At 68.8% G+C, this 82639-nt stretch carries 68 protein-coding genes, 2 tRNA genes and 1 riboswitch (1 of these 71 cut by a window edge); of the genes, 23 read left to right on the top strand and 47 right to left on the bottom strand.

What is annotated here, in order from left to right; all coding sequences use genetic code 11:
* Both mtrB and mtrA read right to left on the bottom strand, forming a co-directional pair.
* Positions 1-1627, bottom strand: the 5' portion of a protein-coding gene (gene mtrB / locus AC50YC_RS06280) for an MtrAB system histidine kinase MtrB (protein ID WP_494952767.1). 185 nt of this gene lie to the left of the window's left edge; 1627 of the gene's 1812 nt are visible here — the first part of the coding sequence; its start codon is at positions 1625-1627; the stop codon falls past the left edge of the window.
* Between the two features lie 322 nt (positions 1628-1949).
* Entirely contained in the window at positions 1950-2624 is a 675-nt protein-coding gene (mtrA, locus tag AC50YC_RS06285) for an MtrAB system response regulator MtrA (protein WP_024365603.1), read from the bottom strand.
* Positions 2625-2819: 195 nt separating this feature from the next.
* Between mtrA and AC50YC_RS06290 the strand changes: the two genes are divergently transcribed.
* On the top strand, positions 2820-3533 hold the full coding sequence (locus AC50YC_RS06290; protein WP_494952700.1) for a DUF4166 domain-containing protein: 714 nt from the start codon (positions 2820-2822) through the stop codon (positions 3531-3533).
* A gap of 18 nt (positions 3534-3551) precedes the next feature.
* Here AC50YC_RS06290 and AC50YC_RS06295 read toward each other — a convergent pair whose 3' ends face one another.
* The 7 genes from AC50YC_RS06295 to mnmA form a co-directional block, all read right to left on the bottom strand.
* Positions 3552-4589 carry a uroporphyrinogen decarboxylase/cobalamine-independent methonine synthase family protein gene (locus AC50YC_RS06295; protein ID WP_494952701.1) on the bottom strand — a complete coding sequence of 346 codons (1038 nt, stop codon included), beginning with the start codon at positions 4587-4589 and terminating at the stop codon, positions 3552-3554.
* Between the two features lie 2 nt (positions 4590-4591).
* Positions 4592-5089, bottom strand: coding sequence for a chorismate mutase (locus tag AC50YC_RS06300; RefSeq protein WP_494952702.1), 498 nt, complete (start codon positions 5087-5089; stop codon positions 4592-4594).
* A gap of 176 nt (positions 5090-5265) precedes the next feature.
* On the bottom strand, positions 5266-6969 hold the full coding sequence (locus AC50YC_RS06305; protein ID WP_494952703.1) for an ABC transporter ATP-binding protein: 1704 nt from the start codon (positions 6967-6969) through the stop codon (positions 5266-5268).
* Positions 6966-7991 (bottom strand): ABC transporter permease, encoded by a 1026-nt coding sequence (locus tag AC50YC_RS06310; RefSeq protein WP_494952704.1) that lies wholly within the window; start codon positions 7989-7991, stop codon positions 6966-6968. The genes AC50YC_RS06305 and AC50YC_RS06310 overlap by 4 nt, the downstream gene beginning before the upstream one ends.
* 1 nt (position 7992) lies before the next feature.
* Positions 7993-9084, bottom strand: a complete 1092-nt coding sequence (locus AC50YC_RS06315; protein WP_354169695.1) for an ABC transporter permease — start codon at positions 9082-9084, stop codon at positions 7993-7995.
* A 130-nt stretch (positions 9085-9214) separates the two neighbouring features.
* Positions 9215-10849, bottom strand: a complete 1635-nt coding sequence (locus tag AC50YC_RS06320) for an ABC transporter substrate-binding protein (protein ID WP_494952705.1) — start codon at positions 10847-10849, stop codon at positions 9215-9217.
* Positions 10850-11167: 318 nt separating this feature from the next.
* On the bottom strand, positions 11168-12340 hold the full coding sequence (gene mnmA, locus AC50YC_RS06325; RefSeq protein WP_494952768.1) for a tRNA 2-thiouridine(34) synthase MnmA: 1173 nt from the start codon (positions 12338-12340) through the stop codon (positions 11168-11170).
* A 244-nt stretch (positions 12341-12584) separates the two neighbouring features.
* On the opposite strand from mnmA, the gene AC50YC_RS06330 reads away from it, so the two are divergent.
* Positions 12585-13829: an NAD(P)/FAD-dependent oxidoreductase gene (locus AC50YC_RS06330; protein ID WP_494952706.1), complete on the top strand. Its 1245-nt coding sequence runs from the start codon at positions 12585-12587 to the stop codon at positions 13827-13829.
* A gap of 7 nt (positions 13830-13836) precedes the next feature.
* On the opposite strand, the gene AC50YC_RS06335 is transcribed toward AC50YC_RS06330, so the two are convergent.
* Positions 13837-15078, bottom strand: a complete 1242-nt coding sequence (locus tag AC50YC_RS06335) for a cysteine desulfurase family protein (protein WP_494952707.1) — start codon at positions 15076-15078, stop codon at positions 13837-13839.
* Positions 15079-15128: 50 nt separating this feature from the next.
* On the opposite strand from AC50YC_RS06335, the gene AC50YC_RS06340 reads away from it, so the two are divergent.
* Positions 15129-16025 carry a DMT family transporter gene (locus AC50YC_RS06340; protein WP_494952708.1) on the top strand — a complete coding sequence of 299 codons (897 nt, stop codon included), beginning with the start codon at positions 15129-15131 and terminating at the stop codon, positions 16023-16025.
* Here AC50YC_RS06340 and AC50YC_RS06345 read toward each other — a convergent pair.
* The 3 genes from AC50YC_RS06345 to AC50YC_RS06355 form a co-directional block, all read right to left on the bottom strand.
* Positions 16022-16762, bottom strand: a complete 741-nt coding sequence (locus tag AC50YC_RS06345) for a helix-turn-helix domain-containing protein (RefSeq protein WP_494952709.1) — start codon at positions 16760-16762, stop codon at positions 16022-16024. The two genes, AC50YC_RS06340 and AC50YC_RS06345, sit on opposite strands and share 4 nt — an antisense overlap.
* A 60-nt stretch (positions 16763-16822) precedes the next feature.
* On the bottom strand, positions 16823-17575 hold the full coding sequence (locus AC50YC_RS06350) for a hypothetical protein (protein WP_494952710.1): 753 nt from the start codon (positions 17573-17575) through the stop codon (positions 16823-16825).
* A 156-nt stretch (positions 17576-17731) separates the two neighbouring features.
* Entirely contained in the window at positions 17732-18634 is a 903-nt protein-coding gene (locus tag AC50YC_RS06355; protein ID WP_494952711.1) for a diacylglycerol/lipid kinase family protein, read from the bottom strand.
* Positions 18635-18759: 125 nt separating this feature from the next.
* On the opposite strand from AC50YC_RS06355, the gene AC50YC_RS06360 reads away from it, so the two are divergent.
* The 4 genes from AC50YC_RS06360 (at position 18760) to AC50YC_RS06375 (ending at position 21933) form a co-directional block, all read left to right on the top strand.
* Positions 18760-19716, top strand: coding sequence for a J domain-containing protein (locus tag AC50YC_RS06360; protein ID WP_494952712.1), 957 nt, complete (start codon positions 18760-18762; stop codon positions 19714-19716).
* Positions 19717-19737: 21 nt separating this feature from the next.
* On the top strand, positions 19738-20205 hold the full coding sequence (locus AC50YC_RS06365; protein WP_494952713.1) for a tRNA (cytidine(34)-2'-O)-methyltransferase: 468 nt from the start codon (positions 19738-19740) through the stop codon (positions 20203-20205).
* 230 nt (positions 20206-20435) lie between these two features.
* Positions 20436-21041, top strand: coding sequence for a sigma-70 family RNA polymerase sigma factor (locus AC50YC_RS06370; protein ID WP_494952714.1), 606 nt, complete (start codon positions 20436-20438; stop codon positions 21039-21041).
* Positions 21042-21051: 10 nt separating this feature from the next.
* The gene (locus AC50YC_RS06375; RefSeq protein WP_494952715.1) at positions 21052-21933 is read left to right on the top strand and encodes an anti-sigma factor; all 882 of its coding nucleotides are present in this window, start codon (positions 21052-21054) and stop codon (positions 21931-21933) included.
* Positions 21934-22026: 93 nt separating this feature from the next.
* Here AC50YC_RS06375 and AC50YC_RS06380 read toward each other — a convergent pair whose 3' ends face one another.
* From AC50YC_RS06380 to AC50YC_RS06400, 5 genes are all read right to left on the bottom strand, one after another.
* Positions 22027-22569: a gluconokinase gene (locus AC50YC_RS06380; RefSeq protein ID WP_494952716.1), complete on the bottom strand. Its 543-nt coding sequence runs from the start codon at positions 22567-22569 to the stop codon at positions 22027-22029.
* A 73-nt stretch (positions 22570-22642) separates the two neighbouring features.
* Positions 22643-23422 carry a PIG-L deacetylase family protein gene (locus AC50YC_RS06385; protein WP_494952717.1) on the bottom strand — a complete coding sequence of 260 codons (780 nt, stop codon included), beginning with the start codon at positions 23420-23422 and terminating at the stop codon, positions 22643-22645.
* A gap of 4 nt (positions 23423-23426) precedes the next feature.
* A complete protein-coding gene (locus AC50YC_RS06390; RefSeq protein ID WP_494952718.1) occupies positions 23427-24380 on the bottom strand; it encodes an electron transfer flavoprotein subunit alpha/FixB family protein in 954 nt (317 codons plus the stop codon).
* Between the two features lie 14 nt (positions 24381-24394).
* On the bottom strand, positions 24395-25195 hold the full coding sequence (locus AC50YC_RS06395; RefSeq protein ID WP_494952769.1) for an electron transfer flavoprotein subunit beta/FixA family protein: 801 nt from the start codon (positions 25193-25195) through the stop codon (positions 24395-24397).
* Between the two features lie 228 nt (positions 25196-25423).
* Entirely contained in the window at positions 25424-27076 is a 1653-nt protein-coding gene (locus AC50YC_RS06400; RefSeq protein WP_494952719.1) for a S1C family serine protease, read from the bottom strand.
* Positions 27077-27370: 294 nt separating this feature from the next.
* Between AC50YC_RS06400 and AC50YC_RS06405 the strand changes: the two genes are divergently transcribed.
* From AC50YC_RS06405 to AC50YC_RS06415, 3 genes are all read left to right on the top strand, one after another.
* Positions 27371-29410, top strand: coding sequence for a TPM domain-containing protein (locus AC50YC_RS06405; RefSeq protein WP_494952720.1), 2040 nt, complete (start codon positions 27371-27373; stop codon positions 29408-29410).
* A 150-nt stretch (positions 29411-29560) separates the two neighbouring features.
* The gene (locus AC50YC_RS06410; RefSeq protein WP_354169662.1) at positions 29561-30346 is read left to right on the top strand and encodes a PspA/IM30 family protein; all 786 of its coding nucleotides are present in this window, start codon (positions 29561-29563) and stop codon (positions 30344-30346) included.
* Between the two features lie 183 nt (positions 30347-30529).
* Positions 30530-31969 carry a cryptochrome/photolyase family protein gene (locus AC50YC_RS06415; RefSeq protein WP_494952721.1) on the top strand — a complete coding sequence of 480 codons (1440 nt, stop codon included), beginning with the start codon at positions 30530-30532 and terminating at the stop codon, positions 31967-31969.
* 103 nt (positions 31970-32072) lie between these two features.
* Here the strand turns inward: AC50YC_RS06415 and AC50YC_RS06420 are convergent.
* From AC50YC_RS06420 to AC50YC_RS06435, 4 genes are all read right to left on the bottom strand, one after another.
* Positions 32073-32146 (bottom strand) — tRNA-Met (locus AC50YC_RS06420).
* A gap of 202 nt (positions 32147-32348) precedes the next feature.
* A tRNA-Met gene (locus tag AC50YC_RS06425) sits at positions 32349-32422 on the bottom strand.
* 167 nt (positions 32423-32589) lie between these two features.
* Entirely contained in the window at positions 32590-35610 is a 3021-nt protein-coding gene (locus AC50YC_RS06430; protein WP_494952722.1) for a UPF0182 family membrane protein, read from the bottom strand.
* Between the two features lie 171 nt (positions 35611-35781).
* The gene (locus tag AC50YC_RS06435; protein WP_494952723.1) at positions 35782-36930 is read right to left on the bottom strand and encodes a YlbL family protein; all 1149 of its coding nucleotides are present in this window, start codon (positions 36928-36930) and stop codon (positions 35782-35784) included.
* Between the two features lie 236 nt (positions 36931-37166).
* On the opposite strand from AC50YC_RS06435, the gene AC50YC_RS06440 reads away from it, so the two are divergent.
* Complete coding sequence (locus AC50YC_RS06440; protein ID WP_494952724.1) at positions 37167-38645, top strand: zinc-dependent metalloprotease; 1479 nt, start codon at positions 37167-37169, stop codon at positions 38643-38645.
* A gap of 139 nt (positions 38646-38784) precedes the next feature.
* Here AC50YC_RS06440 and AC50YC_RS06445 read toward each other — a convergent pair whose 3' ends face one another.
* The 3 genes from AC50YC_RS06445 to nudC all read right to left on the bottom strand — a co-directional run bounded on the left by AC50YC_RS06445 (position 38785) and on the right by nudC (position 42776).
* Positions 38785-39417 carry a M48 metallopeptidase family protein gene (locus AC50YC_RS06445; protein ID WP_494952725.1) on the bottom strand — a complete coding sequence of 211 codons (633 nt, stop codon included), beginning with the start codon at positions 39415-39417 and terminating at the stop codon, positions 38785-38787.
* Positions 39417-41558, bottom strand: coding sequence for an ATP-dependent DNA helicase UvrD2 (locus AC50YC_RS06450; protein WP_494952770.1), 2142 nt, complete (start codon positions 41556-41558; stop codon positions 39417-39419). Before AC50YC_RS06450 ends, AC50YC_RS06445 begins: the two co-directional genes overlap by 1 nt.
* A 150-nt stretch (positions 41559-41708) precedes the next feature.
* Positions 41709-42776, bottom strand: coding sequence for an NAD(+) diphosphatase (nudC, locus tag AC50YC_RS06455; RefSeq protein WP_494952726.1), 1068 nt, complete (start codon positions 42774-42776; stop codon positions 41709-41711).
* 189 nt (positions 42777-42965) lie between these two features.
* On the opposite strand from nudC, the gene AC50YC_RS06460 reads away from it, so the two are divergent.
* Entirely contained in the window at positions 42966-44426 is a 1461-nt protein-coding gene (locus AC50YC_RS06460; protein ID WP_494952727.1) for a macrolide 2'-phosphotransferase, read from the top strand.
* Here AC50YC_RS06460 and AC50YC_RS06465 read toward each other — a convergent pair.
* Genes AC50YC_RS06465 through AC50YC_RS06475 form a run of 3 tightly spaced genes read right to left on the bottom strand, consistent with a single transcriptional unit; the run spans position 44423 to position 51773 of the window.
* Positions 44423-47971 carry an ATP-dependent helicase gene (locus tag AC50YC_RS06465; RefSeq protein WP_494952728.1) on the bottom strand — a complete coding sequence of 1183 codons (3549 nt, stop codon included), beginning with the start codon at positions 47969-47971 and terminating at the stop codon, positions 44423-44425. The genes AC50YC_RS06460 and AC50YC_RS06465 overlap by 4 nt on opposite strands.
* Positions 47968-51360 carry an ATP-dependent helicase gene (locus AC50YC_RS06470; protein WP_494952729.1) on the bottom strand — a complete coding sequence of 1131 codons (3393 nt, stop codon included), beginning with the start codon at positions 51358-51360 and terminating at the stop codon, positions 47968-47970. The genes AC50YC_RS06465 and AC50YC_RS06470 overlap by 4 nt, the downstream gene beginning before the upstream one ends.
* Positions 51357-51773 carry an MGMT family protein gene (locus AC50YC_RS06475; protein ID WP_494952730.1) on the bottom strand — a complete coding sequence of 139 codons (417 nt, stop codon included), beginning with the start codon at positions 51771-51773 and terminating at the stop codon, positions 51357-51359. Before AC50YC_RS06475 ends, AC50YC_RS06470 begins: the two co-directional genes overlap by 4 nt.
* Positions 51774-51926: 153 nt before the next feature.
* Here AC50YC_RS06475 and AC50YC_RS06480 point away from each other — a divergent pair, with 153 nt between their 5' ends.
* From AC50YC_RS06480 to AC50YC_RS06495, 4 genes are all read left to right on the top strand, one after another.
* Positions 51927-52637: a 3'-5' exonuclease gene (locus AC50YC_RS06480; RefSeq protein WP_494952731.1), complete on the top strand. Its 711-nt coding sequence runs from the start codon at positions 51927-51929 to the stop codon at positions 52635-52637.
* Between the two features lie 372 nt (positions 52638-53009).
* A complete protein-coding gene (locus tag AC50YC_RS06485; RefSeq protein WP_494952771.1) occupies positions 53010-53945 on the top strand; it encodes a substrate-binding periplasmic protein in 936 nt (311 codons plus the stop codon).
* Between the two features lie 3 nt (positions 53946-53948).
* Entirely contained in the window at positions 53949-54713 is a 765-nt protein-coding gene (locus tag AC50YC_RS06490; protein ID WP_354169643.1) for an amino acid ABC transporter permease, read from the top strand.
* Positions 54710-55447, top strand: a complete 738-nt coding sequence (locus tag AC50YC_RS06495) for an amino acid ABC transporter ATP-binding protein (protein ID WP_354169641.1) — start codon at positions 54710-54712, stop codon at positions 55445-55447. Before AC50YC_RS06490 ends, AC50YC_RS06495 begins: the two co-directional genes overlap by 4 nt.
* Before the next feature lie 109 nt (positions 55448-55556).
* Here the strand turns inward: AC50YC_RS06495 and hemL are convergent, their stop codons facing one another.
* The 10 genes from hemL to hemE form a co-directional block, all read right to left on the bottom strand.
* Complete coding sequence (hemL, locus tag AC50YC_RS06500; protein WP_494952732.1) at positions 55557-56888, bottom strand: glutamate-1-semialdehyde 2,1-aminomutase; 1332 nt, start codon at positions 56886-56888, stop codon at positions 55557-55559.
* An 18-nt stretch (positions 56889-56906) separates the two neighbouring features.
* The gene (locus AC50YC_RS06505) at positions 56907-58010 is read right to left on the bottom strand and encodes an LLM class flavin-dependent oxidoreductase (RefSeq protein ID WP_494952733.1); all 1104 of its coding nucleotides are present in this window, start codon (positions 58008-58010) and stop codon (positions 56907-56909) included.
* Positions 58010-58990, bottom strand: a complete 981-nt coding sequence (gene hemB / locus AC50YC_RS06510; protein WP_494952734.1) for a porphobilinogen synthase — start codon at positions 58988-58990, stop codon at positions 58010-58012. The genes AC50YC_RS06505 and hemB overlap by 1 nt, the downstream gene beginning before the upstream one ends.
* Positions 58987-59946, bottom strand: a complete 960-nt coding sequence (locus AC50YC_RS06515) for a uroporphyrinogen-III synthase (protein ID WP_494952735.1) — start codon at positions 59944-59946, stop codon at positions 58987-58989. Before AC50YC_RS06515 ends, hemB begins: the two co-directional genes overlap by 4 nt.
* Positions 59947-59966: 20 nt before the next feature.
* The gene (hemC, locus tag AC50YC_RS06520) at positions 59967-60965 is read right to left on the bottom strand and encodes a hydroxymethylbilane synthase (RefSeq protein ID WP_494952736.1); all 999 of its coding nucleotides are present in this window, start codon (positions 60963-60965) and stop codon (positions 59967-59969) included.
* A complete protein-coding gene (locus AC50YC_RS06525) occupies positions 60962-62236 on the bottom strand; it encodes a ferrochelatase (RefSeq protein ID WP_494952737.1) in 1275 nt (424 codons plus the stop codon). Before AC50YC_RS06525 ends, hemC begins: the two co-directional genes overlap by 4 nt.
* A complete protein-coding gene (gene hemQ, locus AC50YC_RS06530) occupies positions 62233-62946 on the bottom strand; it encodes a hydrogen peroxide-dependent heme synthase (RefSeq protein WP_494952738.1) in 714 nt (237 codons plus the stop codon). The genes AC50YC_RS06525 and hemQ overlap by 4 nt, the downstream gene beginning before the upstream one ends.
* A gap of 134 nt (positions 62947-63080) precedes the next feature.
* A complete protein-coding gene (locus tag AC50YC_RS06535; RefSeq protein WP_494952739.1) occupies positions 63081-63677 on the bottom strand; it encodes a hypothetical protein in 597 nt (198 codons plus the stop codon).
* Positions 63678-63800: 123 nt separating this feature from the next.
* Positions 63801-65273 (bottom strand): protoporphyrinogen oxidase, encoded by a 1473-nt coding sequence (gene hemG / locus AC50YC_RS06540; protein ID WP_494952740.1) that lies wholly within the window; start codon positions 65271-65273, stop codon positions 63801-63803.
* A gap of 4 nt (positions 65274-65277) precedes the next feature.
* Positions 65278-66375, bottom strand: a complete 1098-nt coding sequence (gene hemE / locus AC50YC_RS06545; protein WP_494952741.1) for a uroporphyrinogen decarboxylase — start codon at positions 66373-66375, stop codon at positions 65278-65280.
* A gap of 170 nt (positions 66376-66545) precedes the next feature.
* Here hemE and AC50YC_RS06550 point away from each other — a divergent pair, with 170 nt between their 5' ends.
* Positions 66546-67880, top strand: coding sequence for a glutamyl-tRNA reductase (locus AC50YC_RS06550; RefSeq protein WP_494952742.1), 1335 nt, complete (start codon positions 66546-66548; stop codon positions 67878-67880).
* 187 nt (positions 67881-68067) lie between these two features.
* Here the strand turns inward: AC50YC_RS06550 and AC50YC_RS06555 are convergent, their stop codons facing one another.
* The 4 genes from AC50YC_RS06555 to moeB all read right to left on the bottom strand — a co-directional run bounded on the left by AC50YC_RS06555 (position 68068) and on the right by moeB (position 73013).
* Positions 68068-69783, bottom strand: a complete 1716-nt coding sequence (locus tag AC50YC_RS06555) for an HNH endonuclease signature motif containing protein (protein WP_494952743.1) — start codon at positions 69781-69783, stop codon at positions 68068-68070.
* A 242-nt stretch (positions 69784-70025) separates the two neighbouring features.
* Entirely contained in the window at positions 70026-70589 is a 564-nt protein-coding gene (locus tag AC50YC_RS06560) for a dihydrofolate reductase family protein (RefSeq protein ID WP_494952744.1), read from the bottom strand.
* A 218-nt stretch (positions 70590-70807) separates the two neighbouring features.
* A complete protein-coding gene (locus AC50YC_RS06565) occupies positions 70808-71692 on the bottom strand; it encodes a GNAT family N-acetyltransferase (protein ID WP_494952745.1) in 885 nt (294 codons plus the stop codon).
* 100 nt (positions 71693-71792) lie between these two features.
* Positions 71793-73013 (bottom strand): molybdopterin-synthase adenylyltransferase MoeB, encoded by a 1221-nt coding sequence (gene moeB / locus AC50YC_RS06570; RefSeq protein WP_494952746.1) that lies wholly within the window; start codon positions 73011-73013, stop codon positions 71793-71795.
* Positions 73014-73096: 83 nt separating this feature from the next.
* Here moeB and AC50YC_RS06575 point away from each other — a divergent pair, with 83 nt between their 5' ends.
* The 3 genes from AC50YC_RS06575 to AC50YC_RS06585 all read left to right on the top strand — a co-directional run bounded on the left by AC50YC_RS06575 (position 73097) and on the right by AC50YC_RS06585 (position 74419).
* Positions 73097-73762, top strand: a complete 666-nt coding sequence (locus AC50YC_RS06575) for a TetR/AcrR family transcriptional regulator (protein ID WP_494952747.1) — start codon at positions 73097-73099, stop codon at positions 73760-73762.
* Positions 73763-73818: 56 nt separating this feature from the next.
* Positions 73819-74043, top strand: a complete 225-nt coding sequence (locus tag AC50YC_RS06580; protein ID WP_354351444.1) for a DUF3107 domain-containing protein — start codon at positions 73819-73821, stop codon at positions 74041-74043.
* A gap of 73 nt (positions 74044-74116) precedes the next feature.
* Positions 74117-74419, top strand: a complete 303-nt coding sequence (locus AC50YC_RS06585; protein WP_354169612.1) for a hypothetical protein — start codon at positions 74117-74119, stop codon at positions 74417-74419.
* A gap of 29 nt (positions 74420-74448) precedes the next feature.
* On the opposite strand, the gene AC50YC_RS06590 is transcribed toward AC50YC_RS06585, so the two are convergent.
* From AC50YC_RS06590 to AC50YC_RS06605, 4 genes are all read right to left on the bottom strand, one after another.
* The gene (locus AC50YC_RS06590; RefSeq protein ID WP_494952748.1) at positions 74449-75123 is read right to left on the bottom strand and encodes a 4a-hydroxytetrahydrobiopterin dehydratase; all 675 of its coding nucleotides are present in this window, start codon (positions 75121-75123) and stop codon (positions 74449-74451) included.
* A gap of 80 nt (positions 75124-75203) precedes the next feature.
* Positions 75204-76022: a thiazole synthase gene (locus AC50YC_RS06595; RefSeq protein ID WP_494952749.1), complete on the bottom strand. Its 819-nt coding sequence runs from the start codon at positions 76020-76022 to the stop codon at positions 75204-75206.
* Between the two features lie 5 nt (positions 76023-76027).
* Complete coding sequence (gene thiS, locus AC50YC_RS06600) at positions 76028-76264, bottom strand: sulfur carrier protein ThiS (protein ID WP_494952750.1); 237 nt, start codon at positions 76262-76264, stop codon at positions 76028-76030.
* Entirely contained in the window at positions 76261-77619 is a 1359-nt protein-coding gene (locus AC50YC_RS06605; protein WP_494952772.1) for an FAD-dependent oxidoreductase, read from the bottom strand. The genes thiS and AC50YC_RS06605 overlap by 4 nt, the downstream gene beginning before the upstream one ends.
* A 41-nt stretch (positions 77620-77660) precedes the next feature.
* Positions 77661-77795, bottom strand: a riboswitch (TPP riboswitch).
* 26 nt (positions 77796-77821) lie between these two features.
* Here AC50YC_RS06605 and thiE point away from each other — a divergent pair.
* Positions 77822-78529 carry a thiamine phosphate synthase gene (gene thiE, locus AC50YC_RS06610; protein WP_494952751.1) on the top strand — a complete coding sequence of 236 codons (708 nt, stop codon included), beginning with the start codon at positions 77822-77824 and terminating at the stop codon, positions 78527-78529.
* A 34-nt stretch (positions 78530-78563) separates the two neighbouring features.
* Here the strand turns inward: thiE and AC50YC_RS06615 are convergent, their stop codons facing one another.
* A complete protein-coding gene (locus AC50YC_RS06615; RefSeq protein WP_494952752.1) occupies positions 78564-79235 on the bottom strand; it encodes a ferritin-like fold-containing protein in 672 nt (223 codons plus the stop codon).
* A gap of 41 nt (positions 79236-79276) precedes the next feature.
* Between AC50YC_RS06615 and AC50YC_RS06620 the strand changes: the two genes are divergently transcribed.
* Together AC50YC_RS06620 and AC50YC_RS06625 are read left to right on the top strand one after the other, a co-directional pair.
* Positions 79277-80782, top strand: coding sequence for an RNB domain-containing ribonuclease (locus AC50YC_RS06620; protein ID WP_494952753.1), 1506 nt, complete (start codon positions 79277-79279; stop codon positions 80780-80782).
* Positions 80783-81083: 301 nt separating this feature from the next.
* On the top strand, positions 81084-82639 hold a 1556-nt coding region (locus AC50YC_RS06625), incomplete at its 3' end, for a DEAD/DEAH box helicase (protein ID WP_494952754.1).

The following is an 82639-nucleotide window of genomic DNA, read 5'->3' on the forward strand; positions in this document are numbered from 1 at the left end:
ATCCCTGGAGTCCGACGTCGACCGGCTCCAGCTGGAGCGGGGACTTCGTGATCGTCTCGCCCTGGCGCAGCGCGAGGGTAAGGCGGAAGTTGGCGCCGCCGCCTTTCCTTCCCCAGGCCTGGAGCCAGCCATTGTGAAGTTTCGCGTCCTCGGCCGCGATGGACAATCCGAGGCCGCTGCCTCCCGTGGTGCGCGCCCTGGCCGGATCGGCACGCCAGAAGCGGTCGAACACGCGGGCCGCTTCCGCAGGGGTCATGCCGATGCCGTGGTCGCGGACGGCGACGGCGACGGCGTTGTCGTTGGCGGCCACGGAGATGTTCACCGGGCGGCCCTCGCCGTGTTCCAGGGCATTCAGGACAAGGTTGCGCAGGATCCGGTCGATCCGGCGGTCATCCATGTCCACGATGATGCTGCCCGCGGGCGCGTTGAGGGTGACCTCGGAGCCGTACTCGGCGGCCACCGGGGCCACACCCTCCATCACATGCGCCACAAGCTGCACGATGTCTCCCGGTTCGGCGTCGAGCGTGGCTACACCCGCGTCGAAGCGGGAGATCTCGAGCAGGTCGGCCAGCAGGGACTGGAAGCGCTCCACCTGGTTGTACAGCAGCTCCGCGGAGCGTTTGTTGATGGGGTCGAAGTCCTCGCGCGCGTCGTACAGCACTTCGGCGGCCATCCGCACGGTTGTGAGCGGGGTGCGCAGTTCGTGCGAGACGTCGGAGACGAACCGCTGCTGCATCTGGGACAGGGTGGCAAGCTGGGTAATCTGCTCCTGGAGGCTGGCGGCCATGTGGTTGAAGGAAGCTCCGAGCCGGGCCACCTCGTCCTCGCCCTTGACCACCATGCGTTCCTGCAGCTGTCCCGCGGCGAGCTTCTCGGAGACCAGCGCGGCGTGGCTGACCGGGCTGACGACGTTGCGGGTCACGTACCAGGCGACGGCACCAATGAGCAGCGCCAGCACCGCGCCGCCGGCCAGGAGCACGTTCTGGATCTCGTCGAGGGTCTTCTGCGCCGTGTTGAGGTCATAGATCAGGTACAGCTCGTAGACCGTGCCGTTGAAGGTGACCTTGTTGCCGACGGCAATTCCGGGGCGGTCTTCGGTGCCCACCGGGAACTCGGTGGAGGCCCAGAACTGCTCCTTGCCGGAATCCTGAACGGCCGTGCGCAGTTCGGTCGGAATGACGCTGATGGTGAGCTGGTCCGACGCCCGCGATTCGACCCAGCGGTTGCGGGGCTTGGTTTGTTCGGGCATCGCCTCAAAGACGTACCGCCGCTGGATCACGGAGCCGCGGCCCTCGACGGCGTTCAGGGTGTCATAGACGAGGGTGATGACGCTGGACTGGTCGGTGACCTGGGCGCCGTCGAACGTGTCCTGGACCTGTTTGACGTTGTAGCGCGTCTCGGACTCGGCCTGGACGAGCCGTTCCTGGAAGAGGTTGTTGGCGATCTGGTTGGACAGGTACGCGCCGACGACGGCGAAGGACGCGATCGCAAGCATAAGGGTCGTCAGGACGGTCCGGAACTGCAGCGACCGCCGCCACTTACGGTGCAGTGAGCGCAGCAGGTAACGGATGCCCGGAAGCAGACGCGAAGCGCCGATGCTCACCAGCCGCGCCAGCCGCACGCCCACGATCCGGGCGCGCTTCACCCAGATCCTGGTGCGGAAGCGCAGCGCGTGCCAGCCGTCGGAAAGTCCGGCGGGGTGCCGGACGTCCGGCGCCGCAACGGGTGCCGCAGCGGGTCCGGCGGTGCCAGGTTCGACGTCGGCCGGCTCGGGCAGCCCGGACGGGCCGGGCGGCTCGGACGAGGGCGTGCCGACGGCCGGGCGGCCGGAAGCGGGCGCCGTCAAGCCTGGTTCGTGGAGGTCAACTGAGGTGCGGGCGACGTTCTCCGGAGCGCCACGCTCTTGCGGGGCGCTCACCGGACCGGCTCCGGGGCGGCCGTCCGACGGTTCAGGAACCTGCTTTGTAGCCGACACCACGGACCGTCAATACAACTTCGGGGGCTTCCGGATCGCGTTCGATCTTGGACCTCAGCCGCTGGACGTGGACATTGACCAGCCGCGTGTCGGCGGCGTGCCGGTAGCCCCAGACCTGTTCCAGGAGGAGTTCCCGGGTGAAGACCTGCCAGGGCTTGCGTGCCAGCGCGACCAGCAGGTCGAATTCCAGGGGCGTCAGTGAGATGCGCTCGGTGCCGCGGCTGACGAGGTGTCCTGCCACGTCGATCGTGACATCGGCGATGCGCAGCGTCTCGGGCGCCTTCTGGTCGCCGGGCCGGAGCCGGGCCCGGACACGGGCGACGAGTTCGGCCGGCTTGAAGGGCTTCGGAACGTAGTCGTCTGCCCCGGACTCCAGGCCGCGGACCACGTCCGAGGTGTCCGCCTTGGCGGTGAGCATCACGATCGGCACGTCGGACTCGGCCCGGATCTGGCGGCAGACTTCAATGCCGTCAATGCCCGGAAGCATGAGGTCCAGCAGCACGAGGTCCGGCTTGGCGGAGCGGAAAACCTCCAGTGCCTGCCCGCCGTCAGCGCAGAAGACGGGCTCGAACCCGTCATTGCGCAGCACAATACCGATCATCTCGGCCAGCGCCTCGTCATCGTCCACTACCAGAATGCGTGCCTTCATATGTACATATTCCCCTATTGAAATGGCTTTGTCGTATTCGGCGGCGCCCCGGCATGGCGCCGCGGCCACCCGGGCCGCACATCCTCGCCGCAGCCCGGCGGCCGACGGCGGCAGGTCGACTGTGACAAACCCCGGTCCGTCCCGCATGCTGTGGACAGGAACACATCGACCAGCCAGGAACCCCAGGAGGATTCTGTGAGTACCCCGATCTACCGGCTTGCCCTCAGCACCGACTTTGCCCGGCTGCAGCCGGAGCTGCAGGAGTACTTCTCACTCACCCCCGGCTCCGGCCACTACGGCGTGGGCGAAGGCGTGTTTGAGGTGGTCGGCTGCCGGCAGAAGTGGCTCCGCCCGATGCTGCGCCTCGCCAGCGGAGAGGAATCGTTTTTCCCGGAATACGGGGAGGGCATCCGGTTCCGGATCGAGAACCACGCCCACCTGGACCCGTTCGGCCGTTCCAGCCTCACCGCCAGGCGCGAGATCTTTTTCCCCGGCACCACCCGCGTGTTCCACGACACCACGAGCTTCGATAATTCCGGCAGCCGGCACGGGCTGGTGGATTACGTCGGGCGGTACCGGCGGCTCGTCACGGACCTCAACCTCAGCGTCACCGCCGGGGGCCGGCTGCGCGGGGTTTCGGGGGCCTCACGGCTGTTCCTCGGACCGCTGCGGATTCCCCTGCCCGCCGCCCTCGATGCCAAGGCCTACGCCCAGCAGTGGTGGGCGCCGGAGGAGGGTCCGGCCGGGAAGCACCGGATCCAGGTAAAGGTAATCCAGCCGCAGCTCGGGCTGGTCCTGGTCTACGCCGGACATTTCGACTACCGGCTCGAGCCATACCCCGGCGGTGCGGCGGCCCCGGGCTACCTTCCGGACCATGCCCGGCCGGACCGCTGGGAGGGCCGAAGCTGACGGTGCGGCATTCCGGCGCTAGCCGAGCGCGAGCTGGTTGAGGCCGTCGGCCACTTGGGTCAGCCGCGTCAACACGCCCGTCGCGGACGACGGTGAATGCCCGGCCAGGCCCTCGGAAGGTGTGACCCGAATGGCGCCGAGGGTCGAGGCGGGGAGGCCCAGCTGGCGCCACGGCCGCCAGACGGTTTCGACGACGTCGGCGACGCGGGGCAGCGCTGCGGCGGGGTTGGAGACCTCAAGGGCGCCGGCCCACAGCCGCTTGCCCGCCTCCACCGCGCCGGCCAGCTGTTCCCACTGGCGGGACGTCAGGGCCCGCAACGGCACGGCAATCCCGTCGGCCCCGGCGGCCAGGATCCGGTCGAAAGGCGCCTCGACTTCCGGGACGCAGACCACCACCTCGACGGCGCCGGCCGCCCGCAGGGCATCGACGAGCAGCTGCCAGGCCTCGGTGGCTTCCCGGCCCGGCACGGAGCGCAGCGTCCGGTAGCCGCTGGAGGTGGGAATGGTTCCGGCCAGCACCGAGGCGATCTCCGGCTCATCGATCTGGACCACAATTCGCGCCCCCGGGGCCGCCGCAGCCACCCGGCTGAGGTAGCTGCCGGCACCGGCCGCCAGTGAGGCCGAAAGGTCCCGCCGGGCGCCGTGGTCTATGAGGGCGCGTTCCCCGTTGTGCAGGTGCAGGCCCGCGGCGAGGCTGAGCGGGCCGCGGAGCTGGACCTTGATGTCCTGCGCCGGGGTGTCCTCGGCGCCGATCACGTCGGCGAGGATGTTGATGTCGGTGGACAGGGCGGACCGCGCCCGCTTGAAGTCCTTGCCGGGCCGGTCCACGATCCGCCAGCCGTAGGGTTGGACGTCCACGGAGAGGTCCACCAGCAGCGAGGCTGTCCGGCCGAGCGCGTCGGAGCCGACGCCCCGGTCGGGGAGCTCGGCCAGGAAGGGCAGGTGCGGGCTGCCGAGCTCGCCGCGAATGATCCGCGCGGCCTCGACCGGGTCTTCCCCCGGCCAGGTGCCCAGGGCGGTGGCGGTGACCTGTTCCGGCTCCACTGGTGCGGCCACGGCTAGGCGGTGGCGGAGACGGCAGGGCCGGCCGCCCCGGGGACATGGCCGGCGGGCCCGGCGCGCCCGGAATCCGAGGTCGGGTTACCGGCGGCCAAGCTGTCGGCGGCCAGGCTATCGGCGGCCAGCGAGGCTTCGTGGTCCTCGGCAATGGCCTCGTGGTGCCGGATGACCTCGCCGATGATGAAGTTGAGGAACTTCTCGGCGAACGCCGGATCCAGGTGTGCCTCCGCCGCGAGCCGCCTCAGCCGCGCGATCTGCGCCGTCTCCCGGCCGGGGTCTCCGGCAGGCAGCTTGTGGGTTGCCTTGAGGAATCCGACCTTCTGTGTGGCCTTGAAACGCTCGGCGAGAAGGTAGACGAGGGTGGCATCGATGTTGTCGATGCTGGAGCGGATCGACAACAGCTCCGCCATCACCGCAGGATCCACCTGACCGGCCAGCGAACTGGCCCCGGGGTCATAGGATTCGGCGTCGGGATGAGTCTGGTTCTGCTCGGTCATTGACCCAGTCTAGGGGCACCGGTGCTAATCACTTCAGCTGTTAAGCACCGGCGGCACACCCTGGCGCACGGGCATCCCGTGCGCCGTCGGACGCCTCTTCCGTGGATGCCCGAAGGGACATGCCCACCGTTCACTGCGAACGGCGGGCATGTCCCTGGGTGCTGCTGCGGTGCGGCCTAGCCTTGAAGCACGGCGCGGAATTCCTCCCGGCGCCGGGCCTGCTCGTCCGGATCCGGAACCGGCAGGGAGGCGATCAGCTTCTTCGTGTACGCGTGCTGCGGATTGCCCATAACCTGGTTCCCGAGCCCCTGCTCCACCATCTTGCCCTTGTAGAGCACACCCACCCAGTGGGACAGGATGTCCACCACGGCAAGGTCGTGGCTGATGAACAGGGCGGCAAAGCCGAATTCGGCCTGGATGTCCTTGAACAGTTCCAGCACCACGGCCTGCACCGACACGTCCAGCGCCGACGTCGGCTCGTCGGCGATGAGCAGCTTCGGGTTCAGGATCAGCGCCCGCGCCAGCGAGGCTCGCTGCCGCTGGCCGCCGGAGAGCTCATGCGGGAACCGGTCGGCGTAGGCGGCCGGCAGCTGCACGGCTTCCAGCAGCTCCCGGGTCCGTTGCCTGGCCTGGGCCGGGGTCGGTTTGGTGTGGATGATCAGGGGTTCGGCGATGCAGTCCCCGATGGTCAGCTGCGGATTGAAGGACGCGGCGGGGTCCTGGAACACGAACCCGATCTCCTTGCGCAACGGCTTGAAGGTGCGCTCCTTCAGGTTGAGCATTTCGTAGCCCAGCACCTTCAGGCTGCCGCCGGTGGTGCGGTTCAGGCCCGCGATGGCCCGCCCGATCGTCGTCTTGCCGGACCCGGACTCCCCCACGAGGCCGAAGACCTCGCCCTCGGACAGGGTGAAGTTGACCCCGTCCACCGCCTTGAAGGCGGGGCTCCCCAGCCGGCCGGGGTACTCGATTGTCAGGTTCCTGGCCTCGACGAGCACCTTGCCGCCCTGGTGCGCCCGCTGCGTCATGCCTTCTGAGGCGGAGTTCCTGCCCAGGTGCGGGACCGCGGCGAGGAGCTTCTTGGTGTAGTCCTGCTTCGGTTCGGCGAAGAGCACCCGCGCGGGCGCCTCCTCGACGACGTCGCCCTGGTACATCACAACGACGCGGTCGGCGAGGTCCGCCACCACCCCCATGTTGTGGGTGATGAGCACGATCGAGGTGCCGTACTGGTCCCGGAGGTCCCGCAGGAGCTCGAGGATTTCCGCCTGCACGGTGACGTCCAGCGCGGTGGTGGGCTCGTCGGCGACGATGAGCCCCGGATTCAGGGCCAGCGCGGCGGCGATGACCACGCGCTGTTTCTGTCCGCCGGAGAACTGGTGCGGGTAGTAGTTGACCCGTGTTTCCGGGTCCGGGATGCCCACCTTGCGGAGCGCCTCAATGGCGCGGGTTTTGGCTTCCTTGGCGCTGACCCGTCCGCCTCCCCCGTGGCCGGCATGGGAGCGGATGCCTTCGGCAATCTGCCAGCCGACCGTGAAGACCGGGTTGAGGGCGGTGGACGGTTCCTGGAACACCATGGCCACGTCGCGGCCCCGGATCTCCCGCAGCTTCGCCGGGCTGACGCTGATGACGTTGTTGCCGTTGATCAGCACCGCCCCGGAGCTGATGGCGGTCTCCGGCAGCAGGCCAAGGATGGTCTTAGCGGTGACGGTCTTGCCGGAGCCCGATTCGCCCACGATCGCCACGACCTCGCCGGGGTTGACCTGGAGGCTGACGTCTTTGACGGCGTACACGTCGCCGGCGTCGGTGGCGAAGGTGACCTTGAGGTGGTCGATGTCGAGGACCGGGCCGGCGACCGTGTCGTGCTTGTCGATGTTAATGGTCATGAACTTCTCACTTCTGCTTCGAGTGCAGCCTGGCCGCCGGTGGTGGAATCCGGGCCGCCCTTGCCGGAGGCCGCCTTCTTGCGGCCGCGCAGGCGGGGGTCGTTGAGGTCGTTGATGCTCTCGCCGACCAGCGTCAGGCCCAGGACGGTGAGCACCATCGCGAGACCCGGGTACACGCCGGTCCACCAGATTCCGGAGGTGGTGTCCGCCAGGGCCTTGTTGAGGTCGAAGCCCCACTCGGCGGCCGACGTCGGCTCAATGCCGAAGCCCAGGAAGCCCAGGCCGGCGAGGGTCAGGATGGCCTCGGAGGCGTTGAGGGTGAAGATCAGGGGCAGCGTGCGGGTGGCGTTCTTGAAAACGTGCAGGCGCATTATCCGGATGTTGGAGGCGCCCACCACCTTCGCGGACTCCACGAACGGTTCCGCCTTGAGCCGGATGGTCTCGGCCCGGATGACGCGGAAGTACTGCGGGATGAAGACGACGGTAATGGAAATCGCCGCCGCGAGGATGCCGCCCCAGAGGCTGGACCGGCCGCCGCTGATGGCGATCGCCATGACGATGGCCACGAGCAGCGGCGGGAAGGCGTAGATGGCGTCGGCAATCACCACGAGGGTCCGGTCCAGCCAGCCGCCGATGTAACCGCTGACCAGGCCCAGGATCACGCCGATGAAGATCGACATGATCACGGCAACAATGATCACCAGGACGGCGGTCTGGGCTCCCCAGACGACGCGGGAGAAAACATCGTAGCCGCCGACGGTGGTTCCCATCAGGTGCTTTCCGCCGGGCGCCTGCTGCGCCGGGAAGCCGCCGTCGGCGTCGGAGATCTGGGAGAAGCCGAAGGGCGCGATCAGGGGCGCGAAAATCGCGGTCAGCAGGAAAGCCGCGGTGAGGACGAGCCCCGCCACGAGCATGCCGCGCTGCAGGCCGACGCTCTTGTTGAAGTGCGATATGACCGGCAGGCGCCGGAACCACGGTCCCCGCGGGTCTTTGATGGGTTCAATAGCGGCAGTGGTGCTCATATCAGTACCTCACGCGGGGGTCGATCAGCGCGGCGATAATGTCCACGAAGAAGTTGGTCACGGCCACGATCACTGCGAGGAGGACCACGATGCCCTGGACAGCCACGAAGTCTCGGGCCGTCAGGTAGGTCGCGAGCTGGAAGCCAAGGCCCTTCCATTCGAAGGTGGTTTCGGTCAGGACCGCACCGCCCAGCAGCACGGCGATCTGGAGGCCCATCACGGTGATGATGGGAATGAGGGCCGGCTTGTAGGCGTGCTTGGTGACGAGGCGGTATTCGCTGACACCGCGTGAGCGGCCGGCCTCGACATAGTCCTTGCCGAGGGTGCCGATCACGTTGGTCCGGACCAGGCGCAGGAAGATGCCGGCGGTCAGCAGGCCAAGGGCCAGGGCGGGCAGGACGGCGTGTGCCATCACGTCAGCCAGGGCGGCCATATTGCCGCTGCGGATGGCGTCCAGCCAGTAAATGCCCGTCGGCGCCTCGAGCGCGGTCAGGGCAAGCTCATTGCCGGGCGTCGCTCGTCCTGCGACCGGGAGCCAGCCCAGCCAGACGGAGAAGGTCAGCTTGAAGAGCAGCCCGGAGAAGAAGACCGGCGTGGCGTAGCAGAGGATCGCGAAGACGCGCAGCCCGGCGTCCGGGCCCTTGTCGCGCCGGTGAGCGGCGATCAGTCCCAGCGGAATGCCCACGATCAGGGCGACCAGCAGGGCGTTGATGGTCAGCTCCAGGGTGGCTGCGCCGTAGGTGGCGAGCATCTCCGCGACCGGGCGGTTGTCGGACAGGGTGGTGCCGAAGTTGCCCGTGATGAGCTGGGCCAGGTACTCGAAGTACTGCACAAAGATGGGCCGGTCGTAGCCGGCGGCGGTGATCCGCTCCTGGAGCTGTTCCGGCGGAAGCCGGCCTCCCAGGGCGGCCGTGATGGGATCGCCTGTGGTCCGCATCAGGAAAAACACCATGGTGACCAGGATGAGGATCGTCGGGAAGATCAGGAAGAACCTGATCAGGATGTATCGGCCCAGTCCCCCACCGGACGTTTTCTTCTTTATCGGCAGAAGGCCTTCGCCGTCGGTCGGCGGCGCCTCGATAAGTGTTGTCATTGGTACCTAAATGTGTGTTCCGGGAGCCTCGTGAGCTGCGGAATCGGTTGTCCTGTATCAGCACCAGAGGCGGGACGCCGTGTGGGCGCCCCGCCTCGTTGGCTGGTTAGAACCGGATGGGGAAAGTGACCTACTTGGAGATAACACCAAGGCGGGTCTTGAAGGAAGCGTCCAGGGTCTGGTCAACACCCTTGACGTCCTTGCCGGCGACCATAAGCTGGGCGCCCTGCAGCAGCGGCAGCGTGGACAGGTCCTTGGCGACGGCGGTCTGGGCCTCACCGATGACCTTTTCGCGCTCCGCCTTGTCAACGGTCGTCAGCTGCTTGCTGATCAGCTCTGTGACAGCGGGGTTCTCGTAGTGGTTCTTCAGGAAGTTGCCGGGGACGAAGAACGGTGTGAGGTAGTTGTCGGCGTCGGAGTAGTCCGGGAACCAGCCGAGCTGGTAGACCGGGTAGGCATCTGCCGTGCGGTCCTTGGAGTAGGTGACCCACTCGGTGGACTGCAGCTCAACCGTGAACAGGCCGGATTTCTCGAGCTGTTCCTTGATCATGGCGTATTCGTCGCCTGAGGACTTGCCGTAGTGGTCCGGGTTGTACTGGAGCTTGATGGTCACCGGTGCGGTGACGCCGGCGTCCTCGAAGGCCTTCTTGGCCTTGTCGAGGCTCGGCTTGCCGCTGCCGTCGCCGTACATTTCCTTCAGCGGCTGGATGGCGCCGACGAAGCCGTCGGGAACGACGGAGTAGGCCGGCAGGTAGGTGTCCTTGTAGACCTGGCTGGCGATCGCGTCGCGGTCGACGACGTGGGCCATGGCCTGGCGGACGGCAAGGGCCTTCGCAGGATCGGCGTCGGCGGATTTGGCCCCGAACGGCATGGTGTCGAAGTTGAAGACGATGTAGCGCAGCTCGCCACCCGGGCCCTTGTGGACCTTGACCTTGGCATCCTTCTCCAGGTCAGCGGCGTCGGTCGCGGTGAGGCTGCGGCCGGCGACGTCGATGTTGCCCTGCTGGACATCCAGCTTGAGGTTGTTCGAATCGGCGTAGTACTTGATCGTGGCGCCGCCGTTGGCCGGCTTGCCCAGCAGGCCCTGGTAGTCCGGGTTGGCCTTGAGGCTGACGAGTTCGTTCTTCTTGTAGCTCTCGATCGTGTAGGGACCGGCGAACGGCTTGCCCTTGACGATTTCGTCGTCGGTCATCAGCTTGTCGGCCGGGAAGACCTCTTCGTCGATGATCGGGCCCGCGTTGGCGGCGAGGACGCCCGGGAAGACCTGGTCGTTGCCGGCCTTGAGCGTGAAGACCACGGTGGTGTCGTCCTGGACGGTGACCGAATCGAGGTTGCCGAGGAGGGACGCCGGGCCGTTGTCGTCGGCGATGCTGACGACGCGGTCAATCGAGAACTTCACGTCGGAGGACGTCAGCGCGTGGCCGTTGGCGAACTTCAGGCCGGGCTTGAGCTTGACGGTGTACTCGGTGGGGCTGGTGAAGGAGGCAGACTCGGCAATGTCGGGTGTGGAGTCAGCGGTTCCCGGCTTCGAGTTGAGCAGGAACGGGTAAATCTGGTTCATCACCATGAAGGAGCCGGCGTCGTAGGAGCCGGCCGGGTCGAGGGTGACGACCTTGTCGGTCGTGCCGTACGTAATGGTGCCTCCGCCGGCCGCGCTGCCGGTCGCCGTTCCGCCGCCGGAGGGGCCGGTGCAGGCGGTCAGTGCGAAGGCGGATACCCCGGCGAGCGCGATGGCGCTCTGCAGGGCCTTTTTGTTCATTGCCATCTGTGAACTTTCTGTTCGATGAGTACTAGTGCGCTGCCCGGAATAGACGTTGGTCACAACCCGGGCAGCACACTGTCCTGATGCTCTGATTCAATCAGACGACCAACAGGTGAATCGTTACATCTTGTGAGTTGAGACACAAAATTTACACGAACGGGCAGAACTCGTCATTATCTTCAGGAATCCCGGCTGAATATCGGCAGGGCGCGGGATGCAAAAAAACCGCACACCAGCGGTGTGCGGCTTTCCGGTGGCGCTGGGACGGCCGGCGGCCCGGTTTATCCCGGTACCGGGCGGCCGTCCCTGATACCGGGACGCCTAGATCACGGCCCGCTGCAGCGATCGGGCGGCGTCGATGGTGGCCTGGCCCAGCACACGGCTGCCCTGGTACAGCACCACGGTCTGGCCGGGGGCAACACCGCGCAGCGGCTCCGTCAGTGTAACCACGAGGCTGCCTTGCCCGCCGGTGCCGGCACCGGCGTCGGCTCGACCGCCGTCCGGACCTTCGGCCGGAACCCCGACGTCCGCAGGCAGGCGCTCCATCCTCGCGGTGGCCGGCACGGGGTCGCCGTGGGCGCGGACCTGGGCGTAGCAGTCGAATTCTTCACCGGTGGCCACTTCGGCGATCGGCAGCCCGGCCCAGGAGACCTTGATGCCGCGGATCTCGTCGATGGCGAGGAGTGCCTCCGGGCCCACGACGACCTTGTTCTCCTTCGGCCGGATTTCCAGGACGAAACGGGGCTTGCCGTCGGCTGCCGGGGTGCCCAGCTTCAGCCCGCGGCGCTGGCCGACCGTGAACGCGTTGGCGCCGGGGTGCTCGCCGACCTTCGCACCGGACTCGTCCACGATGTCGCCCGTGGTCATCTCGATCTTCTCGGCCAGCCAGCCGGCGGTGTCGCCGTCCGGGATGAAGCAGATGTCATGGCTGTCCGGCTTGTTGGCCACAGACAGCCCGCGGCGTTCCGCTTCGGCGCGGACCTCGGCCTTGGACGGCGTATCCGCGAGCGGGAACATGGAATGCTTGAGCTGTTCGTGCGTGAGCACGCCGAGCACGTAACTCTGGTCCTTGGCCCAGTCCGCGGCACGGTGCAGTTCGGGATTGCCCTCGGCGTCGTTGATCACCTTGGCGTAGTGGCCAGTACAGACGGCGTCGAACCCCAGGGCGATCGCCTTCTCCAGCAGCGCGGCGAACTTGATCCGCTCATTGCAGCGCATGCAGGGGTTGGGGGTGCGTCCCGCGGCGTATTCGTCGATGAAGTCCTGGACCACGTCCTCCTTGAAACGCTCCGAGAAGTCCCAGACGTAGTAGGGAATTCCGAGCACGTCGCAGGCCCGCCAGGCGTCGCGGGAGTCCTCGATGGTGCAGCAACCGCGGCTGCCGGTACGCAGAGTCCCCGGCATCCGGGACAGCGCGAGGTGGACGCCGACGACGTCGTGTCCCGCCTCAACGGCGCGGGCTGCGGCGACGGCGGAATCGACGCCGCCGCTCATGGCTGCAAGAACTCGCATACTGACTTTCTTTGGGGTTAAGGGGGTAGGTGCCGGCATCGGCTGCTGCTCGGGGCAGAAATAACACAGTGCCGGGCCACACCAGTCTATCGCCACGCCGATTTCTCATCCAAAAGACCTTGACGGTCCGGCCCGACGCTTCTAAAGTCAAAACTAATGGTTTTAGATTCATCACGACGAAACCGGCGCCCCGGTTGTGCCGGTGGCGCCAGGAACCAGGCGCATCATGTCCACCGGGAGCATCGTGATCGTGGGCGGCGGGCTGGCCGGCGCCACCGCCGCCAAGACCCTCCGCGCCGAAGGGCATGGCGGGCCGGTGATCCTGCTGGCAGAGGAGCGGCATCGGCCATACCTGCGCCCGCCGCTGTCCAAGGAATACCTGCTGGGCAGGGCCGACGACGACGCCCTGCCCGTGGTTCCGGCCGGATGGTACGAGGAGAACGGGGTCGAACTACGGCTGGGCGCCCCCGTCACCGGAATCAATCCGGCCGCCCGCACCGTGACAGTCGGGAACGGTCAGACGCTGGGCTACGGCTCGTTGCTGCTGGCCACCGGGGCACGTCCCCGGCGCCTTCCGCTGCCCGGGAGCGACCTGGCGGGAGTCGGGACGTTCCGGACAATCGATGACTGCCAGCACCTGCGCGCCGGCCTGGCTGGCGGCGGCCGGAGCGTGGTGATGATCGGCTCGGGCTGGATCGGCATGGAACTGGCCGCGGCGGCGAGCACCTTCGGAAACACCGTTACCCTGCTGGGGCTGGAGCACGTGCCGCTGGGCGCGGCGATCGGGCCCGAACTGGGTGGCTTCTTCCGATCGCTGCACGAGGCGAACGGCGTCCGGTTCCGGCTCCCCGCCTCGGCCGCCGGGATCACGGGAACGTCGGGGCGGGTCACCGGAGTGGTCACGGATGCCGGGGAGGTCCTGCCCGCGGACCTGGTGGTCGTCGCCGTGGGCGTGGTCCCCGAAGTATCGCTGGCTGAAGCGGCGGGCATCGCGGTGCGGAACGGCATCCTCACGGACCCCTCGCTGCGGACCTCCGCGCCCGGAGTCTTTGCGGCCGGGGACGTCGCCAACGCCCTGCATCCCTTCACCGGCGAGCACCACCGCAGCGAGCACTGGTCCAATGCCCTCAACGGCGGCAAAGTCGCGGCCCGGGCAATGCTCGGTCTGGACGCCGCACTGGACACGGTCCCCTACTTCTACACCGACCAGTTCGACGTCAGCATGGAGTACTCCGGCTTCCCGACACTCCTCGCGGGCCCGCCCACGATCCGCGGTTCGCTCGAGGACAAGGAGTTCCTCGCCTTCTGGCAGCGCGACGGCCGGGTCGTCGCGGGAATGAGCGTGAACTGGCCCCGGTCCGCCAAGCCCCAAAAAAACATCAAACAACTCATTTCAGCGAAAACCGCCGTCAGCCCTGATGTCCTCGCTGACCCCGGCGTCCCGCTGGACCAGCTACTGCGCGACGCTTAGACGGTGCCTAGTTCGATTCCGCGGTTTGGCGGGTGCCTTGCCGGGCGACGGTTCCGGCGGTCTGGATGCTCGACTCGTGTCCCGCCATGCCGGCCTGGCTCGCGCGGGCGAAAGCGCCGGGCAGGGCAGCCAGCAGCGCATCGACGTCGGCCTCGGTGGAGGAATGCCCCAGACTGAAGCGCTGGGCGCCCCGGGCGGTGTCCTCGTCCAGTCCCATCGCCAGCAGCACATGGGACGGCCGGGGAACCCCCGCGGTGCAGGCCGAACCCGTGGAGGATTCCACCCCGGCCAGATCCAGCAGGAAAAGCAGTGAATCGCCTTCGCAGCCGGGGAAGGTGAAGTGGGCATTGCCCGGCAGCCGTCCCGCGCCGGGAGCCCCGCGCAGCACGGCGTCGGGCACCGCGGCCAGGACGCCGTCGATCAGCCGGTCCCGGAGGGCGGTGATGCGCGCTGCTTCCTCCGGAAGTTTGGCCGTGACGGCCTCGGCCGCCGCGGCGAACGCGGCAATGGAGGCGGTGTCGAGGGTTCCGGAGCGGACGTCCCGTTCCTGTCCCCCGCCGTGCTGGACCGGCGTCAGTTTCACGGCGCGGCCCAGCATCAGCGCCCCAACGCCGACCGGGCCGCCAATCTTGTGCCCGGAGATGGACATGGCGTCGAGTCCGCTGGCACGGAAATCCACCGGCACCGAACCGAACGCCTGCACCGCATCGGAGTGAACCGGGATGCCGGCCCGGTGCGCCAGTTCGACGATCTCCGCCACGGGCTGGATGGTGCCGACTTCGTTGTTGGCCCACATCACCGTGACCAGGGCAATCGACGCCGGGTCCCGGGAGAGCTCTGCCTCCAGTACGGCCAGGTCCACGACGCCGTCTGCATCCACCGGCAGCCAGCAGACCTCGGCACCCTCGTGCCGCTCAAGCCATTCGACCGTGTCCAGCACGGCGTGGTGCTCGACGGCGGAGCACAGGATGCGGGTGCGGGCCGGATCCTGGGCGTGCCGGGCCCAGTACAGGCCCTTGACGGCAAGGTTGTCAGCCTCGGTCCCGCCCGAGGTGAAGATGACTTCGGAGGGATGCGCCCCGGCGGCGGCCGCCAGCACCTCGCGGGCGTCCTCGACGGCACGCCGGGCGCGGCGGCCCGATCCGTGCAGCGAGGACGGGTTGCCGGTCCGGGCCAGCTCGCGGGTCAGCGCAGCCAGGGCCTCCGGAGCGAGGGTGGTGGTGGCAGCATGATCAAGGTAGACGGGCACAGGGCAATTCTACCTGCGGGCCCGTCACGGCACTGGTGTAGATTCGAGCGGTGAAAGCGTCCCTCTACCTGGTCCTGGCCACCCTGTTCTGGTCCGGGAACTTTATCGTCGGCCAGGCCGCTGTCGCCTCGATGACCGCCCTGGACCTGACGTTCTGGCGCTGGACGCTGGCCGCCGTGCCGCTGTTGCTCCTGGCCCACTTCGTGGAGAAACCAGACTGGCGCGGTGTACTGCGCCGCTGGCCGGTGCTGCTGCTCCTGAGCGTGCTCGGCATGAGCGGTTACACCCTCCTGCTGTACGGGGCGCTCGGCCACACTTCCGCCGTGAACGCCGCCCTGATCACGGCGGCCAACCCGGCCCTGATCGTTGTGATGGCAATCGTCCTGCTCGGCGAGAGGACCACACGCCTGGGCTGGCTCGGCATCTGCCTCGGCCTGCTTGGCGTGCTGCTGGTGCTGACCCGGGGCGAGCTGCAGCGCGCGTTGAGTTTTTCCCTCAACCTCGGTGAAGTCATGATGATCGGCGCGATCATTGTCTGGGGCCTCTACACGATCATCGCCCGCAGGCTGGGTGTCCCTGCCATCACGGCCACCGCCGTGCAGGTGGCGATGGCGACCGTCACCTTGGCGCCCTTCGCCCTCGCCCTGGATGTGCGGCTTCCGGAGACGCCGTCCGAGGCCTGGTCGCTGGCGTACATCGTCGTTTTCCCGTCCCTGGGCGCCTACCTCTTCTGGAACATCGCCCTGAAGACCACCCCGCCGGGGACGGCCGGGAACTACCTCAACCTGATCGTCGTGTTTACGGCGGTCATCACCCTGGCACTGGGGACGCCGCTCACCCTGGTCCAGATCGTGGGCGGCCTCCTGGTGATCGCTGGCGTGCTGCTGACCGGTCGGAACGGTCAGCCAAGGCCGGTGGCGGCCGCCACCCCGAGCCGTGCCGCCTAGGGGTCGGTCCGCTGGACCGGCCTGATCCTGGCGCAGCACTGCGCAGGCTGCGCGGCTCCGCGCGCGCGGAGGTCCGCCATGGCGAGAGCCTGCACCCGGTCCGGGTCAATTCCGCACCCTGCCGCGGCCCCGGCCAGGAAGGCGCCACTCATGGCGCAGACCACATCGGCGTGGCCTTCCGCGATCCGGCGGAACGGACAGTTGAGCAGTGCCAGGCCGCCTCCGCCGTCGCTCTCCGGACGGTAGCCCCCGGCAGCGAGGACCTCGGTGAAGCCGGCATCCGGGTCCGCCGGCGGCCCCTCTGTCCCGCTGTGGGTCCGGGCCGCTGCCTGCCCGCGTGCGTAGGCGGCGCGCACCAGCGCATCGCGGGCCGAACCGCCGTCGGCCGCCGACTCCTCAATGGCCAGGACCAGCAACTCGGCAGCCAGGTCGTAGTTCCGGTCCGGCACGGACACGGCGACCTCCTGGACTGCGGCCCGGTACAGTTTGGCCGGGCGGCCCGAACCGGGCCCGCCCCTGCCGCCAAGCTTCCGGAATTCGACGGCCAGGAGCCCGTCCCGCACCAGCCGGTCCAGTTGGAAGGACGCCGTGCTCCTGGGCAGGCCGAGGGCACCGGCGGCGTCGTCGCGGCTGACCTCGCACCCGGCCGAGGCGACAAAATCGAACAGCCTCCGGCGGCTCTCGTCCCGCAGGGAGGCCACGGCGGCAATCCTGAGGTTCCAGGGGGCTCGGCTCATGGGATCAGGGTATCTCTAAAAACAAGATCCGCTGCTTAACCGCCGGCCCGGATAGCGGAGTCAGCCGGACGGAGGGACGACGGCGATCCGTGCCTCAGCCTCACTCCGCGCCGCCGCCAGAGTTGCGGCATCGGGACAGGAGACGGACAGGTACACGGATGAGCCCGACGTGCCGAACAGCCGGGCGTAGATGGCGGTCGCCCTGGCGCCGGCCCGCTCTCCGCCCGCGAACACCAGAACCTCGACTCGCGGAGCGGGCCCGCCGGGCTCTCCGCCCCAGCGCAGCGTCCCGGATGTCATGTAGTCCGGAAGGATGCTGGCGTCCAGATAGTGGAAAAGCGACTCGGTGGACGCCCTGTCGTCCCCGGAAACGGCGAGGGCAGACTGGTTGGTCCGCACCCTTGCCGAGACCACACAGCCGTCCTCCTTGAGGTACTCACTGGTGCCGGCCACGTTCTCCTTGCGTGGCTTCCAGCCTGGAGCGTCACGCAGCCCGTCGGAAAGCTGGACGGGCACCCCCGCGGCCATGGTGTCCCCTTCGGCGAACGGCATATCCTTCGCCGCGACGGCAGCGGCGTCGTGGCCGGGGGTGATGGTGGGGGTGGCGAGGGTCGGGGCCGCCGGCACCGCCCTGGCTGCAGAGGGGTCCGGAACGCCGACGCTGCAGCCGGCCAGCGTGGCCGCGACGGCGAGCGCCAGGAACGCGAGGCACCCCCGACTCCCCCGGGGCCGGGCGGAGCCTTGGGGCGCGCGGCGGGGACGGGGCCACAGGCCTGCCGCCGCCGTGGTCCTGGTTGTCCGTGTGCTTCCCATGCTCCGCCCCAATGTCGCTGTCCCCGTTCGCTTTCCGCCCGGGACTCCGCACGATTCTAGACTCTCCCCGCTGGGGCCCCGCCCGGGGGTGCCCCCGCCCATCTGCCGGCGACGGCCGGGGTGAGCGCCGGGGCGGCCGGATTGCGGGAGTGGGAGCTAGGCCAGGACCCTCACCGCTCGGGGAACCACTTCGATGGTGAGAGGCAACGGACCGATCCGCTCCCCGTCCGCATAGGCCACCACCGAGTCCGCGGACAGCTCGACCTTGCGGACCCGCCGGATGTGCACGGCCGGATGCCCAAGATGCCCGCCGGAAAAGACCTTCGGAAAGACCTTCAGCAGGCCCAGCCGGGACAGCGGGCTGACGATAAAGAGGTCCAGATAACCGTCGTCGAGCACGGCGTCGGGGGTGATCTTTATGCCGCCGCCGATTGACTGGCCGTTGGCGACCGAAATCAGCATCGCGCCCTGCCGCCAGCGCTCGCCGTCGGCCGTCACGGTGTAGCTGATCGCCCGGAACGAGGCGAGCTCGCGGAGCATGGCCAGGTGGTAGCGTGCCTTGCCGCGGGGCCACCGCCAGGCGTTGGCCCGTTCGTTGACGGCTGCGTCGAACCCCGCGGACAGCACGCCGGCAAACCAGCGGGACGCCCCGGACGACGAGACGCGTCCGGCGTCGATCAGCCGCCCTCCGGAGTCCAGGGCTGCGAGCACCGCCGCGCAGGCACCGGGGACATTGTGCGTCGGGACGCCGAGCGCCCGTGCCATGTCGTTTCCGGTGCCGGTCGGGACAATCCCCAGCGGGACCGTGCCGTAGGCCAGCCCCGATCCGGCGAGCGCGTTGACGCCGAGGTGGACCATGCCGTCGCCGCCGACCACCACGAGGGCATCAGCTCCGGAGGCCAGGGCCTTGTCCACGGCCTGTGCCAGCGCGTCATAGGAGTCCTCGCAGAGGAACAGGACCGCGGCCCCGGCGGCCCGGAAGAACCCGGCGGCCTCCTCGCCGGCGTGCCGCCCGCGGCCAAAGGATGCCCGCGGGTTGACGGCGACGGCGATAAGCATGCGCTGAATTATGCCAGCCGCCGGGAACCTTCCGTGCCGGTACGCTCGTTCTTCCACTTGCCGGTTAAACTGGCCAGGCCGGACGTCCAGGATGGGCTGGCACCATCGATGCAAAGGATTCTTGCTTGACGCAGGGCAACAGCTCGCATTACCAGGTCCTCCGGATCCCCGTGACGGCGACGGAAAGGGAAATCAAAGTGGCCTACCGCAAGGCCGCCCGCACCGCGCACCCCGATCACGGAGGTGACCCGGCCGCGTTCCGGCGCGTCACGCTTGCCTACGAGACGCTGATCGATGCCAAGAGCCGGGCCGACTACGACCGGTCCTACGGCGCCGGCCGCGGTGCTTTCGCCGGGCCGGCCCCTGACGAAGGGGCACACTTCGACGCCCCTGCCGCCGGGAGCCGCGCCTCGGCCAATGTCCGGCGTCCCAACACACCACGGAATACGGCCTCCGACGCCCCGGTCTACATCCCGCCCTTCGAGCAGTACGCCGGGACCGGCGAGGTGCCGCTGATCCCGGAAAGCCTGGCCCGCCAGCAGGTCCACGGGTTGCCCCGCAAGCGCGGGATCTTCGGGGCCGAGGCCCGGATCCAGCGGGAAATGCGGACGGTGCAGCTCATCAGCCGGCAGATCCTCCCTGCCATCCCGGCCGCACGGCTCATCAACGGACTGCAGTCCCCGGCGGACAACAGCCACATCGACCATGTGGTGCTTTCCGGCTACCGCATGGCCATTATCGGCTCGATGCTGCTGCCGCCCGGGGCCTATGCCTGGAACGGCAGCGGCCTGACCCACGGCGGTCGGTCCATCGCGCCTCCCCAGCTGGCCCACGTGGTGCGCCGCATGCAGGACATCTTCCCGGAACTCAACGTCACCGGCTGGACCGTCGTCCACAGCACTGACGGCAACCTGCACGAACCGGTGATCGACCGGCACCGCCGCTCGGGGGCGCACGAGACCGTGCAGGTGGTCAATGCCGCCGGGCTGGCCCGGGGCCTCAAGCAGTTCCTGAGTTCCGGCCCGGCCCCCAACACCGTCATCGTTCCGGTGCTCGCCCCGCTGCTGCGCGGGATGCACTAGCAGGCTCGCTAGGATGGGACCGTGTTCCGCATCCTCTTCCACGCCCCAGAAATCCCCGGCAATACAGGCAACGCCATCCGGCTGGCCGCCATCACCGGAGCCGAGCTGCACCTGGTCGAGCCCCTGGGCTTCGACTTCTCCGACGCAAAGCTGCGCCGGGCCGGCCTTGACTACCACGACCTCGCCGTCGTGACCATCCACCCGGACATCGACGCCGCCTGGGCCGCCCTCGCCCCGGAGCGCGTCTTCGCATTCACCTCAGACGGCGAGACCTCCTACACGGACATCAGTTACCGGCCCGGGGACGTGCTGCTGTTCGGCCGGGAATCCGAAGGCCTGTCCGAGGAACTCAAACACGACCCCCATGTCACGTCCCGCGTCCGGCTGCCGATGCTCCCCGCGCTGCGCTCCCTGAACCTTGCGAACGCAGCCTCGATCGCAGTCTATGAGGCGTGGCGCCAGAACGGATTCGCCGGCGCCAAGCTGTAGGCACCGCAACTTTTCCAGCGGTCCGCCCATCCGGCTGCCCGGCCGTCCCGAATCACTTCTGAAGCCCAGTGCCACCAACGGGCGCAGGGAGCGAGGAAGGGAGCGAGGAGCGGCAGGTGACAACTATGCAGGTGGATAGACGTCCCGCCCGGCGTGTTGCGGGCGGCCACGCCCCGGCAGCAGCTCATCCTGACCCGCGATCGGCGGCGGGCACCTTATGCTTGAAGGTGATGGACACTCCCAACGCCCCGATTCCCGAGGCTTCCGCTCCCCCCGGCACGCCGGCCGATGTAAATCGCCGGCTCGGCGCACTGCTGGAGCAGATTGCCGCCGGCGACCAGGCAGCCTTCGCCGAGTTCTACGAACTAACGTCCCGGCGCGTCTTCGGCATGGCCCGGCGGGTACTGATCGATGTGGAGCTCAGTGAGGACACCACCCAGGAGGTCTTCCTCCAGGTCTGGCAGAACGCCTCCAAGTTCAACCCCGAGGCCGGAAGCCCGCTCGCCTGGCTCATGACCATCTCGCACCGGAGGGCCGTGGACAAGGTCCGTTCCTCCCAGTCCTCCACCGACCGGGAAGCGAAATACGGCGCCAGCAGCCAGGACATCGACCATGATTCGGTTTCCGACGAGGTCGGCAGCAGGCTTGAGGCCGAGGCTGTCGTCCGCTGCCTCGGGACGTTGACCGACACCCAACAGGAGTCCGTGCGGCTTGCCTACTACGGCGGCCTCACCTACCGGGAAGTCGCAGAAAAGCTCAACGCTGCGGTGCCCACCATCAAGTCCCGCATCCGCGACGGACTGATCCGACTGAAGACCTGTCTGGGGGTGAGTTGAGATGACCGACATGAACGCACAGAACAACGGCCGCGTCTCCGGCGGCTTTGCCGCCGACATCGCCACGGACCTCGCCTCGGGACGAGCGGCAGACCTCGCCGAGGTGTATGCCCTGAACGCCGTGGACGACGCCGAGCGTGCCACCATTGAGGGTTACCTTCTCTCGGCTCCGCAGGCCGAACGCGACGCCTTCGACGAGCGCGTCCGCCAGGCCCGGGAGACGCTCGCGACCAGCTTTGCCGCTGAGGAAGAACCGCCGGCCGGCCTGCTGGACCGGATCATGGCATCCCTGCCCAGCCAGGACGCCACTGACGCGCCGCATGCCCACGCCTCCCAGGCGCCCTCAGCGGTCCCGCCGGTCGTCGCCCACCCCGTCCGGGCACCCTCCGGGCTCTCGGTCACCGACGAGCTCGGCGCCGCCCGCAGGCGCCGCGAGGAACGACGCCGGCCGCAGGGAATGCGCAACTGGCTCATCGGCGTCGCGGCCGCAGCTATCATCGCCCTGGGCGGAGTCGGCGTCGGCGCCTACGTTGCCAACCAGAACGATCCGCTGAACCAGGTGCTGCAGGCCGGGGACGTGCGGCAGGCGACCGTCAACGTCGCCGGCGGCGGCACGGCGACCGTGTCCGTCTCCACGTCGAAGGACGCCATTGTCGTGAAGATGAACGACGTCCCGGCTCCGCCGGCGGGCAAGGTCTACCAGATGTGGCTGATTCCCAAGGACGGCTCCGCCCCGGTCTCGCAGGGCCTGATGGACGCGGAGGCGTTGTCCAAGCCGGCCGTGGTCAAGGGCATCAGCACTGCGGCATCCCTCGGCATCACGGTGGAACCGACCGGAGGGTCGACGTCGCCGACCATGCCGACCGTGGCCGCCGCCCCGCTGGGAGCCTAGCGTCGGAACCACCACCACCAAGCGAACGATAAAGCAGGGCAGGCCGCGAACCTACTCAAGGTTCACGGCCTACCCTGCTTTTTGCCGGGTCGGCTACAGCCGGTCGGAGTCGTGGACCGCGCCGACGTGGAGGTCGAGCCGGTCGATGATTTCCTGCGCTTCGTCCGCAGGCGCCGAACTGACGCTCAGGGTGATGTAGTTTTCCTCCCCGGTGGGGGCCTCGAGCGCCTCGAACTGTGACTCCAGCAGGGACGGCGGCATGAAGTGCCCGTGCCGGGATGCCAGCCGGTCCGAAATCCGGTCCTTGCTCCCGTCGAGGAACACGAACACGACGCCGTCGCCGCGCAGGACATCCCGGTAGCGCTTCTTGAGCGCCGAGCAGGTGACGACGCCGGGAATGCCGGAGTCTGTGTGCTGCCGGATCCACCCGGCGATGCTTTCCAGCCAGGGCCAGCGGTCTGCGTCGGTCAGGGGCTGCCCGGCCTGCATCTTCAACACGTTCGCCTCGGGGTGCAAATCATCGCCCTCCGCGAAGTCCCAGCCCAGCCGGCTGGCCAGCAGGCCGGCCACCGTCGACTTCCCCGAGCCCGAGACTCCCATGATCACGAGCACAGGGTGCTGCGCAGTCTTCGCCATTAAAGCCTGCCTTCCTCAATAAATATGATTTAAACTGAGGCCAGCTTATGGGAGAGTCCGCGCGGGGGCAACACTAGAACCCGGCGATGGTCCCCGCCCCGTTGACCGCGACGACGTGGAACGCCTCCGCGCTGCGGCCGGCCGGGAGACCGCCCCGGTCCGCAGCCCGGAGCATCAGTCCGCGGACCGTGCGGTCCATGGCCTCGATGTCGGGGTGCTGGCTGACGTGGATATGGATCGCCGCGAGTTTCGCCTCGACGTGGTCGGTGACGTCGACGACGTGGTTTTCGCGTTCCTCCGGCCCCGCGAAGAGCCACAGCCACGGCAGTTTGTAGGCCTCCAGCCCCGCCTCGGCCAGCTCGGGATACGCGAACGGGTTCTCCAGCGCCGGATACACCGCCCGGGTCACCGCCTCCCCCACGGCCAGATGGTCGGGGTGGCTCTTCTGGATCCGGTTCCAGTTCCGCTCCGGATGCATCGAGAGTACGACGTCGGGGCGGAGCCGCCGGATCAGCCGTACCACTTCGCGGATCACACCGTCCGAGGGCTCGAGGTAGCCGTCGCGCTCGTGCAGGTAGTGGATGTCGGTCACTCCGACGAGGGCGGCGGCCCGGCGTTGTTCCTCGTTCCGCAGCCGGACGATCTCGTCCCGTTGCCCCGGGTCAAAGCCGCCGGCGTCCCCGTCGGTCATGATGCAGTAGCTGACCTGCACCCCGGCGGCGGTCCAGGCCGCGATCGTGCCGGCGGCGCCGAAGTCAATGTCGTCGGGGTGCGCAGTGAAACAAAGCACCCGCTCGACCCGGTGCTGTTCCGGATCGAACGGGCTGCGCGCCTGTGTGGCGGAGGTGTTCAAGGAATCAGCCCTTGCGCTTCTTGATTTCTGCGGTTGCCTGCGGCAGGACCTGGAAGAGGTCCCCGACGATGCCGAAGTCGGCGATCTCGAAGACGGGCGACTCCGCATCCTTGTTCACGGCCACAATCACCTTGGCGGTCTGCATGCCGGCCTTCTGCTGGATGGCCCCGGAGATACCCGCCGAGATGTACAGCTGGGGCGAGACGGTCTTGCCGGTCTGGCCGATCTGCGCGTCGTGGCCGATCCAGCCGGCGTCCGTGGCGGCGCGGGAGGCGCCGATGGCGGCACCGAGGGCATCGGCGAGGTCTTCCACCGGGCCGAAGTTGCCGTCAACCCCGCGTCCGCCGGCCACCACGATCCGCGCCTCGGCAAGGTCCGGACGGCCGCTGGCGGCCTTCTCACTGCGGGCCGTGATCCTGGCCGACGCCGCGGCGGCGGTCTCCGGCACCTCCACGGTGACGGTTCCCGGCGCCGTGCCGGTGACGGCGGGTTCGGGGGTGACGCTGTTGGATTTGACGGTCAGGACCGCGACCGGCGTCGACGCCTTCGCCGTGGTGGTGTACGAACCGGCCAGCACGGACTTGTGCGCGGTGCCGTCCGGGTCCACGGCAACGACGTCGGTGATGACGCCGGCGCCGAGCTTGATGCCCAGTCGCGCCGCGATTTCCCTGGCCTCCGCCGAGTTCTCGGTCAGCACCACCGTGGCGCCGGCGGTCTGCACTGCGGCGGCCAGGTAGGAGGCCTTGGGACCAACGAGGTAGTCGTCGAGGTCCGTTGCGGAGGGCCGGTACAGCGTCTGGGCGCCGTAGGCCGCCAGCGTCGATGCGACGTCGTCGTGCAGCTCGCCGTTGAAGGCGACGGCCGGCTCGCCCAGGGACCGGGCAATGGTGAGCAGCTCCAGGCTGGACTTCTTCAGGGCCTGGCCGGGGTTGTCGATGAATACAAGCACTTTTGCCATGTCTGGGAATCCCCTTAGAGCAGCTTCTGGGCGGCCAGGAACTCAACCAGCTTGATGCCGGCGTCGCCCTCGTCGGTGATGATGGTGCCGGCGGTGCGCGCCGGGCGTGCCTCGGCGGACTCGACGGCGGTCCAGGAACCGGACCGTCCGACGTGCGCGGGGTCGACGCCGATGTCCGCAAGGCTCAACGTGGTGATGGTCCGCTTCTTCGCCGCCATGATGCCCTTGAAGTTCGGGTAGCGGGGGTCGTTGATCTGGTCCGTGACCGAGACGAGCGCGGGCAGCGGGGCCTCGACAGTGTCCGCATGCGAGTCGCCGTCGCGGCGGGCGGTGAGTTTGCCGCCGTCGAGCTCCAGGGAGGAAGCGAAGGTGACCTGCGGGAGGTCGAGCCGCTCCGCGAGCTGGGCCGGGACCAGGGACGTTTCGCCGTCGGTGGAGGCCATGCCGGTGATGATGAGGTCTGCGGGGGTCTCAGCGCCGAGGTGGCGGATGGCTGCGGCCAGTGCCAGCGAGGTGGCGGCAGCGTCGGATCCGGCCAGCGCGTCGTCGCTGAGGTGGACGCCTTCGGTGGCGCCAATCTGCAGGGACTTCTTTACCGCGTTGACCGCACCGGCGGGACCCATGCTCAGGGCAATGACCTTGTTGCCGGCCGCTTCCCCGCCGCGGGCCTCGATCAGCTGGAGTGCGGCTTCGAGGGCGTACTCATCCAGTTCGGACAGGATGCTCTCGGCGCGGTCCGTCGTGTTGCCCTCGCCGGTGAGGTGTCTGTCGAACTGGGCGTCAGGGACGTGCTTGACCAGCACGATGATCTTCAATGTCTCTTCCACTGTGTGTACAGCAGCCTTCCATGCGGGTGGACAGCCAGCCGGGTGGGGTCGTGGCCACGGAGCGCCCGGGGTGCCGGGTTGCTCCTAGCTAACCATATCGGGGAGCGCGGGCACGGCTGGGTTAAGGCCTGTGACCGGGCCGGGGACGGCACAGCGAAGGCCGGACAGCACCCGGTGGTGCTGCCCGGCCCTCGGCTGGAACGGTGGGCGGTGCTCCTATTGCTCGGCGGCCGCGCCGAGGGTCACGTCCAGCTGTTGTTCCTTGCCGTCGCGCAGGACGGTGACCTTCACCGAGGCCCCGGCGGGCTGCTCGCGCACGGCGGCGGTCAGCTGGTTCGGGTCGCTGATCGCGAGCTCCTGGAACTTCGTCACGACGTCGCCGACCTTGACGCCGGCCTTGTCTGCGGCGGAGCCGGGTTCCACCGTGGCGACCTCTGCCCCGACGGAGAAACCGGAGGCCGCGGAGCTCGCAGTCTTCTGCTTCACGCTCACACCGAACTGGCCGTGTGTGGCCTTGCCCGTGCTGATGATCTCCTGGGCGACGCGCTTGGCGTGGTTGATCGGGATGCTGAAGCCCACGCCGATGTTGCCGCTGCTGGCGGAGTCCCCGCCGGCGGAGGCGATCGCGACATTCACGCCGATGATCTCACCCTTGGTGTTGACCAGGGCGCCGCCGGAGTTGCCCGGGTTGATGGCGGCGTCGGTCTGGATCACGTTGATCGAGATGCTTCCCTGGTTGGCGGTGCTCTGGCCCTGCCCACCGTCCGGCGGGGCGAACTGGAAGCCCTGGTCTCCGCCCTGCGAGTCGTCCGCGCCTTCCTTGGGCGCTGCCGAGGAGGCCACACTGATGGTGCGGTTCAGGGTCGACACGATCCCGTCAGTCACGGTTCCCGTAAGGCCCAGGGGCGAGCCGATCGCGACGGCGGTATCGCCGACGTTCAGCTTGCTGGAGTCGCCCAGCACTGCCGGGACCAGCCCGGAGCCGTTCTGGATCTTCACCACGGCGAGGTCGGACAGCGGATCCGTTCCGACGATCTTGGCGCTGTAGACCTTGCCGTCGCTCATGCGCACTTCGATCGCGGCGTTGGCCGCAGTGCCGTCGAGCGTGACGACGTGGGTGTTGGTGAGGACATGGCCTTCGCCGTCCAAAATGATGCCGGAACCCGTGCCGCCTTCGCTGCCGCTCGAGGCCTTGATGGTCACGACACTGGGGGTGGCCTTCACGGCAGCGGCGGTGATGGCGTTGACGTCTTCCCGGTTGTTCACGATGACAGGGCCGGCCTGGCTGCTGCTGCCGGCTCCCGCGGACGTGATGGCCCGGTCCCCCATCACCTGGGTGGTCCCTGCGACCACACCGCCGCCCACCAGGCCTGCAGCGAGGATGCTGGCCACCAGGGTGGGGACACCGAAGGCAGCCTTGCGCTTCGGGGCGTGGGCCGGGTTGGACGCATACGGCGACCCGGGCTGGTTGCCTCCATAGCCGCCGTACTGGGGTTGGCTGTAGGGTCCCTGGCCGTGCTGGCCGTAGCCGTGTTCGTCACGCGCCTGCCGGGACTGGCCGAAGGCGGAGTTGCCGGCCGGCTGGCCGTACCCGGGGCCGGGCTGTCCTGGGTTGTGGCTCTGCTGCGCGTGTTCCTGGGAGGCACCGAACTGCTGCGTCTGCGGTGCCGGCGGACGGCCGTAGGACGGCTGGTGCTGCGGGTAGACCGGCTGCGGGGAGTTGTCCGCGGCCCGGTCCAGCCGCAGGGTCGGGTTCTCGGGTGCTGAGTCCGGCGCGGGGGCAGCCTGCGGGGGCCCGGAAGCGCCCTCATTAGGCGTGGCCGGCTCCCGGTTCTCTGGTGACGCGCCCTGCGCTGGGTTCTCAGTCATAAGACTTCCTTTCATCCTCGTCTGTATTAACTATGGACGATCTCACTGATACTAGAGCGCACGTTTGCTGGGAGATTGCTGAACGCCGGAAGCACCGCGTCCGGGTTGCAGTGACCGGTTCAGCGCTTTTCGCTGGTGGCATATTCCCGCCGGTGGACGGCCCTTTGGGTGCACCATAGAATCAAATGGAATCGCCACAGCGACCTGCGGCTTTACATCTGCGTGGGGGCGCTGCTGCATTCTGTGACGACCGGTTCGGCCCGAACTGGTCGCAGAAGTGCTGAAGGGTTGCACATGCGGTCTACCTATAAACGTTTCCTCGCCGTTCTTGGCGTCGTCGGACTGCTGGCGCTTCCCGCCGCTCCGGCCCTCGCCGAAGATCCGGTAACGCTCGACCCCGTCACGAAGGTCGTAGACTCCGCCGGGGTCCTGGGCGACCGGAGGGGCGAAGTCGAACAGGCCATCAAGCAGCTGGGCACCGACCACGCGATGACGTACCACGTCGTCTACGTGAGGAAGTTCGAGAACCCCACCGACCGTGTGGCGTGGGCCACCGAGGTGGCGGAGAAGGCAAGCCTTGGGGCCAACGCCATGATGTTGACGGTTGCCACGGACACCCGCCAGTACCAGTTGAGCAAGCCGTCCAACAGCAAGATCACGGACGCCCAGCGCGACACGATCGTGTCCAGCGCGGTTGACCCGAACCTGCGCAACGGCGACTACGCCCAGGCTGCCATCGACAGCGCCGCAGCCATCGGCGACGCCGCCGGCGGAGGCAAGGGCACCGTCCCGTCCGAGGATGGCGGCGCAGGAAGTGCCGTTCTCGTGGGCGCGGGCGTCGTTGCGGCGGGCGGAGCGGGCGCCTACCTGTACCTCCGCAACCGCCGGAAAAAAGCTGCCGCGGGAGCGCAAGCAGGCTACGGCCAGCAGGGCGCCGAGCTGGATCCCCTGGCCGGACTCACCGTCGAGGAACTGCGCCGCAAGAGCGGCTCACTGCTGATCGAAGCCGACGACGCCATCAAATCCAGCGAGCAGGAGCTGGGCTTCGCGCAGGCACAGTACGGCGACGCCGCCGTCGGGAACTTCACGAAGGCCCTGGAGGATGCCAAGGGCCATATGTCGGAGTCCTTCAAACTGCAGCAGCAGCTCGATGACCACATCCCTGATACCGAAGAGCAGCAGCGGACCTGGCTCGGTGAGATCATCCGCCGTTCCGAGGCCGCCCTGGCCTCGCTGCAGGAGCAGAAGGCCGATTTCGATTCGCTGCGCGAGCTTGAAAAGAATGCCCCGCAGGCTCTGGCCGCGGTCAGCGCCGGCGCGGGTGAGGCGGAAGCCAAAATCGCCAGCGCCGAGCAGTCCCTCGCCGAGCTGCGGGCCAAATACGCCGAGAGTGCCCTGGTCCAGGTTGGCGACAACATCAACCAGGCCAAGGAGCGGCTCGCCTTTGTGCAGAACGCCTCCGTCACGGCCCAGGAGAAGCTCAATGCCGGCGAAGGCAGCCTGGCCGCCGTCGCCGTCCGCGCGGCGGAAGAAAGCCTGCACCAGACGAACGTGCTGATCGGCGCCATCACCAAGGTCGCCGGAAACCTGGACGAGGCCCGCAGCGGCCTGGAGTCCGCCGTCGTGGACACCTCCCAGGACCTGGCCCAGGCCAGAGCCCTGATCCAGTCCGGGGCGCACCCCGAACTTGCCGGACCGGTTGCCGCTGTGGAAGCCGCGCTGGCGCAGGTCAAAGCCGAAATCCAGGGCGGTAAGATCGATCCGATCGCCACCCTGGAGCGGGTCGAAACGGCGCACCAGTCGCTGGACGGGGCCCTCTCGGGCATCCGCGACCAGCAGGAGCAAACCCGCCGCGCGCAGGCGTCGCTGCAGCAGAGCATCATGTCCGCGCAGGCGCAGATCAGCGCGACTTCGGACTACATCACCGCCCGCCGCGGCGGCGTGGGCACCGAGGCCCGGACCCGCCTGGCCGAAGCCCAGCGGAACCTCGACTATGCACTGTCCATCTCGCGCACCGACCCCGTCACCGCCCTGCAGTACGCCCAGCAGGCGCACGCACTGGCCGCGCAGGCGGCGCAGCAGGCCCAGTCCGACGTCGACCACTTCGGCGGGTACGCCAACCAGGGTTACGGCCGCGGCGGGATGTTCGGCGGAGGCGGCGGCGGCGGTCTGGGTGGCGCCATCCTCGGCGGCATCCTGATCAACTCCATCCTGCACGGCGGTGGTGGTGGCGGCGGCTGGGGCGGCGGCGGCGATTCCGGCGGCGGCTGGGGCGGCGGCGGTGACTCCGGCGGCGGCTGGGGCGGCGACTTTGGCGGCGGCGGCGACTTCTAGGCAGGTGCCCTCGGCCAAAACACGGCCGACATGCCGGGCACACACAGACTAGGCGCCGGCGGGCACGCTCCCGCCGGCGGATAGAAGCGGTACATTTCACTGTTCACCGAAATTCAGTGGGAACCACTGAGCAGGACGAAAGGTAACACCATGAAGCAGTCCATTTTCGGCCGCATGGCGCAGCTGGCGAAGGCCAACATCAACTCCCTGCTGGACCAGGCCGAGGACCCGCAGAAGATGCTGGACCAGATGGTCCGGGACTACACCAACAACATCGCCGAGGCGGAGTCCGCCGTAGCGCAGACCATCGGCAACCTGCGTATGCTCCAGGACGATTACAACGAGGACATCAAGAACGCCCAGGACTGGGGCAAAAAGGCCCTCGCCGCGTCCCGCAAAGCTGACGAGTACCGGGCCAAGGGCGACACCGTTGACGCCGAGAAGTTCGACAACCTCGCCAAAGTGGCCCTGCAGCGCCAGATGTCCGCGGAGAACGAGGCAAAGTCCGCCGAGCCGAGCATCGCATCCCAGACCGAGGTCGTGGACAAGCTCAAGCACGGTCTGGGGCAGATGAAGGGCAAGCTCAACGAGCTCACCAGCAAGCGAAACGAGCTGGTGGCCCGGTCGAAGACCGCCGCGGCCCAGACCCAGGTGCACGATGCCATGAAGAGCATCGACTTCATGGACCCGACGTCCGAGGTGGGCCGCTTCGAAGAGAAGATCCGCCGCGAAGAAGCCAAGGTGCGCGGCCAGCAGGAACTCGCCGCGTCCAGCCTGGACGCACAGTTCAACTCGCTGGAGGACCTCGGCGAGCAGACCGAGATCGAGGCCCGGCTCGCCGCGCTGAAGTCCGGCGGCTCCCCCGCCGCCATTGGCGCCGGCGAAACCCGAGCCTCCGGTTCGACCGTCGAAGAGGCGGACTTCGACAAGCTGTAGGCACACCCCCGGAGTGTTTTCCGCCGGAAAGAGCTGACACCGGATCTGCCGAGGCCGGGCCCGGACCGTACACCGACGGTCACTGGGCCCGGCCTCCGTCGTCCCCCGGACAGTGCCCCGGTGGCGCGCCCGTGGCGCGGCGAGCGGTGCGGCTGCGGCGGGCTCCGCGTGTACCGTTGACCCATGTCATCGGGAACCCTGTCTTCGACCCTTGTCTGGCTCCGCGACGACCTCCGGCTGGACGACAACCCGGCCCTGAGCGAAGCGGTGTCACTGGGACAGCCTCTGACCGTGGTCTATGTCCTCGACGAGTCCTCCCCCGGCGTGCGGCCCCTCGGCGGCGCCACAAAATGGTGGCTGCACCATTCGCTGGCGGATCTCGCCGCCGGGCTTGAGGCCGCGGGATCCCGCCTGCTGCTGCGCCGCGGCGCGGCTGCAGATGTCATCCGGGACCTCGCCCGGGAAACCGGCGCCGGCACATTGCTCTGGAACCGCCGCTACGGCGGCCCCGAACGCGAAGTGGACGCAGGCGTCAAGGCCTGGGCCGCGGAACAGGGCCTCACGGCTGCCAGCTTCCAGGCGAACCTGATGTTCGAGCCGTGGACGGTGCGGACCGGCGCGGGCGGACCGTACAAGGTCTTCACGCCCTTCTGGCGGGCCTGCCTCGATGCTCCGGAGCCCCGGCTCCCTCTCGACGCCCCGGAGCGCCTCCCTGCCCCGGCCATGGACGTGGAGGGAAAGCTTCCGGCCGGCGACCCGCTCGACAGCTGGGGGCTGCTCCCCCGCCGTCCGGACTGGAGTGCAGGCCTCGCCAGCACCTGGCAGCCCGGCGAAGCCGGGGCCCACCAGCGGCTCGAGGACTTCCTCGACGGCCCGGCAGAGGCCTACGGCACCGGCCGGGACATCCCCGGAGTCGAGGGCACCAGCAGGCTCTCCGCTCATCTTCGGTTCGGCGAGATCAGCCCGTTCCGCATCTGGCATGCACTGCGCGAACACTTTGGGCACGCTGCGCCGGCCGACGTCGGGATCTTCCGCTCCGAACTCGGCTGGCGGGAGTTCTGCTGGCAGCTGCTCTACGAGAACCCGCAACTGGCCACCCGGAACTACCGGCCCGAGTTCGACCACTTCGCCTGGCAGACACCCTCCGACGCCGAACTCGCAGCCTGGCAACAGGGCCGCACCGGCTATCCCCTGGTCGACGCCGGGATGCGTCAGCTGTGGCAGACCGGCTGGATGCACAACCGTGTCCGGATGGCCGCCGCGAGCTTCCTGGTCAAGAACCTGCTGGCCGACTGGAGACTCGGCGAGGCCTGGTTCTGGGACACCCTGGTGGACGCCGACGCCGCGAGCAACCCGGCGAACTGGCAGTGGGTGGCCGGATCCGGCGCCGACGCCTCGCCCTACTTCCGGATCTTCAACCCGGTCACCCAGAGCAAGAAGTTCGACGCCGGCGCCCGCTACCTGCGCGAGTATCTCCCGGAGCTGTCCGGCCTGGACGACAAGGCGATCCACGAACCGTGGAAGGCCGACGGTTCGGTTGCGGGCTACCCGGGACCGATCGTTGGGCTGCCGGAGTCCCGTGCCCGCGCGCTGGAGACCTACCAGCGGCTCAAGGACGGCTAGGCGGGCCTCGGCCTGCCCGGCCGCAGGGACCTGGCTGACAGGAAACCCGGGGCAACAAGAAAGGCCCGGATCAACAGATCCGGGCCTTTCTTTTCTTCTCCAGTTGCGGGGACAGGATTTGAACCTGTGACCTCTGGGTTATGAGCCCAGCGAGCTACCGAACTGCTCCACCCCGCGTCGCTTGATCAACACTACCCTACTTTTGGCGCCGCCCGAACCACCGCCCTCCCGGCGGCCCGCGACCCACTTTGCCGGCCTAAAGCAGGGCGGCCCGCGACCCACATTGCCGGCATAAAGCAGGGCGGCCCGCGACCCACATTGCCAGCTTAAAGCAGAAGGTCCGGGACACTGTTTCCAGTGTTCCGGACCTTCCCTTCAGTTGCGGGGACAGGATTTGAACCTGTGACCTCTGGGTTATGAGCCCAGCGAGCTACCGAACTGCTCCACCCCGCGTCGCAGAATCAACTCTACCTGCCGGTGAACATGAGGCCAAATCCGGGCGGCGTGATGTGCGTCTCCCGGCCCGGGGCTGTCCGCGTCCGGAGGGAAACGGAAAGGCCGGGTTCCCGCTCCAGTGGAGCGGGAACCCGGCCTTTAGCCGCGCCCCGGTGGGCCGGGCGTCAGCTGCTCGGCGTCGGGGCCGGGGTGGCCGCCGGCGTCGTGGCATCCGGCGCCGGGCTGGCCGCCGGTGCAGGAACCGGAGTTTCCGCCGCGATCTTGGCTTCGGCGTCGATGGCCCGCTGCAGGGCTGCGGTGAGCTTCCTCTGCTCCTCGCCATAGGCAGCGAAGTCGCCCCTCGCGAGGGCCTCCTGGCCGGCCTTGATGGCAGCGTTCGCCGCTTCCAGGGCCGCCTTCAGCTCTGCCTTGGCGTCCGTGCTGCCCGGAGCGGACGGAGTCTCGCCCGGTGTCGTGGGCGTACCGGGCGTCTGCCCGTTGTTGGCCGAGTCGCCGGCGCTGGCTCCCGACTCACCGCCGAACAACTGGTTCAATGCCTCATCCAGAGTCGGAGCGAACCCGATCTTGTCACCGAACGCCACGAGAACACGCTGCAGCGTGGGGTAGGACGTCTCGCCAGTGGACCGCAGGTAAACGGGCTGGACGTAGGCCATGCCCCCACCAACCGGCAGTGTCAGCAGGTTGCCGTTGAGAACCGCCGACGCACCCTGGCGCAACAGGTTCAGGGCCTGCGAGACGGTCGGGTCCGAGTTGAACTTGTTTTGCGCCTGGCCCGGGCCGGGGATGTTGGACTCCGGCGGGATCTGCAGGAGCCTGAGTTGGCCGTAGCTCTCGGCCTTCACGCCCTTCTCACTGCCGGCGTCGGAGTCCGCGGCCAGGAAGCCGTAGAGCACGTTGCGGGCGTTTCCGTTGACGACCTGCGGGATGAACGAGGAGGTCAGCTGGAAGGCCGGCTTGTCCTGGTCAGGCATTTTCAGGGACATGTAGTACGGCGGCTGCTTCACGTCGTCCTGCACGGTCGGATCGTTCGGGACGCTCCAGGCATCGTTGTTGGTGTAGAAGTTGTCCGGCTGGGTGACGTGGTACCGGCCCAGAAGTTCCCGCTGGACCTTGAACAGGTCTTCCGGGTAGCGGACGTGGCTCATGAGCGCTCCGGACATTTCCGAGTACGGCTTCAGCGAGGACGGGAAAATGTTCTGCCAGGACTTCAGCACCGGGTCCTGGTCGTCCCAGGCGTAGAGCGTCACCTTTCCGTCGTAGGCATCCACCGTGGCCTTGACCGAGTTGCGGATGTAGTTGACAGAGGTGTTCGGAAGGGAGGCCGTCCGGCCCGCAGTGGTCTGCGAGTCGGCGGTGGCCTCGGAGAGCTGTTCCTGCTGGGAGTACGGGTAGTACGGGCTGGTGGTGTAGCCGTCCACGATCCACTTCACCCTGCCGTCGACGACGGCCGGGTAGGCGTTGCCGTCCACGGTGAGGTACGGAGCAACCTTTTCGACGCGCTCCCGGGGGTTGCGGTCGTAAAGGATCTGGGACTCGGGGTTCACACCGTCAGAGAGCAGCAGGTCCGAGGACTGGAACTTGATCGCGTAGAGGACCTTGTTGAAGAAGCTGCCCACGTTCGGGCCGCCGTCGCCGGTGAAGGTGTACTGGGTTTCGCCGTCGCCCTCCTTGGCGGCGGGCCGGTCCTGCTCGCGGTTCGGGGCGCCTTCGGGGGCGCCGACGACCGAGTAGTCAGCCGAGTTCTCGCCGAAGTAGATCCGCGGCTGGTAAGTCGAGTCATCGCCGAGCACGCCGGTGGACGGGATTCCGGCCTGCAGGAACTCCGGTTTGCCGTCGACAGTGAACTTGTTGCCCTTGGCAGCGACGACGCCATAGCCGTGGGTGTAGACGACGTGGCGGTTCAGCCAGGACTGCTGGTTGGCGCTCAGCCCGTCCGGGTTGAGTTCGCGGACCGCGATGACGGTGTCCTGGATCTTCCCGTCAATCTCGTAGCGGTCCACGTTCAGGGCGCTCGGGAACTGGTAGTACGGCCGGTACTGCTCGAGCTGCGAGAACGCATCCGAGATCAGGTTGGGGTCCAGCAGCCGGATGTTGGCCGTGGTCTGCGCGTCGGGGGCAAGGGCGCCCGTGGTGGGGTTGGTGGTGGCGTTGTACCGGGTTTCCTGGATCTTGTCCAGGCCGTACGCCGAGCGGGTCATGTTGATGTTGCGTTCGATGTACTGCTTTTCCAGCGTCTGCTCCGAGGGCCGGACCTGGAACTGCTGGATCACCCAGGGGTAGACACCGCCGGCCAGGATGGAGGTGATAACCAGCATCGCCAGGCCGATAACGGGCAGCCGCCACTTGCCGATCACGGCAGCGACGACGAATAGGACCGCGACGAGGACCGCGGCCACGGCCAGGATGGCCTTGGTGGGGATGACGGCGTTGACGTCCGTGTACAGTGCACCGGCCCAGCGGCCGCCGCTGCTCTGCACGGCGGCGTAGCGGTCGAGCCAGAAATTGGCGCCCATCAGGAGCAGGAAGGCTGCACCGGAGACGGCAAGGTGGATCTGAGCCGCACGGCTGGTAAAGATCCCGCGCTCCATGATCCGGATGCTGCCGTAGAGGTAATGCGTGAGGATGCCGGCGATGCCGGCAATGATGGTCACGCTGATCAGGAAGCCGGTGACGAAGCCCAGGAATGGCAGGGTCATCAGGTAGAAACTGATGTCGAGCCCGAACTGCGGGTCATCCTGGCCAAAGGATTCCTGGTTCAGGAACAGAAGTACTTTCTGCCACTGGCTGGCCGCGGCGCTGCCGGCGAACAGGCCGAAGAGAACGGGCAGGCCAATCATAACGACGCGGCGGACCGGTTCCAGCTGGACCTGATAGCGGTTCAGGTTGTCCCGGATATCCGAGTCCGGGGCGTACACGGGGCGGGAGTGGTAGGCGATCCGGATGGCGAAAAAGACGGCGGCGAACATCAGCGCGAAGCCGGCGAGGAAGATGGCGATCCGTGCCAGGTTCTCGGTCAGGAAGACTTCGAAGAAGCCCAGCTGCTGGTACCAAAGGACGTCCGTCCAGACATTGGCGAAGAAGATGAAGCCCACGACGATCAAGGCCACAACAATCAACGTCGGCGTCAATGCGCTTCGTCGTTGCTGGGGTCTTCCGGGCGGGACTGTGCTGGCGGGACGGGACAAACTCGGTACCTCATAGCTGGTAGTCAGTTACTGGTTTTTAGTTATCTGTGCGGTGCTTGGATGCAGGAACTCGGAGTGCTGCATCGTAGCGACCGCCGGCACCGCCCCAACAGGGCGGCGAAGCCGTCATAAGTGCCACGAGTGGCGGCGGATCTTAGTTCCGCCGTCAGTCTAGTTGCTGGAGCAACCCGGAAGCCCGGATGTGTCGGCCCCGGACGCGGCCAGTTCGACCGCTTTGCGTGCCTCGGCCAGATTCTCGACCCGAACCACCTGCAGACCGTCCGGAATATGACCGACGACGTCGTCGCAGTTTGCGGCCGGGGCCAGGAACAGGGTGGCGCCGCCGGAGCGCGCACCGTGCATCTTCTGGCTGATGCCGCCAATCGGCCCAACAAGACCCTCGGGGGTGATGGTTCCGGTACCCGCGACATGCTTGCCGCCGGTCAGGTCGCCGGGGGTGACGGTGTCCACGATGCCCAGGGCGAACATCATCCCGGCACTGGGACCGCCTACCTTCTCCAGGGAGATCTTGACGTCGAAGGGGAACTTGAACTGGTACTGCAGCAGGACGCCGAGGATGAACCGCCCTGCCTCGGTCTTGGCCGGCGTGATACTGGCGGTCACGTTGCTGCCATCACGGTCGACGACGACCTCCACCGGGGCACCGTTGCCGGCGGCCAGCTCAGCCTGGACGACGCTCAGCGCGGTCGCCGTCTTGCCGTTGATGGACAGCAGCACGTCGTTTTCCTGGAGCTTGCCCGCGGAGGCGGAGCCCTCCGGGATGCCCGCGATCTGCATTTTCTGCTCGAACGCGATCCCCAGTTCCCGGAGGGCTGAGGCTACGGCGTTCTCCTGCGACGTGGTCATCGCGACGGCGCTTTCCTGCTGGGACTGTTCCTTGGTCACGCCGGTGGGGAAGACGAGTTCCTCCGGATAGACGGCCTTCGCGCCGCTGAGCCAGGCCGAGAACGCCTCGAAGACCGTCACCGGCCCGTTGGGGCCGCCGTCGACGTAGACCGTGGTCAGGTCCAGGTTGCCCTTGGCGGGAAAGCTCTCGCGGCCTGTGACGCTGATGACCGGATTGCCGTTGTCATTGCCCAGGGTGTTGAACGTCGGACCCGGTGATTCCACGACATACGGGACAGGCAGGCTCATGGCCGTGACGCCCAGCCCCAGTGCCAGCAGACCCGAGACGAGCATGGCTGATGAGCGGTTGTCCTGCTTCTGGCCGGATCCTGAACCGGGGAGGAGGGCCCTGCGGCCCCGGGACTGGCCGCCCGCCGGCTCGCCGGCGGGCTGCTCACCCTGCGTAATCGTCAATGAAGGACCTCTCCGTGCCGGCGCCCGGGGACCATGCGGACCCCCTGGTCAGCGCACCGCGCCCGCGCCCTGAGCCGCGGCTGCTGCCTGCCAATATTCCAGTTTCTAACACTACGCGCTCGGCTGCTGGCTGGGCTCTTTGCCTAGAGCGAACGTGGCGGGGTTTCAGCAGACAGCCCGCTGGCTGCGGGGTAGCGTGAACCTCAGAAGCAGCCACACCGACGATCGGCGGGATCATGACCTCCAACCCACTTAATCCGTCCAATGGCGACGAGGAACCCAAGGATCCGCTGGCAGAAATGCTGAAGAACCTGATGGGTGGCCAGGGTATGGGGAACATCGACCCCGCGGAACTGGCCAAGGCCGCGGGCCTCCCGGACGACCCGAACCTCCTCGCCCAGATGTTTTCCCAGGTCCAGGCCATGATGAGCGCCTCCTCGGAAGGCCCCGTGAACTGGCAGCTGGCGCACGAAAACGCGCGGCGCGTGGCCGCCAGTGGCTCCGACCCGTCCGTCACGGCGCAGCAGTCCCGCGAAGTCGATGAAGCCCTCCGGCTCGCCGAACTGTGGCTGGATCAAGTCACCGGCCTGCCGGCCACGGGCCTGATCGGCCGCGCCTGGTCACGGGCCGAGTGGGTCGAGGAGACGCTCGGCACCTGGAAGCGCCTGACCGAACCGGTCGCCAACAGCATCGCGAATGCGCTGTCCACCGCCATGACCGAGCAGATGCCGGAGGAAATGAAGTCCATGATGGGCGGCGCGTCCTCAATGCTGCAGAACATGGGCGGGGCGATCTTCGGCATGCAACTGGGCCAGGCCATCGGTGCCCTGTCGGCCGAGGTGGTCAGCTCCACGGACATCGGCGTCCCGCTCGCCGACCTCGAAATGGCGCTGTTGCCCTCCAATGTGGCGAAGTTCGGCGAGGGCCTCAGCCTGCCGGAGAACGACATCCGGCTGTTCCTGGCCGTCCGCGAAGCAGCCCACGCCCGGCTGTTCGTGCAGGTCCCCTGGTTGCGGGGGCATCTCCTGGGCGCCATCGAGGCGTACGCCCGCGGCATCCACATCGACACCTCGAAGATCGAGGAACTCGCCCGCGAACTCGATCCGGGCAACCCGGAGGGCATCCAGGATGCCCTGTCCCAGGGCGTCTTTATGCCGCAGCGCACTCCCGCGCAGGATCAGGCGCTGGAGAAGCTTGAGACGGCCCTCGCCCTCGTGGAGGGCTGGGTCGATGAGCTGAGCTGGGCGGCCACGGAGAAGCTGCTGCCCTCGGCCGCGGCGTTGCGTGAGACGGTGCGGCGCCGCCGCGCCACCGGCGGACCGGCCGAGCACGCGTTCTCCTCCCTCGTGGGTCTGGAACTGCGGCCGCGCCGGCTCCGTGAAGCCGCCGCCCTCTGGGCCGCGCTGAAGGACGAACGCGGAGTCGACGGCCGCGATGCGATCTGGCAGCACCCCGACCTGTTGCCCACCGCCGAAGACCTGGAAGACCCGAAAGGCTTCAGCGACCGCCGGAAGCTGGCCGAGGCCAGCGACTCCGAGGTTGACGACGCCCTGCAGAAGCTGCTCAGCGGCGGATTCGACGAGCAGGAGGACGCCCCGGCGGCTGGCGACGGCACCGGTGAAGCCGTCGAAGACAAGGGCGAAGACAAGGGCGAAGACACCGGCGGGACCGGAGCTGACGGCGCCCCGGGCAACGGGGAGAATCCCAAGTCCTAGCTGACTGCTCACCGGCCCCGGTTGGAACCTCGGTTCCGGCCGGGGCTTCTCTGTGCCGCGGGCGCCCGCCCGCGGCGCGCCGCGGGCGGCTGCGCCGGCCGGAAGGGTCGGTCGGAAAGCCCCCCCGCAGGTGGGAAGGTCAGACGGCCAGCGGGTCCGCATCGACGCCGTCCACGTCATCGTCCTCGACGCCCGGGGTGAGGCCCCGGGACGTGGCGAAGGAGACTCCCTCAAGGAAGGCTTTGGCCCGGGCGGTGTCCGGGTAGGCCTCGAGCAGCCGCCAGAACGCGGCGTTGTGGCCGGCCACCAGCAGGTGCGCCAGCTCGTGCAGCAGCACGTAGTCGATGACCCACTGCGGCATGGGCTGCAGCTTGTCCGAGAGCCGGATGGTCCCCTCCGACGGCGTCGCGGAACCCCAGCGGGAGTTCTGGTTGCCCACCCAGCGGACCGAGGTGGGGACTGCCCGGCCACCGAGGTACTTCGCGGAGAGCTCGGCGGCGTGCACCGCGAGGGCGGCGTCGCTGCGCGGACGGCGCCTGCCGGCGCCGCGGGTCCCCCGCTCCCCCTGAAGCCGCAGTTTCTCGAGCATCCGGTGCACCCACTCGCGTTCCTGGGCGCGGCTGAAGGAGGCAGGAATAGCGACGACGGCGGTGCCGTTCTCCCAGAACGCCGCCACGGTCCGGCGGCGCCGGGCGGAGCGCCGTACTTCCACCGGAGCGCCGTCGGCAGTGGTCAGCGGTGTGTTTGTGGCAGCTGCCGGGCGTCCTGCCATCAGAGGGTGGTGCTTTCGACCAGCACTGCCAGCACCGCTTCGCCGTATTTCTCCAGTTTGGACGGGCCCACCCCGGGAAGTCTGGCGAGCTGTTCGAGGGATTCGGGCCGGGCTTCGGCGATGGCGGTCAGGGTGGCGTCGGTGAAGACCACGAAGGCGGGAACGTCGGCTTCCAGCGCGATGTCCTTGCGCCACTGCCGGAGCGCGTCGAAGGTCTGCTCCTCGTAGCTGGGCGGGCACTGGTTGCAGCGGCCCACCTTGCGTTCGGCGCCGGATGTGAGCATGGTGCCGCAGACCCGGCAGATGGCCGGCACAGCGGCTTTGCGACGCGGGGCTGCGCCCTTGCCGCGGACCGAGGAGCTGGCCACGGAGTCGGGGCGCAGCCCGTCCAGGAAGCGCGAGGGCTTCCGGTTGGCGCGCCCGCCCGGGGTCCGTGCGGTGGACCAGGACAGGAACAGGTGTTCCCTGGCCCTGGTGATCCCCACGTAGAGCAGGCGGCGTTCCTCATCCACGGACTCGGGGCTGTCGGCGAAGGAGATCGGCATCAGCCCCTCGCTGAGGCCGACGAGGAACACGGCGTCCCACTCGAGGCCCTTGGCGGCGTGCAGCGAGGCCAGGGTGACGCCCTGGACGGTCGGGGCGTGCTGGGCCAGGGAGCGTTCCTGGAGTTCGTTGACGAAGTCCGCGAGGCTGAACTGCGCGCCGCGGCTGATCACCAGTTCGTCGGCCAGTGCGACGAGCGCTGCGAGGGATTCCCAACGTTCCCGGAGCGCGCCGCCGCTGTGCGGGGCGGCGTCCGTGTAGCCCAGCGAGGCGACGATGTCACGGACCAGCTGGCCCAGCGGCTCGGGGCTGGCGGTTTCGGCGACGGCCCGGGTGGCGGCGCGCAGCTGCAGGATGGCGTCCCGGACTTCCTTGCGGGCGAAGAACCGTTCCCCGCCGCGCAGCTGGTAGCCGATCCCCGCCGAGGCCAGGGCCTGCTCGTAGGCCTCGGACTGGCCGTTGGTGCGGAACAGCACCGCGACCTGGCTGGCCGGAGTACCGGCGTCGAGGAGCTCACGGACCTTGACCGCCACGGTGGCGGCCTCGGCCTCGTCGTCGGAGCATTCGGTGAACTGCGGCACCGGACCGGCCGGGCGCTGCGCCAGGAGCTGCAGCGGCGTCGCCCAGGCGGCGTCGGCGACGGGTCCGCCGCTGCGCCGGCCGGCCAGCAGTTCGTTGGCCAGCCTCACCACCTGCGGGGTGGAGCGGTAGTCGCGAATCAGCTTGACGACTGTGGCCTCGGGGTACTGGGCCTTGAAGCCGAGCAGGTGCTTCGGCGAGGCTCCCGTGAAGGAGTAGATGGTCTGGCTGGCGTCTCCGACGACGCAGAGCTCATCGCGTCCGCCGAGCCACAGTTCCAGCAGCCGCTGCTGCAGCGGCGAAACGTCCTGGTATTCGTCGACGACGAAGTGGCGGTACTGCTCGCGGACGGTCGCGGCGACTTTCGGGTCCTCCTGCAGGATGCCCACGGTGATCAGCAGGACGTCCTCGAAGTCGATCACGTTCCGGTCCGTCTTGACGTCCTCGTAGGACTGGAAAACGCGGGCGACGGCGGTGAGGTCAAAGCCACCCGGGGCGCCGCGGCCCTGGGCTTTTTCCAGATAGTTGGCCGGGGTCAACATGGACACTTTGGCCCACTCGATTTCGGAGGCCAGATCGCGGATCGAGGCCCGGTCGGTGCTGAGGCGCAGCCGCCGGGCCGCCTCGGCAATCATCTGGGCCTTGTGGTCCAGCAGGTTGGGCAGGACGCCGCCGACGGCCTGGGGCCAGAAGAACTGGAGCTGACGCAGGGCTGCGGCGTGGAAGGTGCGGGCCTGGACGTTGCCGACGCCGAGGTCGCGGAGCCGGCTGCGCATTTCAGCCGCCGCCCGCGACGTGAAGGTGACGGCCAGGAGGCGTTGCGGGTTGTACACACCGGAGTGCACCCCGTAGGCGATCCGGTGCGTGATGGCGCGGGTCTTGCCGGTGCCGGCGCCGGCGAGGACACACATGGGGCCCTGCAGGGTGCTGGCAACTTCACGCTGTTCCGCGTCGAGGCCACCGAGGATGCGCTCCTCTAGGGAGCGGTTGTCCGGCGCCGCGGCGTCGGCGTCCGGCACACCCTCATTGGACGGGCCGGTCGGGAATGCGCTGGAGTGGAAAATATCTGTGTTCACGTCTGCTGCTCAGTCATTCGAGGGTGTGCGGTGGATGCGCTGCGGTGGTCGGTCCGCGGCGCGGGGTTGCCGCTGCGTGTTGTCACGAGCGCCTTACGGGTTGTCTGCGCGGTCCCGGATGACCCCGCCATACCAGTGTTCGATCAGGGCCCGGGCGATGGACAGCCTGCTGGAGATGACAATCTCACCGCTAAGTACTGCCTCCTGCAGTTCGCTCCGGCTGAACCAGCGCGCGCGCGTAACCTCGACGCCGTCGGGCCTGGCTTCGGTGTCGGCGGTCGTGGCGGTGAAACCGAGCATCAGGGAGGCCGGGAACGGCCATGGCTGGGACCCGAGGTACTGGCAGGCGGTGACCCGCACGCCGACTTCCTCGCCGATCTCCCGGACCACTGCTTGTTCCAGCGACTCCCCCGGTTCGACGAACCCGGCGAGGGTGGAATAGTTCCGCGCATCAAGGAGGCCGCCGCCGCCGAGCAGCAAACGGCCGTCCGGGCCCACCACCGTGACGATGATGGCCGGATCGGTTCGCGGGTAGTGCTCGGAGCCGTCCGCGGGGCACCTGCGGACCCAGCCTCCGGCTTCGGGCGCGGTGGCGGTGCCGCAGCGGGGGCAGTGCGTGTGCGTGGCGTGCCAGTTGGCGATGGCGCTGGCCTCGATGAAGATCGCGGTGTCCGTGGGGTTCAGCGTGGCCGCGACATCACGGAAACCCGCCCACTGCGCGCCCTCGGGGATGCCGGCAATGTGGGCTTCGAATTCCTCGGCCTGGACCTCGAACTGCTGGGGCAGGATGAAGAGGACCAGTTCGGTTCCCGCTTCAAGGTCCGAGCCGGGCAGGGCGGAGCCCAGGTAGATCAGCTGGTCCGGGGCGTAGGCCGTGTCCTGCAGGTGCCGGGCGAGTTCGACGGCGTCCAGCAGGACCAGGCTGCTGCCGTTGATGAGGGCCTGCCGGCCGGACAGCACCATGGCCCGTGCAGCGCCGGAGTCCATCAGTTCCTCGAGCATCCCGGGTTTGAGCCGCGCGGCGGATCCCCGGTCTATGAGCGCCGGCCGCACCGGGAGGACAGTGTCCAGGAGATGGTTGGCGGCCAGGCCGTTGTGCGGGGAGATTGACGTGCCCGCCTGGGCTTGGCTATTGGGCGCCGGTGACTCCGCAAGACTCATGTACCCACCGTACTGACTCCCGCTGACAAATGACATTTCTCCCGGGCGTATGTGGGCATCCGCACGTGCCCCGCGGACGGCGGCAGGGCACGGCGCAGAAACGGAGCCCCGTGGGCAATTTATTCCCGATCTTTCAGACTCGCCGTGGTGCATCGCCGTCTTGGGCGCCGCTCAATCTACCGTGGAAGCGTGAGAAGAAAACCAATCGAACTGGCAGCTGTGGCAACCGCGGCAGTCCCCGGACTGACCCCGACCGCCGTCAGCTCAGCGCCCGACGATCCGGCGGACTTCGACTCGGCCCTCCTCCTGGACTCCGAAGGCAAGCGCTGGCGCGTCCGCTCGCCGCGCCACGCCGAGGCCAGCGCACGGCTGGAAACAGAATTCCTGGTGCTGCGCGCTTTCCTCCCGGGCATCCGCGCAGAGCTGCCCTTCCTGATGCCCACCGTGGCCGGTACCGTGCGGCAGGGCGCGCTCAGCACCTTCGTATACTCGCATCTGGCAGGCTCGACCCGTTCGGTGGAGGAGCTTGGCGCCGCATCGCCGGCTGTTGCCCGCGAAATCGGCGCTGCCCTCGCGGCCATCCATGACTTGCCGCACTCGCTGGTCAGCAATGCCGATTTGCCCAGCTATACGCCGAACGAGTTCCGCCAGCGCCGCCTCAACGAACTGGACCAGGCCGCCACCACCGGCAAGATTCCACCCTTGTTGCTTCGCCGCTGGGAACACGCCCTCGAGGACGTCTCCCTCTGGCGCTTCAACCCCTGTGTGGTCCACGGGGACCTTCATGAGGACAACCTGCTGGTCGACGGCGACCGCGTGACGGCTGTGACGGGTTGGACCGATCTCCGGATCGGAGACCCGGCCGACGACATGGCCTGGCTGGTCGCGTCCAACGACCAGGACTTCGTGGATGCCGTCCTGGCGCACTACACCTCGTCCCGGCGCGACGTTCCGGACGCCCATCTGCTGCGGCGTGCGGCGCTCTCAGCCGAATTCGCCCTGGCGCAGTACCTGGTTAAGGGCATCGCGACCGGGAACCAGGACATGATCGACGAGGCCGAGTCCATGCTCACCGCACTCGCCGAGGACGCCGCTGAGCACGGCGGGCAGCCGATCAGCGTTGAACCGCTCCCCCAGCCCACCCCTGCTCCCGGCCCCGCATCAGGCCACGCGCAGCAGACATCAGCTGCGGGCCACGCGCCGGTGCCTGCCGTCAGCAAGGTGACACTGCTGGCCCCGGACTCGGTCTCCGGCCTTGCCGCCGTTCCCTCCAGCACCGCGATGCCTGCCGTCCACGTGACGCCCATCCCGCTCGCATCGGCCGGAGATGACCGTGCGCCTCGGGCTGACAGCGCGGCCGGGGATGGCAGCGCGGCTGACAGCAACAGATCCGGCGAAGGCTCTGAACCGGCGCCCACACAGGTTTCCGGTGTCTCCGTGACCGCGATACCCGACGACGCGCCGGCCAGCCAGGAATCCTCCGAGGAGGACACCTCAACCCAGTCGATCGCCGTCATCCCGGCCGCTGCCCAGGAAGGGGCGCAGGCCCGGACCGACACGGTGGTCCCGGCCGAAGCGGGAGCCCCGGCGAACCCGGCAGACGACACCTCGACGACCGCTCTCACGGTGGTCGAGGCAAAGTCCCGCTAGCCGGTCCCCAGGGCCGTGGCCACGATTTGTTCCAGCCGCTCCGCTGAGCCCAGATCGTGCGGGCGGACCACCTGGTTGTCCGCCACGTAGTAGAACGCCGCCCGGACCTGGTCGAGCGGGACGTCCTTGAGCCGGGCCCAGGCCAGCCGGTACACGGCCAACTGGACCGCTTTGGTCTTCAGCTGCGCGGCGGACGGACGGCGGCCGGTCTTCCAGTCCACCAGGTCCCAGCAGCCGTCGGCGTCGCGGAAGACGGCGTCGATCCGGCCGCGGACCACGACGTCACCAATCCGGGTCTCCACCGGCACCTCAACGTGGGCCGGGGCGCGGTTCGCCCATTCCGACTGCCGGAAAGTCTCCACCATGTTGTCCAGACCGTACGCCTCGTCGATGTGGTCGTCGGAGCCGGCAGCCTCGCCGAGGTCCAGCATGCCGGCGGCGCCGAAGTACTCCTCCACCCAGGCGTGGAAGGCGGTGCCTTTGCGGGCCGACATCCCCGGTTCCCGCGGGACCGGGCGGCGGAGCCGGGCGACGACCGAGCCGGCGTCGGCCTCCAGATCCACCAGGGTGGACGCGGAGATGTGGCCCGGCAGGTGCACGTCATGGACCGCGGACCGGCGGGAACGGCGTTCCAGCAGGGTTGCGGCCTCGTAAGCCCAGCCGCCGGCGGGGCTGCGCAACGGCCGGCGTTTATCCGATCCGGGCCCGGCGGTGGCATCCTGCAGCACGTCGGAGTCCAGGGACGCCAACACCCGTGCCGCCGCGGACTGCATGGCCGCCCGCCGGCCGGGAACCAGCCGCAACCGGGACCCGGTACGCGGATCGAGGGGCCCCTCAAGAGGGTCATACGGCCAGCCGGCGACCTCCAGTTCCGAGGTCAGCGGGCTCTCCTCCGGCAGTGATTCCTCACTGACGGACTGCGGGTGGATCGTGGCGGCGCCGTCCGCCACGAGCACCTCGAGTTCGGCCAGGAAGGGCGACATGTCCGCCATCCCGGCGCGCGAGCCCACCCAGGCTGCGCTGGAAACCCAGAGCACGTGTTTCGCGCGGGTGTAGGCCACGTAGGCCAGCCGCCGCTCTTCCGCCTCGCCGTGAACCTGCACGGCGGACTTGAACTCCTTCTCGGCGTCGAGCCAGCCTTTTTGGTCGGGGTGTTCAAGGTCCCATTGCGGCAGGTCCGCGCGGTCCCCGCGCAGCGGCCAGGGCAGGGCGGCGCTGCCGCTGCTCCAGCGTGAGTCCCGGCTGCTGGGGAAGGCCCCGGCGTTGAGCCCGGGCACGAAGACCACATCCCACTCCAGGCCCTTGGAGGCGTGCACGGTCAGCAGTTGTACCGCTTCGTGGTTCACTTCCGGTGCGGCGGCGTCCAGGCCGTTCTCCTCGGCGGCCGCGGCCTCCAGCCAGGCCAGGAAGGCGAGCACGTCGACCCGGTGCGAGGTGTGCAGGAACCCGGCGGCGGCGTCCTGGAAGGCATCCAGGTTGCGGCGGGCCTGATGAATGCTGATCCCGGGCCGTGCCGAGACCTCGATGTCCAGCAGCATGGCCCGCTCCACCTCGCCGAGCAGGGTGGTGAGATCATCGCCCATGTAGCCGCGCAGTTGCCGGAGTTCCGTCGAGAGCCGGTGGAGCCGCTCCAGCGCCTCGGCGCTGAGCTGGCGGCCGTGCGCAGAGGCCCAGCCTTCGCGCGGCAGCCAGTCGAGGGCTTCGACCAGGCTGGCGGCGTCGGTGAGGTCGCCCTCGATCACCGCCGCCTCCGCGCCGACGTCGGTGTCGTCGTCCGGAGTCCCGGGTCGTCCGCGGCGCCGGGCGAGGAAGCTGGACCAGTCCCGCAGGGCCATCAGGTCCGCGGGTCCGATCCGCCAGCGTGCCCCGGCGAGCAGCCGCATCAGCGAATCGGAGCGGCCCGGATCGGCCAGCACCCGGAGGGTCGCGACCAGGTCGACGATCTCGGGGGTATCCAGCAGACCGCCGAGGCCGACGATCTCATACGGGATCCCGCGCACCTCGAATTCCCGGCGGACGCATTCCATCTGCGCGCGCCGGCGGCACAGCACCGCCATGGCGGGGGGCTCAGGCTCCGCCGCCGACCCGCCAAAGTCGGTCACCCGGAACTTCAGCACGTCGCCCGCGATGGCCGCGGCCTCGTCCTCATCGGTGCCAAAACGGCCCATCACCACACGGCCCTGGACCGCAGCCGGGCTGGGCTGCAGCGGCGGAACCTCGACACCCCCGGCAGTGTCCCGCTCCCCGGCCGGGCCGGTCAGCGCTGCGGCTTTGCTGAGCGGTGCCGAAATGACGTTGGCGGCGGAGAGGATGGTCCGGCCGTTGCGCCAAGCCGTGGTGAGGTACGACGTCGGGGCAACGGCAAAGCGCGCCGTGCCAGCAGGACCGGCAGGGCCGGCAGCGGCGGCGACAGGGTTGTCAGCGCCCGCGGCGCCGTCATCGGCCCCAAGCCGCACCGGAAATTCGCGGACAAAGTGGAAGAGCTGGCCTGCGGAGGCGCCGCGGAAGCCGTAGATGGACTGGTTGGGGTCCCCCACCGCGGTGACTGCGTGGCCGTCGCCGAACAGCCGCGAAAAGAGCACGAGCTGGGCGTGTGAGGTGTCCTGGAACTCGTCCAGCAGCACCACCTTGTAGCGCTGGCGTTCGGTTTCCGCCGCGACCGGGATCTCGTTGGCGACGCGGGCGGCGAGGGCCACGAGGTCACCGAAGTCGAGGGCGCCGCGGGCCCGCTTGGCGTCCGCGTAGCGTCCCACCATCTCCGCGACGCTGGCCCGCGTGCGCAGCAGCCCGCTGAGCTCGCCCACGGCCTGGCTGGGGTTCTTTTTGGCGGTGGCGAGGTAGGGCAGCGCCTCGAACTCGGACACCCGGTCCAGCAGCCAGCCCCGGACCCCGGCCGGGTCCTGGAGATGCTCAGCGCACTCGCCGGCGAGCTGGATGACTGCCTTGACCAGGGTGGATTTGGCGGAACGGAAGTGCTCGTACTCGCCGTCGAAGGCTTCCACGACCTCGCTGGCGAGCTGGAAGGACTGGGCGCCGCCGAGCAGCACGACGTCACGCTCAACACCGAGCCGGAGCCCGTAGTCGGACACGATCCCGCTGGCGTAGGAGTGGTACGTGGAAACCTTGGGTTCGAGCGCGTCGGTGCTGAGCAGCCCGGGAGGGAACACCCGGTTCTGCGTGTCCTCCGCGGCAATGCGCTGCAGCGCGGCCAGCTTCGCGCGGATCCGGGTGGCCAGCTCCCCGGCCGCCTTACGGGTGAAGGTCACGCCGAGCACTTCCTCCGGCCGGACCCAACCGTTGGCGACGAGCCACACCACGCGATCGGCCATGGTGGCGGTCTTGCCCGAACCAGCGCCGGCAATAACGAGCCGGGGTGAGAGCGGCGAGGAAATAATGCGCGACTGCTCGGCCGTGGGGCTGTTTTTTTCGCCCAGCAGGGCCGAGAGCTCCTCGGGGGTGAACCGCGGGGCGGGAAGGGCCGCGGGAAGGGCTGCGGGCACAGCTCCGTCCCCGTCCGCGACGACGGCAGTTGCCTCGGTGGTCATTCGGTAACCTGCTTTCCCCGCAGGCACAGCGGGCAGACTTCGGGAAGTCGGCAGCCGTGGCCGCCGTGGCCGCCCTTGGACGGATCGTGGCGGGCCTCGAAGGTGTTCCCGGACATGACCCGGGCGGCATCGCCGACCATGCCCAGGGCCCAGTTCTCCGTCGGGTCAAGGGGAGCCTGGGCCTGGATGCCCGGGCTTTTAGTGGTGGTGCCGAGCTGGGCCAGGACGGCCCCGCCGGGTAAGGGGGGCGGGCCGTCGTCGGGACCGGCAAAGCCTCCGGCCAGCACTGCGGCCTGGTAGGCGCCCAGCTGCGGATGCCGCTCGAGGTCGGCCTTGCCCGGCTGCCGTTTGCCGGTCTTGAGGTCCACAACGACGAGCCGGCCCTCGGCGTCGATCTCCAGCCGGTCTACCTGGCCGCGCAGCACGGCCGGGCGGGCCGGCCAGGACTCGCCGTCCGGGCCGGCGTCAGCACCGGTGCTTCCGGCCGGGGCTACAACGTCCGGGAGTTTGACTTCGAAGTCCAGCTCGACGCCGACCAGGGACCGGCCTTCGCTGCGCATCACCAGCACGTACTGGGCGAGCTTCCGGACCATGGTTTCGGCGCGCTGGAAGTCCAGCTTGCCCTCCCAGTTGTCCTTCATCCCCAGCGCCGGCCAGCGGCGGACGAGTTCGGTCACGTATTCGGTGCCGGAGGCATCCGGGAGATCCTGCGCGATGGCGTGGACAAGGGTGCCCAGGCTGCGGGCGAAGTCGGTGGCGGCCTCCCCGCCGACGGCCTGGACAAACCAGTCCAGCGGCGATTTCTGCACGGTTTCCACCTTCGACGGCGAGACGTACACGGTGCCGCCGGGCGGAACGACAGGCTCGTCCGTGGACAGCGGCGCAAGGCCCCACCAGCTCGCGGGGTGCGCTCCGGGCACGGGCGGCTCGGCGGCGGCCAGGGCGCCGAGGACGGCGCTGGCTTCCTGGGCTTCAGGGGTCCCGGAGTCGAGCTGGGCGTACTGGCGCAGCTCGGCGACCAGTGCGCGCAGGGTGAGCGGACGCTCCACCGGGGTGAAGCCGCGCCGGTCCCGGTCCGGGCCCAGCGGCGCGACGTAGTCCAGGAACGAGGACGGCTGCTCGTCCTCCGAGGACACAGCGGTGCAGATCAGCACCTGCTGTGCCCGCGACACCGCGGTGGAGAAGCTGCGCAGCTCGTCATAGCGGATTTCGCGCAGCCGGCTGAGGGGATCCAGCTGCAGGGCGTATTCCACGCCGTGCTCGACGGCGTCCGCGAACAGCGTGCTGCCGAGCAGTTCGCCGCGGAGCCTGGTGTTGGGCCACACGCCTTCCTGCAGGCCGGGGACGATGACCACGGGCCATTCCCGGCCGGCGGCGCTGGCCGGGGTCATCAGTTCCACCGCGTCCTCCAGCTGGGCCCGTGCGGCGAGGGTGTCCATCGGGAGTTCCTGGCTGAGCAGGTACTCGAGGAACTGCTCGGGTCCGGACCCGGGGAGCTGGTCCACAAAGCGCTCGGCGGTGTGGAAGAGGGCCATCATGGCATCGAGGTCCCGGTCCGCCCGGGCCCCGGCCGATCCGCCGGCCAGCGCCGCCTCGGTCCAGCGGGCGGCGAGGCCGGTGGAATTCCAGAGCGCCCACAACACCGTTTCGGCGTTGCCCCCGGGAGCCTGGGCAGCGTCCCGGCCGGCCTGGATCATCCGGGCGATCCGGCGCGCTGACTGCCCTTCAATGCCCAGGGTCGCCAGCGCACCCGGTTCCAGCAGCGCCTCGACGAGGAGTACGTCGCTGGTGCGGCCGCCGCCGCCCAGGATTTCCTCCCGGCGCAGGGACTGGCGCAGGCGCCGCAGCTCGATCGCGGTGGACCCGCCGATCCGGGAGGTCAGCAGCGCCACGGCCGCCTCGGGGGTCAGCACCGCCGGGTCCAGGACCACGGCGTAGGCGTCCAGCAACGGCCGGACGGCGACCTCGTCACGGACGGCGGATTCGGCCACCGGGATCCGGACCGGGATGCCCTGGCCTGCGAGGTAGCGCTGCAGCTGGCTGAGCTGGCCGCCGTTCCGGACGATCACGGCGATGTCACCGAGTTCGCGGCCGTCATTGAGCTGGGCCTCAAGGATCCGTTGCGCCACGTAGCGCAGTTCGTGCACCGGCGAGGGCAGCAGGTGCGCTTCGACAGTGCCGCCGGTGGTGCCCGGGTTCCTAGGCTGTTCGAGCCGGCGGGCGGACTGCCCGCCGGCTCGGCTGGAGATCCGTCCGGCGACGGACAGCCAGGCGTCCGCCACCGCCGGGGTGTGGCGGTGGGCGGTCCAGAGCGGCCGTTCGAGGACGGTGCCGCCGGTTGGGGCGAGCAGCCGGGGAAGCTCGGCCACCAGGTCCGGGCGGGCGCCGCGGAACCCCTGGACCACGGTGTCCGGCGATGAGGTAATGAGGGCCTCCTTGCCCGCGGCGATGTCCGCGAGCAGTTCGAACACGGCAGGGTTGGCTTCCTGCATGTCGTCCACCAGCACCAGCTGGAGCCTGTCGCGTTCGGCGGCGAGGAAGTCCGGTTCGTCCTGGAAGATCTGCCGGGCTGCGGTGATGATGCCGGCCGGGTCGAAGGACTCGGGCATACGCAGGTCCAGGACGTCGCGGTACTCCGCATACAGCGCGGCCGCCGCCACCCAGTCCGGCCGGTGGCAGCGCCGGGCGAGGACCACAAGATCCTCGGCGGTCCGCCCGGATTCGATGATCCGGTCAAAAAGCTGGCGGACTTCCTGCCGGAACCCCCGGGTCTGCAGGGCAGCGCCCAGGTCCTCCGGCCAGGGCAGCTCGAGTCCGGGCTGCGCGTGGCCTTCGAGGAGCTCCTTGATGATCAGGTCCTGTTCCGGGCCGGAGAGGAGTTTCGGCGGCCGCGGCAACGGCAGGATCCCTTCGGCCTTGGCACGCCGGATCAGGTCGAAGGCGTACGACGCCCAGGTGCGGGCCGGCGTCGTGCTCAAACTGCGGTCCAGGCGCGCGGTGAAGCGGTCGCGGAGCGAGTCCGCGGCGAGGCGTCCCGGGGCGAGGATGAGCATCCGTTCGGGATCGATGCCGTCCCGCTGCGCCCGCCGGACGGCGGCCTCGACGAGCACGGTCGATTTGCCCGTCCCTGGCGCTCCGGGGACCAGGACCGGGCCGGAGCCGCGCGGGACGTCGACGGCGGCGAGCTGGTCCGCCGTCAGCACGGGCACCGCGTTGTGCAGCGTGCGCGGAGGCAGCAGGCGAAGTGCGGAGCCGGAAGCCGCCCTGGCGGGGCGCTGCCCGCCCTTGGCGGGCCTCCCGGTGGCAGGCTGGGGGGATGCGGTCTGTGGTGAGGTGGGCTGTGTCGATGTGGGCTGGCGGGACTCGGGGTTGTTGCTCGGGATGCTCACACAGTCATTTCATCATCCGGGGCCGACAGTTTGCGCAAGGACCGCTCCAGCCGCTCGGCCACGGCGTCAATCCGGTCAAACTCACCGTTGCTCGGTGCCCAGCGGGCGGCCATCAGGTCCACGCGCCAGCGTCCCTCGCCGGTTCGGAGGTACTCGGCATAATTTCCCAGCAGCGGGGTCCCTTCCAGGATGTACAGGGTGAGGGCCTCACGTTCGTGCCCCGGGGGCGCGTCACCGCTGGCCTTCAGGACCCGCCACCAGGGCACGGAGCTGCCGTGGTGGCTCATGACGGAGCCGATCTGCCGGGCGCCGCCGGAGCCGAGGAGCTCAGCGACGTCACCGTACGCCACCGCGGCGCCGGCGGGTATCAACGCCACCACGTCCAGCACCGCCTCCACATACTCCATCCGCATGACACAAGCCTAGCGGCCGGGGCGCTGGAGGGGGGCGGCCGGAACGGAACGCCCGTCGGCCTCGCGGGCGTTCTTAGACAGGACGCAAGTGACGCGGACCTGGCCGCGGGGTGGTGGCGCATTTGTGTCGGTGGCAGCAGGTAGCGTTGAAACATGAGCACTTGGAACACCCTCCCCCGCGCAGCCTTCGACCTTGAAACCACCGGGCGGAATTCCCGCTCCGCGCGGATCGTCACGGCGTCCATCACCGTAGTGGATGCCGAGGGTGGGATCGTGAAGGAACACGAATGGCTCGCCGATCCCGGGGTCGAGATTCCGACGGAGGCCAGCGACATTCATGGCGTCACGACAGAGCGGGCCCGCAGCGAGGGCCGTCCTGCCGCGGACGTGGTGCGGGAGGTCGCCGCGGCGCTGCAGGATCTGTTCGACACCGGTGTGCCGGTCATCGCCTTCAACGCCAGCTACGACTTCACCGTGCTCGCTGCTGAGTCGGCCCGTTACGGTGTGCCGCAGCTGTCCCGCTTCCCGGTACTGGATCCGTACATCATGAATAAGCAGGTGGACCGGTACCGCAAGGGCAAGCGCACCCTCACCGCCCTCTGCGAGGAGTACGGGGTGAACCTGGACAACGCCCACACGTCGGCAGCCGACGCCCTGGCCACGTTGCGCATGCTCGACGCCATGGCCGGGAAGTTCCCCAAGCTTCGGATGCCGGCGAGCCACCTGCACCAGCTCCAGATCGAGTGGGCCTCCGCCCAGGCCTCCGATTTCCAGAGCTACCTGCGCAAGACCAAGCCCGCCGCCGTGATCGAAGGCGACTGGCCGGTGTTGCCGCCCGAGGACGCCAGCCGCGGGGACTTCTAGGGCGGCACGGCTTCTTAAAACGAAACCTTCGGGCACTTTGTGCCTGTAAGTAGGCCTCCGCGGCCTGCATTTCCAGCGTTTGCGACGTAACTCACATATCCGGGTCCTGCCGGCGGCCAGAGCTACCTCCGGCAATCATTCCGCCCCGCCCCTTCTGCGGTGCCCAGATCGCTGACGATTGACCGCACGCTTGAAGAGGATTCGGTCGCGACGGACATCACCGCGCACTAATTCGGATTCATGCAGCCTTGGCGCCAGGTGAAACAATTATATTTCGCAGGCTTGCCTGCCCCTGCCTGCGCAGAAGCGCCGAGGCCCGGGGCGTGCCGCGGCCCCCGACTCCCAATAATGTCCGATGAAAGTGATTGCGTGATGAAAAACAAAGCCATGAAGTGGCTGACAACGGTTCCTGTAGCGATCGCCGTTGCCGTCTCGCTGGCCGCGTGCGGCGGCGGAGCGGCCGCCCCGAGCGGAACGCCCACCGATGCCCTCGCTGGCAGCGACCAGACTTCCCTGGACAAGTACACGACCGCGGACGTCACCCCCCTGGACCAGATCGACAAGTCCCAGCTCGGCCTGCTGAGCGAGGGAACCCTCACCGTCGGAACCCTCTCGGACGCCCCGCCGAACATCTTTATCGACGAGACCGGCAAGTTCACCGGCTACGACAACGAGCTGCTGCGCGCGATCGCGGCAAAGCTTGACCTCGAGGTCGAGTTCAAGGCCACCGGCTTCGCGTCGCTGCTCTCCCAGGTCCAGAACAAGCAGTTCGACCTCGGATCCTCCTCCATCTCCACCACGGACGCCCGGCGCAAGACGGTCGGATTCACCAACGGCTACGACTTCGGCTACATGGCCGTTGTCGCCAAAGAGGATGACAAGGTCAAGGGCTTCAAGGACCTGACCAAGGACACCCGCATCGCGGTCGTCCAGGGCACGGTGCAGGATGATTACGTCACCAACACCCTGCAGATCGAGCCGGTCCGCTTTGAGGACTACAACACCGCCTACGCCAACCTCAAGAACGGCCAGGTGGACGCGTGGGTCGCTCCGTCCCAGCAGGCCACCGGCCAGGTCAAGGAAGGCGACGGCACGGTCATCGCCGAGTCCGTTGTGAACACCCAGAACTTCACCGCCTACGCCGTGAACTCGGACAACAAGGCACTCATCGATGCCCTCAACTCGGGCCTCGACGCCGTGATTGCCGATGGCACCTGGTCCAAGCTGACCAAGGAATGGTACCCGGACCGCGAAACCCCGGACACGTGGTCCCCGGGTTCCAAGGCTGTTATCGTCCCGAAGTCCTAGTCCATGGATGCACTCGATCAACTCGCAAAGACCTTTTTTGACTGGGAGGCGATGGCAGCTGTCGTACCGTCCATGCTCACGGTTGGTCTGCCCAACACCCTGATCCTGGCGGTTTCCTCGGGCGTGCTCGGGTGCATCCTGGGCATGATCCTGGCCATCATGGGCACGTCCCGCAACACCGTGCTGCGCTGGCTGTCCAGAATTTACACGGATGTCTTCCGCGGCGTACCGGCCATTGTGGTCATCCTGCTCATCGGAATCGGGCTCGGGCCCATCATCCGGCAGCTGACCGGATCCACGAACCCGTTCCCGCTCGGCATCCTGGCCCTGACCCTGATGGCTTCGGCCTACATCGGTGAGATCTTCCGCTCCGGCATCCAGAGCGTGGAAAAGGGCCAGCTCGAAGCGTCCCGGGCGCTGGGGTTCAGCTACAACTCCTCGATGAGTCTTGTGGTGATCCCGCAGGGCGTCCGCCGCGTGCTGCCGGCCCTGGTGAACCAGTTCATTTCGCTGATCAAGGACTCGTCCCTGATCTATCTGCTGGGTCTTCTCGCCAGCCAGCGGGAGATCTTCCGCATCGGCAACGACGCGGCGGCCAATACGGGGAACCTCTCCCCCCTGATCGCTGCTGCTGCGTTGTACCTCGTGCTGACCGTTCCCCTCACCCACTTGGTCAATTACATCGACAACCGCCTGCGCACCGGCCGTCCGGAGAAGAAGCAGCCGGACGACGCCGCGGCCCTGATCGGGAAGGGAGCACAGCCATGAGCGAATTCGCCTCCGGCTCGCTGACCGGCAAGAACCTGCACCTGTCCTTCGGATCCAACCACGTTCTCCGCGGCATTGACCTGCATGTGGAGAAGGGCACCACCGCGTCGGTGATCGGCCCGTCCGGTTCCGGCAAGTCCACTCTCCTGCGGGTGATGAACCGCCTGATCGAACCGGACCAGGGCGACATCCTGCTGGACGGGCGGTCGGTCCTCAAGGACAATCCGGATGAACTGCGCCAGCGCATCGGCATGGTGTTCCAGCAGTTCAACCTGTTTCCGCACAAGACCGTGGTGGACAACGTCTCCCTCGCGCTGCGCAAGCTGCGCAAACTCCCGGCCGATCAGGCGCGGGCCGAGGCCCTCGAGCAGCTCGACCTCGTAGGCCTCAAGCACAAGGCGGACGCCCGTCCGGCCAACCTGTCCGGCGGGCAGCAGCAGCGGGTGGCGATCGCGCGGGCGCTGGCCATGAAACCGGAAGTGATGTTCTTCGACGAGGCCACCTCGGCCCTCGACCCGGAGCTCGTCAAGGGCGTGCTGGCTTTGATGGCCGACCTCGCCAAGGGCGGCATGACCATGGTTGTGGTGACGCATGAGATGGGGTTCTCCCGCAACGTCTCGGACACCGTTACCTTTATGGACGCCGGTGTCGTTGTGGAATCCGGTCCGCCGGAACAGCTCTTCACGAACCCGCAGACGGAACGGCTCCAGGGCTTCCTCTCGGACGTCCTGTAATCCGCAGAACTGCAGCTTAAACACTGAGGGCACCCGCCGCGGCGGGTGCCCTCAGTGTTTAACGACGACGCCGGAAACCTGCCGGCCGCGGCTGTGCAGCCTTCGCCGTTTAGGCTTTTGCGGCGGCCGCGGCTTTGGCGGCGGCCGGCAGGGCGTCGAAGATCCGGTTCATCGCGGCGTCGTCGTGCGCTGCGGACAGGAACCAGGCTTCGAAGACCGACGGCGGCAGGTACACCCCGGAGTCCAGCATGGAGTGGAAGAACGGCGCGTAGCGGAACACTTCCTGGCCCTGGGCGTCGTCGTAGTTGTGCACGCCCCGGAGGGAGGTGCCGAAGGCCACCGAGAACAGGTTCCCGGCACGCTGGATCGAGTGGTCCACCCCTGCCGTCTCGAGGGCCGCCGACAGGGCAGCGGAGAGCTCCAGCGAGCGGGCGTCCACGAAGGAGTAGACCTCGGGGGTGGCGTGCGTCAGGGTCGCAACGCCGGCGGCCATCGCCACCGGGTTCCCGGACAGCGTGCCCGCCTGGTAGACCGGGCCCAGCGGCGCGAGGTAGTCCATGACCTCGGCGCGGCCGGCGAGGGCCGCCGTCGGCATTCCGCCGCCGATGACCTTGCCGAAGGTGAGCAGGTCCGGGGTCCACGGCTGGGCAGCGTCGGCCGCACCGCCGGTGAGTCCCCAGTAGCCGGAGTACCCGGTACGGAAGCCGGTGAGGACCTCGTCGAGGATCAGCAGGGCGCCGTGTTCGCGCGTGATCCGGGCCAGACCCGCGTTGAAGCCCTCGCCCGGGGTGACTACCCCCATGTTCGCGGGGGCCGCCTCGGTGATGACGGCGGCGATGTTGTCGCCGTGCTTGGCGAAGGCGGCCTCGACGGCGGCGAGGTCGTTGTAGGGCAGCACGAGGGTCTCGGCGGCGGTGGCGGCCGTGACGCCGGCGGAGCCCGGCAGCGCCAGGGTGGCGAGGCCGGAGCCGGCCGCGGCAAGCAGCCCGTCCAGGTGGCCGTGGTAGCAGCCGGCAAACTTGACGATGAGGTCACGGCCGGTGAAGCCGCGGGCCAGCCGGACGGCGGTCATCGTCGCCTCGGTGCCGGTGGAGACCATGCGGACGCGCTCGGCGGCGGGGACGCGTTCCTGGACGATCGCCGCGAGGTTGGCCTCGTCCGGGGTGGACGCCCCGAAGGACAGGCCGCGGTCCACCGCGGCGTGCACGGCGGAGAGGACCGCCGGATGAGCATGTCCCAGCAGCGCCGGGCCCCAGGAGCAAACCAGGTCGACGTACTCGGCGCCGTCGGCATCGGTCAGGTACGGGCCCTTCGCGGAAACCATAAAACGCGGCGTCCCGCCGACGGAGCCGAAGGCACGGACGGGCGAGTTCACGCCGCCGGGCATCAGCTGGCGGGCGCGGTCGAAGAGTTCCTCGTTGCGGGGGTGGGTGGAAGTCATGAGTCCTATTCTTTCAGTTCAGTTCTGCGGGGAGGCCGCGGCCAGCCGGGTGGCCACCCGGGGGGCCACCTCCGTGCCGAACAGCTCGATCGAGCGCATCATCGCCTTGTGCGGCAGGGTGCCGTTGCTGTACTTGAGGTCGAAGCGGTCCACGGCCAGATTCTTCTTGAGCAGCGCGATCTTCGCAGCCACGGTGTCCGGGGATCCGACGTAGAGGGCGCCCTCGGGGGTGCACATGGCGTCGAACTCTGCCCGGTTGCCCGGGCCCCAGCCGCGCTCGGCGCCGATCAGGTTGCGTTGGCCGAGCCAGTGCGGGAAGAACTCCTCCCGCGCCTCCTCGTCGGTCTCGGCGATATGGCCGGGTGAATGCGTGGCCATCTGCTGCATCGGGTGGCCGTATTTCGCCATCGCCTCGCGGTAGAGGTTCGCCAGCGGGGCGAAGGACCGGGGCTGTCCGCCGATGATCGCGAAGATGATCGGGTAACCGTATTCGGCGCAGCGGAGCACCGATTCGGGCGTCCCGCCGACCCCGATCCAGGCCGGCAGCAGGTGGTGTTCCAGCGGCGGGTAGACGCTGAGCCCGTTGATGGCCGGACGGGTGCGGCCTTCCCAGTGGATGGGCTTCTGGGCGCGGGCCTTGTCGAAGAGCTCAAGCTTCTCCTCGAACAGGACCTCGTAGTCGGCCAGGTCGAGGCCGAAGAGCGGGAAGGACTCAATGAAGGAACCGCGGCCCAGCATGACCTCGGCCCGGCCGTTGGAGAGGGCGTCCACGGTGGCGAAGCGCTGGAACACGCGGAGGGGGTCATCGGAGCTCAGCACGGTGACGGCCGAGCCGAGCCGGATCCCCCGGGTCCGGGCGGCGGCCGCGGCGAGGAACACCTCGGGGGCGGATACCGCGAAGTCGCGGCGGTGGTGCTCCCCCACCCCGAAGGCATGAAGACCCACTTCGTCCGCCAGTTCGGCCTGTTCCAGCAACTGACGCAGCACCTGGGCATGCGGGACGGGGTGACCGTCGGGAAAGACCCCGACGTCGCCGAAGGTGTTCAGGCCCAGCAGGATGCGCCCCGGGCCCACGGGGGCAGTGGGGTTGGACCCGGAGGCCAGGCCGGTCGATGCGCCCATCAGGACTCCTTCAGCCAGCCGGCGAGTTCGCTTGCCCAGTACGTCAGGACCATGTTGGCCCCGGCGCGTTTGATGCCCAGCACCGATTCGGTGATCGCGGCCCGGCGGTCGATCCAGCCGTTGGCGGCGGCGGCCTCGACCATCGAGTACTCGCCGGAGATCTGGTAGGCGGCGACCGGCACGGGACTCATGGCAGCGACGTCGGCGAGGATGTCGAGGTAGCTCATGGCAGGCTTCACCATGACCATGTCGGCGCCCTCGGCGAGGTCCAGCTCGACTTCGAGGATCGCCTCCCGGCGGTTCGCGGCGTCCATCTGGTAGGTGCGGCGGTCGCCCTTGAGCTGGGAATCCACGGCTTCGCGGAACGGCCCGTAGAAGGCCGAGGCGTATTTCGCGGCGTAGGCGACGACCGCGGTATTGACGTGGCCGGCATCCTCGAGGGCCTGCCGGATCACGCCGATCTGGCCGTCCATCATCCCGGAGGGGCCGAGCACGTGGGCGCCGGCCTCCGCCTGGGCCACGGCCATCCGTCCGTAGATTTCGAGGGTGGCGTCGTTGTCCACGTAGCCGTGGGCGTCGAGGACACCACAGTGCCCGTGGTCGGTGAACTCGTCCAGGCAGACGTCGCTCATGATGACGAGTTCGTCCCCGACCTCGGCGCGGACGTCCCTGATGGCCTTGTTCAGCACACCGTCGGGGTCCAGTGAGGCGGTGCCGGCGGCGTCGCGGACGGCGGGGATTCCGAAGAGCATGATGCCGCCGACGCCGAGCTCCACGGCTTCGCTGGCGGCGCGCTTCAGGGTGTCCGTGGTGTGCTGCTGCACGCCGGGCATCGAGGCTATGGGGTTCGGCTCGGTCAGGCCTTCACGGATGAAGGCGGGCAGAATGAGTTCCGAGGCCGAGAGGCGGTGTTCGGCCGTCAGCCGGCGCATGGCCGGGGTGGTGCGGAGCCGGCGGGGGCGGTGGGTCGGGAAGCTCATACGGTGTCCTTTGCGGTGGGCTCTGCGGCTGGCTGATGGGGTGGGGACGGCTGGCTTGCCAGGGACCGGACGACGGCGGCGACCAGTCCGGAGGCGGTCGGTTCCTCTGCGACGGCGGCGACGGTGAGGCCGAGTGACTCAGCCTCGGCGGCGGTGGACCGTCCGATCGCGACGAAGCGGCAGCCGCCCAGCGGGGCGAGGTCCTGGTGGATGCGCCGGGCCGCGCTGGGGGAAGCGGCGACGACGGCGTCGAGCCGGCCGGCGCTGATTTCAGTGTTCGCCTGCTCGGGGGTGAGGACGGCGGCTGCCTGGTCCCCCTGCGGTCCGGCGGCTGCGTTGTGCCCGTGGGGCATGGCGGGCTGGCACGCGGCGAGGCTCCGGCCCGGGTCGGCCGGGTAATCCACGGTGCGGTACGCGGTCACTGCCTGCACGAAGGCGCCCCGTGCTTCCAGCCCGCGGCGGAGCCGGGGGTCGGCGATGTCGGCCTGGGGCAGCAGGACGCTGCCCTGGTGTTCGGGCCAGATGTCGATCAGTCCCGCGCCGGACTGCTGCCCCGTGGGCGCCAGATCGACGGCAACTCCCCGGGATTCGAGGAAACGGCGTGTCGCGGGCCCGATCGTGGCCACGAGGAGGCTGCCTGGCAACCAGCTGCTGAGCGTGGTCCCCCGCTCGGCGGCCTTGGCCTCGAGCGCCTGGACCGTGGTCACACTGCTGACCACGAGCCAGCCGTAGGCCCCGGCGCCGAGGGCGTCGAAGGCGACATCCAGGGAGTGCTGGTCACTGGCGAGCTCAAAGTCGATGAGCGGCAGCAGGAGCGGATCGGCGCCCGCCTTGCGCAGGGCGGCAACCAGATCCCCGGCACGGTCCGGGCTGCGCGCGACGAGAACCCGGGCGCCCTCGGGCACCCTCATCACAACTTGGCCGTCCGTGTCGTTGCGGCCGCTGTGCCGTCCCATGACCTGATGGATTCCGCCGTTCAGGAGGCGGCCAGGTCCGCGATGTCAGCGGCGCCGCGGGCCAGCAGGACTTCGGCGAGCTCAATCCCGAGCAAGGTGGCCCCGACCTCGGTCAGTCCGTCCGTGGCCTTTTTGTCCCGGACCGTGGCTGTTCCGTCGACGGCGCAGACCACCGCTTCAAGGTGCAGCAGGCTGCCCTTGCGGAAGGCGTAAGCGCCCACCGGCGCAGCGCAGCCGGCTTCGAGGCGGGCCAGGAGCGCCCGTTCGGCGGTGACGGCAAGCCGGGTGTCGGGGTCGTCGAGGGCGGCGAGGGCCTGCGCCAGCACGCCCTGCGAGCCCTCAGTGGATCCCGCCTTGCGCGGCGCATCAGCGGTGCGGCATTCGATCGCGAGGGAACCCTGCCCGGCGGCGGGCAGCATCACCTCGGTCTCGAGGTACTCGCTGACGGCGTCGAGACGGCCGATCCGGTGCAGTCCGGCGGCGGCGAGCACGACGGCGTCGAGATCGCAGCTTTTGCCTTCGACCACGGCCTCGGTGCTGTTGCCCGGCAGTCCGGGGACGCGGCCGAGCCGGGTCTCCACGTTGCCGCGGATGTCGCGGATGTCCAGGTCCGGGCGGGCGGCCCGCAGCTGGGCTGCGCGCCGCGGCGAGCCCGTGCCGACGGCCGCGCCGGTGGGCAGGTCCGCGAGCTTGAGCCCGTCGCGGGCGCAGAGCACATCGCGGACGTCGGCGCGTTTCGGCGTCGCCGCGAGCGTCAGCCCGAGGGCTGCCCCGGTGGGGAGGTCCTTGAGCGAGTGCACCGCCACGTCGCAGCGGTCCTGCAGGAGGGCATCGCGCAGGGCAGCGACGAAGACGCCGGTGCCGCCCATCTGGGACAGCGACCCGGTGAGGACATCGCCGTCGGTGCGGATATGGACCAGTTCGGTCGGGAAGCCGCCCACGGCCGCCAGCTGGTCCGCGGTCTGCTGCGTCTGGGTGAGGGCCAGCTTGCTGGCCCGGGTTCCGATCCGGACGGTCACGGTGCGACCTGACCCGCCGCAGGAGCGGGCGTGCCGGCGGCGGCCGGGTAGGGGTCGTGGCCGGTGCCGATGGTGGTGTCAGCGCCCGAGATGGTCGGCTTTTCGCCGCGGAAGTTGGCACAGCAGCCCGGACGGCAGACGTCGTACCAGGGACCGAGCTTGGTCAGGTGCGGGCGGTCGGCGATGTTGTTGGCGGCGGTCCGCTCGCAGATCAGGTCCACGATCCCGCCAACGAACTTGCGGTGCGTCCCGGGCGTGGGGACCCGCGTTGCGGCCAGGTCCAGCTTGGCGCAGGTTTCCAGGGCCTCGGTGTCGAGGTCCCAGACAACTTCCATGTGGTCGCTGACGAAGCCGAGCGGCACGATCACGATGCCCTTGACTCCCTGGCCGGCGAGTTCCTCGATGGCGTCGTTGATGTCCGGTTCCAGCCACGGCACGTGCGGGGCACCGGAGCGGGACTGGTAAACGAGGGACCAGGGGGCGGTGTCGCCGGTCGCGGCCTCCACCCGGCGGATGACCTCGGTGCCGGAGGCAAGGTGCTGCGCGACGTAGGCGGAGTCTTCCTCGAAGTGGCGCGGTTCGGCGTCGGAGCGGCCCGCTGCTTCGGCGTCACGGGTGGGGATGGAGTGCGTGGCGAACAGGATGTGGACCGGCGCGTCCGGGGTGCCGGCCGCGGCCAGCTGGGCGCGGACGTCGGCGAGGCCGGCGGCGGTGCCTTCAACGAACGGCTCGACGAAACCGGGGTGGTCGAAGTACTGGCGGACCTTGTCGACCTCGAGCTTTCCGTCGAGACCGGTTTCGGTCAGCGCGATGCCGATGTCCTCGCGGTACTGGCGGCAGCTGGAGTAGCAGGAGTAGGCGCTGGTGGTCACCATCAGGACCTTGCGGTGCCCGGCGTCGTAGATGTCCTGGAGGGTCTGCGGGATGTAGGGGGCCCAGTTGCGGTTGCCCCAGAAGACCGGCAGGTCGATGCCGCGGGTGGCGAGTTCGGCCTCGATGCCGGCCTTGAGCTCACGGTTCTGCTGGTTGATGGGGCTGATGCCGCCGTTGGCGCGGTAGTGGTGCGAGACCTCTTCGAGGCGCTCGTCCGGGATGCCGCGGCCGCGGGTGACGTTGCGAAGGAACGGCAGGACGTCATCCTTGCCTTCCGGGCCACCGAAGGAGGCGAGCAGCACGGCGTCGTAGTCCTTCGGGGCCATCCTGCCGGCTTCGGTCACCTCGTTGATTGTGGTGTCGGCTGCGGCAGCGTCCTGGGGATCGAACGGGCTCATGAAAGTACCTCGGCAATCTCGGCGGCGCTTACCCGGCGGCCGGTGTAGAACGGGATCTCTTCGCGGACGTGGTGGCGGGCTTCGGTGGCGCGCAGGTGGCGCATCAGGTCCACAAGGTCCACCAGCTCGGGGGCTTCCAGGCCCAGGATCCATTCCCAGTCGCCGAGGGCGAAGGAGGACACCGTGTTGGAGATGACCTGGGGGAAGTCCCGGCCCAGCAGGCCGTGGTCACGCAGCATCGCGCCGCGTTCGGCATCGGGCAGCAGGTACCACTCGTAGGAGCGGACGAAGGGGTAGACGCAGAGCCATTCTGCCGGCTCCACCCCGCGGGAAAAGGCGGGGGTGTGGTTCTTGGCGAACTCGGCCTCCCGGTGCACGCCCATCGCGGACCAGGCGATCTCGGTGCCGCTGAACAGCTCGCTGCGGCGGATGTCGCGGACCGCGCGCTGCAGGGCCTCCGGGTGGGGGCCGTGCAGCCAGACCATGATGTCGGCGTCTGCGCGCATCGCTGAAACGTCGTAGCTGCCGCGATGGACCACGCCGGCCTCGGCCAGCCGTGCGGTGAGGGCATCATATTCCCCGGCAGCATCGCCGCTGCGGAGGACGTCGGCGGAGCGCTTGAAAACCGTCCAGAGGGTGAAGAACTGCTCGGCTGATTCTTCGCTGGCTGATTCAGTTTTAGTGACAGTTTCGGCAGAAGTGTGGCTCATGGATACCAGTCTGCCCCTTACCCCCAATGAAGTCGAAATAAAGCACTTCTACAGCGCGTAGAAGTGCTTTATTTCACATCGCAGGGGATTGCGCCACCGGGTTCCGCGATCGCTGCGGGGACGGGTTCGGGACGTCAGACCCGGCGCAACCGCAGGACCACGACGCCGGCGATCCCGGACAGTGCCACGAGGCCGATGCCCAGGCCGAGCAGGGGCGAGGGTCCGGCAGCTTCCCGGGTCGATGTCGCCTCCATCGAGGTGCTCCCGGAGCGGGGCGTGGCAGGCGGCGTCACGGGGCCGGCCGTGGCTGTCGGCGAAGCAGCGGCCGTACCCGGCGGCACGGCGGGTGCCTCGGCTGGGGACGGGACTCCGGCCGGGACATCCGCTGCCGGGGCTTCGAGGGCCGGGGCCCGCTCTTCGACCGGGGCAGGCCCTGCGTCCGGCTCCTCGGAGGAGGTCGGCTGCGGCGAGGGACTCGAGGGCGAGGGGTTGGGCGTGGGGTGCTTTGACGGCGCCAGCAGGCCGTCAACCAGGCCGGCGAGGTCAAGGGACAGCAGGTCCGTCGCGGCGGGAACTGAGGCGGAAGCGGAAACACCCGCGGCCGCTTGCGCGGCAGGCGCACCTGCGGAAAGAGCCAGCACCACTCCGAGCGCAGCAGCTGCCGTGCCGCCCCGAAGTCGCCCATGGTGACCGGCCTGCGTTTTTTGGACGTTGGACCTGTGAGTAACCATGGTCATCGACCTTAGCTGTCAGCCGACACGGGGAAAATTTGCCGTTTCCGCCTGCTTGTGGGTATCCGAATGTGGGTATCCGGGCCGCCGGCAGGGCGTCCGGATGACGGGCTCCGGCACCGCTCAGGACAGCAGCTGGCGGACCTGCTTCGGCGTGTCTGCCACGATCGCCGCCAGGCCGTTGCCGGACAGCCAGCCGCCCACCACCGCCAGGGTGCCGTCCGCCGCGCAGATGCTGCGCACCTCCGCGACGCGGCGCTTGTGTCCGAGCGAAGCGAAGGGCAGTGCGCCACCCCAGCGGACAACGTCCCAATCCACCACGTCGCCGGCGGTGACCGGAACGGACAGCAGCATGGAAGCGTCGTTTAGGGCAGCCTCGAACAACTCGCTGTCGGTGCCGGGCTCAGGGCGGACAGTGGCCCCGTGCCGGGTGTCACCGCGCCCGTAGGACAGCCGGACAACGTGGGTACCGGGGCCGGTCTGTGCTGCCAGCCACTCCCACTTGGCGGTGGCGTGGGTGAGTGCCTTGGCCCGGACTCCGGGGCTCTGCGGCGCGACCAGGATTCCGGTTCCCCGCGGGCGGGCGTCGAGCCGGGGCAGGTCCACCACGAGTGTGACCAGGCTGACGTCGGGTCCGGGCTCGGGACGGCGGCCGGCCAGCTCCGGCAGGGCTCCGGCGAGCAGTTCGATGGCGGCAGGGCCTTCCACGGCGACGACCAGGAGACCGGCGTCGTAGGCGGTGCCACCCGTGGACACCCGCCAGCCGTCGGCCGTGCGCTCCACGGCGTCGGCTCGGGTGCCACCGAGCAGCGTCACGCCCTGGCTGCGCAGATCGGACAGTAGAGCCGGGATCAGGGTGTGCATCCCGCCGCGCAACCCTGCGACGGCTGATCCCGCCTTTTGCAGCCCGGACGCCGCCCCGGGGACCGCCGCTCCCCCAGCCGGGGTTCCACGACGTTGCGCCCCAACGGCGGCGGCGAGGGAGCCGTGATCACGGATCCCGGCGCGCAGTCCGGGGGCCACCATGTCGATGTCGAGGACATCCGGGTCCGCGGAGTGGACTCCGCCGACGACGGGCGCCACGAGCCGTTGGAGCACGCGCCGCCCCATCCGTGCACGGACCAGCGCCGAGACGCTCGTGGCCTCGGCCCGGGTACCCAGCGAGACGGGCAGGAACTTGTCGAGCGAGGCCCGGAGCGAACCGAGGAGGCCGAGGGTGCGGCGGACTTCAGGGTCCCAGGGGTTGGCCGGGATGCCCAGGACGCCGGTGCGGGGAAGCTCGCGCGGGCCGTCCGGCAACTGGACCCACGCTCCGCCCGGCTGCGGGGCGACGATCATTCCGGCCAGGTCCAGTTCGGCGGCGAGATCCGCCACTGCGGACGAGCGTGTGGCGAAGGACTCGGCGCCGCTGTCCAGGGTCAGGCCGGCCACCACATGGCTACCCACGCAGCCGCCCCACGCGCCGGAGGCCTCCAGGACCGTGGTGCGGACGCCGGCGCGGGCCAGTTCCCGCGCGGCCAGCAGACCGGAGATCCCGCCGCCCACCACCACGGCGGTGGGCGCTGCGGTATACCGGTCGGGGCGGGCTGCCTCCACGCGCTTACTCCGGGGAGATCGAGTGGATGAGCTTGACGACGCGCGTCAGCACGTCGGGATCGGTGTCCGGCGGAACGCCGTGGCCGAGGTTCAGCACGTGGCCGGGGGCTGAGGCGCCGGCGGCAATGACGTCGCGGACGTGGGCTTCCAGCACCTCCCACGGCGCGGACAGCAGGGCGGGGTCGATGTTGCCCTGCAGCGGCACCGTGCCGCCCAGCCGGCGGTTGGCTTCGTCCAGCGGCAGCCGGTAGTCCACCCCGACGACGTCGACGCCGACGTCGCGCATGGCGACGAGCAGCTCCGATGTGCCGGTGCCGAAGTGGATCAGCGGGGCGCCGAGGTCACGCACGTGGTCCAGGGCGCGGGAGGAGGCCGGGGCGACAAAGCGTTTGTAGTCGGCCAGGCCGAGGGAGCCTGCCCAGGAGTCGAAGAGCTGGCCTGCGGAGGCGCCCGCTTCGAGTTGGGCGCGGAGGAACATGCCGGAGGCGTCCGCGGCCCAGTTGGCCAGCGCGGTCCAGGTCTCCGGGTCGGCGTGCATCATGGTGCGCGGGCCGAGGTGGTCGCGGGAAGGCTTCCCTTCCACCATGTACGCCGCGAGCGTGAACGGTGCGCCGGCAAATCCGATCAGCGGTGTCTTCCCCAGCTGGGCCACGGTGAGGCGGACGGCCTCCCGGATGGGTTCGAGGGCTTCCCAAGTGAGCTGGGGCAGGGCGGCGACATCGGCCGCGGTGCGCACCGGCTTCTCCAGCACGGGACCGACGCCGGGGACGATGTCCACGCCGACTCCGGCCAGTTTGAGCGGAATGACGATGTCGGAGAAGAAGATGGCGGCGTCGACGTCGTGGCGGCGGACCGGCTGCAGCGTAATCTCGGAGGCAAGTTCGGGGCGCAGGCAGGAGTCCAGCATGGCGACGCCCTCGCGCAGCTTGAGGTATTCGGGCAGCGAGCGGCCGGCCTGCCGCATGAACCACACCGGACGGCGGGAAGGCTTGCCGCCGCGGTAGGCGGTAATCAGCGGGGAATCCGCGGTGCGACCGTCCATCAGAGGGTGCCCGGCGTCAAGGCCGGAGAGTTCAGGAGTTGCCGCAGCGCGAGGAGTCATGCCTTCGATTGTGCCGAAAATCAGCCCCAAAAGATAACGACAGCCTGTCACCGGCACGTTCAGCGACCCGGGCTGCGCCCCCGCCGTGGCGCGAATCACAGCCCCGCGTGTGCAGTCGCACGCCGGGCCGTTGTTCTACACCGGAACGAAAAAGCTATGATTGTGATGCTGTGGTTCTTTTTTCTCTGGTGGCGACCCACGCCGACATCGACCTCGAGACCGTTGCTCAATTGAGCACCGGCGCTTCCGAGCTCGCCACATCCGCCCTCGCCGGATCGCCGGCCGTGGCGGGTGCCATTGTCCTTGCCACCTGCAACCGCTTCGAAATCTACGGTGAAGCGCCCCGGCACGACGACGTCGAAGACGCCCGCCTGGCCCTCATCGCCCAGCTCAGCGGCTCCACCGGACTCAACGAACAGCTCGTGGCGCGCTCCTTCAACACCCGCACGGGCGCGGACGTCACCCGGCACCTCTTCTCCGTCAGCTCCGGGCTGGACTCGGCCGTCGTCGGCGAACGCGAAATCGCCGGCCAGGTCCGCCGGGCCCTGATTACGGCCCAGCACGAAGGCACGGCCAGCGCCGGCCTGGTCCGGCTCTTCCAGGCGGCGTCTAAAACCGCCAAGGACGTCGGGGCCCAGACCGCCCTCGGCGCCCGCGGCCTCTCGGTGGTCTCCGTCGCCTTGGACCTCGCGACCGAGTTGTCCGAAGTTCCCGCCTGGTCCACCAAAAAGGTCGTGGTGTTCGGCACCGGCGCTTACGCCGGCGCCACCATGTCGCTGTTGCGTGAGCGCGGTTGCACGGATGTCTCCGTCTACTCTTCCTCCGGCCGTGCCGCCGGTTTCGTCGCCACCCGCGGCGGGACTGCACTGGACGGCGACAGCCTCCCGGCCGCCGTCGCCGCCGCCGACGTCATGATCGGCTGCAGCGGGGCGGACACCCGCGTTGAAGCGTCAGAGCTGGCCAGGGTCCGGGCGTTCTCGCCGCAGCCCCTGATCGCCATTGATCTGGCCCTCACGCACGATTTTGATCCCGCCGTCGGCGGACTCGACCGCGTCGAACTGCTCACACTTGAATCGGTCCGTCTGGCCGCCCCGCAGGAACAGGCCGAATCGCTGGCCCAGGCCAGCAGCATCGTGGCCGGCGCGGCCAGCGCGTTCGAACAGGAACGCGAGGCCCGCTCGGTGGACTCGGCCATTGTCGCCCTCCGCCGGCACACGATGAACGTGCTGGACGCGGAAATGGAAAAGGTCCGGGCCCGTCACGGCTGCACCGCCGCTGCCGAGGAAGTTGAGTTCGCACTTCGCCGGATGGTCAAGCAGCTGCTGCACGTCCCCACGGTCCGGGCCCGCGAGCTCGCCGCCAATGGCCAGCAGGAAGACTACGTGGCTGCCCTTGAGGCGCTGTACGGCATCACGGTTGAACCGCCAGCGGCCAAAGCTGCCGCCGAATGCCCCGTTGTCCACGATGAACGTCCCGCCTCGGGCGCCGTCCGGGAAACCGCCTAAGCGGCGCTTCCCCCAGGGCTAACCGCCCACCAGCGCTAGCCGGCTAGCTGGCGCGGAGAACGACCCTGCCACTTCCCGTCAAAACCCGGCATGAACGATTCGATCCGCTCCCCTCGGCCATGCGCCAAGACGCCAGTCCGCGACATGCTCCAGCACGCCAACCCGTCACGCACTTCAGAGTCAGGCTCTAGCGGTCGGCGTCTACGGCTGGCCAGGGGTGCCCGGCCATCATTAGGTACCAGTCCGGGAAGGGGTCCGGCGGCAGTTCCAGGTTGGGATCCCGGCCGTGGTCCGGCGGTAGGTCCAGGTCGGGACCCCAGTCCGGATCCGGGGGTGGGTCCAGGTCGGGATCCCAGCCTGGGTGCGCGGGCAGGTCCTGGCCCGGGCTCGGGTCCGGGAGTGTGCCCGCGGCCGGTTTGTGGCCCGGCCAGTCTGGTGGTTCCCAGTCCTGCTGTTCGCTGGCGTATATCCGGCCTGACGGTGAGGTCCAGCCCGGCGGGCTGTGTTCGCTTGCCCCGGACGGTGTCCAGGCCGAGCTGTGCTTCAGGCGGTGATGCTTGGGGCAGGGCTGGCCGAGGTTGGTGATCCCGGTGGTGCCTCCGCCGGCCCAGGCCAGGAGATGGTCTGCCTCGTTGTCCAGGGAGGGGTTGTTACACCCCGGGAAGGGACATCTGCCGTCGCGGAGCCGGAGCCAGTGGCGCTGGGTTTTCGTGAGGCGGTAGCTGGTCCGGCCGATTTCCAGCGGGGCCCCGTCCCGCGGGTCCGTCAGGACCCGGTAGAAGGAACCCGCGCCGTCGGCGATCAGGCGGCGGGCCATCGACGGCGGGATCGGCCCGTACCCGTCCAGCATCGACGGTTCCTCCCCGGCACCCAGGAGGGACAGGACCGGGACGGTGACCAGGACCTGCGCCCGCGGGACCGGCACACCCCCACCCAGGCCGCTGACATCCGTGCCGGTGCCGGCGCCGCCAGCCAGACCGTGTCCTCCCTCGCTTGTGCCGCCGATGGTCCCGGTGCCGCCTTCGGCCAGTCCAGTGCTGAGGAGCCAGGTGGCGGCGACGTCGGCGCGGAGCTGGGTCAGGGTCCTGGCCTCCTCCGGGCCCTGCAGGGCGCGGGCGGCGGCGGTGGTCCGTTCCCAGATTCCCGCGGCGGTGTCGGCCGGGAGGTAGGCGGAGAGCCAGGCCATGCCGTCCCGGTCAGGGCAGTATTCGACCCGCCGGTCCGCGGCACTCTTGGTGTGGCGTTTCTCGATGCTGACCGGGTGGTGGCGTTCCCGCCACGTGCGCGCCTTGGAGCGGAACCGTCCCGGGGTGAGGTCCCCGGCAGGGCACCCCCGGGCCGGGTTCGGGGCGTCCGGGTCCAGGAAGTGCGCCTCCAATGCCGCCGCCCCGGCCGGATCCAGGTTGCTGGTTTCGTCCACCATGATCCGGGCGTGGGCCCACGAGATTGTCCCGGCCTGCAGGGCCGCCAGGGTCAGCGGCAGCCGCGTGGTCAGGGCCTGGCACTCGGACAAGAAGGCGCCGGCGGCGTGTTCGCTGACGGTCAGGACACACGCGACCTCGGCCACCAACGCCATCTCCCGGACGGCGCGGTCCTGCGGGGACGCCGCCGGGGAGGCCAGGGCCCGGGTCGCCTCAGCGTAGCCCGCGGTCAGGCGTACCTTCAGCGCAGCGTTCCGGGCCTCCCGCCGGGCCGCCCCGGCCATCCCGTCCAGGCACGCATCCGCCAAATCCCGCAACGGATCAGCCCAGAGCGGATCAGCTTTGGCCTCCCGGATAGAACCAATACCGGAGGGATCAGCGTGGTCCGCCCCGACGCCGGTGAAAGCAGACAGGGCAGCGACGGACCCGGCGACAGCCGCCAGGGCCTCCATGCTCTCCGCACTCCATGCCGTGCTTTCCATACGCCCAGACTGACGCCGCACTTCGGAGCGGGACCTGGTGCTCTGCGAGTCCCAATGGGAGTTGGCGCGTTTGTTGTTCGCGGACTTCGATGTGTCGGTGGGCCATATTGTGGCGCAACCGTCTCTGTTGAAGGCTGAGGTCGCCGGGGCGGTGCGCAGGCACATTCCGGACTATCTGATGCCCATCGACGTGGAGCCGTTCGTGGCGGGAGTACTTCCCCGTCCGCGCGGGGGAATCGCGCTCAGCGCCTCGCCTCGTACCTGGTCAGGACCACGCCGCCGGGAAACGTCCGCGTCTCCACCAGATTCAGGTTCACCCAGCTGTCCAGCGACGTGAAGAACGGAGTGCCGCCGCCCACCAGGACCGGATGGGTGGCTAGCGCGTATTCGTCGATCAGCCCTGCCCGCATGGCCGCCCCGGCGAGCGTTGCGCCGCCGACGCTCATCGGGCCGCCGTCCCCGGCCTTGAGCCGGGTGATCTCGGCGATCGCGTCGCCGGTGACCAGGCGGGTGTTCCAGTTGACCGTGTCGATCGTCGAGGAAAACACCACCTTCGGCGTGTCCCGCCAGTTCCGCGCGAACTCGATCTCCGCCGGGGTGGCGTTGGGCTGTTCGTCGCCGGTCGGCCAGTAGGAGCTCATGGCTTCCCAGAGCTTGCGGCCGTACAGCGACAGGCTGCTAGCCCGCTCTTGGTCGAGCCACCACTGGAACAGTTCGTCGCTCGGCCCGCCCCAGCCGATGTCGTCGCCGGCCGCGGCGATGTAGCCGTCCAGGGTGATATTCATGCCGTAGATCAGTTTCCGCACGGCGCCAGCCTTTCGTCTCGTAGTGGTCGAGGGCGTCATTGAACTCTGTCGTCCCGCACATGATCGGCAGCATCCTGACCCTCATGGAGCCACCGTAACTGCCAATGATCTGGATGCCATAGCCTTCGGTCACCGTTCGACTGAGCTGCCCGGTGAAGGATGGCGTTCCGGTCAGCTTGTGTCGGTCCAGTGCTGCGTTGGGGGCCACCGTCGAGGCGTCACGGATCGCGACGCCAGTCGGTAACCTCGGGATGGGCGGAGAATCCGGCCGCCAGGTAGGTGGATACGGCGCCAGTGCTAGAGCTCTCTGCGCAGACTGTGGCGCTGGATGAGCCCATCTCGCGAAGCGCCGCCGCGGCTGCAAGCGTCATGATTGTGCCGTACCCGCGACCGCGGTGCTCGTGATGCACCCCCATCGGCTCGATGAGACCGGGACGCCCGGCGCCAGCAGACCATACCGCGGCGACGGCGACTGCATGGCTGTCGTCGTAGAGCGACAGGATGCGCGCGGAGTCAAGAAATGGTCCCTCCGCGGCTGCCCGCCATCCATCTACGAAGTTGCGAAGCCGCCCGTCCGGGATGGGCGTTCCGCGAAAGGCCGACCAGTGAACAGACACCCACTCATCGGTACAAACTGGTTCGATGGTCTCGATCCGGAGACCTGCAACCTCGACAGGTGCTGCCAGATTACGCTGGAGCGGTGTCCACGGCTCGTCGGGCAACCACCCCTCCTTCGCGAGTTGCTCGGAGAGAGCCAACGCGCCGCGCGCCTCGATGGTCGCGCTTCCTGCATCGAGGACACCAGTCGCCGGCTCAGCGACATCCGCGACGATGCGAACGGCGAGAGACTCGTCCTGGTGCCGCGCCGGGTCCATCGCGAATCGCAACAACTGGGGGCCGTCGACGAGCGCGATCGCCAGAGCCGTGCCACCATACGACCACACCCGTGTCGCAGCGGCAGTGGCAGCAGCTCCACGGAGTGAGTACCAGCCCAAGTCGCCCGGATGCAGATGTAGTGGTCCCTCGTCGTACTGCCACTGCTTCAGCACGCGAAATATCTGATTGAGCTCGTTGACGTCCGGCGTTCTCACGTTGACATCCATGAGTCCTCGTCTCCCATTCCAACCGAGCCAAATCGCACAATCACCATCGCACCGACATCTCACCGGCCCCTACGCAACGGTTCACTTCGGGCTGGCCGGATCAGTAGACCGGCTTGTCCGGCTCCACGTCCCGCACCCAGGCAAGGATTCCGCCGTCGAGGTGGCTGACGCGCTCATAACCGGCAGCCCGGGCAGCGGCGAGGACGGCCGCGGACCGGGTCCCGGCCTTGCAGTGGAACACGATGTCCGTGTCCTGCGGCAGCTCAGGCCAGGCCTCGCCGGCCAGGATCCGGCCCTGCGGGATCAGCACGGCCCCATCGATCCGGACGATGTCGTACTCCCCTGTTTCCCGCACATCAACCAGGTGGAAGTCCTTGAGTCCGGCTGTGCGGGAGGCCAGCATCGTGGCCAGCTGCGTTGCCGTCACAGTGTGTTCGGTGCCCGCCGCGGCGGCCGGGGTGATGCCGCAGAAAGCCTCGTAGTCGGTCAATTCCGTGATCCGCTCAGCCTCGGGATCCCGGGAGACCTTGATTTCGCGCCAGGTCCCGCCGAGTGCGTCGAAAAGCGCCACGCGGCCCAGCAGGGAACGCCCGACGCCGGTGATCAGCTTGACGGCCTCCGTCACCATAAGCGAGCCCACTGCGGCGCAGAGCATCCCGAACACACCGCCTTCCCCGCAGGACGGCACCGAGCCCGCGGGCGGCGCCTCCGGGTACAGGTCACGGTAAGTAGGCCCGAACTGTTCCCAGAAGACGCTGACCTGCCCGTCGAAGCGGAAAATCGAACCCCAGACGTAGGGCTTGCCGAGAATCGCCGCGGCGTCGTTTACGAGGTAGCGGGTGGCGAAGTTGTCGGCGCCGTCAAGTATGAGGTCGTAGCCGGCAAACAGTTCCAGGGCGTTGGAGGCATCCAGCCGGACATTGTGCAGCCGGACCTCCACGAGCGGGTTCAGGGCGGCAATGGCGTCGCGCGCCGACTCGATCTTGGGCCGGCCCACGTCCGCCACGCCGTGGATCACCTGGCGCTGGAGGTTGCTCGGGTCCACGGTGTCGTCGTCGACGATTCCCAGCGTTCCCACCCCGGCGGCGGCCAGGTACAGCAGCGCGGGAGAGCCCAGGCCCCCGGCGCCGATCACAAGGACCTTGGCGTTCTTCAGGCGGCGCTGCCCGATGGACCCGATCTCCGGAATGATCAGGTGCCGGGAGTAGCGCTCCACCTCGTCCGGGCTCAAACCGTCGGCCGGTTCCACCAGCGGTCCGGGCGCCCTGGATGCTGTTTCCGGGGTCGCGGAGGCTGGGCTGGGGGTGTACTTGGAAGCCATACTTCAATCTATGCCCGAAGATGCCGCCAGGTCATATTACCGGCACGTAAAGTGGACGTAACAGCAAGGAAAGAAGGCCCACAGTGGTTCATCAGGCACCGGTTGAGCGGGGTAATGCCGGAAAGTCACCGGACGTCCCGGCACGCAGCGGACAGCGATCGGCACGGCTGCCCCGCGATGAGCGCCGGGCACAGTTGCTCGCGGCGGCCCAGGAAGTGTTCGTTGCCAACGGCTACCACGGGGCAGCGATGGACGAAATCGCCGAGACCGCCCACGTCAGCAAGCCGGTGCTGTACCAGCACTTCCCGTCCAAACGCGAGCTGTATTTGGCCCTGCTGGACAGCCAGCTGAGCAAACTGATTGGGCTGCTGCTCGGGGCGCTCAATTCCACCACGGACAACGACGAGCGTGTCCAGGCAGTGATGCGGGCCTACTTCCGCTTCATCGCCAGTGACGACCAGGCGCACCGCCTCGTCTTCGAATCCGACCTCGTCAATGACGCCGATGTCAGTGCACGGCTGGAAGCCTTCAACAAGACCTTCGCCGACGCCGTCGCCCGGGTCATCGCCGAGGACACCAAGCTGCCCGAACTGGAATCCCAGCTGCTGGGCCGCGGTCTCGCCGGAATGGCGCAGGTCAGCGCCCGGTACTGGCTGGAAACCGACGGGAATCTTGACCTCGATGTGGCCAGCGATCTCATCTACCGTTTAGCTTGGCGCGGAATCTCCCGCTTCCCCAAGGAAACCTAGACTACAAATAGAGATAACACCCTGAGAAAAACTTTGATTGGCTGGGAGGCCTTGCTGTGGAAGTAAAGATCGGCATACAGAACATCGGCCGCGAAATTGTCCTGGAATCGTCCCAGGAGGCCGACGCCGTTGCCAAGGTGGTCGGCGAGGCCATCGCGAAGGGCACGGAGCTGCGCCTGACCGACGAAAAGGGCCGCCAGATCATCATCCCCGCGAACGTCCTGGGCTATGTTGAAATCGGCGCCGAGGAAACGCGCCGCGTCGGTTTCGGCGCGCTCTAACCACCAGCCGCCCCTGTGCGCCGGCAGCACCCCTGCCGGCTGGCCGGTTCCCCAAACCGCAAGGAGTCCCGACATGCTTTCCCTGATTGTGGTCGCCCTGGTAACCGTGGCCGCGGGCTTTGTGGTGTGGGCCAACGACAAGCGCCACGCCAAGTACGGGATCGCCGTGCCAGCCGGGGTCTCACTGACCGTCGGGATGCTGAGCTGGATCGCCTTCATGGCCGCCGGACTTGGCTACCAGCCGGGGCTGACCTGGATTCCGTGGGTGCTCCCCATGGTCCTGGGTGCCGCCGCCTCCGTGGCGGCGGTGCTGTACCTGGGCAAAACCCGCACCAGCCGCGACACCGCACGGCTCACCGCCATCCTGCGCTACTAGCCGCCGGGAAGCGGGCCGGCCGCCGGAGCTCATGCCTCCGGCACGCCGGGACCGTGGCCTGCTTCAGTGCACAGGCACAGCTGGTTTCCCTGCGGATCCGTGACCACCACCCAGTTGGGTGCGTGGTCACGGTTCATTAAGGCCCCGGCGGCCGCAGTTTTCTCCAGCACGGGACCCGACTCGGCCCTGCTGCGGTGGATGTCCAGGTGCACCCGGTTGGGACTGGGAGTGGACGTCTCCTGGAACCAGAGCGTCGGGCCACGCCCGAACGGGTCCACCAGGTCGTTCGCGCCGCCCCGGCGGTAGCCGAGAGCCACCCGCCAGACCTCCGCAATGGCGGCCGGATCCTCGGAATCGATGGCCACCTCCACGGTCCGGAACAGGCCCGGTTCCGCGGTGGCGCCGACTCCGGCCGCCGCCGCACCGGCGGCAGTCGCGGCCGCGACGTCCCGCCGTGTGACTTCGTCCCCGGCGTCGTGGGAGCTGTAGCGCAGGAAGACCCGGTTGTAGCGCCAATCCAGGTCCGGGTGGTGGTTCTGCTCCTCGGCCAAGCGTCCGACGGCGGCAATCAGCTCCAGCGCCGCGGCCGCCGTCGGTGCCTTGTAGGCCGTAACGAGACCGCCGAGCCGGTATCTCCAGTCCGGCAGCTGCGCCAGGGCGGCGTCGACCTGGCTCTCGCTGAGGATGTCATTTGGGGCTGCCATGGCGGGCTCCTTGCTGCGTCGGGCCGGGCCTTCCCCGGATGGCCCCAACCGCAAGGTGTGCGGGCTGAGCGGTTCCGGCCCTAGAGGAATTCGGCCCGGCCCTCCATAGCCGAGGACGCCAGCGCGTGCTCCCGGCGCGGGATCCTGCCGGCCCTTTTGGCCAGCCTACCGGCGATCACCGCGTGCTTGAAGGCCTCCCCCATCAGCACCGGATTCTGCGCGCGGGTCACGGCCGTGGCCAGCAGCACGGCGTCGCAGCCAAGCTCCATGGCCAGGGCGGCGTCCGAGGCGGTGCCGATCCCGGCGTCCAGGACCACGGGCACGGAGGCCCGCGAAACAATCAGCCCGATATTGTGCGGATTCAGGATGCCCAGTCCGGTGCCGATCGGCGCGCCCAGGGGCATCACCGCGGCGGCGCCGAGGTTTTCCAGCCTCAGGGCCAGCACCGGGTCGTCGTTGGTGTAGGCGAAGACCTTAAACCCGCGGCCCACGAGCAGTTCGGTGGCCTCGACGAGTTCCACGGCATCCGGCAGCAGGGTGTGCTCGTCGGCAATGACTTCCAGCTTCACCCAGTCCGTTTCGAGGGCTTCGCGGGCCAGTTCAGCCGTCAGCACGGCGTCCTTGGCCGTGAAGCAGCCCGCGGTGTTGGGCAACACCCGGATGTTGTGGTCCAGCAGCAGCTGGAACAGCGACCCTGCCTCCGCCGGCGAGTAGCGCCGCATCGCGACGGTGGTCAGCTCGGTGCCGGAGGCCAGCAGCGCGGCCCCCAGCCCGTCCAGGCTCGGCGCCCCGCCGGTGCCCATGATCAGCCGCGACCCCAACTGCACGCCGTCGACCGTGAAGGGATCTGCCGCCGCCGGTGAGACCGCCTGTTCCGCGGCCCGTGTGGTTTCCGCCATGTTGCTCATCCTCCCTGTACCGCCGTGACCAGCTCGATGTCGTCGCCGTCGGCGAGCGCGGTGCCGTGCCATTGGCTGCGCGGAACCACCTCCGCGTTGCGGGCCACGGCGACCCCAAGTTTCCCGCCGTCCGCAGACTGGCCGTTCGGGGCCAGCGGCCGGCCGGTGATCTGGCTGACGAGGGTGCTGACCGAGGCGCCGTCGGCGAGCGAGTGCTCTGTTCCGTTCAGTCGGATGTTCATACCGTTTCCTTGCTGTGCTCAGGGGTGGTGTCCCGGTTGGTGGTATTCCGGGGGGCTGTTTCCTGCGTGCCGGTGACCTGCGGTCCGGTGGCGAATCTGTCCGGCCGGAAGTGCGCCCAGCGGGGGTCCGCGACGCCGTCCAGCAGTTGCCGGCAGATCTCCGCGGCAGCGGGGGTAAGCAGGATGCCGTGCCGGAAGAACCCGGTGGCGATGATGAGTCCCGCCACGTCCCCGTGCTGCGGATCAGCGACCCGGCCCAGCAGCGGCGCGTTGTCCGGAGTCCCGGGCCGGGCCCGCGCCGTGGCCTCGAGCAGTTCCAGTTCGGCGACGGCGGGGACCAGCTGCTGCGCGTCGCGCAGCAGCTGGTAGACGCCGCCCGCGGACACGGCGCCGCCGGCCTGGTTGCCGCCGGAAGGGTTGCCGCGGTCCGTGGCTTTCGTCTGGTCGTCGGCTCCGAGGTCATCTTCCCGCTGGGTGGCTCCGATCACCACCGTGCCGTCCTGCCGGGGAACGAGGTAAACCGGCACGCCACGGACCAGTCCCCGCACCGTCGCGGTCAGCAGCGGCCGCAGTTTCTCCGGCACCCGGAGCCGGAGGATGTCGCCGTGGACCGGCCGCAGCGGCAACCGGAGTCCGGCAGGCAGGCCCCTGAGCGCGGCGGCGCCCAGGCCGTTGGCCACAATGGTTTCTTTGGCCCGGACGGTGCCGCCGCCGACGAGGCTGGAGCCCGTCACCCGTCCGTCCGCCCAGAGCAGCCCGGCAGCGCGCCGGCTGATGATCCGGCAGCGGCTGTCGGCGGCCAGGAGTCCGCCGATCCGGGCGATCAGACGGCGCGGGTCCACTTGGTGGTCGGCGGGAATGTCGAAAGCGCAGGAGATGCCCGGGCTCAGCAGCGGCTCACGTAGCCGTGCCTCCCGGACGGTCAGCGGCTCCACGGCAAGGCCGTGCCCCTGCTGGACGGCGCGCAGGTCCGCGAGCGCCCGGCGGTCGGCGGCATCGGCACCCACGGCGAGAGTCGGCGTCGTGAGGTAACCCGTGCCGTCGTCTGTCCCGGCCCGCCCGGCTCCACGGTCTGCTCCGCCGTCCAGCCCGCCATCCAGTCCGGCGGCGAAAGCCGGCCAAAGGCGGGAGGATTCCAGCATGAGCTCGAGGAGAGCTTCCTCCTGGTAGTGCAGTTCACTCACCGGGGCGAGCATGCCGGCAGCCGCCCAGCTGGCGCCGCTTCCGGGGGCATCGTCGATCAGGGCGACCGAACGGCCCGAGAGCCGCGCTGCCCAGGCGATCCCGTGGCCGACGACTCCGCCGCCGATCACGGCAACGTCGTAACATTCCGGGGTTTCGGCGTCATCGGCCATCGCTGCTTCAGGTCCCGCGGGCGTGCCGCGGACGGATGTGTGGCCCAAGAAGGATTCCTTCCCTACGCCGGTACTAACCGGATCAGGTCAAGCGGTCGGCTCTGACGCCCTCTCAGCCCGTGCGCGCCGGACGCCTGTGGCGTGATCGGCTGCGGCGGGCTCCCGCGGTATTCGCCCAGTTTAGAGGAACTAGGCTGAACGCATGAGCCAGGATGCCGCCCACGCCACTGCCCGCCTTTACCTCTGCACCGGGGCCCGCCAGGACCGGGGCGACTTCGCGGCCTTCGTGGACGCGGCCTTTGCCGGCGGCGTTGACATCATCCAACTTCGCGACAAGTCCCTGGAGGCAGCCGAGGAGCTGGAACTCCTGGAGGTTTTGCACCAGGCGGCCCGCCGTCACGACCGGCTCTGGGCCGTCAACGACCGGGCGGACCTGGCCTCGCTCTCCGGGGCGCCGGTGTTCCACATCGGGCAGAAGGACATCCCCCTCGGGGCTGCCCGGGACTTCCTGGGCGAGGACACCGCGATCGGGCTCTCTACCCACAGCCCGGACCAGGTGGACTCAGCCATCGCCGCCTCCACCGGCCGCACTGGCCTGGACTACTTCTGTGTCGGGCCGGTGTGGGCCACCCCCACCAAGCCGGGGCGCGCCGCCGTCGGGCTTGATCTGGTGCGCTACGCGGCTGACGCGACCCGCCGGGCATCGGCCCTGGCCGAGGGCCAGGCCCGGGGCGAAGTCGCGGGCGAGGTGCCGTGGTTCGCGATCGGCGGCATTGACCTTGGAAATGTGGAGCAGGTGGTGGAGGCGGGCGCGCGGAGAATCGTGGTGGTCCGCGCCATCACCGAAGCCGACGATCCCGCGGACGCCGCCCGGGCCCTGCTCGCGGCACTCGACGCCGCGGGGAACTGAACGCGGGGAACTGGGTCCGGTCCGGTCCGTCCGCTCAGCCGGCCAGGCCGAGCTCGGTCATCCGGCGTGAGTGGTTCGCCGCCAGTTCCGCCATCAGCTCGCGGACCAGTTCCTTGGACCGGTCCTCGTCCGCGCCGATCAGGCCCCCGATGAAGGCGTGCTCAAAACTCACCCGCTGCGCCTGGGTCAGTGCTTCCCCGAGCAGGCGCCTCGCCCACAACGCCAGCCGCGAAGCCAGCCGCGGGTCGTCGGCAAGGGCGGTCTTGATCCGCTCCCGCAGCACCGCCGTCGCGCCCCCATCGGACTGGATCTGCTCCACCAGGGTCCGGGTTCCGGCGTCGACGTAGCGGGAAATGGCACGGTAGAAATCCGCGGAGACGGTGTCGATGACGTACGCCTTCATCAGGGATTCGTACCAGTCCGCCGGCCGGGTGCGTTCGTGGAAGTGGTCCACGGACGGCTGGAACGGCAGCATGGCGGCCTCCGCATCCAGGCCCATGGCGTCGAGTTTGGCGCTCACCAGCTCATAGTGCTGGAACTCGATCACGGCGAGCCGGCCCAGCACCGCACGGTCGTGCAGGGTGGGTGAATACCGCGCATCGGAGGAGAGCCGCTCGAAGGCGGAAAGCTCGCCGTAAGCCATCACGCCGAGCAGATCCATCAGGAAGCTGTTGTAATGGGCAGGATCAGCCGGGGATGTGCTCATGATCCAAGACTAATGGCGTAAATGAAGCTAATCTGATTTTCGTGTCCCATCATCGCTTGACCCCCAGTGTCCACCAGCAGAAGAACCAACTGGCCGAGGCGCTCAACGCGCTGCGCACGACGCTGGAGTTGCCGGGCCCCTTCCCTGAGGACGCACTCCGGGAAGCCAAGGAGGCAGTCGCCGGGCATGAGCTGCCGGAGCTGGATTTCACGCACATCGAGTTTGTGACCATCGATCCAGCGTCCTCCACCGACCTGGACCAGGCCCTCTTCATTGACCGTTCCGGGGAGGGCTATAAGGTCTTCTACGCGATCGCCGACGTCCCTTCCTTCGTGGCCCCCGGCGGGGCGCTCGACGCCGAAACCCGCCGCCGCGGCCAGACCTTCTACACTCCGGATGGCCGGATTCCACTGCACCCGGAAATCATCAGCGAAGAAGCCGGCAGCCTGCTCGCCGGCCAGCACTGCGCTGCGTTTGTCTGGGAATTCGAGCTGGACGCCGCGGCCGGGGTGTCCGCGGTGCTGGTCCGCCGCGCGACGGTCCGGAGCCGCGCGAAGCTCAACTACCGGGGGGTGCAGGCCGAGCTCGACGCCGGCACCGCCGCGCCCGTGCTGCAGCTGCTCAAGGAAGTCGGGATAAAGCGGGTTGAGCTGGAACGGCTCCGCGGCGGCGCCAGCCTGAACATGCCGGAACAGGAAATCGAACAGCTGCCCGACGGCGGCTACCGGATCGCCGCCGCGCCTCCGCTGCCCGTGGAGGACTGGAACGCCCAGATTTCCCTGATGACGGGGATGGCCGCCGCGGAGATCATGCTGGCGGGCAAGGTCGGCATCCTGCGCACCATGCCGGCCCCCGATGAGGCCTCGCTGGCGCATTTCCACCGCCAGACCCGCGCCCTGGGCAAGCCCTGGGACGGCGAAGTGAGCTACGGCGAATACCTGCGCACGCTCGATCCGACGGACCCCCGGCAGTTGGCGATCGTGCACTCCGCCGGCATGCTGTTCCGCGGCGCCGGCTACACCCCCTTCGACGGGACCGTGCCCGACGCCGCCACCCAGGCCGCCATCGGCGCTGCCTATGCCCACTCCACCGCCCCGCTGCGCCGACTGATCGACCGGTTCGTCCTTGTCATCTGCGAGGCGCTGAGCAACGGCATGGCTGTCCCGGACTGGGCCCGTGAGGCCCTTCCCTCCCTTCCGGCGATCATGGCGACCTCGGACCAGCTTGCTGCCAAACTGGAGCGCCTCTCCCTCGATACCGTCGAGGCGGCGCTGCTGGTGAACCACGTCGGGCAGGAGTTCGACGCCGTCGTGATCTCGGGGTCCAAGAACCCCCGCAACGGGAAGAACGCGAACGGAAAGAACGGTAACGGAGGAGGCGGCACCAAGCCGGGAAACGGCAACGGACCCTCCGGGATCGTGCAGATCGCCGAGCCCGCGGTCACCGCCCGCTGCCCCGGAGAACTGGAACCCGGCACCCAGGTCCGGGTGCGGATCGTGTCCTCGGACATTGCCACCCGCGAGGTCCGGCTGGAGCTGGTGGGCTAAGCGATCGGTTGTGCTCCCGCGCGCCGCCTGCGGTGTCAGTCGAGGATCCGGGCCGCGTGCGGCTAGACTGGAAGGGTAGATATGGATGCCCGGTCGTTGATTTCCTTGATTTTCGAATTCAACAAGCCCGCCCCTACGCGATCTTGAGATAGACCCGCTGGTCCCCAGTGCCAGCATTTAGATAGCCCGCGATCGGCTTCCACTGGAATTGCCTGCGCGCCTGAGCGTGCTCCGGAACGGCCACCCGGCCGGCCCCGTTGAGCAAGCAGCGCAGCCCAAAATGAATAAGGAAACTCCCCTAGTGAGTGAATTGCACACGCACCAGCTTCTGACCGACGAATCCGGAACGGAAACGCTCGAGCCGGAAGAGACCATCATCTCGGACGAGAAGCCGCACGAGATCGCCGAGAAAACCTTCGCTGACTTCAACGTCCGCGCCGACATCGTGGAGTCGCTGGCCGACGCCGGCATCACCCACCCCTTCCCGATCCAGGCCATGACCCTGCCGGTCGCCCTCAGCGGCCACGACATCATCGGCCAGGCCAAGACCGGCACCGGCAAGACCCTCGGGTTCGGCATCCCGGCGCTGCAGCGCGTCGTTGGACCCGACGATGCAGGCTTTGACTCGCTGGCCGCACCCGGCGCCCCGCAGGCCCTCGTGATCGTGCCGACCCGCGAGCTCGCCGTCCAGGTCGCCAATGACCTGCAGAACGCCGCCCGCAAGCGCAACGCCCGCATCACCACGATCTACGGCGGCCGCGCCTACGAGCCGCAGGTCGAGGCCCTGCAGAAGGGCGTCGAGGTCGTCGTCGGCACCCCCGGGCGCCTCATCGACCTGTACAAGCAGAAGCACCTCGTGCTGAAGAACGTCAAGATGGTCATCCTCGACGAGGCCGACGAAATGCTGGACCTCGGCTTCCTGCCCGACGTCGAGACCCTCATCGCCGGCACCCCGCCGGTCCGGCAGACCCTGCTGTTCTCGGCCACCATGCCCGGCCCGGTCGTCGCCATGGCGCGCCGCTACATGACCAAGCCGACCCACATCCGCGCCGCCGACCCGGACGACGAGGGCCTCACCAAGCGCGACATCCGCCAGCTGATCTACCGTGCCCACAGCATGGACAAGATCGAGGTCGTTGCCCGCATCCTGCAGGCCCGCGGCCGCGGCCGCACCATCATCTTTACCAAAACCAAGCGCACCGCCGCCAAGGTTGCCGAGGAACTCGTGGACCGCGGCTTCGCGGCCGCCGCCATCCACGGCGACCTCGGCCAGGGAGCCCGCGAGCAGGCCCTGCGCGCCTTCCGCAACAACAAGGTGGACGTTCTCGTCGCCACCGACGTTGCCGCCCGCGGCATCGACGTCGACGACGTTACCCACGTCATCAACTACCAGTGCGTTGAAGACGAAAAGATCTACCTGCACCGCGTGGGCCGCACCGGCCGCGCCGGCAACAAGGGCACGGCCGTGACCTTCGTTGACTGGGACGACATGCCCCGCTGGGGCCTGATCAACAAGGCCTTGGGCCTGAGCGTTCCGGAGCCCGTGGAAACCTACTCCTCCTCGCCGCACCTCTTCGAAGAGCTCGACATCCCCGAGGGCACCAAGGGCCGGCTCCCGCGCAACAAGCGCGTACTGGCTGGCGTCGACGCCGAGGTCCTGGAGGACCTGGGCGAGACAGGCAAGAAGAACGCCCCCCGCACCGGGCAGAGCACCGGCGGACGCGACAGCGCCCGCACCGGCGGACGCGACAGTGCCCGGACCGGCGGACGCGACGCCGGCGCCACCGGCGGCGGTCGTGACGGCGGCCGCACCACCGGCGGCAGCCGCGACGGCAGCCGCGACACCCGCCGCAGCGG

This window comes from Pseudarthrobacter sp. MDT1-56 (genome assembly GCF_059383555.1).

Bases quoted from the DNA above. Each gene is read 5' to 3' on its own strand.
- AC50YC_RS06320 (WP_494952705.1), bottom strand. From the start codon at position 10,849: ATGGCAATGAACAAAAAGGCCCTGCAGAGCGCCATCGCGCTCGCCGGG.
- hemL (WP_494952732.1), bottom strand. From the start codon at position 56,888: ATGACTTCCACCCACCCCCGCAACGAGGAACTCTTCGACCGCGCCCGC.
- AC50YC_RS06515 (WP_494952735.1), bottom strand. From the start codon at position 59,946: ATGGGACGGCACAGCGGCCGCAACGACACGGACGGCCAAGTTGTGATG.
- AC50YC_RS06305 (WP_494952703.1), bottom strand. From the start codon at position 6,969: ATGACCATTAACATCGACAAGCACGACACGGTCGCCGGCCCGGTCCTC.
- mtrA (WP_024365603.1), bottom strand. From the start codon at position 2,624: ATGAAGGCACGCATTCTGGTAGTGGACGATGACGAGGCGCTGGCCGAG.
- nudC (WP_494952726.1), bottom strand. From the start codon at position 42,776: ATGAGTCTTGCGGAGTCACCGGCGCCCAATAGCCAAGCCCAGGCGGGC.
- AC50YC_RS06595 (WP_494952749.1), bottom strand. From the start codon at position 76,022: ATGGCGGAAACCACACGGGCCGCGGAACAGGCGGTCTCACCGGCGGCG.
- AC50YC_RS06315 (WP_354169695.1), bottom strand. From the start codon at position 9,084: ATGACAACACTTATCGAGGCGCCGCCGACCGACGGCGAAGGCCTTCTG.
- AC50YC_RS06390 (WP_494952718.1), bottom strand. From the start codon at position 24,380: ATGGCAAAAGTGCTTGTATTCATCGACAACCCCGGCCAGGCCCTGAAG.
- AC50YC_RS06300 (WP_494952702.1), bottom strand. From the start codon at position 5,089: ATGACCGAGCAGAACCAGACTCATCCCGACGCCGAATCCTATGACCCC.
- AC50YC_RS06555 (WP_494952743.1), bottom strand. From the start codon at position 69,783: ATGGAAAGCACGGCATGGAGTGCGGAGAGCATGGAGGCCCTGGCGGCT.
- thiE (WP_494952751.1), top strand. From the start codon at position 77,822: ATGAGCCAGGATGCCGCCCACGCCACTGCCCGCCTTTACCTCTGCACC.
- AC50YC_RS06405 (WP_494952720.1), top strand. From the start codon at position 27,371: ATGCGGTCTACCTATAAACGTTTCCTCGCCGTTCTTGGCGTCGTCGGA.
- AC50YC_RS06445 (WP_494952725.1), bottom strand. From the start codon at position 39,417: ATGGCAGGACGCCCGGCAGCTGCCACAAACACACCGCTGACCACTGCC.
- AC50YC_RS06410 (WP_354169662.1), top strand. From the start codon at position 29,561: ATGAAGCAGTCCATTTTCGGCCGCATGGCGCAGCTGGCGAAGGCCAAC.
- AC50YC_RS06585 (WP_354169612.1), top strand. From the start codon at position 74,117: ATGCTTTCCCTGATTGTGGTCGCCCTGGTAACCGTGGCCGCGGGCTTT.
- AC50YC_RS06465 (WP_494952728.1), bottom strand. From the start codon at position 47,971: ATGACCACCGAGGCAACTGCCGTCGTCGCGGACGGGGACGGAGCTGTG.
- AC50YC_RS06590 (WP_494952748.1), bottom strand. From the start codon at position 75,123: ATGGCAGCCCCAAATGACATCCTCAGCGAGAGCCAGGTCGACGCCGCC.
- AC50YC_RS06485 (WP_494952771.1), top strand. From the start codon at position 53,010: ATGAAAAACAAAGCCATGAAGTGGCTGACAACGGTTCCTGTAGCGATC.
- AC50YC_RS06370 (WP_494952714.1), top strand. From the start codon at position 20,436: ATGGACACTCCCAACGCCCCGATTCCCGAGGCTTCCGCTCCCCCCGGC.
- AC50YC_RS06505 (WP_494952733.1), bottom strand. From the start codon at position 58,010: ATGGGCGCATCGACCGGCCTGGCCTCCGGGTCCAACCCCACTGCCCCC.
- AC50YC_RS06415 (WP_494952721.1), top strand. From the start codon at position 30,530: ATGTCATCGGGAACCCTGTCTTCGACCCTTGTCTGGCTCCGCGACGAC.
- moeB (WP_494952746.1), bottom strand. From the start codon at position 73,013: ATGGCTTCCAAGTACACCCCCAGCCCAGCCTCCGCGACCCCGGAAACA.
- AC50YC_RS06355 (WP_494952711.1), bottom strand. From the start codon at position 18,634: ATGCTTATCGCCGTCGCCGTCAACCCGCGGGCATCCTTTGGCCGCGGG.
- thiS (WP_494952750.1), bottom strand. From the start codon at position 76,264: ATGAACATCCGACTGAACGGAACAGAGCACTCGCTCGCCGACGGCGCC.
- mnmA (WP_494952768.1), bottom strand. From the start codon at position 12,340: ATGAGCGGCGGCGTCGATTCCGCCGTCGCCGCAGCCCGCGCCGTTGAG.
- AC50YC_RS06565 (WP_494952745.1), bottom strand. From the start codon at position 71,692: ATGGATGTCAACGTGAGAACGCCGGACGTCAACGAGCTCAATCAGATA.
- AC50YC_RS06535 (WP_494952739.1), bottom strand. From the start codon at position 63,677: ATGGTTACTCACAGGTCCAACGTCCAAAAAACGCAGGCCGGTCACCAT.
- AC50YC_RS06490 (WP_354169643.1), top strand. From the start codon at position 53,949: ATGGATGCACTCGATCAACTCGCAAAGACCTTTTTTGACTGGGAGGCG.
- AC50YC_RS06400 (WP_494952719.1), bottom strand. From the start codon at position 27,076: ATGACTGAGAACCCAGCGCAGGGCGCGTCACCAGAGAACCGGGAGCCG.
- AC50YC_RS06330 (WP_494952706.1), top strand. From the start codon at position 12,585: ATGTCCACCGGGAGCATCGTGATCGTGGGCGGCGGGCTGGCCGGCGCC.
- AC50YC_RS06310 (WP_494952704.1), bottom strand. From the start codon at position 7,991: ATGAGCACCACTGCCGCTATTGAACCCATCAAAGACCCGCGGGGACCG.
- AC50YC_RS06495 (WP_354169641.1), top strand. From the start codon at position 54,710: ATGAGCGAATTCGCCTCCGGCTCGCTGACCGGCAAGAACCTGCACCTG.
- AC50YC_RS06605 (WP_494952772.1), bottom strand. From the start codon at position 77,619: ATGGCCGATGACGCCGAAACCCCGGAATGTTACGACGTTGCCGTGATC.
- AC50YC_RS06350 (WP_494952710.1), bottom strand. From the start codon at position 17,575: ATGGGAAGCACACGGACAACCAGGACCACGGCGGCGGCAGGCCTGTGG.
- hemE (WP_494952741.1), bottom strand. From the start codon at position 66,375: ATGACTCCTCGCGCTGCGGCAACTCCTGAACTCTCCGGCCTTGACGCC.
- AC50YC_RS06480 (WP_494952731.1), top strand. From the start codon at position 51,927: ATGAGCACTTGGAACACCCTCCCCCGCGCAGCCTTCGACCTTGAAACC.
- AC50YC_RS06615 (WP_494952752.1), bottom strand. From the start codon at position 79,235: ATGAGCACATCCCCGGCTGATCCTGCCCATTACAACAGCTTCCTGATG.
- AC50YC_RS06345 (WP_494952709.1), bottom strand. From the start codon at position 16,762: ATGAGCCGAGCCCCCTGGAACCTCAGGATTGCCGCCGTGGCCTCCCTG.
- AC50YC_RS06475 (WP_494952730.1), bottom strand. From the start codon at position 51,773: ATGCGGATGGAGTATGTGGAGGCGGTGCTGGACGTGGTGGCGTTGATA.
- AC50YC_RS06380 (WP_494952716.1), bottom strand. From the start codon at position 22,569: ATGGCGAAGACTGCGCAGCACCCTGTGCTCGTGATCATGGGAGTCTCG.
- hemQ (WP_494952738.1), bottom strand. From the start codon at position 62,946: ATGAGCCACACTTCTGCCGAAACTGTCACTAAAACTGAATCAGCCAGC.
- AC50YC_RS06440 (WP_494952724.1), top strand. From the start codon at position 37,167: ATGACCTCCAACCCACTTAATCCGTCCAATGGCGACGAGGAACCCAAG.
- AC50YC_RS06525 (WP_494952737.1), bottom strand. From the start codon at position 62,236: ATGAGCCCGTTCGATCCCCAGGACGCTGCCGCAGCCGACACCACAATC.
- hemB (WP_494952734.1), bottom strand. From the start codon at position 58,990: ATGAGCTTCCCGACCCACCGCCCCCGCCGGCTCCGCACCACCCCGGCC.
- AC50YC_RS06375 (WP_494952715.1), top strand. From the start codon at position 21,052: ATGAACGCACAGAACAACGGCCGCGTCTCCGGCGGCTTTGCCGCCGAC.